Source organism: Pseudomonadota bacterium, from assembly GCA_038533575.1.
In the GTDB taxonomy this organism is placed as follows: domain Bacteria; phylum Pseudomonadota; class Alphaproteobacteria; order Rhodobacterales; family Rhodobacteraceae; genus Shimia_B.
In genome coordinates, this window is the sequence record JBCAYL010000002.1 from 284,167 (window position 1) to 393,765 (window position 109,599).

The 109,599-nt window shown below is 67.6% G+C and carries 111 protein-coding genes (2 of these 111 cut by a window edge); 57 read left to right on the forward strand and 54 right to left on the reverse strand.

Annotation, left to right across the window (positions count from 1 at the left end; all coding sequences use genetic code 11):
* The 6 genes from AAFM92_13110 to AAFM92_13135 form a co-directional block, all read right to left on the reverse strand.
* Window positions 1–29: the 5' end (the start) of a VOC family protein gene (locus AAFM92_13110; protein MEL7301315.1), read on the reverse strand. It extends 394 nt beyond the left edge of the window; the window shows 29 of its 423 coding nt (coding positions 1–29); it begins with the start codon at window positions 27–29; the stop codon falls past the left edge of the window.
* Window positions 30–181: 152 nt separating this feature from the next.
* Window positions 182–829: a LysM peptidoglycan-binding domain-containing protein gene (locus tag AAFM92_13115; protein ID MEL7301316.1), complete on the reverse strand. Its 648-nt coding sequence runs from the start codon at window positions 827–829 to the stop codon at window positions 182–184.
* A 237-nt stretch (window positions 830–1,066) separates the two neighbouring features.
* The gene (locus AAFM92_13120) at window positions 1,067–2,341 is read right to left on the reverse strand and encodes a folylpolyglutamate synthase/dihydrofolate synthase family protein (GenBank protein ID MEL7301317.1); all 1,275 of its coding nucleotides are present in this window, start codon (window positions 2,339–2,341) and stop codon (window positions 1,067–1,069) included.
* A gap of 4 nt (window positions 2,342–2,345) precedes the next feature.
* Entirely contained in the window at window positions 2,346–3,290 is a 945-nt protein-coding gene (gene accD / locus AAFM92_13125; GenBank protein ID MEL7301318.1) for an acetyl-CoA carboxylase, carboxyltransferase subunit beta, read from the reverse strand.
* Between the two features lie 55 nt (window positions 3,291–3,345).
* A complete protein-coding gene (locus tag AAFM92_13130) occupies window positions 3,346–4,218 on the reverse strand; it encodes a CPBP family intramembrane glutamic endopeptidase (GenBank protein MEL7301319.1) in 873 nt (290 codons plus the stop codon).
* Window positions 4,211–5,086: a type II CAAX endopeptidase family protein gene (locus AAFM92_13135; protein MEL7301320.1), complete on the reverse strand. Its 876-nt coding sequence runs from the start codon at window positions 5,084–5,086 to the stop codon at window positions 4,211–4,213. The genes AAFM92_13130 and AAFM92_13135 overlap by 8 nt, the downstream gene beginning before the upstream one ends.
* A 149-nt stretch (window positions 5,087–5,235) precedes the next feature.
* Here AAFM92_13135 and ilvD point away from each other — a divergent pair, with 149 nt between their 5' ends.
* The 5 genes from ilvD (at window position 5,236) to AAFM92_13160 (ending at window position 9,960) form a co-directional block, all read left to right on the forward strand.
* Window positions 5,236–6,969: a dihydroxy-acid dehydratase gene (ilvD, locus tag AAFM92_13140; GenBank protein MEL7301321.1), complete on the forward strand. Its 1,734-nt coding sequence runs from the start codon at window positions 5,236–5,238 to the stop codon at window positions 6,967–6,969.
* Between the two features lie 10 nt (window positions 6,970–6,979).
* Window positions 6,980–7,684: a hypothetical protein gene (locus AAFM92_13145; protein ID MEL7301322.1), complete on the forward strand. Its 705-nt coding sequence runs from the start codon at window positions 6,980–6,982 to the stop codon at window positions 7,682–7,684.
* Window positions 7,685–7,734: 50 nt separating this feature from the next.
* Complete coding sequence (locus AAFM92_13150; GenBank protein MEL7301323.1) at window positions 7,735–8,487, forward strand: DUF6478 family protein; 753 nt, start codon at window positions 7,735–7,737, stop codon at window positions 8,485–8,487.
* Window positions 8,488–8,497: 10 nt separating this feature from the next.
* Window positions 8,498–8,866, forward strand: a complete 369-nt coding sequence (locus AAFM92_13155; protein MEL7301324.1) for a hypothetical protein — start codon at window positions 8,498–8,500, stop codon at window positions 8,864–8,866.
* A gap of 188 nt (window positions 8,867–9,054) precedes the next feature.
* Window positions 9,055–9,960 (forward strand): LysR family transcriptional regulator, encoded by a 906-nt coding sequence (locus tag AAFM92_13160; protein ID MEL7301325.1) that lies wholly within the window; start codon window positions 9,055–9,057, stop codon window positions 9,958–9,960.
* A gap of 80 nt (window positions 9,961–10,040) precedes the next feature.
* Here AAFM92_13160 and AAFM92_13165 read toward each other — a convergent pair whose 3' ends face one another.
* From AAFM92_13165 to AAFM92_13180, 4 genes are read right to left on the reverse strand one after another with little or no spacing between them, the layout of a single operon-like run.
* Window positions 10,041–10,976, reverse strand: coding sequence for an OmpA family protein (locus AAFM92_13165; protein ID MEL7301326.1), 936 nt, complete (start codon window positions 10,974–10,976; stop codon window positions 10,041–10,043).
* Complete coding sequence (locus AAFM92_13170; protein MEL7301327.1) at window positions 10,973–11,539, reverse strand: peroxidase-related enzyme; 567 nt, start codon at window positions 11,537–11,539, stop codon at window positions 10,973–10,975. The genes AAFM92_13165 and AAFM92_13170 overlap by 4 nt, the downstream gene beginning before the upstream one ends.
* Window positions 11,532–12,284, reverse strand: a complete 753-nt coding sequence (locus AAFM92_13175) for a GNAT family N-acetyltransferase (GenBank protein ID MEL7301328.1) — start codon at window positions 12,282–12,284, stop codon at window positions 11,532–11,534. Before AAFM92_13175 ends, AAFM92_13170 begins: the two co-directional genes overlap by 8 nt.
* Window positions 12,281–13,003 (reverse strand): molybdopterin-binding protein, encoded by a 723-nt coding sequence (locus AAFM92_13180; GenBank protein MEL7301329.1) that lies wholly within the window; start codon window positions 13,001–13,003, stop codon window positions 12,281–12,283. Before AAFM92_13180 ends, AAFM92_13175 begins: the two co-directional genes overlap by 4 nt.
* Window positions 13,004–13,089: 86 nt before the next feature.
* Here AAFM92_13180 and sfsA point away from each other — a divergent pair, with 86 nt between their 5' ends.
* The 3 genes from sfsA (at window position 13,090) to AAFM92_13195 (ending at window position 15,634) form a co-directional block, all read left to right on the forward strand.
* Window positions 13,090–13,797, forward strand: coding sequence for a DNA/RNA nuclease SfsA (sfsA, locus tag AAFM92_13185; GenBank protein MEL7301330.1), 708 nt, complete (start codon window positions 13,090–13,092; stop codon window positions 13,795–13,797).
* 77 nt (window positions 13,798–13,874) lie between these two features.
* Complete coding sequence (gene map, locus AAFM92_13190; GenBank protein ID MEL7301331.1) at window positions 13,875–14,690, forward strand: type I methionyl aminopeptidase; 816 nt, start codon at window positions 13,875–13,877, stop codon at window positions 14,688–14,690.
* The gene (locus AAFM92_13195) at window positions 14,687–15,634 is read left to right on the forward strand and encodes a serine hydrolase domain-containing protein (GenBank protein MEL7301332.1); all 948 of its coding nucleotides are present in this window, start codon (window positions 14,687–14,689) and stop codon (window positions 15,632–15,634) included. Before map ends, AAFM92_13195 begins: the two co-directional genes overlap by 4 nt.
* On the opposite strand, the gene AAFM92_13200 is transcribed toward AAFM92_13195, so the two are convergent.
* From AAFM92_13200 to AAFM92_13210, 3 genes are all read right to left on the reverse strand, one after another.
* Window positions 15,631–16,167 (reverse strand): peroxiredoxin-like family protein, encoded by a 537-nt coding sequence (locus AAFM92_13200; GenBank protein ID MEL7301333.1) that lies wholly within the window; start codon window positions 16,165–16,167, stop codon window positions 15,631–15,633. The two genes, AAFM92_13195 and AAFM92_13200, sit on opposite strands and share 4 nt — an antisense overlap.
* Window positions 16,168–16,288: 121 nt before the next feature.
* Complete coding sequence (locus tag AAFM92_13205) at window positions 16,289–16,765, reverse strand: SRPBCC domain-containing protein (GenBank protein ID MEL7301334.1); 477 nt, start codon at window positions 16,763–16,765, stop codon at window positions 16,289–16,291.
* Window positions 16,737–17,090: a metalloregulator ArsR/SmtB family transcription factor gene (locus tag AAFM92_13210; protein ID MEL7301335.1), complete on the reverse strand. Its 354-nt coding sequence runs from the start codon at window positions 17,088–17,090 to the stop codon at window positions 16,737–16,739. The genes AAFM92_13205 and AAFM92_13210 overlap by 29 nt, the downstream gene beginning before the upstream one ends.
* A 198-nt stretch (window positions 17,091–17,288) precedes the next feature.
* Between AAFM92_13210 and AAFM92_13215 the strand changes: the two genes are divergently transcribed.
* Window positions 17,289–18,332, forward strand: a complete 1,044-nt coding sequence (locus AAFM92_13215; protein MEL7301336.1) for a TRAP transporter substrate-binding protein — start codon at window positions 17,289–17,291, stop codon at window positions 18,330–18,332.
* 61 nt (window positions 18,333–18,393) lie between these two features.
* Here the strand turns inward: AAFM92_13215 and AAFM92_13220 are convergent, their stop codons facing one another.
* Genes AAFM92_13220 through AAFM92_13230 form a run of 3 tightly spaced genes read right to left on the reverse strand, consistent with a single transcriptional unit; the run spans window position 18,394 to window position 20,370 of the window.
* Window positions 18,394–18,612 (reverse strand): hypothetical protein, encoded by a 219-nt coding sequence (locus AAFM92_13220; GenBank protein ID MEL7301337.1) that lies wholly within the window; start codon window positions 18,610–18,612, stop codon window positions 18,394–18,396.
* Window positions 18,609–19,157, reverse strand: a complete 549-nt coding sequence (gene rsmD / locus AAFM92_13225; protein ID MEL7301338.1) for a 16S rRNA (guanine(966)-N(2))-methyltransferase RsmD — start codon at window positions 19,155–19,157, stop codon at window positions 18,609–18,611. Before rsmD ends, AAFM92_13220 begins: the two co-directional genes overlap by 4 nt.
* A 10-nt stretch (window positions 19,158–19,167) precedes the next feature.
* Window positions 19,168–20,370 carry an FAD-dependent oxidoreductase gene (locus tag AAFM92_13230; protein MEL7301339.1) on the reverse strand — a complete coding sequence of 401 codons (1,203 nt, stop codon included), beginning with the start codon at window positions 20,368–20,370 and terminating at the stop codon, window positions 19,168–19,170.
* 77 nt (window positions 20,371–20,447) lie between these two features.
* Here AAFM92_13230 and AAFM92_13235 point away from each other — a divergent pair, with 77 nt between their 5' ends.
* Complete coding sequence (locus AAFM92_13235) at window positions 20,448–20,936, forward strand: peroxiredoxin (GenBank protein ID MEL7301340.1); 489 nt, start codon at window positions 20,448–20,450, stop codon at window positions 20,934–20,936.
* Between the two features lie 147 nt (window positions 20,937–21,083).
* On the opposite strand, the gene AAFM92_13240 is transcribed toward AAFM92_13235, so the two are convergent.
* From AAFM92_13240 to AAFM92_13275, 8 genes are all read right to left on the reverse strand, one after another.
* Window positions 21,084–21,953 carry a mechanosensitive ion channel domain-containing protein gene (locus AAFM92_13240; GenBank protein ID MEL7301341.1) on the reverse strand — a complete coding sequence of 290 codons (870 nt, stop codon included), beginning with the start codon at window positions 21,951–21,953 and terminating at the stop codon, window positions 21,084–21,086.
* Complete coding sequence (locus tag AAFM92_13245) at window positions 21,950–22,228, reverse strand: 4a-hydroxytetrahydrobiopterin dehydratase (protein MEL7301342.1); 279 nt, start codon at window positions 22,226–22,228, stop codon at window positions 21,950–21,952. Before AAFM92_13245 ends, AAFM92_13240 begins: the two co-directional genes overlap by 4 nt.
* Entirely contained in the window at window positions 22,225–23,421 is a 1,197-nt protein-coding gene (locus AAFM92_13250; protein ID MEL7301343.1) for a GNAT family N-acetyltransferase, read from the reverse strand. The genes AAFM92_13245 and AAFM92_13250 overlap by 4 nt, the downstream gene beginning before the upstream one ends.
* Before the next feature lie 23 nt (window positions 23,422–23,444).
* Entirely contained in the window at window positions 23,445–24,191 is a 747-nt protein-coding gene (locus AAFM92_13255) for a glycerophosphodiester phosphodiesterase family protein (protein ID MEL7301344.1), read from the reverse strand.
* Window positions 24,188–24,652, reverse strand: coding sequence for a RidA family protein (locus AAFM92_13260; protein MEL7301345.1), 465 nt, complete (start codon window positions 24,650–24,652; stop codon window positions 24,188–24,190). The genes AAFM92_13255 and AAFM92_13260 overlap by 4 nt, the downstream gene beginning before the upstream one ends.
* 252 nt (window positions 24,653–24,904) lie before the next feature.
* Window positions 24,905–26,236 carry an HlyD family type I secretion periplasmic adaptor subunit gene (locus tag AAFM92_13265; GenBank protein ID MEL7301346.1) on the reverse strand — a complete coding sequence of 444 codons (1,332 nt, stop codon included), beginning with the start codon at window positions 26,234–26,236 and terminating at the stop codon, window positions 24,905–24,907.
* A complete protein-coding gene (locus AAFM92_13270) occupies window positions 26,233–27,984 on the reverse strand; it encodes a type I secretion system permease/ATPase (GenBank protein ID MEL7301347.1) in 1,752 nt (583 codons plus the stop codon). Before AAFM92_13270 ends, AAFM92_13265 begins: the two co-directional genes overlap by 4 nt.
* A gap of 119 nt (window positions 27,985–28,103) precedes the next feature.
* Window positions 28,104–30,236, reverse strand: coding sequence for a transglycosylase domain-containing protein (locus AAFM92_13275; protein MEL7301348.1), 2,133 nt, complete (start codon window positions 30,234–30,236; stop codon window positions 28,104–28,106).
* Between the two features lie 291 nt (window positions 30,237–30,527).
* On the opposite strand from AAFM92_13275, the gene AAFM92_13280 reads away from it, so the two are divergent.
* Both AAFM92_13280 and AAFM92_13285 read left to right on the forward strand, forming a co-directional pair.
* Complete coding sequence (locus AAFM92_13280) at window positions 30,528–30,866, forward strand: P-II family nitrogen regulator (protein MEL7301349.1); 339 nt, start codon at window positions 30,528–30,530, stop codon at window positions 30,864–30,866.
* A 30-nt stretch (window positions 30,867–30,896) separates the two neighbouring features.
* Window positions 30,897–32,237 carry an ammonium transporter gene (locus tag AAFM92_13285; GenBank protein ID MEL7301350.1) on the forward strand — a complete coding sequence of 447 codons (1,341 nt, stop codon included), beginning with the start codon at window positions 30,897–30,899 and terminating at the stop codon, window positions 32,235–32,237.
* 154 nt (window positions 32,238–32,391) lie between these two features.
* Here AAFM92_13285 and AAFM92_13290 read toward each other — a convergent pair whose 3' ends face one another.
* From AAFM92_13290 to AAFM92_13305, 4 genes are all read right to left on the reverse strand, one after another.
* The gene (locus tag AAFM92_13290) at window positions 32,392–33,567 is read right to left on the reverse strand and encodes an amino acid aminotransferase (GenBank protein ID MEL7301351.1); all 1,176 of its coding nucleotides are present in this window, start codon (window positions 33,565–33,567) and stop codon (window positions 32,392–32,394) included.
* Window positions 33,567–34,421, reverse strand: a complete 855-nt coding sequence (gene sseA, locus AAFM92_13295; protein ID MEL7301352.1) for a 3-mercaptopyruvate sulfurtransferase — start codon at window positions 34,419–34,421, stop codon at window positions 33,567–33,569. Before sseA ends, AAFM92_13290 begins: the two co-directional genes overlap by 1 nt.
* 222 nt (window positions 34,422–34,643) lie before the next feature.
* Window positions 34,644–35,117: an SsrA-binding protein SmpB gene (gene smpB / locus AAFM92_13300; GenBank protein MEL7301353.1), complete on the reverse strand. Its 474-nt coding sequence runs from the start codon at window positions 35,115–35,117 to the stop codon at window positions 34,644–34,646.
* 85 nt (window positions 35,118–35,202) lie between these two features.
* Window positions 35,203–35,418, reverse strand: a complete 216-nt coding sequence (locus AAFM92_13305) for a hypothetical protein (GenBank protein MEL7301354.1) — start codon at window positions 35,416–35,418, stop codon at window positions 35,203–35,205.
* Between the two features lie 104 nt (window positions 35,419–35,522).
* On the opposite strand from AAFM92_13305, the gene AAFM92_13310 reads away from it, so the two are divergent.
* Entirely contained in the window at window positions 35,523–36,395 is an 873-nt protein-coding gene (locus AAFM92_13310; protein ID MEL7301355.1) for a LysR substrate-binding domain-containing protein, read from the forward strand.
* A gap of 42 nt (window positions 36,396–36,437) precedes the next feature.
* On the opposite strand, the gene dapA is transcribed toward AAFM92_13310, so the two are convergent.
* Entirely contained in the window at window positions 36,438–37,307 is an 870-nt protein-coding gene (gene dapA / locus AAFM92_13315) for a 4-hydroxy-tetrahydrodipicolinate synthase (GenBank protein ID MEL7301356.1), read from the reverse strand.
* A gap of 147 nt (window positions 37,308–37,454) precedes the next feature.
* Between dapA and AAFM92_13320 the strand changes: the two genes are divergently transcribed.
* A complete protein-coding gene (locus AAFM92_13320) occupies window positions 37,455–39,470 on the forward strand; it encodes a transglycosylase SLT domain-containing protein (GenBank protein MEL7301357.1) in 2,016 nt (671 codons plus the stop codon).
* On the opposite strand, the gene AAFM92_13325 is transcribed toward AAFM92_13320, so the two are convergent.
* Window positions 39,409–40,299, reverse strand: a complete 891-nt coding sequence (locus tag AAFM92_13325) for a DMT family transporter (protein ID MEL7301358.1) — start codon at window positions 40,297–40,299, stop codon at window positions 39,409–39,411. The genes AAFM92_13320 and AAFM92_13325 overlap by 62 nt on opposite strands.
* Window positions 40,296–40,985, reverse strand: coding sequence for a tRNA (5-methylaminomethyl-2-thiouridine)(34)-methyltransferase MnmD (gene mnmD / locus AAFM92_13330; protein ID MEL7301359.1), 690 nt, complete (start codon window positions 40,983–40,985; stop codon window positions 40,296–40,298). The genes AAFM92_13325 and mnmD overlap by 4 nt, the downstream gene beginning before the upstream one ends.
* Before the next feature lie 29 nt (window positions 40,986–41,014).
* Here mnmD and AAFM92_13335 point away from each other — a divergent pair, with 29 nt between their 5' ends.
* Complete coding sequence (locus AAFM92_13335) at window positions 41,015–42,049, forward strand: FAD-binding oxidoreductase (protein MEL7301360.1); 1,035 nt, start codon at window positions 41,015–41,017, stop codon at window positions 42,047–42,049.
* 102 nt (window positions 42,050–42,151) lie between these two features.
* On the opposite strand, the gene AAFM92_13340 is transcribed toward AAFM92_13335, so the two are convergent.
* Both AAFM92_13340 and cobO read right to left on the reverse strand, forming a co-directional pair.
* On the reverse strand, window positions 42,152–42,688 hold the full coding sequence (locus AAFM92_13340; protein ID MEL7301361.1) for an NADPH-dependent FMN reductase: 537 nt from the start codon (window positions 42,686–42,688) through the stop codon (window positions 42,152–42,154).
* A gap of 75 nt (window positions 42,689–42,763) precedes the next feature.
* Window positions 42,764–43,387: a cob(I)yrinic acid a,c-diamide adenosyltransferase gene (gene cobO, locus AAFM92_13345; protein MEL7301362.1), complete on the reverse strand. Its 624-nt coding sequence runs from the start codon at window positions 43,385–43,387 to the stop codon at window positions 42,764–42,766.
* A gap of 39 nt (window positions 43,388–43,426) precedes the next feature.
* On the opposite strand from cobO, the gene AAFM92_13350 reads away from it, so the two are divergent.
* Complete coding sequence (locus AAFM92_13350) at window positions 43,427–43,807, forward strand: hypothetical protein (protein ID MEL7301363.1); 381 nt, start codon at window positions 43,427–43,429, stop codon at window positions 43,805–43,807.
* Here the strand turns inward: AAFM92_13350 and cobN are convergent.
* A complete protein-coding gene (gene cobN / locus AAFM92_13355) occupies window positions 43,778–47,545 on the reverse strand; it encodes a cobaltochelatase subunit CobN (GenBank protein MEL7301364.1) in 3,768 nt (1,255 codons plus the stop codon). The two genes, AAFM92_13350 and cobN, sit on opposite strands and share 30 nt — an antisense overlap.
* 39 nt (window positions 47,546–47,584) lie before the next feature.
* Here cobN and AAFM92_13360 point away from each other — a divergent pair, with 39 nt between their 5' ends.
* Window positions 47,585–47,755, forward strand: a complete 171-nt coding sequence (locus AAFM92_13360) for a hypothetical protein (protein MEL7301365.1) — start codon at window positions 47,585–47,587, stop codon at window positions 47,753–47,755.
* A gap of 1 nt (window position 47,756) precedes the next feature.
* On the opposite strand, the gene AAFM92_13365 is transcribed toward AAFM92_13360, so the two are convergent.
* Window positions 47,757–48,203, reverse strand: a complete 447-nt coding sequence (locus AAFM92_13365) for a GNAT family N-acetyltransferase (protein ID MEL7301366.1) — start codon at window positions 48,201–48,203, stop codon at window positions 47,757–47,759.
* Window positions 48,204–48,235: 32 nt separating this feature from the next.
* Window positions 48,236–49,336, reverse strand: coding sequence for a cobalamin biosynthesis protein CobW (gene cobW, locus AAFM92_13370; GenBank protein MEL7301367.1), 1,101 nt, complete (start codon window positions 49,334–49,336; stop codon window positions 48,236–48,238).
* Between the two features lie 240 nt (window positions 49,337–49,576).
* Here cobW and smc point away from each other — a divergent pair, with 240 nt between their 5' ends.
* Window positions 49,577–53,029 (forward strand): chromosome segregation protein SMC, encoded by a 3,453-nt coding sequence (smc, locus tag AAFM92_13375; protein MEL7301368.1) that lies wholly within the window; start codon window positions 49,577–49,579, stop codon window positions 53,027–53,029.
* Window positions 53,030–53,204: 175 nt separating this feature from the next.
* On the opposite strand, the gene cbiB is transcribed toward smc, so the two are convergent.
* The 3 genes from cbiB to AAFM92_13390 are packed head-to-tail and all read right to left on the reverse strand — an operon-like array spanning window position 53,205 to window position 56,103.
* On the reverse strand, window positions 53,205–54,101 hold the full coding sequence (gene cbiB / locus AAFM92_13380; GenBank protein MEL7301369.1) for an adenosylcobinamide-phosphate synthase CbiB: 897 nt from the start codon (window positions 54,099–54,101) through the stop codon (window positions 53,205–53,207).
* Window positions 54,098–55,093, reverse strand: a complete 996-nt coding sequence (locus tag AAFM92_13385; GenBank protein ID MEL7301370.1) for an aminotransferase class I/II-fold pyridoxal phosphate-dependent enzyme — start codon at window positions 55,091–55,093, stop codon at window positions 54,098–54,100. Before AAFM92_13385 ends, cbiB begins: the two co-directional genes overlap by 4 nt.
* Window positions 55,094–55,113: 20 nt before the next feature.
* On the reverse strand, window positions 55,114–56,103 hold the full coding sequence (locus AAFM92_13390) for a glutathione S-transferase family protein (protein MEL7301371.1): 990 nt from the start codon (window positions 56,101–56,103) through the stop codon (window positions 55,114–55,116).
* Between the two features lie 130 nt (window positions 56,104–56,233).
* On the opposite strand from AAFM92_13390, the gene AAFM92_13395 reads away from it, so the two are divergent.
* Window positions 56,234–57,406 (forward strand): MFS transporter, encoded by a 1,173-nt coding sequence (locus tag AAFM92_13395; protein ID MEL7301372.1) that lies wholly within the window; start codon window positions 56,234–56,236, stop codon window positions 57,404–57,406.
* Here the strand turns inward: AAFM92_13395 and bchO are convergent.
* Genes bchO through AAFM92_13415 form a run of 4 tightly spaced genes read right to left on the reverse strand, consistent with a single transcriptional unit; the run spans window position 57,376 to window position 61,686 of the window.
* Window positions 57,376–58,236 (reverse strand): alpha/beta fold hydrolase BchO, encoded by an 861-nt coding sequence (gene bchO / locus AAFM92_13400; protein MEL7301373.1) that lies wholly within the window; start codon window positions 58,234–58,236, stop codon window positions 57,376–57,378. The two genes, AAFM92_13395 and bchO, sit on opposite strands and share 31 nt — an antisense overlap.
* Window positions 58,237–58,247: 11 nt before the next feature.
* Window positions 58,248–59,888: a magnesium chelatase subunit D gene (locus tag AAFM92_13405; GenBank protein ID MEL7301374.1), complete on the reverse strand. Its 1,641-nt coding sequence runs from the start codon at window positions 59,886–59,888 to the stop codon at window positions 58,248–58,250.
* Window positions 59,885–60,889, reverse strand: a complete 1,005-nt coding sequence (gene bchI, locus AAFM92_13410) for a magnesium chelatase ATPase subunit I (GenBank protein ID MEL7301375.1) — start codon at window positions 60,887–60,889, stop codon at window positions 59,885–59,887. The genes AAFM92_13405 and bchI overlap by 4 nt, the downstream gene beginning before the upstream one ends.
* Window positions 60,886–61,686: a spheroidene monooxygenase gene (locus AAFM92_13415; protein ID MEL7301376.1), complete on the reverse strand. Its 801-nt coding sequence runs from the start codon at window positions 61,684–61,686 to the stop codon at window positions 60,886–60,888. The genes bchI and AAFM92_13415 overlap by 4 nt, the downstream gene beginning before the upstream one ends.
* Window positions 61,687–61,798: 112 nt before the next feature.
* Here AAFM92_13415 and crtI point away from each other — a divergent pair, with 112 nt between their 5' ends.
* Genes crtI through AAFM92_13430 form a run of 3 tightly spaced genes read left to right on the forward strand, consistent with a single transcriptional unit; the run spans window position 61,799 to window position 64,838 of the window.
* The gene (crtI, locus tag AAFM92_13420) at window positions 61,799–63,313 is read left to right on the forward strand and encodes a phytoene desaturase family protein (GenBank protein ID MEL7301377.1); all 1,515 of its coding nucleotides are present in this window, start codon (window positions 61,799–61,801) and stop codon (window positions 63,311–63,313) included.
* Window positions 63,310–64,326: a phytoene/squalene synthase family protein gene (locus AAFM92_13425; protein MEL7301378.1), complete on the forward strand. Its 1,017-nt coding sequence runs from the start codon at window positions 63,310–63,312 to the stop codon at window positions 64,324–64,326. The genes crtI and AAFM92_13425 overlap by 4 nt, the downstream gene beginning before the upstream one ends.
* 38 nt (window positions 64,327–64,364) lie before the next feature.
* Window positions 64,365–64,838, forward strand: a complete 474-nt coding sequence (locus tag AAFM92_13430; protein ID MEL7301379.1) for a TspO/MBR family protein — start codon at window positions 64,365–64,367, stop codon at window positions 64,836–64,838.
* Between the two features lie 29 nt (window positions 64,839–64,867).
* On the opposite strand, the gene AAFM92_13435 is transcribed toward AAFM92_13430, so the two are convergent.
* Together AAFM92_13435 and crtD are read right to left on the reverse strand one after the other, a co-directional pair.
* Window positions 64,868–65,737 (reverse strand): carotenoid 1,2-hydratase, encoded by an 870-nt coding sequence (locus AAFM92_13435; protein MEL7301380.1) that lies wholly within the window; start codon window positions 65,735–65,737, stop codon window positions 64,868–64,870.
* Window positions 65,734–67,272 carry a 1-hydroxycarotenoid 3,4-desaturase CrtD gene (crtD, locus tag AAFM92_13440; GenBank protein ID MEL7301381.1) on the reverse strand — a complete coding sequence of 513 codons (1,539 nt, stop codon included), beginning with the start codon at window positions 67,270–67,272 and terminating at the stop codon, window positions 65,734–65,736. The genes AAFM92_13435 and crtD overlap by 4 nt, the downstream gene beginning before the upstream one ends.
* A gap of 119 nt (window positions 67,273–67,391) precedes the next feature.
* Between crtD and AAFM92_13445 the strand changes: the two genes are divergently transcribed.
* The 14 genes from AAFM92_13445 to AAFM92_13510 all read left to right on the forward strand — a co-directional run bounded on the left by AAFM92_13445 (window position 67,392) and on the right by AAFM92_13510 (window position 79,456).
* On the forward strand, window positions 67,392–68,264 hold the full coding sequence (locus AAFM92_13445; protein ID MEL7301382.1) for a polyprenyl synthetase family protein: 873 nt from the start codon (window positions 67,392–67,394) through the stop codon (window positions 68,262–68,264).
* Between the two features lie 12 nt (window positions 68,265–68,276).
* Entirely contained in the window at window positions 68,277–69,416 is a 1,140-nt protein-coding gene (locus AAFM92_13450; GenBank protein MEL7301383.1) for a methyltransferase, read from the forward strand.
* Window positions 69,417–69,544: 128 nt separating this feature from the next.
* Window positions 69,545–70,483, forward strand: coding sequence for a chlorophyll synthesis pathway protein BchC (bchC, locus tag AAFM92_13455; GenBank protein MEL7301384.1), 939 nt, complete (start codon window positions 69,545–69,547; stop codon window positions 70,481–70,483).
* Window positions 70,480–71,478: a chlorophyllide a reductase iron protein subunit X gene (locus tag AAFM92_13460; protein MEL7301385.1), complete on the forward strand. Its 999-nt coding sequence runs from the start codon at window positions 70,480–70,482 to the stop codon at window positions 71,476–71,478. The genes bchC and AAFM92_13460 overlap by 4 nt, the downstream gene beginning before the upstream one ends.
* A gap of 69 nt (window positions 71,479–71,547) precedes the next feature.
* On the forward strand, window positions 71,548–73,137 hold the full coding sequence (gene bchY, locus AAFM92_13465; GenBank protein MEL7301386.1) for a chlorophyllide a reductase subunit Y: 1,590 nt from the start codon (window positions 71,548–71,550) through the stop codon (window positions 73,135–73,137).
* Window positions 73,138–73,291: 154 nt separating this feature from the next.
* On the forward strand, window positions 73,292–74,788 hold the full coding sequence (gene bchZ, locus AAFM92_13470; GenBank protein ID MEL7301387.1) for a chlorophyllide a reductase subunit Z: 1,497 nt from the start codon (window positions 73,292–73,294) through the stop codon (window positions 74,786–74,788).
* On the forward strand, window positions 74,785–75,042 hold the full coding sequence (gene pufQ / locus AAFM92_13475) for a cytochrome PufQ (protein MEL7301388.1): 258 nt from the start codon (window positions 74,785–74,787) through the stop codon (window positions 75,040–75,042). Before bchZ ends, pufQ begins: the two co-directional genes overlap by 4 nt.
* 251 nt (window positions 75,043–75,293) lie before the next feature.
* The gene (pufB, locus tag AAFM92_13480) at window positions 75,294–75,449 is read left to right on the forward strand and encodes a light-harvesting antenna LH1, beta subunit (protein ID MEL7301389.1); all 156 of its coding nucleotides are present in this window, start codon (window positions 75,294–75,296) and stop codon (window positions 75,447–75,449) included.
* 15 nt (window positions 75,450–75,464) lie between these two features.
* Complete coding sequence (gene pufA / locus AAFM92_13485; GenBank protein ID MEL7301390.1) at window positions 75,465–75,620, forward strand: light-harvesting antenna LH1, alpha subunit; 156 nt, start codon at window positions 75,465–75,467, stop codon at window positions 75,618–75,620.
* Between the two features lie 130 nt (window positions 75,621–75,750).
* A complete protein-coding gene (pufL, locus tag AAFM92_13490) occupies window positions 75,751–76,581 on the forward strand; it encodes a photosynthetic reaction center subunit L (GenBank protein MEL7301391.1) in 831 nt (276 codons plus the stop codon).
* A 14-nt stretch (window positions 76,582–76,595) separates the two neighbouring features.
* Complete coding sequence (gene pufM / locus AAFM92_13495; GenBank protein MEL7301392.1) at window positions 76,596–77,525, forward strand: photosynthetic reaction center subunit M; 930 nt, start codon at window positions 76,596–76,598, stop codon at window positions 77,523–77,525.
* 14 nt (window positions 77,526–77,539) lie between these two features.
* Window positions 77,540–77,779, forward strand: coding sequence for an RC-LH1 core complex protein PufX (gene pufX / locus AAFM92_13500; GenBank protein ID MEL7301393.1), 240 nt, complete (start codon window positions 77,540–77,542; stop codon window positions 77,777–77,779).
* 225 nt (window positions 77,780–78,004) lie between these two features.
* Window positions 78,005–78,385 (forward strand): GFA family protein, encoded by a 381-nt coding sequence (locus AAFM92_13505; GenBank protein ID MEL7301394.1) that lies wholly within the window; start codon window positions 78,005–78,007, stop codon window positions 78,383–78,385.
* 63 nt (window positions 78,386–78,448) lie between these two features.
* Window positions 78,449–79,456: a sodium-dependent bicarbonate transport family permease gene (locus tag AAFM92_13510; protein MEL7301395.1), complete on the forward strand. Its 1,008-nt coding sequence runs from the start codon at window positions 78,449–78,451 to the stop codon at window positions 79,454–79,456.
* On the opposite strand, the gene AAFM92_13515 is transcribed toward AAFM92_13510, so the two are convergent.
* The 7 genes from AAFM92_13515 to AAFM92_13545 form a co-directional block, all read right to left on the reverse strand.
* Window positions 79,453–79,770: a P-II family nitrogen regulator gene (locus AAFM92_13515; protein MEL7301396.1), complete on the reverse strand. Its 318-nt coding sequence runs from the start codon at window positions 79,768–79,770 to the stop codon at window positions 79,453–79,455. The two genes, AAFM92_13510 and AAFM92_13515, sit on opposite strands and share 4 nt — an antisense overlap.
* A gap of 65 nt (window positions 79,771–79,835) precedes the next feature.
* A complete protein-coding gene (gene idi / locus AAFM92_13520) occupies window positions 79,836–80,357 on the reverse strand; it encodes an isopentenyl-diphosphate Delta-isomerase (GenBank protein ID MEL7301397.1) in 522 nt (173 codons plus the stop codon).
* Between the two features lie 7 nt (window positions 80,358–80,364).
* Window positions 80,365–81,540 (reverse strand): geranylgeranyl diphosphate reductase, encoded by a 1,176-nt coding sequence (locus tag AAFM92_13525; protein ID MEL7301398.1) that lies wholly within the window; start codon window positions 81,538–81,540, stop codon window positions 80,365–80,367.
* A gap of 2 nt (window positions 81,541–81,542) precedes the next feature.
* Window positions 81,543–82,817: a PucC family protein gene (locus AAFM92_13530; GenBank protein ID MEL7301399.1), complete on the reverse strand. Its 1,275-nt coding sequence runs from the start codon at window positions 82,815–82,817 to the stop codon at window positions 81,543–81,545.
* Complete coding sequence (gene chlG / locus AAFM92_13535; protein MEL7301400.1) at window positions 82,814–83,713, reverse strand: chlorophyll synthase ChlG; 900 nt, start codon at window positions 83,711–83,713, stop codon at window positions 82,814–82,816. The genes AAFM92_13530 and chlG overlap by 4 nt, the downstream gene beginning before the upstream one ends.
* 124 nt (window positions 83,714–83,837) lie before the next feature.
* Window positions 83,838–85,232 carry a transcriptional regulator PpsR gene (ppsR, locus tag AAFM92_13540; GenBank protein ID MEL7301401.1) on the reverse strand — a complete coding sequence of 465 codons (1,395 nt, stop codon included), beginning with the start codon at window positions 85,230–85,232 and terminating at the stop codon, window positions 83,838–83,840.
* Between the two features lie 53 nt (window positions 85,233–85,285).
* Entirely contained in the window at window positions 85,286–86,116 is an 831-nt protein-coding gene (locus AAFM92_13545) for a cobalamin-dependent protein (protein ID MEL7301402.1), read from the reverse strand.
* A gap of 359 nt (window positions 86,117–86,475) precedes the next feature.
* On the opposite strand from AAFM92_13545, the gene bchF reads away from it, so the two are divergent.
* The 15 genes from bchF (at window position 86,476) to AAFM92_13620 (ending at window position 103,112) form a co-directional block, all read left to right on the forward strand.
* Window positions 86,476–87,006 carry a 2-vinyl bacteriochlorophyllide hydratase gene (gene bchF, locus AAFM92_13550; protein ID MEL7301403.1) on the forward strand — a complete coding sequence of 177 codons (531 nt, stop codon included), beginning with the start codon at window positions 86,476–86,478 and terminating at the stop codon, window positions 87,004–87,006.
* The gene (locus AAFM92_13555; GenBank protein ID MEL7301404.1) at window positions 87,003–88,313 is read left to right on the forward strand and encodes a ferredoxin:protochlorophyllide reductase (ATP-dependent) subunit N; all 1,311 of its coding nucleotides are present in this window, start codon (window positions 87,003–87,005) and stop codon (window positions 88,311–88,313) included. The genes bchF and AAFM92_13555 overlap by 4 nt, the downstream gene beginning before the upstream one ends.
* On the forward strand, window positions 88,310–89,938 hold the full coding sequence (bchB, locus tag AAFM92_13560; protein MEL7301405.1) for a ferredoxin:protochlorophyllide reductase (ATP-dependent) subunit B: 1,629 nt from the start codon (window positions 88,310–88,312) through the stop codon (window positions 89,936–89,938). Before AAFM92_13555 ends, bchB begins: the two co-directional genes overlap by 4 nt.
* Window positions 89,928–93,434: a cobaltochelatase subunit CobN gene (locus AAFM92_13565; GenBank protein ID MEL7301406.1), complete on the forward strand. Its 3,507-nt coding sequence runs from the start codon at window positions 89,928–89,930 to the stop codon at window positions 93,432–93,434. The genes bchB and AAFM92_13565 overlap by 11 nt, the downstream gene beginning before the upstream one ends.
* 339 nt (window positions 93,435–93,773) lie before the next feature.
* Window positions 93,774–94,664 (forward strand): ferredoxin:protochlorophyllide reductase (ATP-dependent) iron-sulfur ATP-binding protein, encoded by an 891-nt coding sequence (bchL, locus tag AAFM92_13570; protein ID MEL7301407.1) that lies wholly within the window; start codon window positions 93,774–93,776, stop codon window positions 94,662–94,664.
* Window positions 94,664–95,329, forward strand: a complete 666-nt coding sequence (gene bchM / locus AAFM92_13575) for a magnesium protoporphyrin IX methyltransferase (protein ID MEL7301408.1) — start codon at window positions 94,664–94,666, stop codon at window positions 95,327–95,329. Before bchL ends, bchM begins: the two co-directional genes overlap by 1 nt.
* A gap of 119 nt (window positions 95,330–95,448) precedes the next feature.
* Window positions 95,449–96,888 carry a PucC family protein gene (locus tag AAFM92_13580; protein ID MEL7301409.1) on the forward strand — a complete coding sequence of 480 codons (1,440 nt, stop codon included), beginning with the start codon at window positions 95,449–95,451 and terminating at the stop codon, window positions 96,886–96,888.
* A gap of 18 nt (window positions 96,889–96,906) precedes the next feature.
* Window positions 96,907–97,689, forward strand: a complete 783-nt coding sequence (gene puhA / locus AAFM92_13585; protein ID MEL7301410.1) for a photosynthetic reaction center subunit H — start codon at window positions 96,907–96,909, stop codon at window positions 97,687–97,689.
* A 63-nt stretch (window positions 97,690–97,752) separates the two neighbouring features.
* The gene (gene puhB, locus AAFM92_13590) at window positions 97,753–98,430 is read left to right on the forward strand and encodes a photosynthetic complex putative assembly protein PuhB (protein MEL7301411.1); all 678 of its coding nucleotides are present in this window, start codon (window positions 97,753–97,755) and stop codon (window positions 98,428–98,430) included.
* Window positions 98,431–98,435: 5 nt separating this feature from the next.
* Entirely contained in the window at window positions 98,436–98,927 is a 492-nt protein-coding gene (gene puhC / locus AAFM92_13595) for a photosynthetic complex assembly protein PuhC (protein MEL7301412.1), read from the forward strand.
* A gap of 25 nt (window positions 98,928–98,952) precedes the next feature.
* Window positions 98,953–99,249 carry a hypothetical protein gene (locus AAFM92_13600; protein ID MEL7301413.1) on the forward strand — a complete coding sequence of 99 codons (297 nt, stop codon included), beginning with the start codon at window positions 98,953–98,955 and terminating at the stop codon, window positions 99,247–99,249.
* Window positions 99,246–100,394: a magnesium-protoporphyrin IX monomethyl ester (oxidative) cyclase gene (gene acsF, locus AAFM92_13605; GenBank protein ID MEL7301414.1), complete on the forward strand. Its 1,149-nt coding sequence runs from the start codon at window positions 99,246–99,248 to the stop codon at window positions 100,392–100,394. The genes AAFM92_13600 and acsF overlap by 4 nt, the downstream gene beginning before the upstream one ends.
* Before the next feature lie 55 nt (window positions 100,395–100,449).
* On the forward strand, window positions 100,450–101,292 hold the full coding sequence (puhE, locus tag AAFM92_13610; protein MEL7301415.1) for a putative photosynthetic complex assembly protein PuhE: 843 nt from the start codon (window positions 100,450–100,452) through the stop codon (window positions 101,290–101,292).
* Window positions 101,293–101,295: 3 nt separating this feature from the next.
* A complete protein-coding gene (gene hemA, locus AAFM92_13615) occupies window positions 101,296–102,507 on the forward strand; it encodes a 5-aminolevulinate synthase (protein ID MEL7301416.1) in 1,212 nt (403 codons plus the stop codon).
* Window positions 102,508–102,602: 95 nt separating this feature from the next.
* Window positions 102,603–103,112, forward strand: a complete 510-nt coding sequence (locus tag AAFM92_13620; GenBank protein MEL7301417.1) for a plastocyanin/azurin family copper-binding protein — start codon at window positions 102,603–102,605, stop codon at window positions 103,110–103,112.
* Between the two features lie 111 nt (window positions 103,113–103,223).
* Here the strand turns inward: AAFM92_13620 and AAFM92_13625 are convergent, their stop codons facing one another.
* The gene (locus AAFM92_13625; protein ID MEL7301418.1) at window positions 103,224–103,823 is read right to left on the reverse strand and encodes a hypothetical protein; all 600 of its coding nucleotides are present in this window, start codon (window positions 103,821–103,823) and stop codon (window positions 103,224–103,226) included.
* A gap of 190 nt (window positions 103,824–104,013) precedes the next feature.
* On the opposite strand from AAFM92_13625, the gene AAFM92_13630 reads away from it, so the two are divergent.
* The 6 genes from AAFM92_13630 (at window position 104,014) to AAFM92_13655 (ending at window position 109,547) form a co-directional block, all read left to right on the forward strand.
* Window positions 104,014–104,649, forward strand: a complete 636-nt coding sequence (locus AAFM92_13630) for a precorrin-8X methylmutase (GenBank protein MEL7301419.1) — start codon at window positions 104,014–104,016, stop codon at window positions 104,647–104,649.
* Complete coding sequence (cbiE, locus tag AAFM92_13635) at window positions 104,646–105,830, forward strand: precorrin-6y C5,15-methyltransferase (decarboxylating) subunit CbiE (protein ID MEL7301420.1); 1,185 nt, start codon at window positions 104,646–104,648, stop codon at window positions 105,828–105,830. Before AAFM92_13630 ends, cbiE begins: the two co-directional genes overlap by 4 nt.
* The gene (cobI, locus tag AAFM92_13640) at window positions 105,827–106,534 is read left to right on the forward strand and encodes a precorrin-2 C(20)-methyltransferase (GenBank protein ID MEL7301421.1); all 708 of its coding nucleotides are present in this window, start codon (window positions 105,827–105,829) and stop codon (window positions 106,532–106,534) included. The genes cbiE and cobI overlap by 4 nt, the downstream gene beginning before the upstream one ends.
* Window positions 106,525–108,327 (forward strand): precorrin-3B C(17)-methyltransferase, encoded by a 1,803-nt coding sequence (gene cobJ, locus AAFM92_13645; GenBank protein MEL7301422.1) that lies wholly within the window; start codon window positions 106,525–106,527, stop codon window positions 108,325–108,327. Before cobI ends, cobJ begins: the two co-directional genes overlap by 10 nt.
* On the forward strand, window positions 108,324–109,091 hold the full coding sequence (gene cobM / locus AAFM92_13650; protein MEL7301423.1) for a precorrin-4 C(11)-methyltransferase: 768 nt from the start codon (window positions 108,324–108,326) through the stop codon (window positions 109,089–109,091). The genes cobJ and cobM overlap by 4 nt, the downstream gene beginning before the upstream one ends.
* Window positions 109,092–109,190: 99 nt before the next feature.
* On the forward strand, window positions 109,191–109,547 hold the full coding sequence (locus tag AAFM92_13655) for a hypothetical protein (GenBank protein ID MEL7301424.1): 357 nt from the start codon (window positions 109,191–109,193) through the stop codon (window positions 109,545–109,547).
* A gap of 6 nt (window positions 109,548–109,553) precedes the next feature.
* On the opposite strand, the gene AAFM92_13660 is transcribed toward AAFM92_13655, so the two are convergent.
* Window positions 109,554–109,599, reverse strand: the final stretch of a protein-coding gene (locus AAFM92_13660) for a PatB family C-S lyase (GenBank protein MEL7301425.1). Its footprint extends 1,133 nt past the window's final position; the window shows 46 of its 1,179 coding nt (coding positions 1,134–1,179); the start codon falls outside the window, past its right edge — the gene reads right to left on this strand; the stop codon is at window positions 109,554–109,556.

Below are 109,599 nucleotides of genomic sequence, written 5' to 3' on the forward strand. Positions count from 1 at the left end.
ACGTTGATGTGATGGAATTCGAGCCTCATGGCGGCCTCCTCTCTCCGATCCCCGAGCGTACCGCGCGCCCGGCGCCTTTGACCACGGCAAACGAAAGCGGACGGCGCCGGGAATAACTGGGTGACCCGGTGCCGCCCCATCTTCTCCGTCGGGCCGCTGCTTGCCCCGGAGAATGCTGTCGTCAGAGCGTGCCGAGATCCGGGATGCGGAGGATCTGGCCGACGCGCAGCGTGTCGCCGCCGCCGAGCGTGTGGCGGTTGGCCTCGCGGATGTCGTCGCGGCCCTCCGGGCCGCCGAAATAAAAGACGGAGAGGGCGGTGAGGCTGTCGCCCGCGCGCACGACGTGGACGGCGCGGGTGCGAGTATCTTCCACGGCTGCGGTCTCTACGGGCGCGGGAAGCGGCGTGAGGTCGAGCGGGGTCGAGGCTGCCCGCGTGGCGATGGGCGCGGGCGCGAGCGTGGCCCGGACCGTTGGCATGAGCCGTCCCTCCCCGTCACGCGCCGTGGTGGTCAGGAGCGTGGGGCGCTCCACCGTGAACGCGCCGAAAAGGACCTCGTCTCCGGTCCGTTGGGGCTTGGCATCTTCCGCGGGCACGACGAGCGGCTTTTCCGGGGCCTCGGCGGGCTCCATGGCGCGAATGATCGGCTGCGGGCGCGGCTTCGGGCGGATCGCGGCCATCCGCACGTCTTCCGCGGCAGAGGCGGTGGCCTGCGCGCCCGTCTCGAGCGCGGCTGGCTGCGTTACGGTTGATCGCGGCGCGGGCTGGAGGATGATCAGCGCCACCGTCACCGCCACGAACGTGCCCATGGTGATCAGTGAACGGAACATTGCGTGTCTCCCTGTCCTCGCGGGGGCAAGGAGAAAAGACAGCTGGCGCGCGCACTGCGACACCCGGCGGAAAACCCGCGCTCACCCATGACTTTTCCCACAAAGTGCACCAGATCTGGTGGTGACCAGCTCTAAAATCGGCACACTTGTCCCACTCACCGGCATCTAGTGGAGGGCAGCGAATCAAGTCAACAGACCTGATTCGATTTCCGATCAATTGAGTCCTTTTTCACGGTTTCAGCCGTGTTCGCGCAGCAGACTGCCCGCGAAATAGAGCGACCCGCAGAAAAGGACGCGCGCGGCGTCCTCGCGGGCGAGAATACTCTTGAGCGCGGTCATGGCATCGGGGGCGTGATCGGCGGCGAGCCCAACCCCCCGGGCGGCCGCGGCGGTCTCTTCGCCAGAGAGCGTCGCCTGCTCGCCCGGGATCGAGACGCCGGTGAGGGAGCGGGCCTGCGCGGCCAACGGGGCGAGGTAGCCCGCGATGTCCTTGGTCTTGAGCATTCCGCATACGAGATGGGTGGGGCGCTCGGGCATTGCGGCGAGGGTCGCCGCCACCGCCGCGCCTCCCGCCGGGTTGTGCCCGCCATCGAGCCAGAGCTCAGCGTACGGTGCGGCCTCCACCAGCGGCCCGCGGCGCAGACGCTGCATCCGTGCGGGCCATTCCGCCCGGGTCACGGCCGCCTCGCAAACGGCCTCGCCATGGCCGAGCGCGCGCAGCGCCGCCAGCGCCGTGCCCGCATTCTGGATCTGGTGGGGGCCGAGGAGATTGGGCAGTGGCAGGTCGAGGAGGCCGGTTTCGTCCTGGAAGATGAGCCTGCCGCGCTCTTCGAAGACGTGCCAGTGCTGCCCGTAGGCTGTGAGCGGCGCGCCCTGACGCGCGGCGCGGGCCTCGATCATGGCCAAGGCGGCGTCGTGCTGGCGCGCGACGATGCAGGGCACCCCGCGCTTGATGATGCCCGCTTTCTCACCCGCGATCTCGGCCAGCGTGTCGCCGAGGAATTGCTGATGGTCGAGGTCCACCGGCGTGATGATCGTGAGCTGCGGCTTGACCACCACGTTGGTGGCATCGAGCCTGCCCCCGAGCCCCACCTCGAGGATCGTGGCGTCCGCCGGGCTCCGCGCGAAGGCGAGGAGCGCCGCGACGGTCGTGATCTCGAAATAGGTGATCGGGGCGCCGTCATTGGCAGCGTAGCATTCGTCGAGCACGGCGCTCAGCGCGTCCTCCTCGATCAGCGTGCCTGCGAGCCGGATGCGCTCGTGAAACCGGGCCAGATGGGGCGAGGTGTAGGCATGGACGCGTTGCCCGGCTGCTTCGAGGCCCGCGCGGATCATGGCCTGCGTGGAGCCTTTGCCGTTGGTGCCGGCGATGTGGATCACCGAGGGCAGCTTGCGCTCCGGATGATCCAGCCGCTCGAGCAGGCGCCACACCCGGTCGAGCGTGAGGTCGATGAGCTTCGGGTGCAGCTCCAGCATCCGGGCGAGGATCGCGTCGGAGCCTGCGCGGGCCATGGGGCTAGCTTTCGCCCTGGGCTTGCGGTGCCACCGAGCCTGCTTCCTCCGCCGGGCTGGGCGGGGTCACGGGTGCGGGCAGCTCGCCCTTCACTGCCGGCGTTTCCTTCAGGAGCATCCGGGTGATGGTGATGAGTTCATCGCGCATGTCCACGCGGTGCGTGACCCGGTCGAGCATGCCGTGGTCAAGGAGGTACTCCGCGCGCTGGAAGCCCTCGGGCAGCGTCTCGCGGATCGTCTGCTCGATCACGCGCGGCCCGGCAAAGCAGATGAGGGCGTTGGGTTCCGCGATCTGGACATCGCCCAGCATCGCGTAGGAGGCGGTGACGCCTCCGGTCGTCGGATGGGTGAGCACGACGATGTAAGGCAGGCCCGCTTCCTTCAGCATCTGCACGGCCACGGTCGTGCGCGGCATCTGCATGAGCGAGAGGATCCCCTCCTGCATCCGCGCGCCGCCCGCCGCGGAGAAGAGGATGAGCGGGCGCTTGAGCTCCACCGCGCGCTCCGCCGCCGCGATGATGGCATTGCCCACATACATGCCCATGGAGCCTGCCATGAACGAGAAATCCTGCGCGGCGGCGACGATGGGCGTCCGCCCGATCTCGCCCTCGGCCACGAGCATGGCTTCTTTCTCGCCGGTCTGCTTCTGCGCGGCCCGGAGCCGGTCCGGGTAGCGCTTCTGATCGCGGAAGCCGAGCGGATCGGTGATGGGCTCGGGCACAGCCACCTCGGTGAAGATGCCGCCGTCGAAGAGCGAGGTGAAGCGCGCCCGGGGCGTGATCCCCATGTGATGATTGCAGTTGGTGCAGACGTTCAGATTGTCGGCGAGCTCCCGGTGGAAGAGCATTTGCCCGCATTCATCGCACTTCGTCCAAAGGTTTTCCGGCACCTCCCGGCGCGAGAAGAGCGAGTTGATCGTGGGTCGGACGTAGTTCGAGATCCAGTTCATGGAGGCTTCCGCAGTATGACGCGCCCGAGATAGGCAAGCCGGGCGGGAATGGCAATCAGCGCGCGATCATGTTGCGCGCCATGAGCCAGAGCACGGCGAGGAAGGCGAGCTCGAAGACGAGCCCGTAGAGAAGCAGTGACGGATCCGGGGCGGGCATGGTCTCGGGCTGCGCGGGATAGACGAAAAGCGCCGCCGCTGACATCGGGGCCCCCTCGCTCGTGGCCACCGTGAGGGCGGCCAGATTGACCGAGAGATGGAGCCCCCAGGCCGCGCCGATGGAGCCCGTCCGCGCCGTGAGGTCGATGCAGGCCACGGCGAAAGCCGTCGTCCAGGCGACATAGCTGAAGATGGCTGCCGCCGAGCTCGGGTCATTGGCGGCATGCACAAGCCCGAAGGCGAGCGCGGGCCCGCCCATCCAGAGGATCGGGCTCTTGAAGAGCGTGGCGGCGTATTGGTGCAGAAATCCGCGAAAGAAGACCTCCTCTGCCCCGGTTTGGAGCGCGATGCCGACGAGGGCGACGGGCAGGAAGGCGAGCCACGCGCCGAGCGGGCGCTGCATGGCGCCGCTTCCGTCGAAGCCCAACAGGAGGAAAAAGCTGTAGAGCGCGAGACAGCCCGCGAGGACCCGCGCGAAATCGGGCAGAAGGCGCCCGGGATCGCCGAGCGCGGACGTCCAGCGCCGCCCGTAGCTGCGCCAGAGCACCCGGTCGAGGATGAAGACGAGGAGGGCAAAGGCGCTCAGTTCGAGAACGAAGCTCCAGCGCGTGAGGCCGATGCCCTCGGCCCTGTTGAGCGGCAAAAGCAGCACATCCCGCAGGAAGCTCCACCCGATGAAGACAAGGAGCGCGGAGATGATGAACTGGCCCGGGCGGCATCGTCCGCGCGCCTGTGCGATGAAGCGCTCGTTGGGGGCGTAGGGATCAGCCATGGAGACGCCGCCAGAGGCCGTAGATGAGGAGAAGCGCCACTGCATCGGCCGCAAAGAGCGGCAGCGCCGCGGGGCTTTCGAGCGGAACCGGGAGGCGCGCGAGACTCATCCCCGAAAGCGGGCCGTCGAGCGAGAAAATCAGCAGCGCCTGGATATTGTTGACGAAGTGCAGGCCCCAGGCCGCGCCGATGGAGCCGGTCCGCGCCGTGAGATCGGCGGTGAGCAGGGCAAAGAGCGTGATGACCGCGAGCACCGCCCAGAGATTGCCGCCCTGGCTGGTCATGTCCACGTGCAGCACCGCGAAGATGAGCGCGGGGACAAGCATCCACGCGGCCCGCGCCGCCACGCCGAAGCGCGCGCCGAGCTGCTGCTGCAGATAGCCTCGAAAGACAAGCTCCTCCGCGCCGGTCTGGAGCAGCACGAGCGGCAGCGCGAGGGGCAGGAAGAGCAGCCATGTCCCCGCCGGCGTGGCGGGCATCACCTCCTGCGTCAGCACGATGAGAAGGCAGGTAACGAGCGCGACGCCTGCGGCGAGCGCCGTCATGCCCCGGAAATCACGCCAGAGGCGGCGCGTATCTCCGATGAGCGAGCGCGCCCCGCGCCGGTGAAGGAACCGCGTGACCACGGCCACGGCGATGACCATGGTGATGAAATGCGCGAGCAGGATCAGGACCGCCGCGGGCGTCTCGCCGCTCCCGATCTCGTCCACGCTGACCTGCGATTGAAAGATGAAGCCCGCGCCCGCGATGAAACCAACGGCGAGACCGGCATAAACGAGGAGCACGAGCAACGCGCCGAGCGCGGTGCGCCAGAGTTCGGCCCGCGGGCGAGCGGGCGCGACATGGGTCTCGAAACCGGGATAGGCCATGGCGGCAGAGGTAGGCGGCGCATGGCAGGCTTGCAACGGCCTTTCCCGCCCTGAAAGAGGCGCCCGCACCTCTTGGGCTCCTTGCACCCTCGCCTCACGGGCATTATCGCAGGAGGCCACCGCGCCAGCTATTCCGAGAGGCCCGCCCGATGCTCAAGAAGACCTTCGACAAGAAAGATCTGCCCTCCCGTCACGTGACCGAAGGGCCTGCCCGGGCACCGCACCGTTCTTATCTCTATGCGATGGGGCTGTCGGATGAGGAAATCCATCAGCCGCTGATCGGGGTGGCGACTTGCTGGAATGAGGCCGCGCCCTGCAACATCGCCCTCAACCGCCAGGCGCAGGCTGTCAAGCTCGGCGTGAAAAAGGCCTACGGGACCCCGCGCGAATTCACGACCATCACTGTCACCGATGGCATCGCCATGGGCCATGAGGGAATGAAATCCTCGCTCGCGTCCCGCGAGGCCATCGCCGACACGGTGGAGCTGACCATGCGCGGGCATTGCTACGATGCGATCGTGGGCCTCGCGGGCTGCGACAAGTCACTGCCGGGGATGATGATGGCGATGGTGCGCCTCAACGTGCCCAGTGTCTTCATCTATGGCGGCTCGATCCTGCCGGGCCGCCTCAACGGGCAGGACGTGACCGTCCAGGACGTCTTCGAGGCCGTGGGTCAGCATCAAGCGGGCAATTATTCCGATGAAGAGCTCGCCGTGCTCGAGCGCGTGGCTTGCCCGACCTCGGGCGCCTGCGGCGGGCAGTTCACCGCCAACACCATGGCCTGCGTGTCCGAGGCCATCGGGCTGGCGCTGCTCAACTCCGCGGGCGCACCTGCCGCCTACGAGAGCCGGGATGCCTATTCCGTGGCCTCCGGCGAGGCCGTCATGGAGCTTCTGGCGAAAAACATCCGCGCGCGGGACGTCGTGACGCGCAAATCGCTTGAGAACGCGGCGCGCGTCGTGGCTTGCACGGGCGGCTCCACGAATGCGGGGCTGCACCTGCCGGCCATCGCCCACGAGGCGGGGATCGAATTCCTCCTCGAGGACGTGACCGACATCTTCCGGGATACGCCCTACTTCGTCGATCTGAAGCCGGGCGGGCAATACGTGGCCAAGGACATGTACGAGGTGGGTGGCGTGCCCGTGGTCATGAAGGAGCTGCGCAAGCAGGGCCTCATCCACGAGGATTGCATGACCGCGACGGGCCGCACCATCGGCGAGGAGCTCGACGTGGTGGAGCGGGAGGCCGATGGCCGCGTGATCTATCCCATCGAGAAACCGATCACGCCCACGGGCGGGGTCGTGGGCCTGAAGGGCAATCTCGCGCCCGAGGGCGCCATCGTCAAAGTGGCGGGCATCGCTCCCGAAAACCAGGTCTTCACCGGGCCCGCGCGCGTCTTCGAGTGCGAGGAGGATGCCTTCGCCGCCGTGAAGGCCCGCGAATACAAGGAAGGCGAAGTGCTCGTGATCCGCAACGAAGGGCCCTCCGGCGGCCCGGGCATGCGCGAGATGCTCGCCACCACGGCCGCGCTCAGCGGTCAGGGCATGGGCAAAAAGGTGGCGCTCATCACCGATGGGCGTTTCTCTGGGGCAACACGTGGCTTCTGCGTCGGCCATGTTGGGCCGGAAGCGGCCCATGGGGGGCCAATTGCCTTGCTCAAAGACGGCGATGAGATCACCATAGACGCCATCAAAGGGGTAATCGCGGTAGCGCTCACGGAAGATGAGCTCGCCGAGAGGAAGCAGTCGTGGACCGGGGCGAAGCCCACGATCTACGCATCAGGGGCATTGTGGAAATATGCGCAACTCGTGGGCGAGACCTATCGCGGGGCTGTCACGCATCCGGGCGGGGCTGAGGAAAAGCACCAGTACGGCGAGCTTTAGGCGCGGCGCCTTGGCGGCGGTCACCGCCGCCGCGCTCGCGGGCTGCGACGGGCTGCCTGCGTTTTCCTTCGCGCCCCTCGGGCAGGAACGCGCGACGCTCGCCACGCAGGAAGTGCGTCTGAGCGACGGCATCGCCGTGCGGGCGCCCTTCGGAAAGTGCATCGATCTTGCCCGCACCGAGGAGATGCCGGGCATCGCCACGCTCGTCATGGCCAATTGCTCGAACCTCGGCGGTCGCGCCACGGCGGGTGCCCGCGAGGCGGCGCTCATGCTCGTGACGGTCACCGATGCCGGGCACGGTGATCTCGACGCGCTGGCGCGGACCATCTCCGAGACACCGGCCGTCCTGGCGCGCTCGGGCGCGGCCGAGGACGTGGACCTGCTCAGCGTGAAGACCTCCCGGCGCGCGATCTATGCAAATCTCGTCGACCGGAGCGCCGGGGGCCCCGAGGGCCTCAGCCAACGGCACTGGAAGGCCGCGCTCAACGTGGCGGGCCACGGCGTCGTCATCTCCGTCTTCGGCCCCGAGGGCGGGACGCTTCCTGAGCGCGGCGGCGAGCGGCTGGCGCGGGACGCGGCGCAGTCGATCCTCGACGCCAATTCCGTCAGAGCCTTGCCCGCCGTGCCGCCGCTTCCCCCATCCGCTGTTGAAACGACGCGGCAAAGCATTGATGCTTCGCCCAGCGTGTTCGACCGGCTTTTCGGCAATCGCTGAGGGCAGGGGCGCGGGCACCGGAGACGAAGCGTGACCAAAGGGCAAGAGCGGTGATCCAGTACCTGCTGAAGCGTGGGTCCCAACAGTTCTGGGCCGGGGTGGCACGCCGGTCGCGCGCGATGCCGCTCTCGGCCCTGCGCGCCACCGCGACACGGGCACGCGACGTGCGCCACCATCTCAACGAGATCATCGCCACGGCTGAAAGCCGCCTCGCGCTTCCGGCGATCGGCGCCATGACCTTCATGAAACCGCGATCCGCCGACTGGGCCTGGCGCCCGGCGCTCTGGCGCGTGCCGCTGCCCGAGGTGGGGCGTGTGGCCGTGGAGAGCCAGACACCGCTCGGGCGGGAGGCCAACATCTTTCACGATTGCCGAGAATCGGAGCTCACGCTCCGGCAGCTGCGCAATACCCGTGAGGCTGATCTCGCGCCCTTCGGCGTCCGCATGGATGTCTTTCGCTTCGACGGCTCGTTCCTGTCGCTCGCGCTCGACCTGCCCGAGGACGCCGTCGAAGGGATCTCCAAGCGTCACCTCTTTCGCATGAACACGATCGTGGAGACCGAGCGCCCGATCGAGATCTTTGCCCGCCTCAATCTGCGCCACGGGCCGAACACGGAGCAGATCGTCCGCGAATTGCCGCTGGCGCAGGAAGACGTGTGGGTGGAGTTCGATCTCGCCTACAGCCAGATCAACGAGAAACGCGTGTCCAAGATCTGGGTCGATCTGATCTTCGAGGGGCCGGAAATGAATCAGGTCACCATCCGCGATGTCACCATGTCCCGCGCGCCGCGGGCGGAATTGTGAGGCGAGCGCCATGACGGATACCAGCCAACTCACCGAGACCCGCATGCGCGAAGGCGTCTGGGAAGGTATCCTTGCCCAGCCCGCGAAGCCCGACGTGCGCGTGACCCACCGCGAGGCGGAATTGCACGATGTCACCGTCACACCCGAGGGGGAGGGTCTCTGGCGCGTCCGCGTGGGCGTCCCCGTTGATACCCTCTCGGACGGGGTGCAGACCTACCTCATCGCGGACACGGAGACGGACGCCAAGCTGGCAAGCTTTTCCATCGCCGCTGGAGACGTGCTCAGCGAAGACCTGCGCGCGGAGGTCGATCTGCTCCGGTCCGAGCTCGACATGCTCAAGCGGGCGTTTCGTCGGCATTGTGTCGAAACGGAGGCCTGAGACCCGGTTTCGGTCACACTGTTTCCGTGGCGTCACCCCAGCAGACTCGCGGATTTTCGCGAGTCCGGGCGCGTTTCCGGGTTTTACACAGCCCTTAGAATAAACGCGGTATTGTCCTCTCGGTGCCCATAAGGTGCCCCGTTCAGCCTCGATAGATGTTTGTGGGGCGAGTGACACGAGGACGTAGTATGGATCGGCTGACGGAAATGGAGGCCTTCGCCACGGTAGTGGACCAGGGAGGCTTCACGGATGCTGCACGGAAAATGGGCATCTCCAAATCGGCTGTGTCAAAGCATGTCTCGTCGCTCGAGGCGCGGTTGGGCGCACGTCTCCTTAACCGGACGACGCGCCGGGTATCTCCGACGGAGATCGGGCTGGCCTACTATGACCGGGCGCGTCGCGTCCTGAACGATGCAGGCGAGGCCGATGCGCTCGTCACTTCCATGCAATCGGCGCCGTCTGGCCTCTTGCGGATCTCCGTGGCGACCGATTTCGGGGTCAATCACCTCAGCCCCGTCTTGGGCAATTTCCTTCAGGAATTCCCAGACATCACCGTGAACATGGTGCTCAACAATCGCTACGTGGAGCTCATCTCCGAGGGCTTCGACATGGCCGTGCGGATGGGCGACCTGGAGGATTCGACCCTCCGCGCCCGCAAGCTCACGGAGACGACGAAGCGGATGATTGCCGCGCCGTCCTATTTCGAGAAATACGGGCGGCCACAGAAGATCGACGATCTCAACGAACATAAGCTCCTGCACTACTCGAACGCCGCCGGTGGCTCCGTCTGGAAGCTCACCGCGCCGTCGGGTGAGAAGCGGCAGGTGCGCACGGCGGGCTGGCTGACCGTGAATGACGGCCAGTCCCTCCTCAATGCCGCCATCAGCGGCCTCGGCATCGCATACTTGCCGAGCTTCCTCTTCGCGGATGCGCTGGAAAAGGGCCTCGTGCTCGATGCGATCCCCGATCTGCCCGACGAGCGTCAGGGCATCTACGCCGTTTACCCGCCGGGCCGCTTCACGCAGCCCAAGGTACGCGCCTTCATCGATTTCCTCGTGCATGAATTTGCCGAGAAGGGACCCGACGCCTGGTAGTACGGCGTCGGTTTACGCTCAGTCGCATCGGAGGGGGTGTGTATGTGTGTCCCGGTGCTGAGTACTTCGGAGCGGCTGGTTTAAGGGCGGGTCGAGGTGACGATCGCTTCGACCCGTCTGTTCAGTTCGCGTCCTTCCGGGGTCAGGTTGCTGGCGCGTGGCGCCAGGTAGCCCATCCCCTCCGCCTGCACCTGCGCGGGGTTCACACCGTATCGCGCGATGAGCGCCCGCCGTGCCGAGGCCGCGCGCTGGCGTGAAATGTCGACATTGATGTCGAGATCGCCGGAGCTGTCCGTGTGGCCCACGAGCGCGATCTCGATCTGTGGGTTCTCAGACAGGTATTCGGCCAGCGCGGTCAGCGAAGGATAGGTGCCCTCGGGCAGGTTCGTCGTACCGCTCCCGAAGAGGAGATCTTCCAGCACCACGTGCCCCTCGGTATCGAGCGCGGTGGCGAGATCCCCGGCGGCCGCGGGCCCGGGCGGTGCCGCAGGTGTCGATGGGGCAACGGCGGTCGTCTCGACCGACGGGGGCGCGGAGCCCAAGGGCAAGATGCGCGTGATATGGAGGTAGCCGTCGCTCTGGCTCCGGCTCGCCACGATGCTGACATGGGTGCCCGCGTCCGGCGTGCGGGCAGACAGGACCTGGAAATCGCCGAGATCCACGAACATGTGCGGCGGTGGAATGAGCTCGAGACCGAAGCGGAAGTCGAACCCGCCGCAGCTTTCGGTCTCGCAGCTCAGCAGGGTCTGGTAGCCCTCGGCCTCGAGGCGGGCCGCCAGAGGCGCGAGGAGCGCTGCCGGTGTCGGCTTTTCCGCGACCCGGTAGGCCTGAATCGAGATCATGCCCTGCGCCAGCGTTTTCGGAACCTCCCCGTCCCGCGCGATGCCCGTGGGCACGCCGCGCGCGCCTTCGGGGACGGAGACTTCCCGGGTGAGCTCGGCCCCGTCGGGCAGGGGCAGCGTGAGCGCCGCCACGGGCCCTGCGAGAAGCGAGAGGAGCGCGGCGCGGAGGATCATCGGCTGCGGGCGTGGTACTCTGGATTGGGCTGCATGTCCGTGCCCGTGGCCACGCGGTTCGTCATGTTGAAGAACCCGGTGACGTTAGCGATGTCCCAGATGTCCCGATCGCTCCAGCCTGCCTCGCGGAGCGTTTGCCGGTCCGCCTCCTCGATCGTATGGGGCGTCTCGGTGAGCTGCACCGCGAAATCAAGCATCGCGCGTTCCGCGGGGCTCACGCGAGCCGCGCGATAGTTCATCACGAGGTGCTCGCCGAGGACCGGATCGCCCGAGAGCTCCCGCACGGCCTGGCCATGGGCCGTGAGGCAGTAGACGCAGCGATTGCACGCGCTCACGACCACGGCGATCATCTCCCGCTGCAGCTTCGTGAGGCCGCTCTCGGCGAGCATCAGGTCATTGTAGAGCGCGGTGAACGCGTTGAGCTTTTCGATGTCGAAGGCATGGGCCTTGAGCACGTTTGGGACGAGGCCGAGCTTCTCCTCGCAGATATCGAAGTATTTCTGTGTGTCCGGTGGCAGCGGGTCCACCGGCGCGAGATCGAGCGCTGTTACCTTTTCAGCCATCATGCCCCTCCCGTCGCCCCGTCTCTGGCAATGTGCGGTAGTGGTACTCTCCCACGGGTGCCATGCCGAGGGAAGCGTAGAGCGCGCGTGCCGTTGCGTTGCCTGCGCCCACGGCGAGCGTGATCCACGTGGCGCCTTGCCGGGCAGCCCAGATCGCCGCCTGCGCCATCATCTGGGCCCCGAGACCTTTCCTGCGGTGTTGGGGAAGCGTTCCCACGGCATGGACCATGGCCACCCCGCCATGGGCGCCGACATAGGCCGCGCCGCCCGGTGCGTTGTCGACCCGTCCGAGGATCGCGGTCTTGGCGCAGGTCGCGCGGGCCATGACCTCCTGGCGGGCGTGGGAGGTGCCGGTCGCGGCCCAGATATCCGCCATGATCGCGAGCGGCTCCCAGATCTCGAAGGTCGCGGTCCGCGGCGGCGTCCGCGCCGCGAGGACCTCCACCGGTGCGCCGTAATAGACCGAATGGTCGTGATCCGCGTAGCCCAGGGCGGCGAGCTGCGCGCCGAATTCCGCCTGATCAGACGGCACCCAGAACATGGCGGGCTGGCCCCAGCCGCGCATCGTCTCTGCTGCATCCGCGATCTCCGCGTCCGAGACCGGACGGTTGCGCGTGGCGGCCCGGGACCGGCGGCTGTCATCGGCAGAGCGGCGGAGCGCGAAGGCTGGTGTGGCGGTGACGGCCTCCCCGGGCCAGGTGGCCCAGACGGCGGCGGCGATCTCCGGCAGGCTGGGCGGCGTCATAGCCCGAACTTGGTGGTGAGCGCGTCCCGTGCCGCTTGAAGACGCGCGGCGTCAACATGGCGAAGCACGACATTGGCGCCGAAGCGGCCGTTCTCCTGGAACGGATAGGAGCCGATGGAAATATCCGGGAAGGCCACCGCCACCTCGCCGAGCGGGCCCGCGATATCGCCCTCTCCGCGGTCGATGCGCACCGAGAGCGAGCGCAGGGGCGCGCCGCCGCCAAGCGTCGCAAGGACACTCGCGACCATGGCCTGAAAGACGCTGGGCACCCCGGCCATGACATGGACGTTCCCCAGCGTGAAGCCCGGCGCGACGGAGACGGGATTGTCGATGAGCGTGGCACTGTCGGGGATGCGGGCCATGCGCTTGCGCGCGTCGTTGTAGTCGCGCCCATTCGCGGCGTAGTAGTCCGACAGGAGCTTGTCTGCGTCCGCGCGTACGCCAATCCCGTCTCCGAAGGCGGCGGCGATGCAGTCGGCGGTGATATCGTCATGCGTGGGGCCGATGCCGCCGGAAGTGAACACGTGGTCGTAGCCTCCGCGCAGCGCGTTCACAGCCGCCACAATTGCCTCCCGATCATCGGAGACCACGCGCACTTCCTTCAGATCGATGCCCTTCTCCGTGAGTTGCCCGGCGAGGTGATGCATGTTGGCGTCGCGCGTGCGGCCGGACAGGATTTCGTCCCCGATGACGAGCATGGCCGCGGTGGGATTGGGCATTGATGTCTCCTTCGGGGACCACGAATTCTTGCAAAAACTCGTGGCGCTCTCTGTCCTCGGTTGCGCGGAAGTAATACGCCCGGCCCATGCGGTTTCAAACCCCCCTCCTCCCCGGTCGCCTCATCCGCCGATACAATCGCTTCCTCGCCGATGTGACGCTCGATGACGGGCGGGAGGTCAAGGCCCACTGCCCCAATCCGGGCTCGATGATGGGGCTGAAGGTGCCCGGTCTCCGCGTCTGGCTCGAGCCCAATGACGACCCCAAGAAGAAGCTCGACTTCGCCTGGCGCGTGGCGGAGCTGCCCGGCGGCGTCATGGTGGGCATCGACACCGCCACGCCCAACCGCGTCGCCAAGGAAGCGCTCCGGGCAGGCCGCATCGCCGAGCTCGCGGACTACACCCATGTGCGCCCCGAAGTGGCCTATGGCACGCGGAGCCGGGTCGATTTCCTCCTCATTGAGCCGGGCCTTCCCGACGCCTTCGTGGAGATCAAGAACGTCCACCTCCTGCGCGAGGACGACTGGGCAGAATTCCCCGATTGCGTCACCGAGCGGGGCACCAAGCACCTGCGTGAACTCATGGCGGTGAAAGCCTCCGGCGCACGGGCCGTCATGCTCTACGTGATCCAGCACGAAGGTTGCGCGCGTTTTCGCGTGGCTCCCGACCTCGATCCGGCCTACGCGGCGGCTTTCGCCGAGGCCGCGGCCGCGGGGGTGGAGATGCTGGCCTATCGCTGCACGGTCTCCGTCGAGGAGATCCGGCTCGATCACGCGATCCCCGTGGCGCTCCCCTGAACACGCGCAAGTCCGAGCTCACTGGCGAAACCCCCTCGGGCGGCGTATATGGTAATCGAACCGCAAGGATTGTTTCCATGGATACCCCGCGTGGACGGATGACGAGAGACGGCATCAGGCTCTATGAGCCCGGCGATTTCGCCGGCATGCATGCTGCAGGCCGCGTGGCCGCGCAGATCCTCGACGAGGTCGCGCCGCTCGTGACCGTGGGCCAAACGACCGCCGAGATCGACCGCTTCATCACCGACCGCGTCGAGGCGCTGGGCGCAAAATCGGCCACGATCGGCTACAAGGGCTATGCCCATGCGAGCTGCATCTCGGTCAACCACGTGGTCTGCCACGGCATCCCCGGCTCGAAGACGCTGAAGGATGGCGACATCCTCAACATCGACGTCACCGTGATCGTGGACGGCTGGTTCGGCGACACCTCGCGCATGTACGTGGCTGGCAAGCTGCCGCGGAAGGCCGAGCGGCTCATCGAGGTCACCCATGACGCGCTCTTCAAGGGGATCGAGGCGGTGAAGCCCGGCAACACGTTCGGCGATATCGGGCATGCCATTCAATCCTATGTCGAGGCCAACCGCATGTCGGTGGTGCGCGATTTCTGCGGGCACGGGCTTGGCCGCGTGTTCCACGCGCCACCCAATGTGCTGCATTACGGACGCGAGGGCACCGGACCGCGGCTCGAGGAGGGAATGTTCTTCACCATCGAGCCGATGGTCAATTTGGGCCGCCCGGAGACGAAGGTCCTCGCCGATGACTGGACCGCGGTGACGCGGGACAAGTCGCTCTCCGCGCAGTTCGAGCATTCCGTCGGCGTGACGGCGGATGGCGCCGATATCTTCACGCTCTCGCCCAGCGGGCGTTTTCATCCCACCTACGACGCGGCGTGAGATGGCTGGCGCTGGCGCTCGGGCTCCTTGCCGGAGCGCCGGGGGCGGTCAGCGCGGGCGAGGCTGACGCACGGCTCGTCAAGCTCGAGACGGCGTGGCGCGACTGGTACGCGGCGCACCGCGTCGGCGACACGGCGCTCGCCGTGGCTGAGGACGGCGCGCTGGGCCTCAGCCTGGCGCGCGATGCCGCGCCCGGACGGGCCGCACCGCTCGCCTCGCTCTCGAAAGCGATCACCGCCGCCTGCATCGCCGATCTGGAGCGCGCGGGCCTTGTCAGCTACTCGGCGGCACTGGCGGACTATCTCCCCGATGCGCCGGAGGACCTCACCGTGGCACAGCTCCTGACCCATGCGGGCGGGGTCTGGCCCGACGGGACGCAGGCCCGCATGTGGGATTGGGTGAACGACGCGGTGAACCGCTTCGACGAGGCTACGGCAGCCGCACTTGCCCGACCGCTCGAGACGCCCTCCTACCGCTACAACAACGAAAACTACGCCGTGCTGGGCCGCGTGGTGGAGGTGGTGACCGGCACGGGCTTCGAAGAGGCCTGCGCCGAGCGGGTCTTTGAACCGCTCGCGCTCGAAACCCCGGCCCGCAATCCGCGCTACGGCGCTTTCCTCCCCTGGGGCGGGTGGGAGATGTCGGCCGCGGAATACGCGCTCTTCGCAGACGCCACCTTTGCCGGGGTCGATCCCGGCGCCTTTCCAAGCGCCCCCGTCGGGCGCGGGGCGCGATACGGCATGGGGGCGCTTTATTTCGAGGCCGAAGGCCTACGCATCACGTGGCACACCGGTCTTTTGTGTTTTGGCTCCATCGATGGGGCTGGCGCCTATTTCGTGCAGGTGGCCCCGGGGCCCACCGTCGCCGTGACGTTTGACGGATGCCCCGGCGAGGGCGCGCTGGCCGCGCTCGACCAGGCGCTCCTCACGGCGCTGCTCCGCTAGACCGCGCCGGTGTATTCCCCGCGCGCCGGGTAGTTCTTCTCGATGGCGAAATCGAGCGCGCTGACGAGCTCGGAGAAGTGCGGACGCACGAAGGGCATCGTCTGCACGGAGCCGTAGTAGTGCGCGCTCTCGGGCGTGACCATGAAGAGGCCGGGCTCGGAGAAGAGCGCGGGTTCTTCGATCCCGATCGAGGTCTTGCCGCGCGAGGTGGAGATGTAGAGCCCCCATTCCTTGGCCTTTGCCAGCGTCAGGTCGTAGCCGAAGCGGAGGTTCTGGTTGCCGATCTTGTCGGCCATGGCGCGCGTGCGCTCCTCGCCATCCGACGATAGCGCCAGAACGCCGACGCCCCGCTCCGCAAAGTTCGGGGCCTGCTTGTCGAATTCCTTGAGATAGTTCGCGCAGATCGGGCAGTGCAGCCCGCGATAAAAGCAGATGACGGTGCCGCGTTCCGAGCTTTCAGTGGCAAGATCGAAGGGCCCGTGATCAAGCGTGGGAACGGAAAGCGCGGGCACTTTCTGGCGGGGGATGAGCATGGGCGTGTCTTTCGTGGCTGCGCGGACACCCTCTCTCTACGACCTTCCGGCCGCCGGCCAAAGGCGGAAGGGGGGCTGCACGAGCGCACGAACCTCCCCGCGTCGTGATTTGGCGTGTGCTCTAGGCGATCTCCGCGTCGGCGATGAGACCGTCGAGACGGGCAAAGCTGGCCTCCATCCCCTCGTCCATGGGGGATTTCAGCACCGCGTCGCGGGTGGCGCGGCTGTCATAGGTCATCGTCTGGATGACTTGCGTCCCCGCCGCGGTCGTCTCGAAGCGGGTGTCCACATGGGTGGAGGCGTCGCCGAAGTCGTCGAAGGTCTCGGAATTCACGAGGCGGGTTTCTGGCTCGACGGTGATGTATTTGCCGCGGGCATGCATGAGCGTGCCGTCGGGAAAGGCCCAGGCCCAATGGAAGGCGCCGCCCGGTCGGACATCCATGTCGCAGATGGGCATGGTGTGCCCGTCAGGTCCGGTGAGCCAGCGTGGCACAAGCGCGGGGTCGGTATAGGCCCGCCAAACGAGGCTGCGGGGCGCGGAGAAGCTGCGCCGCACCTCGATCGTCGTCTCAGTCGGCGTGGTCAGGGTTAGCGGCATCTACGGTCTCCTTCTGAAGCGTGTCGAGCAGGGTATCGAGACGCTGGAAGCGATCCTCGAAAAGCTGGCGGTAGCGCTCGAGCCATCGGTCGAGCTGCACGAAGGCCTCGGGCGCAAGCCGCGCTGGCCGGGTTGTGCCCACCCTGTCCCGCGCGATCAGGCCCGCCCCTTCAAGGAGCTTGAGGTGCTTTGACACCGCCGGCTGACTGATCGGGAGCGCATCGGCGATCTCATTCACCGTGCGCGGGCCGAGGGCGAGCTGGGCCACGATGGCCCGGCGCGTGGGGTCGGAGAGTGCGGCGAAGGCGCCATCTAAATATTGCATGAAAGTTATATAACTGAGTCGCGATGTTTAGTCCATCGGTCCTGTTGATGGGGCAGGTAGACAAGGCGGCGCCCGCCATCGCGCGGTTATGGCGCGTGGGCAGGGCTTGCGCGGGCCTTGGGATCGTGGGCAAGGGGGCATACTTGTCGAAGGCCCGGGAGGGCCCTGCAACGACGTCGTTCAGAAGGGAGCAATCCGATGATGCTCAAATCCGTCGCGCTCGCCGCGCTCATCTCAGCCACCGCCGCCGCTGCAGCGGCGCAGGAGGTCACGCTACGCTTCCAGCATTTCGTGTCGCCGAAATCGGCGAACCCGACCTATTTCATGCAGCCCTGGGCGGACAAGATCGAGGCCGAGTCCAACGGCCGCATCAAGGTAGAGCTCTATCCGGCCATGCAACTCGGCGGGCGCGCGCCCAGCCAGTACGACCTTATCCGTGATGGCGTGATTGACGGGGGGTGGGTCATTCCCGGCTACCAGCCGGGCCGTTTCCCAGAGGCGGAGGCGATGGAACTCCCCTTCATGACGACGAAGAGCGGCGAGGAGGCTTCCATGGCCGCCTGGCAGTTCACGCAAAAGCACCTGATGGACGATTTTCGCGACGTGCACCTGATCGCAGCGCACATGCACGGGCGCGGCCTCGTGCACAAGAAAGGGCCCAGCATCGCGGCGGTGGAGGATTTCGAAGGTCTCAAGCTGCGCGGCCCCTCGCGCCCGGCCACGCTGCTCCTCGAAAAGCTCGGCGCGAGCCCCGTGGGCATGGCCGTCCCGGCCTTTCCGGAAGCGCTCGCCAAGGGCGTCGTGGACGGCGGTGTCATCACCTGGGAGATGTCTCCCTCACTAAAGCTTGATGAGCTGACCGACAGCCACACTGACATCGCGGGGGATCGATCCCTATATAACCTTTACTTCATCTGGGCGATGAACAAGGCCACCTACGAAGGCCTGCCAGACGATCTCAAGGCCGTTATCGATGCCAATTCCGGGCTTATGGCCTCGGCATGGGCAGGACGGGCGCATGACACGGGCGATGTGGACGGTCGCGCAGCGATGGCTGCCGCCGGAAATGAAATAGCCGTGATGAGCGAGGCCGAGACAGCACGCATCGCCGCCCTAGGTGACGAAGTGATATCCGACTGGGTCGCCGAAATGGCGACCAAGGGGTTGGATGGCCAGATGTTGGTCGAAGACGCGCGAGCCGCCGTGGCATCCACGGTTGGTGAAGCAGCGCCGACTGATTGAAGCCATCCTGCGCCGCCTGGGTCGGAGGCTGCGCCGGGGGCGGGTCCGAAAGGGCTCGCCCCTACGCGTTTGAGGAGGTCTTTTCCGCGCGCCGGGCGTCGCGTTCCCGTTCGAGGCGCAGCCAATCCTCCACAAAGACGGGGATCCCGTTCCGCGCGCGCAGGCTGTCGGACATGAAAAGCGGCGGCGTCACGCGGGGGCTCGGGGGCGAGGGCTTCGCCTCCCCCTCGGCGGCCTGATCTGCCCAGGGCCAGGCGGGGCTGGCATCGGTATATGTCATGCGCTTGGCTCCAGCAGGGTTATCGTCGTGTCACCATAGCGGCGGCTTGTGAGGGCTGTGAAGCCCTCGGCACGCTGCGGCGCGGTCTCTTCCCAGACAACGATGGCCTCATCCGCGATCCACCCCTGCGCCCGCGCAGCTGCGAGGGCCGGGGCGCCGAGATCCTTGCCGTAGGGCGGGTCGAGAAATACGAGATCGGCGGGCACCTCCGCAGGCGGGAGGCGCAGCGCGTCCTGCGGGAGGAGGTCGGTGTCGTCCACCACGCCGAGCTTCGCGATATTGCCCTTGATGAGCTTTTGCGCCACGCGCCCGCTGTCGACGAAAGTGACATGGGCCGCGCCGCGGGAGAGCGCCTCGAGCCCCAGCGCGCCGGTCCCCGCGAAGAGATCGAGGACGCGGGCCCCCGCGATCTCGATCCGCGCGCCGATCATGGAAAAGAGCGCCTCGCGCACGCGGTCCGAGGTGGGCCGCAGATGGGCGGCCGGATCGCCCTTGCCGAGGCCGACGAGCGGGTGGCCGCGGAAGCGCCCGGCTATGATCCGCACGGGGCGCGGCTCATGTCAGGAGGGCCTTGAGGTCGGTCTCCGGGTTCTTCACCGCGCCGGCGGGCGGGCTCTTGCCGGCCTCGATGAGGCGCTTGCCGATCATGTAGCTTCGCGCGTCGTTCATGGCGTCCACGGCGAGAAGGATGTCGCCCCGGTAGTACCAATGCGAACGGGCGGCGCCGCTGTCGCGCACGATGACGCGGCTGTAGCCGCTGTTGAGCCCCGCGATCTGGAGTTTCACGTCGTATTGGTCCGACCAGAACCAGGGCTTGGCGATGTAGTCCTTCTCCGCACCCAGGATGTTGGCGGCCACGATGTCGGCCTGATCGATGGCGTTGGGCACGCTTTCGAGCCGGATGCGCGTGCCGCGATAGGGGAAGGAGGCGCAATCCCCCGCTGCCCAGACGCCCGGCGCGGAGGTGCGTCCTTGCGCATCCGTGGCGATGCCGTTGTCGCAGTCGATCCCGGCATTCTGCGCGAGGCTGATGGCCGGGTCGATGCCCACGCCCACGATGACGAAATCCACGTCGAGCGTGGAGCCGTCCGAAAGCGCGGCCTGGCTGACATGGCCGTCGCCCGTGAGGCGGCTCAGGCTGACCCCCTCGCGGATGTCCACGCCGCGCCCGAGATGGAGCTTGCGAAAATAGGCGGATGTCTCGCGGGCCGCGACGCGCTTCAGGATCCGCTCCTCGGCCTCGATGAGGGTGGTCTCAAGCCCCTTCATGGCGGCCACGGCCGCAGCCTCGAGCCCGATGTAGCCACCGCCGACGAGGAGCACGCGCCCCCCGGCCTCGAAGGCCTGCGCCATGGCATCGACATCGGCCAAGGTGCGGACGGTGAAGACACCTGCGAGGTCGCCGCCGATGCTCGCGGGCAACATGCGAACGACCGATCCCGTGGTGAAGACGAGGTCATCGTAGCCCAGCCGCTCCTCACCCAGGCGCACCTCCTTGGCGGCGGTATCCACGGCATCGACGTGGGTGCCGAGGCGCAGCGTGATGTCAGCCTCCGCGTAGGCGGTCTCCGGCTTCAGGTACAGGCGCTCCACGGGCATTTCGCCCAGCAGGTATTTCTTCGAGAGCGGCGGGCGCTGGTAGGGCACCACGGGCTCCTCGCCGATGAGCACGATCTCTCCCGCGTGCCCGAGGGCGCGCAGCTTGGTCGTGAGCGTGGCGCCGGCCTGGCCCGCTCCTATGACGACGACGCGGCCCATGGGCGACCTCCTCTGGTTCTCGGCGAGCGCGACGCTATGCTCCCCGCTAACGCGACGCAATGAAGAGAGGACGCGAGATGGCAATTTCCGTGGGCGAGACCCTACCCGAGGCGAGCTTGTTGAGAATCGGGGCAGAGGGGCCCGAAGAAGTGGCGCTCGGAAGCCTCGTGAAGGGCCGGAAGGTCGTGATCTTCGGGCTGCCCGGCGCCTATACCGGCACCTGCACGACGGCCCATGTCCCGAGCTTCATCCGCACCGCCGAGGCCTTCAAGGCGAAGGGCGTGGACGAGATCATCTGTGTGGCGGTGAACGATCCCTTCGTCATGGACCAATGGAGCAAGGATACCGGTGCCGGCGCGGCGGGCATCACCATGCTGGCCGACGGCATGAGCACCTTTACCAAGGGTATCGGGATGGACTTCACCGCGCCGCCTGTGGGCTTCGTGGATCGCTCGAAACGGTACTCGATGCTCGTGGAAGACGGGGTGGTGAAGGTGCTCAACCCCGAGGCCTCGCCGGGCGAATGCGAGATCTCGGCGGGCGAGGCACTCCTCGAAAAGGTCTGAGACTGGGACCGCGCGGTCGGAGGGCGTCCAGCCCGCCCACCCCCGCCCTCCGCCCGCGCGGTGCGGGAGGAGAGATCAGGAGATGAAACGGGACACGGTCCTCGGGGCAGGGGCTCGCATGACTGCGCGGGCCCCTCGGTGCGCAGGCTACTCGGCGGCGTCGGCCACGTTGTAGACCGTCCGCGTGGGGAAGGGGATGGCGACCCCCTCGGCGTCGAGCGCCTCCTTTACCCTCCGCTTCATGTCGGACTGGAAGGCAAAGTAATCCGCCGCGTCGCACCAGACCCGCACGAGGAAATCCACCGAGAAATCACCGAGGTTATTGACCTGAATGAAGGGTTCGGGGTCCGTGTGGCTGCGCGCATCGGCCATGATCGTCTCGCGGATGATGCGCTCCGCGTCCGCGAGGTTGGCGCCGTATCCCACCCCGAACGTCCATTCCGCGCGCCGCTTCGGATAAGCCGAGAAATTGGTGATCGTGTTTCCCCAGACTTCCGAATTGGGGATGATGACCTGCACGTTCCCGAGATCGGCCAGCTCCGTGAAGTTGAGCGTGATGCCTTTGACCGTGCCCATCTTGTCGTTGACCTGAACGAAATCGCCTTCCTTGAAAGGCCGGAAGAAGATGATCATGATCCCCGCCGCCACGTTCGACAGCGTGCCCTGCAGCGCGAGGCCGATGGCGAGGCCCGCCGCACCGATGGCGGCCACGATCGACGTCGTCTGCACCCCGAAGGTGTTGAGCACGAAGAGGATCGTGAAGGCGATGATGACGTAGCGCGCGATCTGCGCGAGGAAGTTGAAGAGCGTCGGGTCGAGGGTCTGGTGCCGTGCGGCGATGCCCTTGATGCGTCGGCTGACCCAGCCCGACACGATGAAGCCCGCTATCAGGATCAGGATCGCGGTGAGCACGGTGCCGAGGATGGCGGCAAGAAAATCGAGCGAGAGCCAGTCACTGAGGGACTGCCCGCCGACGATTTCCGTGGTGAAGATCGGGCTGTTGAGGATCTCGTTCATGCCGCGGCGTCCATGGCTTTGGCCAGCTTGACGTCGAGCTCAGACAGGCCGTCCGCATCATGGGTCGTGAGCGTCACGTCCACGCGCTTGTAGACATTGAACCACTCCGGGTGGTGGTTCATCTTCTCGGCGGTGATGGCCATGCGCGCCATCCAGCCAAATGCCTCCGTGAAATCCTTGAATTCGAAGCTTTTCGTAATCGCGTCCCGTTGGGGATCGTGGGCCCAGCCTGCCGCGCGAAGCTCGTCGAGCGCGACGTTATCTAGGTTCGTCATTCCTGTTCCTCTACGTCGATCTTCTTGAACGGCCCGTAGCTCGTGAGGATCTCGTTTTCCTGCTCTACCGCGTCGCGCTCCCGCTCGAGGAACTCCGCGACGGCATCGGCAAAGCGCGGATCCGCGATCCAGTGAAGCGAATGGCACGTCACCGGCAGGTAACCCCTTGCCAGCTTGTGAGTTCCCTGCGCACCGGCCTCCACCCGCGTCAAGCCGTGGGCGATGGCATGCTCGATCGCCTGGTAGTAGCAGAGCTCGAAGTGGAGGCAGGGGTGGTCTTCCGTGCAGCCCCAGTAGCGCCCGTAGAGTGTCTCGCGTCCGATGAAATTGAGCGCGCCTGCCACGTACCGCCCTTCGCGCTCTGCCAGTACCAGCAGCATGTCGTCGCGCAGCGTCTCCTGCGCCCGGTCAAAGAAGGCGCGTGTGAGGTAGGGCGTGCCCCATTTGCGCGCGCCGGTATCCTGGTAGAAGCGCCAGAACGCGTCCCAATGCTCGGTGCGGAGGTCATCGCCGGTGAGCGAATGGATAGTCCCGCCGAAGGCCTGCGCCTGCGCGCGTTCCTTGCGGATGTTCTTGCGCTTGCGGGAGTTCAGCGAGGCGAGGAAGCCGTCGAAATTCGCGTAGCCGTCATTGAGCCAGTGGAACTGCTGCGAGGCGCGCGGCATGAGGCCCATGGCCCGGCCCGCCTCGGCCTCGTCGCCGGTGCAAAAGGTGATGTGAAGCGAGCTCAGCCCATTCTTGTCGGCGATCTGCACCGCGCCCTGCACGAGCGCGGCCTGCGCGATCTCGGCATGCTCCGGCTTCACCAGGAGCCTGCGGCCCGTGGCCGGCGTGTGGGGCACCGCCATCTGCAGCTTGGGATAGTAGCGCCCGCCCGCGCGCTCCAGCGCATGGGCCCAGTTGTGATCGAAGATGTATTCGCCCTGGCTGTGGTTCTTGGCATAGAGCGGCGCGACGCCGACGGTCTCGCCGTCCACGCGCGCCTCGAGATAATGCGGCTCCCAGCCCGTGCCCACGCCCACGGACCGGCTGTCCTCCAGCGCCTTGAGGAAGCGGTGCGTGGTGAACGGGTCCATGGGCCGCGCAGCGCCTTCGGGCGCGGCGCAGGCATCCCAGACCTCCGGCGCGATCTCGGCGAGCGAGGTGAGGACGCGCACCTCCACGGGGGTCTCTTTCGGTTGCGGATTGGCCATGGAGAGGAGATGGGCGCGGCCCCCTAGGGGTCAAGCGTGGGCAGGTACTTCTCAAACGTGATCTGGTCCGCCACCTGCCGGGCCTGCGCGGCCTCCTCGACACTGCGGATCGTCCAGCAGGCCACCGTGGCGCCCCGCGCCTTCAGGCGCGCCACGGGCTCTGCCCTGAGGTCCCGGTGATCGTGAGACACGAAGCGCGCGCCCACGCGGTCATAGTCGGGTACGGAGACAAGCTCGCCCCGCCGCTTCGCCGGGATGGTCGGCCAGTCCTCCGCCGTGAAGGCGCAGGTGGTGAGGCCGCGCGGCACACCGGGCGCAAGCTCTGCCATGGCGGCGATGGCATGGGGGTTGAAAGACATGACCGCCACCTCCCCGACGTAGTCTTCGAGCGCGGCGGCCACGGCGGCTTCCAGCGGCCCCACGTCGGGGCCCATCGCCCCGTCCTGGTCCTTGATCTCGATGAGAAGCGGTACGCGCCCGGCCACCTGCGCGAGCACCTCGGGCAGCGTGGGCGCGCCCGTGGGCCCGCCGAGCAGGCCAAGCGCCGTGAGCTCCGCCGCGCTCCGCGTTCGCACCGTACCCTGCGCACCGGTGAGCCGGGCCGTGCCGTAATCGTGAAAGACCATGGCCTGCCCATCGGCGGAAAGCTGGACATCGATCTCGACCCCGTAGCCCGCCGCCACAGCCGCGTCCACGGCCTCGCGACTGTTCTCCGGCCGCCCCGGCCCGTGGAGAGCCCGGTGGGCGAAAGGACGTGACCAGAAGCTCATGCGATCTGGAAAATGCCTTCGATCTCCACGGCCACGCCCAGCGGCAGCGAGGCCGCGCTCACCGCGCTCCGCGCGTGGCGCCCGGCGTCATCGAGCGCCTCCACGAGGAAATCGGACGCGCCGTTGATGACCTTGGGCTGGTCGGTGAAATCGGCCGTGGAATTCACGAAGCCCACGAGCTTGACCACGCGCACCAGCCGGTCGAGCTCGCCGTCGCAGGCCGCCTTCACCTGCGCGAGGAGCGAGATCGCGCAGCTCCGCGCCGCCGCCGCCCCCGCCTCCACGTCGAGATCCGCGCCGAGCTTGCCCGTGATGAGGCCGCCCGGCCCCGCGGAGATCTGACCGGAGACATGGACAAGGTCGCCCACCCGCACGAAAGGCACGTAATTCGCCGCCGGCGCCGGCGCATCCGGTAGCGTCACCCCGAGCTCCGCGAGCCGTGCCTCGTAGTTTCCAGCCATCTCAGTCTCCTTCAATCTTCGCCCGCACCATAGCTGCAGGGCCCGGCGCCGAAACCCGATTCTTCAGCCGGGCACCGGCGCGTGGTGCCACCGCTCACCGGGAAGCGCTCCCCGTCCCAGTGGAGCGCGCCGCCCGGCATCTTTGTGCCATATACCTCCCCCGGAGGGCCGCCGGAGGCATCCGGCCTCTCTTCCGCCGGCAGGCGGCTGGTCAGGCCTCCGCGCTGCCAGCCCCAGGATCCGGCGCGACGCTCAGCTCTCGCGAAAGGCGCGGGAGAAGTAATCGGCCAACGGCTTCACGAGATAGGCGAGTGGGGTGCGGTCGTCGGTGCGGATGAAGCTCTCGACCGGCATGCCGGGGATGAGCGTCACGTCCTCGGGCAGGCGCGCGATCTGCCCTTCCGTCAGGATGATCTCCGCACGGTAGAAGCTTGCCCGCGTCGCCTCGTCCTCGAACGCGTCGGCCGAAAGCTGGAGGACCTGCCCCTCGAGCTCCGGCGTTGTCCGCTGGTCGAGCGCGGAAAAGCGCAGGGTCACGTCCTGGCCCACGAAGACCTGGTCGATATGGATCGGATCCACTTCCGCGGCGATGATGAGCGGGCGGTCCTGTGGGACGATGAAAAGCACCGGCTCCGCGGGCCTGATGACCGCGCGCTCGGTAAAGACCGTGAGCCCGTAGACCACGCCAGACACCGGGGCCGTGATGTCGAGCCTGTTCAGGCGCTCCACGAGCCCGGCACGCCGTTCGAGGAGCTCCACCTCGTTGAAGCGGATATCGCGAAGCTGGGTGATCGCTTCCTCCCGGCGGCTGGCGCGGAGGCCCAGAGTCTCGATGTCGATTTCGGTTACGCGACCCTCCGCCTGCGCGCGGGAGGCGCGCAGTTCCCCGATCGTGCCGAGCAGATTTGCCTCTTCACGTTCGAGCGCCAGCACCCGGCCGAGCTGTGCGAGGCCGCGGTCGAGCAGGTCTTGCTGGCCCTCGAGCTCCTGCTCGATGAGGGTTACCTGTCGCTCGAAGGCGTCGAGCTGCGCCTCGATGCCGCTCACCTGATCCTCGATCTGCCCGCGCTGCTTCACAAGCTGTTCGATGCGGCCCGTGATGGTCTCCTCCCGGGCCAGGAACAGGCGGCGCTGGCCTTCGATGAGGTCGCCGATATCGGCATCCTCGCTCTGCTCGAGGAGGGCCGGTGGAAAGGCGATGGTGGCTCTTCCGTCCCGTTCGGCCTCGAGCCGCGCGCGGCGTGCCATGGTCTCCCAGAGCTGCCCTTCGATGAGCGCGAGTTCGGACCGGAGCAGGGTGTCATCGAGCCGGATCAGGACCTCGCCTTCCTGCACCTCCGCGCCCTCGTCCACGATGAGTTCCACCACGACGCCCCCATCGGGATGCTGGACGACCTGCCTGTTGCGGTCCACTTCGATACGGCCCGTGGCCACGATGGCGCCGGAAATGTTGGCCTGCGTCGCCCAGGTGCCGAAGCCTCCCACGAGGACGAGGACGCCAAGGAGGCCCAGCGTCAACGGCCTGCGGGCAGACCACGTCTCCCCCGGACCGCCGGGCGTCTTGCTGTCAGTCGTGCGCGTCACGTCACGCCTCCCGCTTGGCCGCGCGCGGCGCTGGCGCGGATTTCAGCCTGGTTCTGGACGACCTCTAGCAACACGTCCTCCTTGGGGCCAAAGGCGCGCCTCTGCCCGCCTTCGAGCATGAGCAGCACGTCGCATTCCTGGATCGCCGCCGGTCGGTGCGCCATGATCAGGACCGCGCCGCCGGCTGCCTTCAAATCCCGGATCGACTGGTTGAGCGCCTGGCTGCCGATATTGTCGAGGTTGGAGTTGGGCTCGTCGAGGACGAGCAGGACAGGGTCGCCATACATGGCGCGTGCGAGGCCGATCCGCTGGACCTGGCCGCCCGAGAGCCGCCCGCCCACGGCGCTGATGCGCGTGTCGTATCCATCTGGCAGCTGAAGGATCATGTCATGGGCTGCGGCCTTCTTGGCGGCTTCGACCACCTTGTCGGCGTCCGGCGCGTGCGACAGGCGTGCGATGTTTTCCGCGATGGTGCCCTCGAAGAGCTGCACGCGCTGGGGCAGGTATCCGATGAGCTGCCCGAGCACGTCGGGATCGTAGTTGTTGAGGCTCGCACCATCGAGCCGGATCTTGCCGCCCGCCGTTTTCCAGACCCCGGTGATCGCGCGGGCCAGCGTGGATTTCCCGGCGCCGGAGGGGCCGATGACCCCGCAGGCCTGGCCGGGCTCGATCTTGAAGGACACGATCCTGAGGGCCGCTTGGGCCTCGCCGGGCGGGATCACGGTGACCTGCTGCGCCTCGAGCTTGGCCTTCGGGCGCGGGAGCTTCGTGCGTGGCTCCTCGGCGGGGACCTCGCTCAGAAGCCGCGCCAGCCCGGTCCAGCCCTCCCGCGCCCGCTGCACGAGGGGCCATTGGTTGACGAGCTGCTCCACGGGCGCCAGCGCGCGGCCCAGCAGGATGGACCCCGCGATCATGGCGCCGGGCGTCAGCTCCCCGCGGAGCACGAGAAGCGCGCCGAGGCCGAGCATGGCCGATTGCAGAAAGAGCCGAAACGCCTTTGTCGTCGTCTGAAACGTCCCGCCCGTGTCGGAGGCGGCGATCCCCTGCCGGAGGCTGGCATCGCGGGCCTGCTGCCACCTCGTGAAGGAGGCCTCGCGCATGCCAAGCGCTTGCACCACTTCCGCCTCGTCCTTGAGCTGCTCGCTCATCCGTTCCGCTCGGAACTGGGCCGCGTTTGCTTCGCCGAGGGGCTGGCGCGTGAGCACTTGATTTAGGATGGCGAGCGTGACGAGAACGGCTGCGCCGGCGAGGGCGAGCCATCCAAGCAGTGGGTGGAAGACAAAGATGCCGAGGATGAATAGCGGCGTCCACGGGATGTCGAAGAACGCCATGAGGAGCGGCGACGTCATGAAGCGCTGCACGGCTTCGAGGTCGCGGAGGCCCGTGGCCTTCGAGGGCGTTGGATCGATGGCCGTGCGCCGGATCACGGCGGAAAAGACCCGGCGATCGAGCCGCGACTGGAAGCGCGCCCCCACGCGGCCCATGACGCGCCCGCGGGCATAGTCGAGAATGCCCATCATCGCGTAGAGAAACGCGACGAGCAGCGAGAGCGCGAGCAACGTCTCCACCGAGCGCGACCCGAGCACGCGGTCGTAGACCTGCAGCATGTAGATGGGGCCGGTCAGCATCAGCAGATTCACGAAGAAGCTGAAGATGCCCACGAACCAGTAGAGCCCACGGCTCTCGCGGCGCGCGGCGCGGAGCTCGTGCAAGCCTGGTTCCGGGGTGTTCGCTGCAGAAGAGGCCATGGGGACCGAACTCAGATGTCGTCTGTCGAGAGCCTGATAGGCCCGAAGCGATTAAGCAATGTTTTCCGCCTTTCTCTCATGGCCCGCGTCTCTCCTGTCGGCTGTCTGTGGCGCGCGGCTCAGCCACCGCCGAGAATACCTCTCAACACGTCGAGAATGAGGCCTTCCACGGCGTTCTGCGGCTGAGGTGCGCGGCTCGCGGGCGCCTGGGCGCGGGCGGTGGCCGGGGCGTCGATGCGACGGGCCATGGGCAGCGGCGGCGGCGGGACGGGCCCGTGGACGCGGGCCATGGTCTCGCGCCAGATATCGGCGGGCAGGCCGGAGCCGGTGACGCCCGTGAGCGGGCGGTTGTCGTCATAGCCCATCCAGACACCGGTGACGTAATCCGCCGTGAACCCGATGAACCACGCGTCGCGCGCCGCCTGGGTGGTGCCGGTCTTGCCGGCGATCTCATAGCCGTCGATGCGCGCGCGCTGGCCCGTGCCGCGCTGCACGGTCTGGTACATCATGTAGACGAGCCGCGCTGCGGCGTCCTCTGTGATGACCCGCTCCTGAATACCGCCGCCGGTGCCCATGAGCGGCTCGGGATCGCCGAGGAGCCTGAGCTCTTCGAGCCCGTAAGGCACCACCGCGGAGCCCCCGTTGAGGATGCCGGCATAGGCGCCGGTCATCTCCAGAAGGGTGCTCTCGGAGGCGCCGAGCGCCAGGGCCGGGCCCTGCGCGAGCTCCGAGCGGATGCCGAAATCCTCGGCCACCTTGCGCACGAGGTCGCGACCGAGGTCTTCTGAGATCTTGACCGCGGGGATGTTGAGCGAGCGCGCGAGCGCCTCCGTGAGCGTCACGCGGCCGGCGAACTCCGGCGCGTAATTCTTCGGCGCGTAGGTTCCCGATCCCGGGACTTCGATGGACCAGGGCGCGTCCACGACCGTGTCGTTGGGGCCGTAGCCCAGCTCCATGGCGGTGGCGTAGACGAAGGGCTTGAAGGTGGATCCTGTCTGCCTGTTGGCCTGCACCGCGCGGTTGAAGGCGCCTGACACGCGCAGATCGCGCCCGCCCACCATGGCCCGGACCGCGCCGTCCGCGCTCATGACAACGATGGCAGCCTCCGCCTCCGAGCCCTCGCGGACCTTCTCCTCGAAAACCTGCACGAGCGCTTCCTCCGCCGCGCGCTGGATTCGCGGGTCGAAGGTGGAGCGAATGATGACATCCTCGGTGGTGTCGCGGGTGAAGAATTCGGGGCCCGTCGACATGACCCAATCGGCGAAATACCCGCCCTGCCGCGCCGCTGCAGCCTCGCTCAGCGTCGCCGGGTTGGCCTGTGCAAAGGCCGCCTCCGCCTCGCTGAGATAGCCTTCCTCGCGCATCAGGCGCACGACCGTGGCCGCGCGGGCCTGGCTGCGTTCGAGGTTGTTTGTCGGGGCAAAGCGCGACGGCGCCACGAGGAGCCCGGCGAGCATCGCGGCCTCCGCCGGATTGGCCTCCGCGGCGGGCTTTCCAAAATAGCGCTGCGTGGCCGCCTCGAAGCCGCGGGCCGTGGAGCCGAGGAAGGCGCGGTTGAGGTAGATCGTGAGGATTTCGTCCTTGGTGTAGCGGATCTCCATCCCGAGCGCGTAGATGGCCTCCCGCGCCTTGCGCGTGATCGAGCCCTCCCGGCAATCGGCCTCGTAGGCGGCCTCGGAGGGCCAAGCCTCGGGATCGAAGGGTCGGCCCATGCAGATGAGCTTCGCCGTTTGCTGCGTGAGTGTGGAGCCGCCATGGCCCGAGAGCGGCCCTCGCCCCTCGGAGAGGTTGATGCGCACGGCCGAGGCGATGCCGCGGGGGCTGATGCCCAGATGGCGATAGAACCGGCGATCCTCGGTCGCGAGGACGGCGTTCTTGATGTGCGGGCTCACGGTGTCGGCCGTCACGCGGCCGCCGAACTGATCCCCGCGCCAGGCGAAGGTCTGCCCGTCGCGGTCGAGCATCGTGACGGAGCCGCGCGCGCGCTGGTCGATGAAGGTCTCCGCCGAGGGGAGCGTGAGCGCCACGTAGAGCGCCGCGAGGGCGACGAGCGCCACCGTCGTTGCGCCCGCGCGCCAGGTCACCGACCAGATGAGCCCCACCACCCAGCGGACGAGGCGGGCGTACCAAGGCCGCTTTTTCGTGCTCCGCCGGCGCGCGGGTTTCCGCGCAGGCGCCTTCTTCGCCGTCTTGCCCGGCGGCGTGCGGCGCTCCGCCACGAGGGGGCGTTTGCGGGTGGGTGGTCTGCTCATGGTCGGGCGGCGTCCTGAGGCTCGCGCGGTTTCGTGCCAGTTTATCCAAGGAGCGCAGGGAAGTAACGGTCGGATTGCGGATTTCGACGCGTCATATGCCGCATTCGCAAATCGCCTGAATTTTAGGCGTTGATTACAAATTGTGCAAAAAACGACTCCACTTGGTCCCGATGCCCGCGATAGCGGCGGTGGTTTGCTTGAATGGAAGGCATCTTGAGGGACTGCTCCCCCCAGCGTGCGCCGCGATGCTGCTGCGGTGCGGCAACAACGGAACTAGGAAGGGGACGACACGTGAAAATGATCGTTGCAGCCATCAAGCCGTTCAAGCTCGAGGAGGTGCGCGAAGCGCTCACCGGCCTCGGCGTGCGCGGCATGATGGTGACAGAAATCAAGGGCTTCGGGTCTCAATCCGGCCACACTGAAATTTATCGCGGCGCTGAGTACGCCGTGAACTTCGTGCCGAAGGTGAAACTCGAGATCGTCGTGGCCGACAACATGGCCGAGCAGGTGGTCGAAGCGATCGCCAAGACAGCCAAGACCGACAAGATCGGCGACGGCAAGGTCTTCACGATCGACGTGGAAAGCGCCTTGCGCGTCCGCACCGGTGAACTCAACGACGAAGCGCTCTGAGCGCGCGTGATCCAATTCAGGGACATACACATGAAATTCATGAAATCTCTCCCCCTCGTCGCGCTGGCCACCGCGCTGCCGACATGGGCGATGGCGCAGGAGGCCGGGGTGGACGCCTCCTCTGACACCATCTTCATCTTCAACTCGCTGCTCTTCCTAATCGGCGGGTTCCTCGTGTTCTGGATGGCGGCTGGCTTTGCCATGCTGGAGGCCGGCCTCGTGCGGTCCAAGAACGTGACGATGCAGCTGACGAAGAACATCTCGCTCTTCTCGCTGGCAGCGATCTTCTACTACCTGATCGGCTACAACCTCATGTACCCGCTCGGAAACTGGTCGATCGGCGCCGATGAAACGGGCGGCTATCTCGGTGCCTTCGGCCCGGCGCTCCTCGAAGCGGTGGGCGTGGGACGCGACGCGGCCGACGATTACGGCTATGCCTCGACCGGCTCGGACTTCTTCTTCCAGCTGATGTTCTGCGCCACGACGGCCTCCATCGTGTCCGGTACGCTGGCAGAGCGCATCAAGCTCTGGCCGTTCCTGATCTTCGTGATCATCCTGACCGCCTTCATCTACCCGATCCAGGCCTCCTGGAAGTGGGGCGGTGGCTTCCTCGACAGCCAGTTCGGCTTCCTCGACTTCGCAGGTTCCACCGTGGTGCACTCCGTGGGTGGCTGGGCTGCTCTCGCCGGTGCGATCATCTTGGGCGCGCGGAAGGGCAAGTATGTGGACGGCAAGGTTGTCCCGATGATGGGCTCGAACCTCGCTCTGGCGACGCTCGGCACGTTCATCCTGTGGCTTGGCTGGTTCGGCTTCAATGGCGGCTCCCAGCTCGCCATGGGCACCGTCGGTGACGTCGCCGACGTCTCGCGCATCTTCGCCAACACCAACACGGCTGCCGCAGGCGGTGCCATCGCGGCGCTGATCCTCACGCAGGTGATGTACGGCAAGGTCGACCTCACCATGGTCCTCAACGGCTGCCTTGCGGGTCTCGTCTCCATCACGGCCGAGCCGCTCACGCCGTCCCTCGGCATGGCGACGCTCATCGGCGCCGTCGGTGGTGTGATCGTGGTCTTCGGCGTACCGTTCCTCGACAAGCTCAAGATCGACGACGTCGTGGGCGCCATCCCGGTGCACCTCTTCGCGGGCATCTGGGGCACGATGGCGGTGCTGCTGACGAACGGCGACGCGACCTTCACCGGTCAGCTCATCCCGATCATCATCGTGGCGGTCTTCGTCTTCGTGGTGAGCCTCGTAGTGTGGACGATCCTCAACGGTGTCTTCGGCATCCGCGTCGACGAGGAGAGCGAGGTCGCTGGCCTCGACACCTCCGAGCTCGGCATGGAGGCCTATCCCGAGTTCTCGAAAGGCTGATCCCCCTTCCGATCGGCTTTCGGAGCCTGCCCCGGCGTGCCCTCGTGCGCCGGGGCTTTTTATTGTCAAAGCGCCTGATTTAACTGAGTTGACAGCCGTCAAATTCCCCGCACCGGGGCCACGAATTTTTGCAAAGAACCGTGTGCGCCGCGGGTCAGAGAACGCTGGCGATGGCCTTGGCGAGCACCGGAACCGTACGCGCGTTCAGCCCGGCGATATTGATCCGGCTGTCACCCACCATGTAGACGGCGTGCTTCTCGCGCAGCTCTTCGACCTGTGCCGGCTCGAGCCCGAGGCGCGAAAACATGCCCCGATGCTCGGCGATGAAGCCGAAGCGGTTGGAGCCGGTCTCCTCCTGCAGGGCGTCGGCGAGATCGCGGCGGAGCTTCTGCATCCCGTCCCGGACCTCGTCGAGCTCTGCTTCCCAGTCCGCCCGGAGGCTCGCGTCGGTCAGGATCTCCGTGACGATCCGCGCGCCGTGGTCCGGCGGGAAAGAGTAGTTCTGCCGATTGAGGAATGAGAGCGTGCCCTGGGTCAACGCTGTGTCGCCCGCGCCCACGGCCATGAGGATGCCCGTACGCTCGCGGTAGATCCCGAAGTTCTTCGAGCAGCTCGCGGCGATCAGCGTTTCCTTGCAGCCGGCGGCGACCTTGCGGACGGCCGCGCCGTCGGCCTCGAGCCCGTCGCCGAAGCCCTGGTAGGCGATATCGACCATCGGCGTGGCCCCGCGCGCGTTGAGCGTGTCAATCACGGCGTCCCACTGGGCGGGGTTGAGATTTGCCCCCGTCGGGTTGTGGCAGCAGCCATGGAGAAGGACGATATCGCCCTCGGCCACCTTGCCGAGATCCGCGAGCATGCCCTCGAAATCCACTGCGCAGGTCTCTTCGTCGAAGTAGCGGTACTCCGAGAAGGTCATGCCCATGAATTTGAGGATCGAATTGTGGTTGGGCCAGGTGGGTGCGGAGACCCAGACGGTGGCGCCCGGCGCGGCCATCTTGATGAGCTCGAAGCCCTGGCGGATCGCACCCGTGCCGCCGGGCGTGGCCACCGCGGCCACAGACGCGCGCGGAACGGCATCGCCTAGAACGAGCCCGACCATGGCGTCCGAAAACGCCGGGTCGCCCGCAAGCCCGGTGTAGGACTTCGTCTCCTGACTTTCCCAGATCCGCTTTTCTGCGGCCTTCACCGCGCGCATGACGGGCGTCACGCCTTCGGCGTTCTTGTAGACCCCCACGCCGAGATCGATCTTCGTCTCGCGCGTGTCGGCCTTGTAGGCCGCCATCAGGGCGAGGATCTTGTCGGCGGGTTGCGGCGTCAGCGCGTCGAGCATCATGCTTCTCCGGTGGCTACATTGAGGGTGGGGAAGCGACCCCATTCGGACCAGCTTCCGTCATAGACGGAGACATCGGTCTTTCCGATGCGGTCAAGTGCCAGCGCGAGGATGCCCGCTGTCACGCCCGAGCCGCAGCTGGTGATGACGGGCTTCTTCAGGTCCACGCCGGCCTCGAGGAAGATGGTGCGGATGTCATCGGGGGCCTTGAGCGTCTTGTCTTCGTTGAGCAGCGTCGGGAACGGCACGTTCTTCGAGCCCGGGATGTGCCCGGCGCGCATGCCTTCGCGGGGCTCCGGCACCTCGCCGCGGAAGCGGTCCGCGGGACGGGCATCGACGATCTCGTAATCCCCGATCTTCGAGGCCATGGCGACCTGGGTGACGTCCTTCACGAGCTGGTTTTGCCGGCTCACGGTCATGTGGCGGTCGCGGATGACCGGTGGCATGTCTTCCACTGGGCGGCCCTCGGCCTGCCATTTCGGAAAGCCGCCGTCGAGCACGGCCACGTCGCGCTTGCCCATGAGGCGGAACAGCCACCAGACCCGCGCCGCCGAGAAAAGCCCGAGCCCGTCATAGACGACGACCTGATGCCCGTCGCCCACGCCCATGGCGCGCATGCGGCTCATGAATTTCTCGGTGCTGGGCGCCATGTGGGGCAGCTCGCTCCGCGCGTCGGAGATGTCATCGATGTCGAAGAAGCGGGCGCCGGGAATGTGGGCGGCGTCGTACTCGGCCCGGGCGTCACGGTCCATGGCTGGCAGGTACCAGGATGCATCCAGCACGCGCAGGTCCGGGTTCTTCAGGTGGTCTGCGAGCCAGGCTGTCGATACGAGCTGGCGAGGGTCATCTGCCATGCGAAATCTCCGTTCCGCCACGGCTTACGCCTCCGCGCTCGCTCTCGCAAGAACGACGCGCCGCCGTTTCGAACTGTGCTGAAAAAAGGAATGGGCGGAGCCCGACCCGCTCCGCCCACCATGTTCAAGAAAGACGATTCGCTGCCGTCTATCTCACTACCAGAGTAGCAAAGCCTATTTTTTACACAAGTATGTGAGCGGTAACAGAGCGTTCTCGCCCGGCTAGTGCTCCCGCAGGAGGCGCGCTTTCTGGCGCTGCCAGTCCCGTTTTGCCTCGGTCTGGCGCTTGTCGACGTTCTTTTTGCCCTTGGCCACGCCGACCTTCATTTTCACGAGGCCGCGGTGGTTGAAGTACATGACAAGCGGCACGATCGTCATGCCCTTGCGCTGCGTGGCGTTCCAGAGATCGGAGAGCTCCTTGCGGGAGCAGAGCAACTTGCGTTTGCGGCGGTCGTCATGCCCGAAGGTCTTGGCCTGCTCGTAGGGGGCGATGTAGCTGTTCACGAGCCAGAGCTCGCCGTCATCGACTTCGGCGTAGGATTCCGCGATGTTGGACCCGCCCTGGCGCAAGGATTTCACCTCCGAGCCTTCCAGCACGATCCCCACCTCCAGATCGGTCTCGATCGCGTAGTCGTAGCGGGCGCGCCGGTTTTCGGCGATCACCTTGTAGTTGGGATTGTCGTCTTTCTTGGCCATCGCCGGGATATAGTCCCGGCGGGCCCCGCGCGGCAAGGCGCGGGGCCCGCTTTCTCAAGGCAGCCGACAGGGAGTGCGGCTGACCTCAATACCAAAGCCCGAGAGACTGAAGGTGCAGCGCGGTGGCGGCGTCCTGGGAAATAGGCGGGGCATCTGCGGCGCGCTTGATGCCGGCATCCCGGAGCGCCTTGTCAGAGAGCGTCGGCAGGGGCGTGGCCACGAGGGCCGCGACGGCGGCGCCGAGGGCGGCAGTCACGGCGGAGAAGCGGGAGATCGGGAAGGTCTGGTCTGCGTGGGCCATGGGGAGGGTCCTTTTTGCTGATGACCCAAAGCTAGGCATCGCGGACTTGTGAGAAAAACGAAAAGGATGCATATGAGGTATCAGAAAAACTGAAAGCACCTGCCATGCACTCCATCGATCTCGACCTCCTGAAGACCTTTGCGGCCATCGCCGATACCGGGAATTTCTCGGCCGCGGCCACGCGGGTGCATCGCACCCCGTCGGCGGTCTCCATGCAGGTCAAGAAGATGGAGGAAACCCTCGATCGCCCGCTCTTCCTGCGCGACAGCCGCTCGGTCCGGCTCACGGAGGAGGGCGAGCGCGTATTGCAGCATGCACGGCGCATGATCGCACTTGATCTAGACTTTCGGGCGCAGTTCGACCCCGCCGCGCTGAAGGGTGTGGTGACGCTCGGAGTGCCCGACGACGTGGCGGAGCGATACCTGCCGGAGATGCTGCGGCGCTTCTCGGCAAACTACCCGGGCGTGCAGATCAACGCGAAGGTCGACAATACTGAGCCCATGTTGCGCATGGTGGAAGAACGAAAGCTCGATCTCGCCATCATCACGCGGCTTCCGAGCCAGCGCGCCCAACGGCCCGCGGAGCTTCTCCACGATGAGCGCTTGGTCTGGGCGGGTGCACGCGGTGGCATCGCCCACGAGCAGGATCCGATTCCGGTGAGCGTGTGGGAGGAGAGCTGCGCCTGGCGGAAGGCCGGGACGGAAGGGCTGGAGGCGCAGGGCCGCAATTTCCGGATCGCGCTCGAGTCAGGCCACTTGAGCGGGCAGAAAGCGGCGGTGCTCGCCGATCTCGCGGTGGCGCCGATCCCGGCAAGCGCGCTAGGCGGCGACGTGGTGGAGGTACCCGCCTCCGCCGGGCTGCCCGCCCTCGGCATCTACGAGCTCTGCCTCATGGTGCGCGACGATCTTCCCGAGCATGCCGCCGCCGCGGCGGATCATCTGCGCGCCTCCTTCGCGTCCCATCCGCTGGCCGCGTGAGGCGCGAAGGGCCATAGAGTCGCTTCGAAGCCGCTTTCGTGCTCAGACGAGACCCGCGCGCGCCATGGCCGCGTCCATGCGCGCCTTGGCTCCGTCGGACAGCGTCACGAGGGGCGAGCGCACGGCCTCCGAGCAATGCCCGAGACGCGACGCCCCGTATTTCGCGCCGCACACGCCTGGTTCCGCGAAGACAGCCTGATGCAGCGGCATCAGCCGGTCCTGCAGGGCCACGGCCTTCGCATAGTCTCCCGCGGCGCAGGCCGCCTGCATCTCGGCGCAGAGCCGCGGAGCGACGTTCGCGGTCACGGAGATGCAGCCCACGCCGCCCATGGCGTTGTAGCCCACGGCCGTCGCATCCTCTCCGGAGAGCTGGATGAAATCCGACCCGCAGGAGAGGCGCGTGGCGGGCACGCGCGCCAGATCGCCCGTGGCATCTTTCACGCCCACGATCTCCGGCAGCTTCGCAAGCTCCGACATCGTGGCATCGACCATGTCGATCACCGAGCGCGGCGGGATGTTGTAGATGATGATCGGCAGGCCCACGGCCGCGCAGGCCTCGTAATGCGCCATGAGCCCGCGCTGGGTGGGCTTGTTGTAGTAGGGTGTGACGACGAGCGCGCCATCGGCACCCGCGTCCTTGGCGGCATGCACGAGCCGCACGCTCTCTGCCGTGTTGTTGGAGCCCGCGCCGGCCAACACGGGCACGCGGCCCGCGGCCTGGGAAACGACGGTCTCCACCACCGCGTCGTGCTCATCGTGGCTGAGCGTCGGGCTTTCTCCCGTGGTGCCCACGGGAACGAGGCCCTCGGTCCCCTCGGCGATATGCCAGTCCACGAGACGTTTCAGAGCTGCGAAATCCACCCGGTCCCCGTCAAACGGCGTGATCAGCGCGACCATGGAGCCCCTGAACATGTCCACCCTCCCATAGGCAATTTCGCGCGGAGGCTTTCCGCAGCGCCCTGCTATGCCATCTTTGTCAGTTGCCACAAGGGGCCGGAGCGCTCATTTCTGGCGCGAGGCAGCTAAGGGGCCGCGATGCGCCCGATCTTCATCTTGGTTTTGAGCCTGGTTCTGTGGGCCAGCGCGCCCGCCGCGGAGGGCGAGGCGGAGGCGCTCGAGCGCGCGCTGGCCGCGCGGGCAGCGGGCGATTGGGATCGCGCGTTGGCGGAGGCGCGAGGCGCGGGGCCCGTGGGCCAGGACATCATCGCCTGGCACTACCTGCGCGCGCGCCAGGGCAGCTTCGCGGAGGCGCGCGCCTTTCTTGCGCGGCGGCCGGACTGGCCGGGCCTGCCGCTGCTGCGCGCCCGGTCGGAGGGCGCCATCCCGCCCCGCGCGGATCCCCAGCAGGTGCTCAATTACTTTATCCCGCAAGCGCCGCGCAGCGGCGCGGGCACGCTGCGCTACGCGGAGGCCTTGCGCGCGGCGGGGCAGGCGGAAACAGCCGATGCCGAGATCATCCGGGGCTGGGCCACGCATTCGCTGACCGGCGACGAGGAAGCCGCATTCATCACGCGCCACGGCGCGCTCGTGAGACCGCATCACTGGGCCAGGACGGACATGCTCCTCTGGCGCGGGCTCACGGCTGAGGCAGCCCGCATGCTCCCACTGCTCTCCGAGGCGGAGAAACGCCTGGCCACCGCGCGCATTGCGCTCAGGGAGCGGCGAGACGGCGTGAACGCCCTAATCGCCCAGGTGCCTGCCTCGCGCGCGGACGACCCGGGCCTCGCCTTCGAGCGTTTCCTCTGGCGCGCGCGCGCCGGGATGACCGACGGCGCCATCGAGATGCTCGAGGAGACCGATGATTTGGGCCAGGCGGAGGAATGGGGAAACCTGCGCCGCCGCTACGCCCGCATCCTCATGCGCGCGGAGGAGAACAGGCGCGCCTACCGCATCGCCGCGCGGCACGGGCTGGAGGAGGGCCGCCATTTCGCGGATCTCGAATGGCTCGCCGGTTTCATCGCGCTCCGCAAGCTCGGCGATGCGGCGACCGCGCTCCGGCATTTCGAACGCTTCGAGACGGCGGTGGACACGCCCATTTCGCTCGGCCGCGCGGGCTACTGGCAGGCGCGCGCCCATGCGGCGCTTGGCGATGAGGCTGCCGCACGCGAGGACTACACCCGCGCTGCCGCGCACCAGACGGCGTTTTACGGTCAACTCGCGGCGGAGGAGGCTGGCCTGCCGCCCGATCCGAAACTCGCGGGAACGGAGGAATTCCCCGACTGGCGCGGCGCAGCATTCACGCAATCCTCGGTCTTCGAGGCGGCCGAGCTCCTGCTCGCTGCCGGGGACCTTTCACTCGGCGAGCGCTTCCTCACGCATCTGGCGGAGAGCCTCACGCGCGAGGAGATCGGGCAGATGGCCGATTACGTCCGCGACGTGCATGGCGAGCCCCATCTCCAGGTCATGATCGCCAAGCGGGCCGTGCAGTATGGCCACGTGCTGGAAGCGCCGTACTTTCCGCTTCACCCGCTCCTTGAAGAGACGGGCGATGTGCCCCAGGCGCTGGCGCTGGCCATCGCGCGCCGGGAGAGCGAATTCGATCCGGGGGTGAGCTCCGGCGTGGGTGCGCGCGGGCTCATGCAGCTCATGCCCGCCACCGCCGAAGAGATGGCCGGCGATCTCGGCGTCCGCTTTCTGGAAGCGCGGCTCCTCACGGATCCGGATTACAACGCTCGCTTGGGGCTCACATACCTCGCCGAACTCATCGAGACCTTCGGCCCGAGCCCCGTGCTCGTCTCCGTGGCCTACAATGCAGGGCCGAGCCGCGCGTTTTCCTGGATCTCGGCGCGGGGCGATCCCCGGGATGCGCGGACCGACCTCGTCGACTGGATCGAGCATATCCCGTTCCGCGAGACACGGAACTACGTGATGCGCGTGACAGAGAGCCTGCCCGTCTACCGGGCGCGGATCGCCGGAGAAACGCAGGCCCTTGGCCTCCTCGCGGATCTGCGCGGGGCGCGGCCCGACGGGCGTGCCGTGACCGGCCCGCCGCCGCCCAACTGGGCGCCAGAGCTCAGTCTGCGCCCGCTCTCGCGGCCGGAAGCGCCTCCTGCTGACGCTCCCGCCACAGAGTAAAGAGCCCGGCGGCGACGACGATGGCCGCGCCCGTGGCCACGTTCCAGCGGATCACCTCCCCGAAGACGCTCACGCCGATCATGGCGCCGAAGACGAGCTGAAGATAGGCGAAGGGCTGCACGGCGGAGGCCTCCGCCACTTCGTAGCACCGGATGAGGAGGTAGTGACCGAGCGCGCCGGTGACGCAGAGCGTGGCCATCCAGGCCCAGTCCCGCGGCGTCATAGCCTCCCAAAACCAGACGCCGACGACGGTCATCGCCACGGCGCCGGCTGTCCCGGTCCAGAAGAAGGACGTCTCCGTCCGGTCGCGGCGCGCGGCATAGCGGGTCAGCAAACCATAGAGCGCGAACATGCAGGCACTGCAGACCGCGATGAGCGCGTAGGGCGAAAAGACTGCGAAGCCCGGCTGCAGGATGATCAGAACCCCCACGAAGCCGATCCCGATGGCTCCCCAGCGATAGGGGCCCACACGCTCGCCCAGGATCGGGCCGGACAGCGCGGCCACGATGAGGGGATAGGCCGTGAAGATCGCGAGGCTCTCCACGAGGCCGAGGATCGTGAAGGCCAGGACCATGACGCAGATCTCGGCGGCCAGGAGCAGCCCGCGCCCGATCTGAAGCACTGGCTGGGACGTCCGCGCGGCGGCGCGGATGCCGCCCGCCTTGCGCCCGGCCACTGCGATCACGAAGGCGGCGAAGAACCAGTAGCGGATCATCACGACCATGATGACATTGTACTCGGAGGCGAGGTGCCGGCTGATCCCGTCCTGCATGGCGAACACGAAGGTCGTGGCCACCATGAGGGCGATGCCGAGCCTGTTCCCGCTCACGGGCGCCGCGCCCGCGTCATGTGCCGCTTGCGCCCATAGCCCGGCACCCGCGAGACCTCGAAGCCCGCCGCCGCGAGCGCCCGGCGCACGTCTCCGGCGGCGGAATACGTGGCGCAGGTGCCACCGGCCTTCGTGCGCGCGCCCACCGCGGCGAGAAGCGCTGGCTCCCAGAGCTCCGGATTGCGCGTGGGCGAAAAGCCATCGAGGAACCACGCATCGGCCTCTCCCGCCCAGCGGGGAAGTGTCTGCCGGGCGTCGCCCAGGATGATCTCGGCACGGAGCCACGGCAGCTCCAAGACCGATTCTCCTTGCCAGAGCGGGGCAAGCTCCGCCGCCACCTCCGCGATCTCTGGAAAGGCTGCCCAGGCTGCCGCGGCGACTGCGTGGCTCACCGGAAAGGCCTCGAAGCTCGTGAAGTGCAACTGCCCGGCTTGATCGGCCTCCCGCCAGGCGAGCGCCGCCGCAAAGAGGTTCAGCCCCGTGCCGAAGCCCAGCTCGGCGATATGAAAACCGTCCCGGAAGCGACCGGGCAGGTCATTGCCCGCGAGAAAGACGTGCCGCGTCTCCTCAAGGCCGTTCTCGAGCGAATAATAGGGGTCGTCGAAGCGGGTGGAGACCGGAATGCGCCCGGCGCCCGCCTCGCGCCACGTGACCTCCGCGGAGGGCTGCTCTATGTGCGCCACCATCGCAGCGAGGTAACGAGGGCGCGTGGGCTTTGGCAAGCTATGATCTGACCATCCGGGGCGCGGGGATCTTCGGGCTCGCCATCGCGTGGGCTTGCCTCAAGCGCGGCGCGCGCGTGCAGGTGATCGACCCCGCGGGCGTGGCGGCGGGCGCCTCCGGCGGCATCGTCGGCGCGCTGGCGCCGCACACGCCAGAGAACTGGAACCCCAAGAAGGCGTTTCAGCTCGAAAGCCTCCTGATGGCGCGCGCGCTCTGGCCCGAGGTGGAGGCGCTCACCGGGCAGGCGAGCGGCTACGCACGCACGGGGCGCTTGCAGCCCATCGCCGATGACCATGCCCGCGCCCTGGCCGAGACGCGGGGTGAGAACGCGAAAACGCTTTGGCAGGGGGAAGCCACCTGGGAGATCGTAGAGGCCGCGCCATGGGGGCCCGTCAGCACCACGGGCCAGCTGATCTTCGACACGCTCTCGGCCCATATCAATCCGCGCCGCGCCACGGAGGCCCTGGCCCGTGCGGTGGCGTTGAAGGGTGGCTCGATCGCGCGTGACGGAGAGGAGGTCGGCGCGGTGATCTGGGCCACGGGGGCTACGGGCCTCGCGGCGCTCAACGCGGCCACCGGACAGCCCGTGGGCACACCGATCAAGGGGCAGGCGGCGCTCTTCCGCCTCGACCGCGCAGGCGCGCCTCAGCTCTTTGTCGATGGTCTCCACATCATGCCCCATCTCGACGGGACGGTGGCCGTAGGGTCCACCACTGAGCGGGATTTCGAGAGCGCCACGGAGACTGACGCGCTCCTCGACGATGTCGTCGCCCGTGCGCGGTCTGCGGTGCCCGCGCTCGCGGATGCGGAGATCATTCAGCGCTGGGCCGGGCTCAGGCCGCGCGCCCGCAGCCGGGCGCCCATGCTCGGCCCCTGGCCGGGCCGGGCCGGGCATTTCATGGCCAATGGCGGGTTCAAGATCGGCTTCGGCATGGCGCCCAAGGTGGGAGAGGTCATGGCCGACCTCGTCCTCGAGAGCCGTGATACCATCCCGGAGGGCTTCCGGGTCGAGGACAACTTGCGCTGACCCGTGCCGCGGGTACCGCGCGCCCCGGACCCCGCGCCGGGGCCTCTGCTCTAGGCGCCGAGGGTTAGGCCCCGGGTGAGGCCCGGGGCGCGTGCGGTCCTGCTAGCCGATCTCCGCGCGCAGGTTGTCCATCAGTGTGGCCATTGTCTTCTGCGCCATGTCGCCCTTGAGGCTGCCATCCTCTTCAAAGCCACTCCCGCTCTGCGCGAGGTGGAACTCCGGACCCGGGATCACGCGGGGAGAAAAGGGATTGAGCGCGAGGCGCAGCGTCCATTGCCCCCGCTCCCCGCCCGCGCGACCGGCGGCCGCGGACATGATTGCGACGGGCTTGTCCTTCCACGGATTGCCCTCGGTCCGGCTGAGCCAGTCGAGCGCGTTCTTCAGGGCGCCGGAGAGGAGCTTGTTGTATTCCGGCGTCGAGATGATGACGGCGTCAGCCGCCTCGATCTGGTCGGCAAGGGCCTGCACCGGGCCAGGCACACCATCCTCTTCGAGATCACCGGAATAGAGCGGGAACTCGATCGAGCCCATCGTGAACTCCGCGGGATCGAAGACATCCTTGGCCGCATGGATGAGCTTCGTGTTGGTGGAGGCCGCGCGGAGCGAACCGGAGATGCCGAGGAGATGGTGGGCGGGCATGACGTGTCCTTTGCGAGTGTCAGCCTCGGGACATAGCCTGCCCCCTGTCTCTGGCCACGTCTCGGGCCACAGGGCTCAGAATTCCACGCCGATCTGTGCCTTGATGCCGGAGCGGAACGGATGCTTGACGAGTTCCATCTCCGTGACGAGGTCGGCGATCTCGATGAGCTGTTCCTTGGCGTTGCGGCCGGTGAGGACGACATGGGTCATGGGCGGCTTTTCCGCCTCGAGGAACGCGACGACCTCCGCGATGTCGATGTAGTCGTAGCGCAGCGCGATGTTGATCTCGTCGAGGAGGACCATGTGGTTGGCCGCGTCGCGGATGAGCTCCTTGGCCTTGGCCCAGGCGGCCTGCGCCATCTCGATGTCGCGGGCCTTGTCCTGGGTTTCCCAGGTGAAGCCCTCGCCCATGGTGTGAAAGGCGCAGAGATCGGAGAAGCGCGCGAGGATGAGATCGCGCTCGCCCGTCGACATGCCGCCCTTGATGAACTGGACCACCGCGCATTTGCGGCCATGGGCGATATGGCGGAAGATCATGCCGAAGGCGGCGGAGCTCTTGCCCTTGCCCTTGCCGGTATGGACGATGACGAGGCCTTTTTCATCGGTCTTGGTGGCCATGATCTTGTCCCGCGCGGCCTTCTTCTTGGCCATCTTCATGGCGTGGCGGTCGGCATCGGCCTTGGTGTTGTCGGCGCTCATCTTAACCCTTCCTTAACTCTGCATGCCCAGCCTGCGTGCATGCGGTCCCTTGCAATCCTTGTGCTCCTGGCGCTCGCCGCGTGCAACACGCCGACGCCGGAATTCTACGGCGTGGCGCCGGTGGACGTCACGGTGGATGGATCGGCCTACAAGATATTCTACCGGGGAGACCGGGCGCAGGCGATCCGCACGAACCCCGAACTCAGGCCCAACCGGAACGCAGAGGCCAAGATCACGCAGGCCATCGAGATCGTATCGGGGTGCAAAGTCGTCGGTGCGCTGCGCGGCGACGTAGCCTTGGCCAATGCGCGGGTCGATTGCGGGTCTGGCGCGCGGCCCTGGCCCGTAGAAGTCGAGCTTCGCATCATCTGCGACAGCGATGCGCAATTCTCACGCCGGGTCTACTGCTCCACCTACTGAGGCTGGCGCGTCGAGCAGCTCGGCCAGCAGGGCCCGGGCGGAGTTGGAGCGCGGCTGCCAGAGCCCGCGGTCGATGGCCTCCTGGAAGCGCTGGGCCATTTCATGGAGCGCGGGCGCGTTGTGCGTGGCGATGAACTCGCGGGTCGCGCCATCCTCGAGATAGGCCTCGTGGAGCATGTCGAAGTGGTGGTTCTTCACGGCCCCCGTCGTGGCCGCGAACGCGAAGAGGTAATCCGTCGTCGCCGCCATCTCGAATGCGCCCTTGTAGCCGTGGCGCATGACGCCCGCGATCCATTTCGGATTGGCCGCGCGAGACCGTACGACGCGGCCGATTTCATCGTCCAGCGTGCGGATGCGTGGGCTTTCGGGGCGGGAATGGTCGTTGTGGTACACCGGCACATTCTCGCCCTTGAGCGTGGAGATCGCCGCCGCGGCCCCGCCCTCGAACTGGTAATAGTCATCGCTGTCGAGGATATCATGCTCGCGGTTGTCCTGGTTCTGTACGATGGCCTCGGCGCCGGCGAGCCGCGCCTCGAAGCCCGCGCGGTCCCGTGCGCCCTCGCTCCCCTTGCCGTAGGCGTAGGAGGACCATTCGAGATAGGCCTCGCCCAAGTCTGACTTCGTCTTCCAGAGCCGTTCGTCGATCATGGCTTGCAGGCCTGCCCCGTAGGCGCCGGGCTTCGATCCGTAGACACGGTGACCCGGCGCGGCCTTGGCCGGGTTCTGCGCCGTGGGCTCATCGAGGGCCTGCACGGCGCGAGCCGCCGCATCCACGAGGTCGATGAGGCCTGGGAACGCGTCCCGGAAGAAGCCAGAGACCCGAAGCGTGACGTCCACGCGCGGACGGCCGAGAACGGAGGCAGGCAGCACCTCGAAGCCGGTCACGCGGCGCCCCGCGGCATCCCATGTCGGCTTCACGCCCATGAGCGCGAGGCACTGCGCGATGTCGTCACCGCCCGTGCGCATGTTGGCCGTGCCCCAGGCCGTGAGCAGCAGCGCGCGTGGCCAGTCGCCGTGGTCTTGCAGGTGCTTTTCGATGAGCAGGGTCGCGCTCTTCCAGCCCAACGCCCAGGCCGTCTGCGTGGGCACGGCGCGGGTGTCGACGGAGAAGAAATTCCGCCCCGTCGGCAGCACATCGAGCCGCCCACGCGTGGGCGCGCCCGAGGATCCTGCCGCGATCGCGCGGCCATCCAAGGCGCGGACCATGGCGTCCATCTCCGCCGGGCCGCAACTGCGGACGGAAGGGAGGATGCGGTCGTGGATTTCCGCGAGCACGGGGGCGGTGGCCGTGAAACCCTCCGGCGGATCTGTCCAGCCGAGGGCGCTCTGCGCCAGCGATTCCAGGCGCTCGACGGTGTCACCGTTGGACCGCCATGGTCCGAGCTCTGCGCCTGCGCCTTCGAGCAGCGCGTGTCGCGGCCCCACGTAGGGCGCGGCCATGTCGCAATCGAGCGGGTCGATATCCACGCCGCAATCGGTAGCGAGCGCGCGGATGAGAGAGGCATTGCGGCCCTTGCCGTCGCCCCGCGTTGCGCGTGCCAGCGCGATGATCAGATCACGCTCCAGGTCGCCGTCGGGCGAGGTCCCGAAGATGTGGAGACCGTCGCGGATCTGCGCCTCCTTTAGCTCGCAGAGATAGGCGTCGAGCTTGGCGAGATCGGTCTCGGCATCCGCGCCCATGCCCACATCGGCGTCGAGGCCGGTGGCGGCGGCGAGGCTCAGGATCTCCTTCCTGAGATGCGGGACCCGGCGGGGATCCACGCCCGCGGCCTCGTAATACTCGTCCACCAGAGCCTCGAGATCGCGCAGGGGGCCATAGGTCTCCGCGCGGGTCAGTGGTGGCGTGAGGTGATCGAGGATCACCGCTTGCGCGCGGCGCTTGGCCTGCGTGCCCTCGCCGGGATCGTTGACGATGAAGGGGTAGATGTGGGGCATCGGCCCCAGCACGGCCTCTGGCGCGCAGGCCGCGCTTAGCGCGAGCGCCTTGCCTGGCAGCCATTCCAGATTGCCGTGCTTGCCGATGTGGACAATGGCGTGCGCCCCCTGCACTTGGCGCAGCCAGATGTAGAAGGCGATGTAGTTGTGCGGCGGGACAAGGTCGGGGGCGTGATACGTCTCCTCCGGATCGATGTTGTAGCCGCGGGCGGGCTGGATGCCGACGGTTACGTTCCCGAACTGGAGAATGCTGAGCTTGAAGCCCGTCTCCGCGTTGCCCTCCCCCTTTCGAGGTCGTTCAACCGCTGCCGGGTCAGTGGGGGGGAGGTTTTGGGGCCAGTGGAAGGGGTCTTCGTGCGGTGCGCCCCATCGATCTTCGATCTTTTGGCGGAGGGCGTAAGGAAGTCTCTTGTAGTGTTCCTCATAGGTGGCGAGCGGCAGCGTGACGCCGCCCTCCGTTTCCGCGCGGTCGGTGAGCCAGTTCGTCGGGCCTGCCATGATCTGGGCCATGAGCGCCTGGGCGTCCTCGGGCGGCGCCGTCCCGTAGCCTTCGGCGGCGAGGCGGGCGATGACGTCCACCGTGGCCGCGGGGGTGTCGAGGCCCACGCCGTTGGCCAGTCGTCCGTCCTTGTTGGGATAATTGGCAAGGACGAGCGCGACCTGCCGGTCCGCGGGCGATGTCGCCCGGAGGCGCGCCCAGTTCGCGGCGAGGTCGGCCACGAAGTCCATGCGCGTGCCCTCGGCCCGGTAGGTGGCGATGGGGCACTGGGTCTCCGCGTCGAAAAAGGCCTCGTCCTTGAAGGACACCGCGCGCGACAGGATGCGCCCGTCCACCTCCGGGAGCGCCACGTTCATGGCGATATCGCGGGCTGAAAGGCCCGTAAGGCCCTCGGCCCAAGCCTCCTCGGAGCCGCCGGAGAGCACCACCTGGAAGGTGGGCGCGTCGTTGGCCGCGGGCCCCGTGAACGGGTTCGCGCCCGGGCTGTCCGGGGTGCCGGTGGCGAAGGCCGTGCAATTGAGGATCACCGCGGGCGGCGCAGCCTCGAAGAGCTGCGCGAGCGTCGCGGCAGAGACCGGATCCTTCAGCGAGGCCACGAAGACGGGCATGGGATTGAGCCCGCGCCGGGTCAGCGCCTTTACGAGGCGGTTGATGGGATTGAGCCCCGCCCCCTGCACGAGCGCGCGATAGAAGACGAGGGGCACGACCGGAGCGCCTTCGGTCCAGGCGCTTTGTAGGATCGGCATATCGGCCTGCCCGGCGCCGGGCCAGTAGAGCCCGGCCTTGAGGAGCGGCGTTGCGCCCGCCGGGCGCTCGGCCTCGCCCAGCATGGCCTTGGCAAGGGTCAGGAAGCCTGTCGCGTTCTGAGGCCCGCCTTCGACGAGGTAGGCCCAGAGCGCGTCGTAATCCTCGGCTGACACGGTGGAAAAGGTGCGCAGCTCCTCGTCAGGCTTGTCGTCGCCCGGAAGGAAGGCCACCGGCACACCGGCCTCTCTGAGGCGCGCGGCATATTGCTCGAACCCGTAGCGCCAGTAGCCTGCCCCGCCCAGCAGGCGGATGATGACGAGCCGGGCCCCGGTGGCGCAGGCATCGAGATGCATGTCGACCGAGAGCGGGTGGGCGAGGTGCGTCAGATTTGCGAGCCGGAGTGTGGGCGGTGACTCCATCTCGCTCCGGGCCTGGCTCAGCGCAGCGAGCTCGGTATCGGCGGCGCTGAGCACGACGACATCGGCGGGCGTCTGCGCGAGATCAACCGGCTCGGTGCCGTCGCTCACCTGCCCGGGCGTTGCGGCAAGAAGGTGCATCAGCTCGCCCCCGGCGCGTCCGCGCCTATGTGACCCTTCATGAGCAAGTCGCCGCATATCAGAGATGAGCCCGCCAATCCGGCCGACCGGATCGTCGATGACGAAATGCCAAAGACGATGCGCGGGCACCCCGAGGATCGGGCGACGCCCATCAACGGGCTGCAGCTCGGCAAGCTTGTGGATGCGCTGAAGGACAAGCTGGCGAAATAGGTCACAGCGCCTTCTCCATGAAGACGGAAGACCCGTTCTCCTCATAGGCGCCGAATGGGCCGCGGCGGGCATAGCCAAGGCGGTCGTAGACCTTGAGCGCGGCGGGGGAGGCCTCCCCCGTCTCGAGCCGCATGAGGGCGAGGCCTTCGCGACGTGCGCCTGCCTCACAGGCGGCGATGAGCGCATCGGCCCAGCCCTGCCCGCGATATTCCGGGGCCACGTAGACGCGCTTTAGCTCCGCATACTCTCCGTAATGCCCGTAGCCGCCGCAGGCGGCCGGCCCGGCACCGGCATGGCCGAGGAAGAAGCGGATGTCGCTGGCGGCGAGCTCTTCGGGTGAGAAGGCGTAGCGGTGCTCGGGTGGGTAGAGCGCCGATTGCTCCGCCTCCGAGCCCGCAATGAGCAGCAGCGCATCGGGGTGGAGCGGGTCTATGCGGGCGATCTCCATGGCTCCAGTGATGTGGTGTGGGCCCGGCCCGCCTAGGCCGTGACCGGGACGGGCGCGGCGAGGGCCGCCGAGATGGTCGCGCGGTCGAGCCCCGCCTGGCCGATGACGACAAGGCGCGAGCGGCGATCGGCGAGCGGCTGGTCGAAATAGGTCTCGATGCGCGGGCCAACGGCCTGGAGCGTCAGCCGCATGGGCTTGTCCACGACGGCGAGAAAGCCCTTTAGGCGCAGGATATCATGGGCGCGGATGACCTCCGCCACCTGGCTGGCATAGGCGGCCGGGTCCGCGATTTCGCCGAGTTCCACGGTGAAGCTTTGGAACGCGTCATGGCCGTGCGCATGCTCATGGTCGTGATGGTGATGATCGCCCGGCGCATCGTGGTGATCATCGTGATCGTGATGATCGTGGTGATGATGGACCTCGTGACGCGCGGCGAGGTCGCCCTCGGCACCGACGCCCATGCCGAGCAGGACGTCGACCGGGAGCGCGCCCTTGGTGGCCGCGAGGACCTGCACACCGGTGCGGCTCTCGGCCTTGAGCGTGGCCACGAGCTTCTCTGCGTCTTCGGGTGCGAGGAGGTCGGCCTTGTTGACGACGATCATATCCGCGCAGGCGACCTGGTCCTCGAAAAGCTCCGAGAGCGGCGTCTCGTGGTCGAGACCCGCGTCAGCGGCGCGCTGCGCGTCGACGGCGGCTGTGTCATGGGCGAAGCGGCCCTCGGTGACGGCCTTGCCATCCACCACGGTGACGACGCCGTCCACGGTGACCTTCGTGGAGATGCCCGGCCATTTGAACGCGCGCACCAGCGGCTGCGGCAGGGCGAGCCCCGACGTCTCGATGACGATGTGATCGGGGGGCGTGTCGCGGGCCAGGAGCTTTTCCATGGTGGGGATGAAATCGTCGGCCACGGTGCAGCAGATGCAGCCGTTGGAGAGCTCCATGATGTCGTCGTCCCGACAGGTTTCGTCTCCGCAGCCTTTGAGAATGTCGCCGTCCACGCCGAGATCGCCGAACTCGTTGATGATGAGCGCGATGCGGCGGCCCCGTGCCTCGCTCAGGAGATGGCGGATCAGGGTCGTCTTGCCTGCGCCGAGGAAGCCTGTGACGACGGTGGCGGGGATTTTTGCGGGCATGGCAGACCTCCTGAAACGCGGAAAAAGGCCTGGTCGGCCTTTTGCGATATGCTGGTGCGCGGTGGCGGCGCCGCAGCTGTCGCCATCCTGTGTCGCGCTGGTGGCGGAGATCGTCAAGCGCCATGTGTGTCGGTCCTCGCCCCATATGTTGTGGATAAGCCTGCGTCTTCGGGCAGATGATGTTGACATGCCGCGGGTGCGGCACCCACGATGCCTGGACAGGTGGAATCGGAGGCCTCCATGCGCTTTTCGAAACTCAGATTGAACGGCTTCAAAAGCTTCGTGGACCCGACCGATCTCGTGATCGCGGACGGTCTCACCGGCGTTGTCGGCCCCAACGGGTGCGGAAAGTCCAATCTGCTGGAGGCGCTTCGCTGGGTCATGGGAGAGAACCGCCCCACGGCCATGCGGGGCGGCGGCATGGAGGACGTGATCTTTGCGGGCGCGGCCACGCGACCGGCGCGCAACTTCGCCGAGGTCTCTCTCATCCTCGACAACCAGGACCGCCTCGCGCCGTCCGGGTTCAACGATACCGACAGTCTCGAGATCGTGCGACGCATCACGCGCGATATCGGGTCGGCCTTCAAGGCCAATGGAAAGGATACTCGGGCGCGGGACGTCCAGATGCTGTTTGCCGATGCCTCCACCGGCTCGCACTCGCCGTCGCTCGTGCGGCAAGGCCAGATCAGCGAGCTGATCAACGCCAAGCCGCGCGCGCGGCGGCGGGTGCTTGAAGAAGCGGCAGGCATCAGCGGGCTCTACCAGCGCCGCCACGAGGCGGAGCTGAAGCTGAAGGGCGCGGAGGCCAACCTGATGCGGGTGGACGACGTGCTCGAGCAGCTCACGGCACAGCTCGCTTCGCTGGCGCGGCAGGCCCGGCAGGCCGCGCGCTATCGCGAGATCGGTGCCGAGCTGCGCGTGGCCGAGGGCATGCTCCTATACCGGCGTTGGAAAGAAGCGGACCTCGCGCGGGCGGAGGCCGAAGCGGCCTTGCGCGCGGAGGTGACCGGGGCCGCCCGGGCCGAGGCCGCGGCGCGCGACGCGGCGAAGGCGCGGGAGGCCGCCGAGGGGCGTGTGCCCCCGGCCCGCGAGGAAGAAGCCATCGCAGGCGCTGTCCTCCAAAGGCTCAATGTCGAGCGGGACACGCTGGCCCAGCAGGAGCGCGCCGCCCTCGAGGCGGTCGAGACGCTCGAGAAGCGCATCGCGCAGCTCGGGCACGATATCGAGCGCGAAGAGGGGCTCAACCGCGACGCGGGCGAAACCATCGAGCGGCTGGAATGGGAAGCGGGCGAGATCGCCAAGGCCGCGGAGGGCTTCGAGGACGAGCTTGCCGCCGCGGCGGAGGCCGCGCGGGCATCTGCGGCCATTCTGGAGGAGCGGGAGGCCGCGCTCTCGACGGCCAACGAGGACGTCGCGCGCCTGGCGGCGCGGCATCAGTCCGCCGTGCGGTTTCGCGATGACGCGGCCAAGGGCGTGGAGCGCATTGGTGCGCGGGCCAAAGAGACATCCGCCGCCGCCGACGCCGCGCGGGAAACCCTCGACGGGGCGCGCGTGGCCTTTGAACAGGCGGCGCGTGCCGAGGGCGAGGCGCAGGCGGGGGCCGAGGCCGCCGAGCAGGCGCTTGCAGCGGCCGAAGCGGCCCGGGCCGCCTCCCAGGGGCAGGAGGCGGAAGCGCGCTCTGCGCGCTCGGAAGCGGAGGGCGAGGCCAGCGCGCTGCGCGCTGAGGTGCAGGCCCTCTCTCGTCTCCTTGCGAGGGACGAGACAGGAGGAACACAGATCCTCGATGAATTGGCCGTGACGTCCGGCTACGAAAAGGCGCTGGGCGCGGCGCTTGCCGACGATCTGAAGGCACCAAGGACCGAAGGCGCGGGATCCGGCTGGCGCGCCTTGCCGGACTACGCCCAGCCGCAGGCCCTGCCCGTGGGTGTTGAGGCGCTGGCGGCGCACGTTTCGCTGCCGGATGTGCTGGCGCGGCGGATGGCGCAGGTGGGCGTTGTCTCTGCGGAGGACGCGCCGGGGCTACAGGCCGCGCTCGCCCCCGGGCAGCGTCTGGTGAGCCTCGAGGGCGACCTGTGGCGCTGGGACGGGTATGTCGTGGCAGGCGAGGATGCCCCCTCCGCCGCGGCGCTGAAACTCGAGCAGATGAACCGGCTCTCCGCGTTGAAGGCGGAAGAAGAGACGGCGGAAGCGCGTGCGCAGGCGGCCCGGGAGGCCCATGACGCGTGCCTCGCCGAGCTCGCGATCAGGACCGAGGCCGACAAGGCCGCGCGTGAGGCGCGGCGGCAAGCGGACCGTGCCGTGGCCGAGGCGGCGCGGGCGCTCTCTCGCGCAGAGGCCGAGCGCAACCTGACGGAGGGCAAGCTCGAGACGCTCACCACGGCCGTGGCCCGCATGGACGACGAGCAAAGCGCCGCGCGGGCACAGCTCGCCGAGGCCGAGCGCGGGGTGGCGGAGCTGCCCGATATCGCGGCGGCGCGGGCCGAGCTCGAAGACGTCAAACTCACGGTGGAAGCCTCGCGCGTGACCATGCTCGCGCACAGGACCTCCCATGACGAGCTGCGCCGGGTCGGGGAGGCGCGCACGAAGCGCGCACAGGAGATCACCAAGGAGCTGAGCGGCTGGCGGCACAGGCTCGACACGGCCACGGGACGGGCCGAGGAGCTGGGTGCCCGGAAAGCCGCCTCGGAGACGGAGCTTGTCGCGGCGCGCGGCGCGCCCGGGGAGGTCGCCGCGCGGCGGGCAGCCCTTGCGAGCGACATCGACACGGCGGAGGCGCGGCGCAAGGCGGCTGCCGATGCCCTTGCCGAGGCCGAAGGCGCGCTGCGCGCGTGCGTGGATGGCGAGCGCGAGTCGGAGCGGGCCGCGTCTTCGGCGCGGGAAAGCCGCGCGCGGACGGAGGCGCGCTACGAGGCGGCGAAGGAAGCGCTGGAGGCCGCGGCAGAGCGGATCATGGAGGCGCAATCCGTCTCGCCGGCGGATCTCCTGGCCTCCCTCGATGCGGATCCGGACGCGATGCCAGAGGCGGAGCGTATCGAGGCCGACGTGGCGCGGCTCCGCCGCCAACGTGATGCGCTAGGCGCGGTAAACCTGCGGGCCGAGGAAGATGCGCGCGAGGTGGAAACCGAGCGAGACACGCTCGCTGCCGAGAAAGAGGACCTCGAGGCGGCAATCTCCACGCTGCGCGCGGGCATCGCCTCGCTCAACAAGGAAGGTCGGGAGCGGCTGCTGGCGGCTTTTGACGAGGTGAACCGCAACTTCTCGGTGCTCTTCACGCATCTCTTCGGCGGGGGCGAGGCAAAGCTCGTCCTTGTCGAAAGCGAGGACCCGCTCGAGGCCGGGCTCGAGATCATGTGTCAGCCGCCAGGCAAGAAGCTCTCGACGCTCTCGCTCCTCTCCGGTGGTGAGCAGACGCTGACGGCGCTCGCGCTGATCTTTGCCGTGTTCCTCGCGAACCCGGCGCCGATCTGCGTGCTCGACGAGGTGGATGCCCCCCTCGACGACGCCAACGTGACACGCTTCTGCGATCTCCTCGACGAAATGACGCGCCGCACCGAGACGCGCTTTCTCATCATCACGCACCATGCGGTGACGATGAGCCGGATGAACCGGCTCTTCGGTGTGACCATGCAGGAGCAGGGTGTGAGCCAGCTCGTCTCTGTCGACCTCGAGGGCGCGGAACGGCTCGTCGCCTGAGGCCGGCGGGACGACGCTGTTTGCCTGACGGCAAAGGCGCCCCGCCCACCGTCCCTTTTGGACGCAGATCCGGCGACTGCACAGCAAGGCTGCGGTGGCATCCTGCGAGGGGACATGGTGCACTATGCTCGCGCCGCCGGGGCTTTGGGAGACCGGTGAAACTGGACCGAGACCGCTAGAAGAGCGCCGTGAAGACCACTAGCGCGAGGGCAAGCGCCCAGACGCGCCAGAGCGCACGGACGGCGTCATCGATGTCAGGGGGGCCGAGATCTCGGCGTCCGTCGGGGTTCACGAAGGGAAATGCGCGTAGTTCGCCGTCGTAGGCGCGGGGGCCCGAAAGGGAGATCCCCTGCGCCCGGGCCAGCGCGCTTTCCGGCCAACCCGCATTGGGAGACCGGTGCCGCGGGGCTTCCGCCCGCACGGCGCGCCAGGCGTCCAGGCGCACGTGGGCGAGGAGAAAAAGGAGGGCCGTGAGCCGCGCCGGGATCCAGTTAAGCGCATCGTCGAGACGCGCGGAGGCCCAGCCAAACGCGGCATGTTTCGGGGTGAGGTAACCCACCATGCTGTCGGCGGTGTTGACGGCCTTGTAGGCGAGCATCGCGGGCAGGCCGCCGATCGCAAACCAGAAGGCGGGCGCGATGACGCCGTCAGAGAGGTTTTCAGCGGCGCTTTCGATGGCGGCACGGGAGACGGCGGGGGCATCCATGGAGGCCGTATCCCTACCGACGATCATCGCGACGCTGCGGCGTCCGCTTGCGAGGCTGTCGCGGAGGGCCATGGCCACCGCGCTCACGTGATCCGCAAGGGAGCGCTGGGCGAGGAGGACGGCCGCGGCGAGCGCCTCGATGGGCCATCCGAGGGCCGCGATGAGGCTCCCGGCGAGGAGGGACATCAGAAGAAGCGCGATCACGAGGACGGCCCCCTTGGCCTTGCGCGCGGAGCCGTGATTGAAGCGCTGATCTGCCCAGCCGATGACGCGCCCGAGCCAGACGGCCGGATGCGGAATACGATCCCAGAGCCATTTCGGCTCCCCGAAGATCGCGTCGAGGACCATGGCGAGGGCGAGGATCATGACGACGGGACGGCGCTCCCGCGGCTGGCGGTGCCAGCACGGATCGCCCCGCCCGCCGTCCCCCCCGCAGTCTCGAGGGCGCGCTCCAGTTGCTCCCAACGCCCGCTGGGGGGCATGCCGAGACGGAGCCACGCGCGCGAATAGGGAAAGACCCGGGTGAGAACGTGGTGTTGCGCGAGGGCGTCATGCACGGCTGCCGCATCGGCGACGTCGTAGAGCCGAAAGAGAGTCGTGCCGCCGATGGCGCGCGCGCCATGGCCCAGAAGAAGCGCATCAAGGCGCGCGGCGTCCTTGGCGAGGCGGATGCGCGTGGCGGCGGCCCAGGCCTCATCTTCGAGCGCGCGCGCCCCGATCTCGAGCGCGGGCCCGGGAACGGCCCAGGGCCCCAGCCGCGCGGCGAGGGCGTCGATCAAGGCGGGATCGCCGATGGCGAAGCCGAGGCGCAGGCCCGCGAGCCCCCAGAACTTGCCGAAGCTCTTCAGCACGATGCGGCCGGGTCGCGCGGCTTCTGCGATGTGGCTTGCCTCGGGCGTGACGTCGCAAAAGCTCTCGTCGATGACCGAGAACGGCGCGTTGGGCGCGGGATAGAGCGCGCCGTCGGGATTGTTGGGATGCACGATGACGGCGGCGGGCGCGTTTTCGCCGATCTCCCAGCCCGCGTACCGGAAGCTGGCGGCGTGCTCGTTATACGTCCGCGCGGGGATCGAGACACGCTCAGCCGGGGCGAGGAAGGGGATTTGCGCGATGAGGGCCGAGGCCCCGGCCCCGGCGACGATGGCTGCGTCCTCCGGCACAGTCCAGAAGGCCCGCGCCGCGCCAAGGAGGCGTTCCATGGCCCCGCTGTCGGGGAGGCTGGTCCATGCCTCGGGCGCGACGGTGACGGGGTAGGGCTCCGGATTGATGCCGGTGGAGAGATCGAGCCATGCTGCGCGACCGCCGCCGTAGCGCGCCCGCGCAGCATCGATACCTCCGCCGTGATCCCTGCCCGCCATGGGCGGACAGGGCCACAGGATCAGGCCGCTTTCAAGACCCCGCGTCCATGGGGCTGCCACCAGTCGATCTCGGGATTGATCGGGATGATCCGGTGAGGATTAATCGTCTCGTGGCTGTAGTGATAGTGGCGCACGATGTGCTCCATGTTTACGGTCTCCGCCACGCCGGGCCATTGGTAGAGCTCGCGCGCATAGGCCCAGAGGGCGGGGTAATCGATCAGCCGCCGCTTGTTGCACTTGAAATGCAGGTGGTAGACCGCGTCAAAGCGCACCAGCGTGGTAAATAGACGCCAGTCCGCTTCCGTGATCCGGTCGCCCATGAGGTAGCGATGGGCCGTGAGGCGCTCATCGAGCCAGTCCATCGTGTCAAAGAGCGGGTGCACGGCGGCGTCGTAGGCGTCCTGCGTGGTGGCGAAGCCCGATTTGTAGACCCCGTTGTTGAGCGTGTCGTAGATGCGCGCGTTCACCGGCTCGATCTCCTCGCGGAGGTCGGCGGGCCAGAAATCGAGCGTGTTCCCGGTGATCCCGTCGAAGGCGGAATTGAACATCCGGATGATCTCGGAGGATTCGTTGGAGACGATGGTGCCTGTCTCCTTGTCCCAGAGGATCGGCACGGTGACCCGGCCCGTCATGTCGGGCGCAGCGCGCTGGTAGACCTGACGCGCGAAGTCGTAGCCGAAGAGGCTGTCACCGGTGGCACCGTGATCGTCGGTCTCGAAGGTCCAGCCGTCGCCCATCATGTCGGGGTGGACGGCATCCACCGAGATGAGGCCTTCGAGGCCCTTCAGCTTGCGAAAGATGAGTGCGCGGTGGGCCCAAGGGCAGGCATAGGAGACATACATGTGGTAGCGATCGGCCTCGGCCTTGTAGCCGCCCGTGCCGGAAGGGCCAGGTGCGCCGTCCGGCGTGATCCAATTCCGAAACTTCGCCTCGGAGCGTTTGAAGGCGCCATTGGTGGATTTCGTGTCGTACCATTTGTCGACCCACTGGCCGTCAACGAGAAGTCCCATAGTTCTTGCCTCCGTGGCTGATGGTCGAAAGATACGCAGGGAAGAACTTGGGAAAATGCCGATGGGCGCGCGGGCAGGCTGCGAGAATGCACATGGGGACGGGGCGCCTGCGGCAGCGGGGCGCTCGACCGTGTCGCGCGCGCCGTCCCTCGCACTCCTCATGGCTGTCTCGGGGCTCTCGGTGCTTTCACTCAACATGTTTCTGCCCGCCCTGGCCGTGATCGCGCGCGATTTCGGGGTGAGCTACGCCACGGCCAGCTGGGCGATCTCGGGATACCTCGCCGTGACGGCGGGGCTTCAGCTCTTGCTCGGGCCGGTATCGGACCGCGTGGGGCGTAGGCCCATCGTGCTCTTTGCCGTGGCCGCCTTCACCGTGCTTTCGGTCATCTGCGCCGTGGCGGAGAGCTTTGCCGTCTTCTTGACGGCGCGGCTCCTGCAAGGCGTCGTCATCGCGGGCTCCACCATGGCGCTCGCCGCGGTGCGCGACACCGAGGAACCACGCGCCGCGGCCCGTCGCATTTCATGGGTGGCCATGGGTATGGCCATCGGTCCGATGGTCGGTCCGATGATCGGGGGCGTTCTCGATGAGGCCTTTGGATGGCGGTCGATCTTCTGGGCCTTGGCGGGGGCCGGGGCCATACTCACGGGCCTCGTCGGGCTTTCCTGGAGGGAGACGAACTTTGCGCGCTCCGCCAGCTTCTCCGCTCAGTTCCGGTCCTACCCGGCGCTTGTGACCTCGCCGGTCTTCTGGTCATTTTCAGGGGTGATTATAACCGGCGTCGGGTGCTTCTTCGTATTCATTTCGGGCGCGCCGCTCGTGGCGGAGCGCGTGCTGGAGATCAATTCCGCGCAGCTTGGCCTCGCCATCGGCATCATCACGATGGGCTTTTTCGTGGGCAACGGTGTGTCCGGCCGCGTTGCCGAGCGCGTGGGGCTCGGGCGGATGGTGCTGGTGGGCCGCGTGATCCAGCTGGCCGCGATCACGCTCAACCTCGCGCTCCTCGCGGCCGGGTTCTTCAATCCGCTCACCTTCTTTGGCCTCATGGCACTCGTGGGATTTGGAAACGGGATCGCCAACCCGTCTGCCCATGCCGGGCTCATGTCCGTGGATCCGAAGCTTGCAGGCAGCGCGGCGGGCCTCTCCGGCGCCCTGGTCCTGGCCTTTGGCGCGCTCTTCACGGCGATCTCCGCGCGACTCCTCGAAGGTGGGGCGCCCGCGACGACACTTCTCGTCACGCTCCTTGTCATCAGTATCGCCGGGGTGGGTACGGCCTACGCGGCCTTCAAGCTGTCGCGTACATGACGGGCGACGAGGGCAGGATCTTCTTCATGGGCCAGGTGCCCGAGGCCGTCCAGTTCTATGATGCGGGCATTCTGTAGCCGGGCCGCCGCCTTTCGCGAGACGCCTGGAGGCACGGTGGTGTCGCCGGTCCCCACGAGGAGGATCACCTTCGCCGCGTTTCGAGGGAAGCGGGCGATGAGCGGTGTCAGGTTCCACGCGGCCATCATGCGCAGGGTCCCGTCGACATGCCGGGGATCGCTGACAAGCGCCTGGTAGAGCGCGCGCCCCTCGTCATCGAGGGTGGAGCCCGTCGCGTCGAGAAAGCGCCCGATCGAGCCCGCATTGGCCGCGGCGCTCGAGACCATCATGGCCGTGAAGGGATTGAGCGACATAAGCTGGGCAGCGAGCGGGAAGGCCCAGCCTGCCACACCCTCGAACTTTCCGAGGGCCGCGTTGACCCCGATGACGCGGTCGCAGAGCCCTGTCTCGGCGAGGCGAAGCGCCAAGGCGCCGCCGGCTGAGTGGCCGATGAGGGCCACGGGAGACCAGCCCTCGCGCTCTGCGAGCGCGGCGATGTCGCGGGCCATGGGGTCGATCCCATAGCGGCCGGCCAGCTTCGGCCGCGAGAAGCCCTGGCCCGGCAGATCGACAGCAATGCAGCGGTGGTCAGCGGCGAGAAGGGGCAGGAGGCCGCGCCAGCTCTGCGTTGCGCCGCCCGCGCCGTGGAGAAAGAGGAGATCCGGCCCGTCGCCCATGATCTGCACGTGCCAGCGACCGCCCGCATTTCCGGCGGGAATGAAGCTGCTGTGCGCGGCGTGGGGCCAGACCGCCTTGTACCGCTCCCAGTCCATCGCCCGCGCGGTCAGGCGACGAGCGTGGAGACCGCGTCGCTCACCCGCTCCGCGTTGGCGCGGGGCAGCGGGAGATACGTGGCATCCATCGTTTCCGCGAGGGTGCGGAGGCTGCGCTCGGGCCGCTTGCCGGTGTCGATCACGAGGGCCTCGAGGCCATGTGAGAGGATCACGCGGGCCTGGCGGAGCGCGTCCTGCCCTGCGCGCGTGCGGTCAGCCTCGCCATCGAGCGCGACGTTGGCGCGTCCATCGGTCAGAAGGATGAGCGTCGGCGTCATGCCCTTGGCCCTGCCCTGCAGCGCGATCTCGGTGGCCGCATGGAGCCCCGCGGCGAGCGGCGTGCCGCCCCCGCCGGGCAGCGCGCCCAAGCGGCGCTTCGTCTGGACGAGGGAGCGCGTGGGCGGCAGGAGGACCTCGGCCTGCGTGCCGCGAAAGCTCACGAGCGAGACGTGATCGCGTCGCGCATAGGCCTCGCTCAGGAGGATCTCGATGGCGCCCTTGGCCTCCGCCAGCCGCGCGAGGGCCGCGGAGCCCGAGGCGTCCATGACGAATACGAGGAGCGTGTCGGACTTCTCCTCGAAGCGCTTCATGCGGAAGTCGCTGCCGCGGATCTCGATGGCCTTTTCCGCGCCGGTCTGTCGCCTGAGCGCCTGCCAGGGCGCAGCGGCGCGGAGGGTGGCCACGATATCGAGCCGGGTACGCCCATCGTAGGGCGCTGCCTTCGGCGCGAGGGGGCGGCCCCGGCGGTTGCCCGTGCGCTTTGCACCCTTGCCCGCGCCCGCAGCACCCCGCCGCGCGCGGCGTTGGGCGATCTGGGTCAGGATGTCGGCTGGAAGGGCGGCGCGCACGGCCTCGAGCAGGATCTCCTGCGGGATGGCGTCGCCCTGATCTTCGGGGTCTCGGCGCTCCTGCTCCTGCTCTTCATCGGGCGCTGGAGGCTCGGGTGCGTTGTCGGCAGGCTCGGGCAGGCGCGTGGCGCGGGGCGCGAGGGTGAGAATTGCCGCCATCTCGATATCTTCCGGCGTCACCTCACGGCGACGGTGAAGTGCGGCATGGGCCTGGGCAGCCCACAGGCAAAAAAGCGCGGCGCGCGCGGAGGCAACGCCGAGGCTTTCGGCGAGGCTCGTGATGGCGACGATGTCCGCCTCCGTGGACGAGACCTCAGCGGCCTCCGGCAGGGTGCCGAAGCCCACGAGCGCGTCGCCGCAGGCGATGCCATCGAGATCGAGGTGGAAGGCGAGCCGGTCCGTCACCGTCCGCGTGACGCGTTCATCCTCTGCGGCGCCTTCATCGAGGGCCACCATCCGGTGCCCGGTATCGAGGGCCTGCGACAGGCGCGCGGCGATCCCTGCCTCGAGCCGCTCGGCCATGGGTACGATCAGGAGACAGGGCTCGGCGAGAACGCCCCGGCTGCGCACCTCGCGGCCAGAGCTCAAGGTGGCCGCCAGATCGAGCCCGCCGTCGAGCTGTTCATGGGTGACATTGATGGGCACCTTGCGCTGCGGCACGGACAGACGCGCGAGCCCGTCCATCCAGCGGTCTCGCACCGGTCCGGTGCGGGCCCGGAGACAAACGCCGCCGAGGCGCGGCTCCAGCGCCAGAAGCTTCAGCGCGAGCAGCGCGCGCTGCCAGCGCTGCGAGGCCTCGCTCACGCCCCCATCACCTCTTCGACCACGCGGGTCACCCGCGTGCCGGATCCGGCCTCGTCCAGCGGGTCACGGCGCAGGCGGTGACGCAGGGCGGGGGCGGCGATGGCGGCGATGTGGCCTTGGGTCATGGTGCGCTTGCCGCGGAACGCCGCGAGCGCGCGGCCGGCCTTGAGCAGCGTCAGTTCCCCCCGGAGCCCGTCGGAGCCGAGGGCGAGGCAGAGCTCGGCGCATCGCTCGAGGATGCGCGGTGGGGTGACGACCTTGGGCAGAAGCTTGCGGGCGGCGAGGATCTGATCGCGGATCTTGGCGTCTTCGCCGGACCAGTCACGCAGGAAGCCCACCCTGTCGCGTTCGAACGCGTCACGCCGCGATATGACCTCGATGCGGGTCTCGATATCCGTGGGCGATTTCACGTCCACGCTGAGCCCGAAGCGGTCCAGCAGCTGCGGTCTCAGCTCCCCTTCCTCCGGATTGCCGGAGCCCACCAGCACTAAGCGTGCCGGGTGCCGGATCGAAAGCCCCTCGCGCTCCACGACATTCTCGCCCGATTGTGCCACGTCGAGCAGCAGGTCAACGATGTGATCCTCTAGGAGATTGACCTCGTCGATGTAGAGATACCCGCGGTTGGCGCGTGCGAGGAGCCCGGCCTGGAAGGCCTTGGTGCCCTGGGTGAGCGCCTTTTCGATGTCGAGCGCGCCGGTGACGCGGTCCTCCGTGGCACCGAGTGGCAGGTCAATCACGGGGGTGGGCATCTCCACGGGCGCGGCATCCGCCACGTTCGCCCAGTCCGGGCAGTCCGCATGGGTCGCTGAATTCACGGGGCAGCCCGGCACGGCGGTGATCGGCGGCAGGAGCGCGGCCAGCCCGCGCACGGCCGTGGACTTGCCCGTGCCGCGATCGCCGAAGACGAGGACGCCCCCGATGGACGGGTCGATGGCCGTGAGGACCATCGCTTGCTTCATCTCGTCCTGGCCAACGATGGCCGAAAAGGGGAAGGCGGTCATGGCGCTCGGTCCTTGAACTTGTCGAGTGGGCTGCGGCCCTCCCAGGCGCCGTGTTCGCCAGTCACAGCGAAACGGGCGTAAAGCTCCTCGCGGAACCAGCCCCCGTCGCGCACGGCTCGGATCGCGCGGGCATGTGGCCCGTCCTTCCGGGCGAAATCGGCCATGGCCTCGGGAGATGGCCAGATCGAGAAGGTCACTTGCTGCATCCAGGGCACCTCGCCGATGCCGATCTTGAAGGCCACATTCTGATCGAGCCCGATGCGTTCGGAGATGTCGGGCACCTGCTTCCAAAACTTGAGAGCGTTTCGCGGCTTAAGCGTCGCGCGGGTCAGGGCGGCAAGGGGCCTGCCTCCGCCCGGGCCGGGACCCTCTGGGCCGCCTTCGCCATCCGAACCGCCGGAGCCCCGGGGCGGGTCATCGTATGGCGGGTCATCGAGGGGCGGGTGATTAGTGGGCTCGAAAGGCTGCTTTCCCGACCAGTTCCCGCGTGCCTGCGTGGGCGTGAGGTAGACCGTCCAGCTTTCCAGCGCGTGGCGGCGATAGCGGGCGAAGAACGTCTCCTCCTCCACCCGCTCCTTCGCGGTATCCGCGTCGGGCCAGGTGCACAGGATCGCGTAAACGGCCGTGTTGGGAACAGGGGTGAATCCCTCGCCCGTGCCCGAGCCGCAGAGCTTCCAGAAGCCCACATCCGGAACACGGGGCAAAAGCAGCCGTGAAACCCCCATCATTGCGAAGGCCCAGGCTTTCGGTCCTACCCCCGCGAAGCGGAAGAAGGAGAGTGAGACGGTTTGGGGCATGCGGATTCCCATGTGTGTCAGCTTACCCTTACACATTCGCGCAAATATGTGAAGACAAGCCCGGAATTTCTTGCGATAGATGTAAATCAAGGCTGACAGTCAGGACGCTGCAATGACAGACCCAACCAAGGCGATCGTGATCGGCGCCGGGCTCGGCGGGCTCGCCGCGGCCATGCGCCTCGGCGCGAAGGGCTATGCCGTCACCGTCATCGACCGGCTCGACCGGGTGGGCGGGCGCGGCTCGTCGATCACCAAGGGCGGGCACCGCTTCGATCTCGGCCCCACGATCGTCACCGTCCCGCAAGTCTATGAAAAGCTCTGGGCCGCCTGCGGGCGTGACTTCCACGCCGATGTGAAGCTCATCCCGCTCGATCCGTTCTACGAGATCCGGTGGCCTGACGGGGCGAATTTCTACGCCACGGGCGACACGAAGATCATGGAGACCGAGATCGCGCGGCTCAGTCCGGCGGATGTGCCGGGCTACAGGCGTTTCCTCGAGGATGCCCGCCGCCGGTATGTCGTTGGGTTCGAGGGCATGGTGGCCAAACCCATGCACCGGCTCTGGGATACGCTCAAGGTGCTGCCGACTTTCGGCCTGCTCCGGGCCGACCAATCCATCCTGAAACTCGCGCAAAAGCGCGTGTCGGACGAGCGGCTGCGCATGGCGCTCTCCTTTCATCCGCTTTTCATCGGGGGTGACCCGATGCACGTGACGTCGATGTACGCGCTCGTCAGTCATCTCGAGAAGGAATTCGGCGTGCACTACGCCATGGGCGGCGTGCAGGCGATCGCCGATGCCATGGCGCGGGTGATCGAGGATCAGGGCGGCGAGATCCGCCTCGGCACCGATGTCGATGAGATCGTGGTCGAGGGTGGACGGGCCACAGGCGTCCGCGTGGATGGCCATGTCTGGCGTGCCCCCGTCGTCGTCTCCAATGCCGATGCCGGGCACACCTTTCACAAGCTCCTGCGCAATCACCCGAGGCGCGGATGGAGCCGCGCCGGCAAGGGGCGGCGGTGGTCGATGTCGCTCTTTGTCTGGTATTTCGGAACCGAGGGAACGCGTGACCTGTGGCGGGATGTCGGACATCACACGATCCTCTCCGGGCCGCGCTACGAGGGCCTGCTCCGTGACATCTTCATCAAGGGCAAGCTCGCCGACGACATGAGCCTCTACCTCCACAGGCCCTCTGTGACGGATCCGACTGTCGCGCCCGCGGGCGGAGATACGTTCTACGCGCTCTCGCCGGTCCCGCATCTGGGGCATGGCGGTGTGAACTGGTCGGAGGAGGGCGCGGCCTACAAGCGCAAGGTAGCGCGCGTGCTCAACGACACGATCCCCGGCTTCCGCGACCACATGACCGAGGAAGTCGTCTTCACGCCCGAAACCTTCCGTGACCGTTACAGGTCACCGTTTGGTGCGGGTTTCAGCCTCGAGCCGCGCATCCTTCAATCCGCCTGGTTCCGGCCGCACAACGTCACCCGTATCCCGGGCCTCTACCTCACGGGCGCGGGCACGCATCCGGGCGCGGGCGTGCCTGGCGTGGTGTCGAGCGCCGAGGTCCTTGATCGGCTGATCCCCGACGCGGAGCGCCCGGTCCAGGAGATGAAGGTGGCCGCCGAATGATCGCGCCGGACGACCTCGCCCACTGCAAGGAGGCCATCCGCCACGGATCGCTATCCTTCCACACCGCCTCGCTGCTTTTGCCTGCCCGCGTTCGGGACCCGGCTCTGGCGCTATATGCGTTTTGCCGCTTGGCCGATGACGCGGTGGATCTGGGCGATGACGAGCGGGCCGCTGTCCTGACGCTCGAAGAACGCCTCGACCGCGCCTATGCTGGGCGGCCGCGCAACACGCCGACCGATCGCGCCTTTGCCGCCATGATCGAGACCCACCAGATGCCGCGGGCGCTGCCCGAGGCGCTGCTGGAAGGCCTTGCATGGGACGCGTTGGGGCGCGAGTACCAGACCCTCAGCGGGGTCATCTCCTACTCGGCCCGCGTGGCCTCGGCCGTGGGTGCGATGATGGCCGTGCTCATGGGCGTGAGGGATCCCGACGCGCTCGCCCGCGCCTGCGATCTCGGCGTCGCCATGCAGCTCACCAACATTGCGCGTGACGTCGGGGAGGACGCCCGCATGGGGCGGATCTATCTGCCGCGAGACTGGTTCGTCGAGGCTGGCCTCGATGCCGAAGCCTGGCTCCGGGATCCGCTGCCCACGCCCGAAATACGCCGCATGACGCGGCGCCTGCTCCACGAGGCCGACAAGCTCTATCGCCGCTCCGAGGCGGGCATGCCGCGGCTGCCCTTCGCAGCCCGCCCCGGGATCAGCGCGGCGCGGCATGTCTATGCCGGGATCGGTGGCGAGGTCCGGCGAAACGGCTACGACGCCGTGTCCCGCCGCGCGGTGACCTCGCGGGTGCAAAAGCTCGGCTGGCTCGGGCGGGCCCTCGTGCAGACGGCGGGCACGGTTCTGCTGCCGCAGCCGGCCACGCTCTATGCCCGACCCTTGCCGGAGGTGGCCTTTCTCGTGGAGGCCGCAGCCACCCGGCGCCCTGCGCCGGGGCGGGCTTCGGCTGTGCTCGATGTCCTTGCCGAGCTCCGCGCGCGCGACCTGCGTCCGCTGGCGCCCGGAGAATAGTGCCCTAGCTCTGGCCCAAGCCAGAAGGGAGCCCCGTGATGGAGCTGACAGTCTTTCTCGTCTACCTCGCCGCCTGTTGCGCAGCCGCGGCCACGGGGAGCCTGTTTCCGCCGGACAAGTGGTATTTCGAAGAGCTCAAGAAGCCCGGTTGGACCCCGCCGCCTTGGCTCTTTCCCCTGGCGTGGAGCGCGCTCTACATCGCCTCGGCCGTGGCCGCCGCGCGCGTGGCCGGCCTTGAAGGCGCAGCGCTGGCCACAGCCTTCTGGGCGCTTCAGATCGCCCTCAACACGCTATGGTCGCCCATCTTCTTTGGCCTGAAGAAGCTGGGCCCCGCCATGGTTGCGCTGGTCTTCCTCTGGCTCGCGGTGGTGGCGACATGCATCTCCTTCGCGCGGCTCGACTGGATCGCGGGCCTCCTCATGGCCCCCTACATCGTTTGGGTGAGCTATGCCGGTGCCCTCAATTGGTGGATCTGGAGGAACAACGAGGCGACGCCCGCCCCGCAGAGCTGAAGCCGCTCAAGCCGTTTCGAAGGGGCGTTTCAGCGCCACCTGGCCCGCCTCGGGACACGCACTGCGAGCATCGGTTTGAGGAGCGGAGATCGAAAGCGCCTCAGATCGAGCGCTTCATGGACGCCCACCGTCTCCTCGCCCTCGATCCGCGTGCGCACCGCGCTCCGGGAATAGAATGGCGCGTCGAGCATGTTCTGGACCTGGTGCGGGAGATAGCCTTCATCGGTGCGGGTCTCGCGTTTCACCGCCCAGAGCGACCTCCGGAACCGGGTCAGCGGCGGCGTGCGCGACATCACCTCCGCGCCCCCATCCGCGTCAAAGCGGATGGCAGTCGCAAGTTGCGAGCCGTCGAGCCTGTCGACGTCGTAGAAACACGCGGACCCGTCCCCGAGCGGGTATCGGCCCCAGCTCCAGAAGCTAAAATCCTGCTCGAGCGCGCGTGTGCCGAAATTGGCGTCGAAGTAGCCATGGCCCTGCCACTGCCAGCCCGGCGCGTCGAGCTCCACGCTGATCGAGGAGGTGGGCGCGAACGGGCGCCAGACATGGGCGCCGTCTGGCGTCAGCGGCATCTCCACCTCGGTCATGGCGGCGGGCTTGACCCGCACCTGGCCCTGCACGCGGGAGATCAGGGGCGGGCTCGACACCTCGTTGATGTCGATGACGAGTTCGTCACCCGTCCAGCTCATGGAGCTCGGTCCCACCTCGAGGCGATCGGCGGACAGATGCAGGGCGCTTGCGCCTCTGTCGGTCATCGTGAAGCGCCCGCCTGCGCCGTAGGTCGCGACGTTGATGCAGCAGTGATTTTGCGGGTGGCGCCGCCCGGACCACGCGTACCATGGCGAGAAAACCGAGCCGATGAAGCCGATGATGGAAATGGCCCGCGTGCCGCAATCGCTCAGGCCGTCGACATACCACCATGCATAGCCGTTCGGCGGGACGTCGAGGTCAAAGTTCGGTCCTCCGCGATCGCCGCGGCCACGTGCGCTGCGGAGAGGGTCGCCATGGGCACGCCCGCCCCCGGGTGGGTTCCGCCGCCCACGAGGTAAAGGCCCCGGAGCTTCGTCCGCGCTGTCGGGCGCGCGAAGGCCGCCATCATCCCATGCGGGCTCTGCCCGTAGAGGGATCCTGCCGATCCGGGGAAGTGCGCCTCCCATTCCCGGGGTGTCGTCAGCGCGCCGTCGGGTGGCGAGCTCTCGAAGGTCAACCCGAATTGGGCGAGGGTTCGAAGCATCCGTTGGCGACATGTGTCGATCTCCTTTGCGGCAGGAAAGTCGGCGTCCGCGCGCGGATCCAGCGGCGCGGCGTTCATGATGATCTCGAAGCGCTCGAGCGGCGGTGGTGTGAGCCCTGTCCCGCGATCCTCGGCGCAGATGTAGAATGTCGCGTCCTCAGGCATGTCGCCCCGCGCCAGCGCGCCGAACTCCGCGGCCGGATCGGCGGCGAAAAAGACGTTGTGGTGCACGAGCTCGGGCCCCTTGGCTGCGGCGGCGAAGGCCCAGACGCGCGCGGAGAGGCTGCGCTTTTCCAAAGGGGCCGCATCGAGAGCTTTCGCCGCCGACGGGCCGAGACGCCCGGTGGCCAAGGCGCGAGGATCGCCGTTGAAGACGGCCTCCGTGCACGGGTGCCTGCCGTCGCGGGTGTGGACCGCGCTCACGCTCCCATCCTGCACCTCCACGCGCGTGACCTCCGCACGGGTTCGAAACGTCACGCCGTGGGCCTCGGCCAGCCGTCGGAGGGAGAGGGCAAGCTGGTGCATGCCCCCATCGACCCGCCAGACCCCTGCCGCCTCGGAATGCGAGATGAGCGACAGGATCGCCGGGGACTTGTAGGGCGAGCCGCCCACATAGGTGGCGTAGCGGCCGAAGAGCTGGCGCAGATGGGGATCGCTGAAGTCGCGCGCGAGCGTTTGCGCAAGCGTGCGGGCAGGGGCCATGGCCCGGATCAGGCCGGGGTCTTGCAGCACCCGTCCCGTCAGCGCGAGCGGGCGCGGGGACGCCGTCTGCATCATGGGGGCGTCGAAGGCCGCGAAGAGGCGCGCGGCTTTTTCGGCAAAGCGTTCGTACTCGGCGCGCGCGCGCCCGCCGAAGACGCCGCCGATCTCTTCCGCAGAACGCGCTCTGTCCTGCCAGAGGTCGAGCACCGCGCAGTCTCGCCACCAATGGCGGGCGAGGTGCGGCTCGGGCACGAGCGTGATGTGCTCTTCGAGCGTTTCACCGATATCGGCAAAAAGCGCGTCGAAAACGGGCTTCATCGTGAGAACCGTGGGGCCCGTATCCACGGGGCCCGCCTCGGAGGACAGGACGCGCATCTTGCCGCCCACCTCCGCGGCGCGCTCCAGCACCATCACTCGGCGGCCGAGCGCGCGGAGCCTGAGGGCTGCGGCGAGCCCGCCGATACCGGCGCCAATGATGATGGTGCGCTGGTGCGCGTTCATGCGGACCTCCCTCGGCCAATGTTGACTTTAGACAGCAAAGTGTCCAGTTTAATTTACAGTTGCGTTGTCTGCTTGGGCTGACGCGCCCCTTCGCCTGAAAGATCCGGGGAGATCGCCGCATGGAACAGCGAATCGAAGCCGCCATCGCCGCGGCCATCCGGATCGGGCAGGGGTCTGGTGCTGTCCCCGCCCGGCTGTCTGCCGCGCTGGCTTACGCCGTGACACCCGGCGGGGCACGGATCCGACCAACCATTCTGACATCCGTGGCCATGGCCTGCGGAGATGATGCGCCGGAGATCACCGATGCCGCTGCGGCGGCGCTCGAGCTCATCCATTGCGCCTCCCTCGTCCATGACGACATGCCTTGCTTCGACGACGCGGATATGCGGCGCGGCAAGGCCTCGGTGCATCGCGCATTCTCCGAGCCGCTGGCGCTCCTCACGGGCGACAGCCTGATCGTGCTGGCATTTGAAACTCTCGGGCGTGCTGCCGCCCACGATCCCATGCGGGCCGCCCACCTCACCGTCGCTCTCGCGCAGCGGACGGGCATGCCCCATGGCATTTGCGCCGGGCAGGGCTGGGAGAGTGAGGCCGAGGTTGATCTCGATGCCTATCACCGCGCCAAGACCGGCGCGCTCTTCATCGCTGCCACGCAGATGGGAGCCATCGCCGCTGGGCAGGATGCGGAGCCGTGGGAAGAGCTCGGTGCGCGCATCGGGCAGAGCTTCCAGATCGCCGATGACCTGCGCGACGCGCTCTATGACGAGGCGGCGCTGGGCAAGCCCGCCGGGCAGGATGACCTGCATGGACGCCCCAACGCTGTCTCGATGCTCGGCGTCAAAGGCGCCATTGCGAAGCTCGATGACACGCTCGCCGGGGCCATCGCGTCGATCCCGCACTGCGCTGGCGAGGCGATGCTGGCCGACATGGTGCGCCGCTATGCCGAGCGGCTGACCCCGCTCTTCGCCGCGGCGCGCACCGCCGCCGAATAGCGAGGCGGTCCCGTGAACGATACGCGCCGCATTCCCGTGCCCGAGGAGGGTCCCGGTCGCTTTGGGAGTGGTCCACGCGCGTGGCTCCTCAGGCTCGCGGCAAGTCCACGTTTCCAGCGCTTCGCCGCCCGCAATCCCCTCCTCGCCCGCAAGGCGCGACGGGAGGGCGAGGCGATCTTCGATCTCATGGCGGGCTTCGTGAAGTCCCAGGTGCTCTTTGCCATCGTCGACATGGACGTGCTGACGCGGTTGAGCCATGGGCCATGCGCGGCAGAGGCGGCGGCACCGGGCCTGCCGGCGAAGAACGCACGCCTCCTGATGGATGCCGCCTGCGCCACCGGTCTCGTTTCGAAGGGTCGCAGGGGCTATCGCCTCACCACGCGCGGGGCCGCGTTTCTCGCCGTCCCTGGCGGGCAGGCCTTGGTCCGCCATCACGCGATCTTCTACCGCGACATGGCCGATCCGTCCGCGCTCCTGCGTGGGGATGCGGCGCCCGAGCTCGCGCGCTTCTGGCCCTATGTCTTTGGTGCGGGGGCCGCCGAGGATCCCGAACAGGCGCGCGCCTACTCCGATCTCATGGCGGACACCCAGCGCCTCGTGGCGGATGACACGCTGCGGATGGTGGATCTCTCAGGTGCCCGGGAGGTGCTCGATGTGGGCGGCGGCACGGGCGCGTTCCTGACGGCGCTGGGGCAGGCGTGCCACGAGCCTCGGCTCCATCTTTTCGATCTTCCCGCCGTGGCGCCGTGGGCCGAGAGCCGCTTTCGCGCGGCGGGCCTGTCGCAGCGGGCGCGGATCACGCAGGGCTCCTTCCGCGATGACCCGCTCCCCACCGGTGCCGACGTCATCACGCTAGTCCGCGTGCTCTACGATCACGACGATGCAACGGTGCGCGCGCTTCTCGAAAAGGCGCGGTCCGCTCTGCCGGAGGGGGGTCGCATCGTCATCTCCGAGCCCATGACCGGCGGCGCGCGGCCCCATGTTCCGGGGGATGTCTATTTCGCGTTCTACACGTTGTGCATGGAGACGGGTCAGGCTCGCTCCCAGGCGCGCATCGCGGAGCTTCTCGCCGAGGCCGGATTCGAGCGTATCGAGGCGCCGCCCGCGCGGCGCGCCTTCGTGACATCCCTGGTGACCGCATTCCGTCGCTGAACCTGACAATTCTTTGTCCAGTTCAATTGACATAGCGATGTGTAAGGTTAGACTGACACTCACAGCCAGGCCCCCGCTCCGAGTCCCGACTCGCCAGCGCGCGGCACGACGACAAGGGAGCACGACCCGTGCACACAACCGCCGTTCTTATGTCCGAGCCAGGCAGGCTTGGGCTTGAGACCGTGGCCCTCAAGGCCCCGGAAGCGGGGGACGTCGTCGTCGAGATTGCGCATTCCGCGATCTCGACCGGCACTGAAAAGCTCTTCTATTCCGGTGACATGCCGCCCTTCCCGGGCTCAGGCTTCCCGCTCGTGCCCGGCTACGAGGCCACTGGCGCGGTCGTCGAAACCAGCCCCGGCACGGGCCTTTCCGTGGGCGATACCGTCTTTGTCCCGGGTGCGGATTGCTACGATGGTGCCTTCGGGCTTTTCGGCGGCGCGACGAAGCGTTTGGTGACGCGCGCCGCCCGCGCCGTGAAAATCGATTCTACCATGGGGGCGTCAGGTGCCCTCCTGGCGCTCGCCGCCACGGCGCGCCACGCCCTGGCCGCGCCCGGTGCCGCGCTGCCCGACCTCATCGTCGGGCACGGCACGCTGGGCCGGCTCCTGGCGCGGCTCACGATCATCGCCGGTGCGCCCGCGCCCACGGTCTGGGAGGTCAATCCCTCTCGTCGGGGCGCGCGCGACTACGACGTCATCGACCCCGCCAAGGACGAGCGCCACGACTACCGCGCGATCTACGATGCCTCCGGGCAGGGCGCGCTTCTCGACACGTTCATCTCGCGCCTCGCCAAGGGCGGAGAGATCACGCTCGCGGGCTTCTACAGCGCGCCGCTTTCATTCGCCTTTCCCTCCGCCTTCCTCAAGGAAGCACGTCTGCGCGTGGCGGCGGAATGGGACAAGGCCGACCTCGACGCCGTGCGCAGCCTCATCGACAGCGGCGCGCTCGACCTCGACGATCTGATCACCCATCGCGCCGCCGCAACGGACGCTAAAGAGGCTTACGAAACCGCGTTCAGCGATCCCGCCTGCCTCAAGATGACCCTCGACTGGAGCGATATCGCATGAAGGACGTCCCCAATCTCAAGGACTTCTCGACCCGCCTCCGCGAAGAAGCGAACGAGGATCTGGCCGACGTCATCACCGACGAGCCCACCAAGAAGACGCAGATCATCGCGATCTACGGCAAGGGTGGCATCGGCAAATCCTTCACGCTCGCGAACCTGAGCCACATGATGGCCGAGCAGGGCAAGCGGGTGCTGCTCATCGGCTGCGACCCGAAATCAGACACGACCTCGCTCCTCTTCGGGGGCAAGGCCTGCCCGACGATCATCGAGACCTCCACCAAGAAGAAGCTCGCGGGCGAGGAAGTTGCCGTTGGCGATGTCTGCTTCAAGCGGGGCGGCGTTTTCGCCATGGAACTCGGCGGGCCCGAGGTGGGCCGCGGCTGCGGCGGGCGCGGTATCATTCACGGCTTCGAGACGCTGGAGAAGCTGGGCTTTCACGATTGGGATTTCGACTACGTTTTGCTTGATTTCCTGGGCGACGTGGTCTGCGGCGGCTTTGGCCTGCCCATCGCGCGCGACATGGCGCAGAAAGTGATCCTCGTCGGCTCGAACGACCTTCAGTCGCTCTACGTGGCCAACAACGTCTGCTCGGCGGTGGAGTATTTCCGCAAGCTCGGTGGCAATGTCGGCGTGGCCGGTCTCGTCATCAACAAGGATGATGGATCGGGCGAGGCGCAAGCCTTTGCCAAGGCCGTGGACATCCCCGTTCTCGCGTCCATTCCGCAGGACGACGACCTCCGCAAGAAATCCGCCAATTATCAGATCGTCGGCACCGCCGAGAGCCAGTGGGGCGCCTTGTTCGCCGAGCTGGGTCTCAACGTTGCCGAGGCCCCGCCGGTGCGCCCGCAGCCCCTCACCCAAGATGGATTGCTTGACCTTTTTGATGGCTCGGACACCGGCGCGGGCGTGGTTTTGGAGCCCGCCACGGACGCGGACATGCGCGGCAAGAACGCCGCGCCGAAAGTGTCGCTCGAGGTGGTCTACGACGATGCGTGAGCGCCTGATCCTCCAGGCCCTCGGCGGCGCAATGACCCGGGCAGAGGCCCAGGGCGGAGCGTGCGCGCCGTGAGTTTCGAGGTCAAATACGACGTGGCCGACGAGGCCCGTGTGGACGCCGTGACCGAGCGCGAGAGCCCTCCGGCCCTCGACCGCGCACCGGCCTTGCCGAGCGACCCCGCTGCGCCCGTGGGCTGCCATTCCTCCGCCGACAGGATGGAGGCCGAGGCCCGCGCCAATGGCAATTCCGAGATGCTCGAGCGCTTTGCCGAGGACTATCCACAGGGCCCCCACGACAAGCCTCAGAGCATGTGCCCGGCCTTCGGCTCGCTCCGCGTGGGGCTCCGGATGCGGCGGGTCGCGACCGTGCTCTCCGGGTCCGCCTGCTGCGTCTACGGGCTCACCTTCATCAGCCACTTCTACGGCGCCCGGCGCTCGGTGGGCTACGTGCCGTTCAACTCAGAGACGCTGGTGACCGGCAAGCTCTTCGAGGACATCCGCGACAGCGTCTACAAGATGGCCGACCCCGAGAAGTTCGATGCCATCGTTGTCACGAACCTCTGCGTGCCGACGGCCTCCGGCGTTCCGCTCAGGCTTTTGCCCAATGAGATCAACGGCGTGCGCGTCGTGGGCATCGATGTGCCGGGCTTCGGCATCCCCACCCATGCGGAGGCCAAGGATGTCCTTGCTGGCGCGATGCTCAATTTCGCCCGTCAGGAGATCGAGGCTGGCCCCGTGCCCGCGCCCGAGAAGGCGCGCGATGGGCGGCCCTCGGTGGCGCTTCTCGGCGAGATGTTTCCTGCGGACCCGATGATGATCGGCGCGATGCTCGCCCCGCTCGGGCTTGCCGCGGGACCGGTCGTGCCCTGCCGCGAGTGGCGGGAGCTTTACAGCGCGCTCGATTGCGGCGCGGTGGCGGCCATCCATCCGTTCTACACCGCGGCCATGCGCGAATTCACCGCCGCGGGCAAACCCATCGTCGGCTCCGCGCCCGTGGGCTATGACGGCACCGCGTCCTGGCTCACGTCCATCGGCGAGGCCTTCGGATTGCCGGCGGCGCGGGTGGATGCCGCCAAGAACGCATTCCTGCCCGCCATCAAGGACGCCCTCGCGCGGACGCCCATCAAAGGGCGCATTACCCTGAGCGGGTATGAAGGCTCCGAGCTCCTCGTCGCGCGCCTCCTTGTCGAGAGTGGTGCCGATCTCCGCTACGTGGGCAGCGCCTGCCCCAAGACACCTTATTCCGCGGACGATGCGGCGTGGCTCGAGGCCAAGGGCGTAGAGGTCAAGTTCCGCGCTTCGCTCGAGGATGATTGCGCGGCCATGGAGGCCCATGACCCGGACCTGACCGTCGGCACGACGCCCGTCGTGCAGAAGGCCAAGGAGCGGGCAATCCCCTCGCTCTATTACACCAATCTCATTTCCGCGCGGCCCCTCATGGGCCCGGCAGGGGCGGGATCGCTCGCGACGGTCATGAACGCGGCCATGCAGAACCGGGGCCGCATGACCCACATGAAGCATTTCTTCGAGGGCGTCGGCGGCGGCGACACGGCGGGGGTCTGGGAAGGCGCGCCGAACCTGCGGCCGGACTTCCGCGCCGCCCATCAGAAGAAGCTCGACAAGCAGGCCCGCGCGGCCAAAGCGGCGGAGATGATCTGATGACCGCGCGCTTCGTTCATACGCTCGCTCCCGCAGCACAGCCCAGATCGCCCACCGGACACGAGCCGCGCCCTGCGCGCGCAGACCGCATGCATACCGCGGGTGCTGCAAACGTTCACGCCGCCGGCTGGCGCCAAACTCACGGAGGTGCGTCATGCTAGTGCAAGACCATGATCGCGCCGGAGGCTATTGGGGTGCCGTCTACGCGTTCTGCGCCGTCAAGGGCCTGCAATGCGTGATCGACGGTCCCGTGGGTTGCGAGAACCTGCCGGTGACCTCCGTCCTCCACTACACAGACGGCCTGCCGCCGCATGAGCTGCCCATCGTGGTGACGGGCCTCGGCGAGGAAGAGCTGGGCCGCGACGGCACCGAGGGCGCCATGAAGCGCGCCTGGGGCACGCTCGACCCCGCGCTCCCGGCTGTGGTCGTAACGGGCTCCATCGCCGAGATGATCGGCGGCGGCGTCACGCCCCAGGGCACCAATATCCAGCGGTTCCTGCCGCGGACGATCGACGAGGATCAGTGGGAATGCGCGGACCGCGCCATGACCTGGATCTTCACCGAATTCGGGCAAACGAAGGGCCGCATGCCCCGCGAGGCCAAGCGCGAGGAAGGTGCAAAGCCCCGCGTCAATATCCTCGGTCCGATGTACGGCACCTTCAACATGCCCTCCGATCTCGCAGAGATCCGGCGCCTCATCGAAGGCATCGGAGCAGAGATCAACATGACCCATCCGCTCGGCGCGCATGTCGCGGAGATGCGGAACCTCGTCAATGCGGACGTCAATGTCGTGATGTACCGCGAGTTCGGGCGCGGGTTGGCAGAGCTTCTCGGGAAGCCCTACCTTCAAGCGCCCGTCGGGGTCGAGTCCACCACCAAGTTTTTGCGGACCCTTGGTGAACTCCTCGGACTCGACCCCGAACCTTTCATCGAGCGCGAGAAGCATTCCACGATCAAACCGGTCTGGGATCTCTGGCGCTCGGTCACGCAGGATTTCTTTGCCACGGCCTCCTTCGGGATCGTGGCGAACGAGACCTATGCGCGAGGGGTTCGAAACTTCCTGGAGCAGGATCTCGGCTTTCCCTGCGATTTCGCGGTGGCCCGCTGCCGGGGCAAGAAGACCGACAATGACGAGGTGCGCGCGCTTCTGCACGAGAAGAAGCCGCTCATCGTCTTGGGCTCCATCAACGAGAAAATGTACATGTCAGAATTGAAGGCAGGCCATGGTCCGCGGCCCGCCTTCATCCCGGCGAGTTTCCCGGGTGCGGCCATCAGGCGGCACGTGGGCACGCCCTTCATGGGCTATGCCGGGGCCACTTACCTGTTGCAGGAGGTCTGCAACGGGCTCTTCGACGCGCTCTTCCACATCCTGCCGCTGGGCTCGGAGCTGGACGCGTCCGAGGCGACACCTGCGACGCTGAGGAGCGATTTCCCCTGGGACGAAGACGCCCAGCAGGAGCTCGACCGCATCGTCGCAACCTATCCGATCCTGACCCGGATCTCGGCGGCCAAGGGGCTGCGCGACCGGGCCGAGAAGGCCGCGCTCGATGCCGGTGCCTCCCGCGTTCTGCGGGAGACGGTGGCCGCTCTCGCGCAGGACAGACCAGAAGACGCGGCGGCAACGACCGCTGAGGAGGGAGTGACCGCATGACGGACGCAACAAACGACGTGCCTGTCGAAACGCCCATGGGCGCCAGCGAAAGCGCGGTGAGCCGGATCCGGCGCAGCGCGCCCCGGCGCGAGTACTACGCGTATTTCGCGATCATCTTCGTGGCGGCGCTGCCGCTCTCGTTCCTGACCTGGGCGCTCGCCGCCGGTCGCCAGCTCGCGCTGCCGGAGAAGGGCCCCATCGCGCGGGCCTGGAGCCAAGCGCGGATCATCACGCCGATGATCTTCCATGCGTGAGCGCCACACGTCCCGGGCCTGACCCGGGACCTCGCCCTCCCGACGGGGGCAAAGAATAGAATTGGTGGTTGCTGGTCCGCCGGCCGCCATCACCCATACCCGGGAGCCGCAACGAACGGGTGCCATCGATCTCTCTTCCGGTCCCTCGGGTCCGGGGGGGAGGCACCTGACGCGGCGTGTCCTTCGGGGCGCGGCGCGGCGGAACCCGGCCGCGGGGTGCGCGGCGTCAGTCACCTCTCGGAGGTAATACTATGGCTGATAAAACCGACCTGTCCTTCACGGGTCTCACGGACGAGCAGGCGCAAGAGCTGCACTCGGTGTATATGAGCGGGCTGACGGTGTTCACCATCGTGGCCGTGGTCGCTCATATCCTGACGTACATCAAACTGCCCTGGTTCGCCTGGTAAAGGGAGCAGAGACACATGGCACAGTTCTACAAGATCTGGCTGGTTTTCGACCCTCGCCGCGTTTTCGTGGCGCAGGGCGTCTTCCTGTTCCTGCTGGCAGCGATGATTCACCTCGTCCTGCTCAGCAACGACACGACCAACTGGTTCACGCTCGCCTTCTCGGGCGGCTGAGCCAACGCGTGGCATGACTGCTGCGGGCGGGGCCAGCGCCTCGCCCGCGGCAAACCCCAATCACGGTCGATCCCCTCTCGCTTAGGTCCGCAAGCCTGCGAGGGACGCCACCAAGCGGAGATTTTTGAAGATGGCGATGCTATCATTCGAAAGAAAATATCGCGTCCGCGGAGGGACGCTTGTCGGCGGCGATCTGTTCGACTTCTGGGTAGGCCCCTACTACGTGGGCTTTTTCGGTGTGACGACGATCTTCTTCGCCGGCCTCGGCACGCTGCTGATCTTCATCAGCACGGCGCAGGACGGCGTGTTCAACCCCTGGCTCATCTCCATCGAGCCCCCCGCGCTCGAATATGGGCTGGGCGCCGCGCCATTGCGCGAAGGCGGGTATTGGCAACTCGTCACCATATGCGCCATCGGGGCCTTCATCAGCTGGATGATGCGCGAGGTGGAGATCAGTCGAAAACTCGGCATCGGGTACCACGTGCCCTTCGCCTTCGGCATCGCGATCCTCGCCTATGTGACGCTCGTCGTCATCCGGCCCGTGCTCATGGGCGCCTGGGGCCACGGCTTCCCCTATGGCATCTTCAGCCACCTGAACTGGGTGAACAACGTGGGCTATGCCTACGGCAACTTCCACTACAACCCCGCCCACATGGTCGCGATCACGTTCTTCTTCACGACGACGCTCGCGCTCGCGCTGCACGGCGCGCTGGTGCTCTCGGCGGCGAACCCCGGCAAGGGGCTCGAGGCCAAGTCGCCCGACCACGAGGACACGTTCTTCCGTGATTTCGTCGGCTACTCGGTGGGCACGCTCGGCATCCATCGCCTGGGCCTGCTCCTCGCGCTCAATGCGGGCATCTGGTCGGCGATCTGCATCGTGATCTCGGGCACCGTCTGGTTCGAGGCCTGGGTCGTCTGGTGGGATTGGTATCTCGATCTGCCCTGGTGGGCGGACCTGTAAAGAAAGGATGCGATATGCCTGAATATCAAAACATCTTCACCCAGGTCCAGGTTCGGGGCGAACCCGAATGGGGCATGGATAACGAGCTCAACCTCATCGAAGAGCGTGCGGGGAGCCCCGGCTTCTCCACCCTCCTCGGCTGGCTCGGCAACGCGCAGCTCGGCCCCATCTACCTGGGCGGGCTGGGCGTGGTGTCCATCGCCACCGGCATCGCCTGGTTCTTCATCGTGGGCATGAGCTTTTGGGCGCAAGTGGATTACTCGCCCGCGCTCTTCCTGCGCGAGCTCTTCTACCTCGCGCTCGAGCCGCCCTTCCCGGAATACGGCCTGTCGATCCCGCCCCTCGATGAAGGCGGCTGGTATCTCATTGCCTCGTTCTTCCTGCTCATCAGCGTGCTGACCTGGTTCGCCCGGTCGTGGATGCTCGCCGATCAGCTCGGGATGGGAAAGCATGTCTGCTATGCCTTCGCCTCCGCGATCTGGCTCTTCCTCGTGCTCGGCCTCATCCGGCCGGTGCTCATGGGCAGCTGGTCGGAGGCGGTGCCCTACGGCATCTTCCCGCATCTCGACTGGACGAACCTGTTCTCCATCACCTGGGGCAACCTCTTCTACAATCCGTTCCACGCGCTCTCGATCGTGTTCCTCTATGGCTCGGCTCTGCTCTTTGCCATGCACGGCGCCACGATCCTCGCCACTGCCCGCTTCGGCGGCGACCGCGAGCTCGAGCAGATCTATGATCGCGGAACGGCCTCGGAGCGGGCGGGCCTCTTCTGGCGCTGGACCATGGGGTTCAACGCCACGATGGAAGGCATTCACCGCTGGGCCTGGTGGTTTGCGGTGCTGACAACGCTCACGGGCGGCATAGGTATCCTGCTCACCGGCACCGTGGTGGACGACTGGTTCGCCTGGGCTGTCGAGCGTGGCTACGGCTTCGAACGCTACTAAGGGGAGGCTGAGATATGGCTGACGACAACAACAACCTGCTCGGCATGTCGGAAACGCAGCGCATGCGCTACGACATCCTCGGCCTTATGATGAAGGGCGCGGCCTATGCCGCTCTCCTCCTCATCGCCTGCTGGGCCTTCGTCTATGTCTTCGTGATAATCAGCTGGTTCCTGCCGCCGGAAAGCCAGGAAGCACAGGACCCAACGCCGCTCAGTTTCGAGCTCTCCGTGATCGAGGCCCTGCCCGTCGCGTGACATTCGCCGGGGCGGACGCGAGCCGCCGCCCCGGTGCCAAGTTCGGGTGTCTCATCGGCTTTCGAGGCATCCGTCCCTCGGGGTTTCGACCCCGGTTCCCTTCCTGTTGGCTACAGGACACTGGCGCCGCGGAGCATTGCTCTCGCGGCGCTTTTTTCTGTCCTACGCCCCGGATGCGGACAGTGAAGCCGCCTTTTGCTAGGCTCTCCGCGGGGAGGGGCAGACATGGCCGAGACATTCACGGGCGGCTGTAAATGCGGGCGCGTCAGCTACAGCGGCACACGCGCCGAGGCGACCATGTTTCGCTGCTATTGCCGCGATTGCCAGCAACTCACCGGCGCCGGCCATGCCGAGATGGTCCCGCTCCGCGCCGAGGGCTTCGAGATCACAGGCACCTACAGGACCTATCAGATGACCGGCGGGTCGGGGCAGGCCACGTGGAGCGGCTTCTGCGGCGAGTGCGGCGCGCCGCTCACACGCCAGAGCGCGCGCAATGCAGGCACGATCTACGTCCATGCGGGCTCGCTCCACGACCCCAGCCGCTACGCGCCCGAACGACAGATCTGCAAAGACAGTGCCCAGCCCTGGGACCGGCCCGCGCGCTAGGGTGCCGAAGCCGGGTTTCTTCCCGCCCGGCGCGGGCTATATACGCCCCACGGCGAGGGGCTCATGGACGTACTTTTAGACTTTCTCTTGCGGGTGCTGCTGCAGTTCCAGTCCCCGTCCCTTGCGTTCCTGATCGGCGGCATTCTCATCGCCGCCGCCGGATCGAAGCTCGAGATCCCCGATGCCGTCTACCAGTTCGCCGTGTTCATGCTGCTCATGCGCATCGGCCTCAACGGGGGCATGGAGATCAGGGATGCCGACCTCACGGTGATCATCCTGCCGGCGCTCGCGGCTTTCGGCCTCGGCGCGCTGATCGTGCTTCTCGGCTGGATCACCCTTGCGCGCCTGCCCTCCATCGCCCGCGAGGACGCCATCGCCACCGCAGGCCTCTTCGGCGCGGTCAGCGCTTCGACGCTCGGCGCGGCCATGGTCGTCCTCGAGGCCGAGGGCATCACCTACGAGGCCTGGGTCCCGGCGCTGTATCCCTTCATGGATATCCCGGCCCTCGTGCTCGCTATCGTCCTGGCAGGGCTCCACAAGGCGCGCAAGACCGGCGGCGCGGCGGCGCGGATTTCGGTGCGGGCGATCGTCGTCGACAGCCTGCGCGGCGCGGCCCTCTCCGCGCTCATCCTCGGCCTGCTTCTGGGCCTCTTCACCCGGCCCGAGCGCGTCTTCGAGACGTTCTATGACCCGCTCTTCCGCGGGCTGCTTTCGGTCTTGATGCTCACCATGGGGATGGAGGCCTGGGCCCGGCTTTCCGAGCTGCGCCGCGTGGCGCATTGGTACGTTGTCTACGCGATCGCCGCGCCGATCACCCACGGCCTCATCGCCTTCGGGATCGGCTACGGCATTCACCTGGTCACGGGCTTCTCGCCCGGGGGCGTGGTGCTCCTGGCGATCCTCGCGGCGTCCTCTTCCGATATCTCCGGCCCACCGACGCTCCGCGCCGCGATCCCGGCAGCGAACCCGTCGGCCTATATCGGGGCGTCGACCAGCGTCGGCACACCGATCTCCATCGGGCTCTGCATCCCGCTCTTCGTGGCACTCGCGCAGGTGGTCTTCGAGATCTAGACCTTGAACTTGTGGGGGCGGAGGATCTCCACGGGCATCACGTAGGCGATGCCGGAGTAATTGTCGAAATAGCGCGCGGCGACGGCCTCGATGATGGCCTCTGCTGCGGCCTTGTCTGCCACGATCACCTCGATACGCACGTTCGTCTGAACGCCTGAAACAGCCGCGCCCTTGATCCGGCGCATCCCCCGGGAGCCCTTTCCGCCGGCGGGCGTGTGGGTATAGCCGGTGGCACCCATTTCCTCCACGATGGCGGCGACCCCGTCGAGGATGCTGCGCTCCGTGATGATGACGACCTTCTGCGCTGCGTGCATGGCATCCTCCCTCGCGCGCTAGCCTAGGCCACCTCACGGCGTGGGCAATGGCTTTTCGTGAGGCCTCAGGCCTTCATCAGGCCGCCGAAGATCTTCTCGGAATGCTGCGCGAGGTAGATCCGGATCCACGGCGTGAACCGCTCCGGGCGCCGCGCGATCTCGGCCTTGAGTTCGTAGAGGTCCATCCAGCGCACATCGACGACCTCGTCGGGATTGAGCGTCATCTTGAGGCTCTTGGAGGCTGGCGCGATGAAGATGTCGGCCACCTCGTGCTCGATGAGCCCGCCGCCCACCTCCGCGCGGTATTCCACGCGATCGCGGTGCGCGGGGTAGAGGCCGGTGATCCCAAGCTCGTCATCGAGGCGGCGCACGGCGCAATCGGCCGGGTCCTCGTCCCAGTGGGGATGGGTACAGCAGGTATTCGCCCAGAGGCCGGGCGTGTGGTATTTCCCGTGAGCGCGTTGCTGGAGCAGCACCTCCATGCCGTCCATGACAAAGACGCTCACGGCCTTATGCTTGAGGCCGCGCTGATGCACCTCGAGCTTCTCGACCGGCGTCAGAACGCCATCGACCCAGGCCGGGATCATATCCATCTCACACATGCTCCGGTTTTACGATGCCCATCAGGTGGGCGAGGTTCTTGATGCCGATCTTGACGTGGGCCAGGGGCCGCGCCGCCACGAGCTTTTTGTTCATATATGCCTCGAAGGTGAGGCGCTGCACGTCGACATCATGACACAGGGAGACGAAGCGCTCGCGGCGCTCGTCGGACTTGTAATAGGCGTCCTGCATGGCGCCGAGGACCTTGAAGACGTTCTTGTGCTCTTTCATGAAGGCCCGCCGGGCCTGGGCCAGCGCCCGCGCCTCGCCCGTGGCGAGCGCGCTTTCGACGGCGAGAGCGGCCACGCGGCCGCCCATCATGGCGTAATAGATACCCTCGCCAGAGGAAGGCGCCACGACCCCCGCGGCATCGCCCGCCAGCACGACGTCGCGGTCGTTGTCCCATTTGTCGAGCGGTTTCAGCGGGATAGGCGCGCCTTCCTTGCGGATCGTCTCGCAGCCCTCGAGGCCAGAGGCGCGGCGGAGGTCGGCGGTGCGCGCCTTGAGATCGACGCTCATGTCCTCGGTGCCCATGCCCACGCTGGCGGACTGGCCGTGGGGAAAGACCCAGCCGTAGAAATCGGGCGAGATCGCCCCGTCATAGACCACGTCGCAGCGCGCGGGGTCGTAGCTGCCGACCTTCCCGGGTGCCTTGATGATCTCGTGATAGGCCACGACGTAGCGGCCTTTGCCCGCACCCGGGACCTCGGCGGCGGCCACGCGGCTCTTGGCGCCGTCGGCGCCGATGATCATGCGCGTCTCGAGCGCCACCTCTTCCTTCTGCCGGTCGCGGTAGATGACCTTGGGATGTGGGCCCGCGCGGTCCACGCGCAGGAAGGTGCCGGTGTGTCGCTCCGCGCCGCTTTCGGCAGCGCGCACGCGCAGGAATTCGTCGAAATGCTCCCGGTCGACCATGCCCACGAAGCCGTTTTCGATGGGGATGTCGACCTGCCGCTGGGTGGGCGAGATCATGCGCGCGGTGTTGATCTTGGCCACGAGCTGCGCGTCGGGGATGTCGAAATCGGTGATGAGACGGGGTGGGATCGCGCCGCCGCAGGGCTTGATGCGGCCTGCCCGGTCGATGAGGGCCACGCGGTGCCCGGTGCGGGCGAGGTCTTCTGCGGCGGTGGCACCGGAGGGTCCGCCCCCGACGACGACGACGTCAAACATGTTCATTCTCCGGGTTGAAGGGCTTGGCGTTCGGCGGGCTCGGCGACCGCGGCTGGCTGGCCGAGGATGCGCAGCGCCATGAGCGCGGCGGCGCAGAAGAGCACCGCTTCGAGCGTGAAGACAGTGGCGTAGGCGGCGGCATCGGGCAGGACCATGCGGATGAGATCGAGGAGCCCCGTGGCGAGGAGCCCCGCGGCACCCGCGGCGATGGCCTGTGCGGCGCCGAAGACGCCCATGCGCGTGCCCGTGGCGCCCTCGCGCTCCGAGCTCAGCGCCATCATGGAGCCCACGGCGCCCACGACGAACATCCCGTTCCCGAGCCCGAGTGCCACCGAGGCCGCCACGAGGGGCATCTGCGCGCCGAGCGCGAGGAGCCCGGCCGCCGAGAGAATGCAGCCCGCCACCGCCCAGGCGCGAAGGCTGCCGATGCGGAAGGCTGAGAAGATGCCTGCGAGGAGCATGCCCAAGAGCGCCGCGCCGTCCTTGCCACCGGAGAGCTTCGTGGAGTCCTCGGGGGAGAGGCCGTGCACGTGGCCCGCGAAGGGCTCGAAGATGAGCTCGCTCAGGTAGAAGGCGAGGATCGCGAGGAAGACGAAGCCCGTGAAGCGCCGCGCGGCGCGGTCCTCCCACGTGGCGCGGAGGGCGGGCATGAGCTCGGTATGCTCAGGCGCGGGGGCTTTGCCCAGCCAGCGTTCCACGCCCCATGTCGCCAGGACGCAAAGAAGGACTGCGATCACGGCCACCGCGCTCACCACCACCACGAGGCGCTCGGGTGAATAGGGCTCGAGCGCGATGCCGGTGCCAATGGAGGCGGCGATGGCTCCCGCGATGAGGAAGAGCCATGCCACGGTCGCCGCCGCGCCTTTGCCGCGGCCGGACGTGACCGTGGCCAGAAGCGCAAGGAAGGATGTGCCCGCCGCGCCGATCCCGAGGCCGAGGGCCGCGTAGGCCGCGATCCAGATGGCGAGTGCGAGCGAGGCGGAGCTGCCCGCCACGTCGATGGCCCAAGCCGCGGCCACGATGGCGCCAGCTGTGAGCGCGATGCCGCCGAGGATGAAGGGCGTCCGCCCCCCTTTCGCGTCCGAGCGGTGGCCCCAAACGGGCCGCGTGAGCTGGACGCCGTAATGGAGCGCCACGAGGAGGCCCGGCAGCAAGGCAGGGAGCGCGAGCTCCACCGTCATGAGCCGGTTGAAGAGATTGACGGGCAGCGCCGCGAGCCCGCCGATGGCGGCGTTCACCAGGCAGAGCCGCGCGATGGTGAGCCAGCCCGCGCTCATCCGAGCCCCCGGAGCGCCACGGCGGCGATCATCATGCCCGCCACATAGGCGCCGACACCCGGTCCGTTATACCACGGCGCGAGGCCCTTCGGATCCCGGAGCAAGGTGGCCATGGCCCACCCTTGCACCCCGAGAAGGCCGGCAATGGCGGCGGCGTGGCCGGGGCGGCCGAGGGCGAGGAGGAGCGCGATGACCGCGATCTGCGCGCAGGCCATGACGATGCAGGCGAGGCGCGCGGCGCGTTCGGGGCCGAGCGTGACCGGGAGCGAGCGCAGGCCCATCTGGCGATCACCCTCCAAGGCCTTGAAATCGTTGAGCGTCATGATGCCATGCGCGCCGATGCCGTAGAGCAGGGCCACGGCGACGATCTCCCAGCGGGGCAGGCCCGCCACCATGATGGCGGCGCCCGTGAACCAGGGCAGGCTCTCGTAGGAAAGGCCCACGAGAGCCGGGCCCCACCAGCCGGAGCGCTTCGCACGGACGGGTTCCGCGCTGTAGGCCCAGGCGGCGAGGACGGCGGCCACGGTGGCGCCGAAGCCCCAAGGCCCGAGCTGCCAGCCCACGATCAGGGCAAGGAGCGACATGGCCAGTGCGATCCAGAGGCCCCAGCGGCCGGGGATCCGGCCCGAGGGGATCGGGCGGTCGGGCTCGTTGATGGCGTCCACGTGCCGGTCGCACCAGTCGTTGGCGGCCTGGCTCATCCCGCAGGTGATAGGGCCGGCGAGCACGATCCCGAGGAGCGCCAGCGCCCAGGCCTCAGAAAGGCCCGCGCCCGAGGAGACGATGCCGCAGAGATAGGCCCACATGGGCGGGAACCACGTGATCGGCTTGATCAGCGTGAGCGCTGCGACGGGCTCCGGAAACCTGCGAATCTGAAGGGTGCCTGCGGACGACATGTGTCAACTATACTGGACACAATCTGTCCAGCAAGGATTACATTGCCGCACGCGAGTGGGGCTGCCACGAATTCTTGCAAGAATTCGTGGCCCTGGGCGGGGCCGATTGTCTGGAGTTTCGAGCTCAGCCGTCCTTGGCGAGAAGGCCGTATTTGCGCAGCTTCACGTAGAGCGACTGCCGCGATAGGCCGAGCATCTCCGCGGCGGCCACGCGATTGTTGCGCGTGAGCTCCACGGCGGTCTCGATGCACATCTTTTCAACAACATCGGTCGTCTCCGACACGATGTCCTTCAAAGAAGCGGAGCCCACGAGCTCCATGATCGAGCGCATGGCGTCATCGCCCACGGCGACGCCGGGCTTGCGCACGGCCTCCACGCGGGAGGCGTCGCGGATCACGAAGACGAAGCTCGGATGCGCGCGGTCATCGAGATAAGTCGCGGAGATCTCCACGCTCACCGCCGCGCCGTATTCCCCGGCGAGCTTGGTGGCGTACATCCGCATCTGTCCGGCCCGGGCCGCGTTCTCGAGGAGGACCTTGAGGTCCACCGTCCCGCGCGCGAGGTAATCGCCCAGCGACCGGCCTTTGACGTTGGTGAGGTGGGTGGCGTCGGCGAGGCTCAGGAAGCTTTCGTTGGCCGAGCGGATCACCCCCTCGCGGTCGGTGAAGACGATGGCGTCCACGCCTTCCTGGTAGAGGCCGGAGAGATTTTCGCTCAGCTCGTCGTTCACGGCCTCGCTGGATTCGGCCAGATCGAGGCGGCAAAGCAGGAGCCGCTCGCCGGAGGCTCGGAAGACCTTCGGCTGGATGCTCACGTCTTTCTGGGAGCGGCGCGCCTGGAGGGTCACGGTGCGGCGATCATCGGCGATGGCCGCGTTGGTCAGGCTCTCCAGGAACTCGCCGCGCCGGCGGCCCTCGAACTCCTGGGCGAAGGCGTGGCCGAGGATGTCGTCCCGCTTCCCGCCGAGCATTTTTGCTGCAGCGGCGTTAAGATCCGTTACGCGCCCGTTGGAGACCTGCACGAAAACGAGCGCCTCGGCGGTCGTGTCCATGAGCACCCGGTAGCGCGTGTCATATTCGCGCTGCGTTTCGTAATCCCGCTCCAGCGCGATCTGCGCCTTCACCAATTGTTGCTGCATTTCGGCGATCGGGCGCAGGTCGCGGCCAAGCATCAGTAGCGCGCCATCGGGGGTGATTCGGTGAAAAGTGTACCGGATCGGGAATTCCCACGCCTTGCGATCGAGGTGATTGAGCTCCACCGCGCGGCCGGCATCGGGCCCGCCGAGCGCCGCCAGTTTGGCATCGAGCTTGGGCACGCTTTCGGGCGTGAGCACGTCGCGGACATTGCGCCCTTCCCAGTGCTCGACCGTCTCGAGGGCTTTGGTGTCGCGGTTCACGAGAACCGACAGGATCGTGGCGTCCGAGGAGATCACGAGCGACAGGTCCGAGGCCGAGGAGATGATACCGCCCAACATCTCTGGGGCGATCAGGGGGATCGACCCGGTGGACCAGTATTTCATCCCCCGCGAGGTCACGGGTCCAAACTCGGTGGATTGATCTGACGCGTCATCGTCTAGCCCCCCGAACCCGAGTGTCCTGGCAACGCGACGGCGCGCACTGGGATCGTCAGCCCGCATGCCTTCAAGGCCTCTTCTGGATTGTTTGATACGTAATCTGCACCGGTGAGTGTCTTGATATCCGTGTCTATGTCCATCACCGAGCCGCCGAGCACGATGGGGGTGTTCGACCGCGATGCGGTTCTGACACAATTCACCATATCCCGGATCGATTCAAGTCTCTGCGACGAGGCCGCGGAGATAAGCACGGCGTTGTAATCATGGGTTTCTACGAGCTCCGACAGCTCGCCGAGGCCGAGGCCGAGCGCCATGTGCGGTGCGATGCCGAAGCGGCGCAGCTGATCTGCAAGAACGCTGGCGCCAAGCGTATGGTAGGCGTCCTGCGGGACGGCCACGAGCACGCTCTGGGCGCCGGGGTCAGTGACCTGCGGCGCGCGCATATCTCTGAGAATGGCCTGCAGGCGTGCTGAGCCGATCGTAACGTCGGCAAAGCTCATCTGATCTTCGCACCACGCCACGCCGAGCTTCTGGGCGGCGGCAGGAATGTAGCGATCCACGACCTTCGCGCGGCTCACGCCCGCGGCGGTGAAGCGGGCGAGAACCGCCTCGCGCGGGGCGTTGTCAAAACACATGACAGCGGCAATGAGCTCTTCGAGAAGGTCTTCGCGGAGCGCGCTTCGCGACACGTTGGAATTGGACGCAACAACAGAGAGCACCCGCGAGGCGAGCGCTTCGACGGTGCCTGGTGCACCTCGACCGCCGGACACTCCAGCGCCAAAATTGGCTGGCTTTCCCGTTGAACGGCCCTGGTCTGGGCCTTCGGACATCAATACGTTCCTCAAGGTCTCGCGCACCGCATCTCGCCACCAGGATTGATGGCTGTGGGTTGCGGACCTACGGGTATCAGTGTTCCGCACTGTCTCTTCATTGTCAAAACACTTTGACATTTCAGCCTCTCTCGCGGGGCATCCGCGGCCTCTCCTGACAGGTGATGCGCGGCCCGTCTCGCTGCAAGGCGGGGCGTCAATGCGCCCGGCGTCTTCGTTCAGGCGGCCGAAAGTGTCAACCTATCAAGTGTAAGCTTAACTTGACACTCAATCTCGCGACCCATAGCGTGAGAGGGCACGACCTGTCAGGGAGTCGGAGCATGTCATCTCAGGGTTCCATTCCCGCAGAGCGCCCGATCATGGGCTCTCGCGGACCACGCCCGCTCTATACGGCCGCCGAACGCGCGCGGCGCGATGCCAGCGTCTGGACGCTGGTGCAGGGCGTCCTCGCGCCACTGCAGTTTCTCGTGTTTCTCGTGTCGCTTGCGCTGGTGCTCCGCTACCTCGCCACGGGCGCGGGCTACGAGATCGCGACGCAGTCGATCCTCGCCAAGACGGCGCTGCTCTACCTGATCATGATCACAGGAGCGATCTGGGAGAAGGTCGTCTTCGGGCAGTATCTCTTCGCCCCCGCCTTCTTCTGGGAAGACGTGTTTTCCTTCGGCGTCATCGCGCTGCACACAACCTATCTCTGGGTCCTGTTCACCGGGGTCGCGAGCCCGGCTGTCGAGATGTCGATCGCGCTGGCGGCCTATGCCGTTTACGTCATCAATGCCGGGCAATTCGTCTGGAAACTGCGCCAGGCCCGGCTTCAGGGGCTCGCGGGCCCCGTGCCCGAGGCGGGCCTCGACGGGACAATCCTCCTTCGGGTGGAGCGCGCGCGCCCATGAAGGACCTCTCCACGACCCTCGACGCCCCGCGCACCGGATGCCGCGACGTGCCCGTCCTCAAGGAGCGTGGCCAGCGCGAGGTGTTCTGCGGGCTCACTGGGATCATCTGGCTCCACCGCAAGATGCAGGATGCATTCTTTCTGGTCGTGGGCTCGCGCACCTGCGCGCATCTGCTGCAATCTGCGGCGGGGGTGATGATCTTCGCAGAGCCGCGTTTCGGTACCGCCATTCTCGAAGAGCAAGACCTGGCGGGGATGGCCGACGCCCATGACGAGCTCGACCGCGAAGTGGCCCGCCTACTGTCAAGGCGGCCTGACATTCGCCAACTCTTCCTCGTCGGCTCCTGCCCGTCGGAGGTCATCAAGCTCGACCTCGCCCGCGCCGCCGAGCGGCTGTCGCAGGTCCATGCGCCCAACGTGCAGGTGGTGAATTTTACCGGCTCCGGCATCGAGACGACCTTCACGCAGGGCGAGGACGCCTGCCTCGCCGCGCTCGCGCGCGACCTGCCCGAGACCGACGCGGAGAACCTCGTGGTCGTCGGCGCGCTTCCGGATGTGGTCGAAGACCAGATGCGTGGGCTCCTCGAGGGGCTCGGGATACCCGATGTCTCGGTGCTGCCGGCGCGCCACGCGGGCGGGCACCCGGCCATCGGCCCCCGCACGCGCTTCATCCTCGCCCAGCCCTTCCTCGGCGAAACCCATGCCGCGCTCGTCGGACGCGGCGCCACTCATCTCGCGGCGCCCTTTCCGTTCGGCGAGGCGGGGACGACGGCCTGGCTGCGCACCCTCGCCGAGGCCTACGGCGTCTCCGACGACCGCTTCGATGCCGTGACCGCGGCGCCCCGCGCCCGGGCGCGCAAGGCCGTGGCCGCTGCCGCGCGCGACCTTTCGGGGCGCAGCGTCTTCTTTTTCCCGGACAGCCAGCTCGAGATCCCGCTCGCGCGCTTTCTCACCACGGAGTGCGGCATGCGCCCGCTCGAGATCGGCCAACCCTACATCACCCGCGAGATCGTCGGCCCCGATCTCGACCTCATCCCCGAGGGCCCGGTGATCTCCGAAGGGCAGGACGTGGACCTTCAGCTCGATCGCGCCCGCGCCGCGCGCCCCGACATCACCGTCTGCGGGCTCGGCCTCGCCAACCCGCTCGAGGCCGAGGGCCTCACAACGAAATGGGCCATCGAGCTCGTCTTTACGCCCGTCCATTTCTACGAGCAGGCCGGCGATCTGGCCGCGCTCTTTGCCCGCCCGCTCCGCCGCAAGGCGATGATCCGCGCCATGCATCCCAACCGCATGGAGGCCGCAACATGAAGCTCTCCGTGTGGACCTATGAAGGACCGCCCCATGTGGGCGCCATGCGCGTGGCCACGGGGATGGAGGGGCTGCATTACGTGCTCCATGCACCGCAGGGCGACACCTATGCCGACCTGCTCTTCACCATGATCGAGCGGCGTGACCACCGCCCGCCGGTGACCTACACCACCTTCCAGGCGCGCGATCTCGGCGCCGATACCGCCTACCTCTTCAAGGATGCCTGCAAGGAGGCCGTGGAGCGCTTCCAGCCGGAAGCCATCATCGTGGGGGCCTCCTGCACGGCGGAGCTCATCCAGGACGATCCCGGAGGGCTGGCGGAGACGATGGATCTCGGCATCCCCGTCATCCCGCTCGAGCTGCCCTCCTATTCCCGTAAGGAGAATTTCGGGGCCGACGAGACCTTCTTCCAGATCGTGCGCCATCTTTGCGGGCCGGTGGAGCGGACGCAGGAGCTCTCCTGCAATCTGATCGGGCCCACGGGCCTCGGGTTCCGCCATCGCGATGACGTGGAAGAGCTGACCCGCCTCCTCGAGGAGATGGGCGTGGCCATTAACGTCGTGGCCCCCCTCGGCGCCTCGCCCACCGATCTGACATGGCTCGGTGCGGCCCATTTCAACGTGCTGATGTATCCCGAAACGGGCGAGGCCGCTTGCCGCTGGATGGAGCGGGATCTCGGACTTCCCTATACCAAGACAGTTCCCATCGGTGTCGGCGCCACGCGGGACTTCATCGAGGAAGTGCTGGCCATCGGCGGCGCGGCAGAGGCGCGCGCCGGGCTGGCGCCCGGCCTCCAGCGTCCGAGCGAGGATCGGCTGCGGCTGCCGTGGTGGTCGCGAAGCGTGGATTCCAATTACCTCACCGGCAAGCGCGTCTTCCTCTTCGGGGACGGCACCCATGTCCGCGCGGCGGCGCGCGTCGCGGCCGAGGAGATGGGCTTCGAGGTGGTGGGGCTTGGCTGCTACAACCGCGAGATGGCCCGCGACCTTCGCGCGCTGGCCGATAAGATGTGTGTCCCCTGCTTCATCACCGAGGATTACCTCGAAGTGGAGCAGGCCGTCATCGACCTCGCCCCAGAGATGATCCTCGGCACGCAGATGGAGCGCCATATCGGCAAGCGGCTGGGGATCCCCTGCGCGGTGATCTCGGCGCCCGTCCACGTGCAGGACTTCCCCGCGCGTTACTCGCCGATGATGGGCTTCGAGGGCGCCAACGTGATCTTCGACACCTGGGTGCATCCCCTCGTGATGGGCCTCGAGGAGCACCTCCTCCACATGTTCCGCGAGGATTTCGAATTCCACGACGACAATGGCGCGAGCCATCACGGCGGGAAGATCGATCTGAGATCAGTGGGAGCTGAGGCGCATCACGCCCCGGCCTCCGAGCTGGGGCCTCGCCCTTCGGAGCATGAGGTCCCGGGTCAAGCCCGGGACGTGGCGCTCCCCGAGGTTCAGTCAGACGGGTCTGTGATCTGGCTGCCCTCCGCCGAGGCGGAGCTGAAGAAGATCCCGTTCTTCGTGCGCGGCAAAGCGAAGCGTAACACGGAGGCCTTCGCGGCCGAGCGTGGCGTGAGCGAGATCAGCGTGGAGACCCTCTACGAGGCGAAGGCTCACTATGCGCGATAGCCTCGATCATAGCATCTACCGCGTCGTGATCGTGACGCTCGACCACCACGCGGCGGGGCCCGCAGCGCGTGCGCTGCCGGCGCTCGAGCGTGATTTCCCGGGGCTCGAGGTCTCCATCCATGCCGCGGCGACGTGGGCCGAGGATCCGGCCGCGCTCGAAGAGACGCGCCTCGCCGTGGCGTCCGCCAATATCGTCGTCGCCAATCTCCTCTTCCTCGAGGAACACGTGGAGGCCATCGCCGCCGACATCGCCGCGCGGCGGCCCGCGCTCGACGCGCTGGTGGGCGTGGTGGCCGACGAGAAGATCGTGAACATGACGCGCATGGGCGATCTCGACATGTCCGCGCCCTCCTCGACGGCCATGGAGCTCCTCAAGAAGCTGCGCCCGAAGAAGGGCGCCAAGGCCTCCGGCGAGAGCCACATGCGGATGCTGCGGCGGCTGCCGAAGATCCTGAAATTCATCCCCGGCAAGGCGCAGGACCTGCGCGCCTACTTCCTCTCCATGCAGTACTGGCTGGGCGGGTCAGACGACAACGTCCGCGAGATGATCCGGTTTCTCGTGGATCGCTACTCGGGCCATCGCTTCGCGCCCGTGGCCGTAGCGGCCCCCGTCGATTACCCGGAGGTGGCGCTTTTTCATCCTGATCTGCCGGGCCTCGGGATCACGACGGAGCTTTCCGAGCTGCCGCCGGTCCCTGGCGCGGTGGCCACCATCGGCCTCCTCATGCTGCGCTCCTACGTGCTGGCCTCGGACACGGCGCATTATGCGGCCGTCATCCGCAGCTTCGAGGCGCGCGGGATGCGGGTCATCCCGGCTTTCGCGGGCGGGCTCGACGCGCGCCCGGCGATGGGGGCCTATTTCGAGGGGATCGACGCGCTCGTTTCGCTCACCGGGTTCTCCCTCGTGGGCGGTCCGGCCTACAATGACAGCGATGCCGCCGTGGCGGTGCTCAAGCGGCACGATGTTCCCTATGTCGCCGCCCATCCGCTGGAATTCCAGACGCTCGAGCAATGGGACGCCTCCCCCCGGGGCCTCGGCCCGGTGGAGACGACGATGCTCATCGCGCTCCCGGAGATCGACGGCGCCACCAATCCCACCGTCTTTGCCGGGCGCCACGATCCCGATCCCGCGCGGCCCCACGAGCGGGCCATGGCCCCCTGCAACGAGCGAGTGACGGTGCTGACGGAGAAGGTCTTCCGCCTGGCCGCGCTTCGGCGAAAGCGGAATGCGGAGAAGAAGGTGGGGATCGTGCTCTTCGGCTTCCCGCCCAATGCGGGGGCAGTGGGGACGGCGGCCTATCTCAGCGTCTTTGAGAGCCTTTTCAATACGCTCCACCGGATGGCGGCGGAGGGCTATGACCTGACCCCGCCCGAGAGCGTGGAGGCGTTGCGCGACGCGGTGCTCAAGGGCAATGCCGCGATCCATGGCCAGGAGGCCAATGTCGCGGCCCATGTGAGCGCCGACCACATCGTGCGCCACACGCCACCGCTCGCAGAGATCGAGGCCGTCTGGGGCCCGGCGCCCGGCAAGGTGCAATCCGACGGGCGCGGTGTCTTCGTGCTGGGCGCGCAATTCGGGAATGTCTTCGTGGGCGTGCAGCCGGCCTTCGGCTACGAGGGCGATCCCATGCGGCTCCTTTTCGAGAAGGGCTTCGCGCCGACGCACGCCTTCGCGCAGTTCTATATCTGGCTGCGGAACACGTTCGAGGCCGATGTGCTGCTGCATTTCGGGATGCACGGCGCCGCCGAATTCATGCCGGGCAAGCAGGCCGGGCTCGGCGGGCGCGACTGGCCGGACCGGCTCGTGGGCGAGATGCCCAATGTCTATCTTTACGCATCGAACAATCCCTCCGAGGCGACGCTGGCGAAGCGGCGCATGAACGCCGTCACCGTGACCCATGTGACGCCGCCGCTCGCGACCTCGGGCCTCTACAAGGGGCTCGCGGAGCTCAAGGATTCGCTCACGCGCTGGCGCGCCATGGTCGACGGGCCCGCCCGCGATGACATGGTGAGCCTCATCGCCGACCAAGCAGCGGCGGTGGATATGGCAGGCGCGCCGGAGGATCTCTGGCTCGCGCTCCTCGAAACGCAGGACGCGCTCATCCCCGACGGGCTCCACGTGCTCGGACGGCGACCGAGCGACAGCGAGCTGCAGGGCTATCTCGCCGCCATGGCCGACCAGATGCCCGAGGCGCTGAGCCGCGCGGCGGCGCATCTGAACGGCGACGCGGAGATGACGGGCCTCATGCGCGCCCTTTCGGGCCGTTTCATCGCGCCGGTGCCCGGCGGCGATCTCGTGCGCTCGGGCGAGGTGCTGCCCGCGGGCCGCAACATCCACGCCTTCGATCCCTTCCGGATGCCCACAGCCTACGCGCTCCGCGACGGGCAGGCGCAGGCTGAGCTGCTGCTCGCTACGCAGGAGAGGCTGCCGCGCTCTGTGGCGCTGGTGCTCTGGGGTTCGGACAACATCAAGAGCGATGGCGGCCCCATCGCGCAGGCGCTGGCGCTCATGGGAGCCAAGCCCCGCTTCGACAATTTCGGGCGGCTGGCCGGCGCAGATCTCGTGCCGCTGGCCGAGCTCGGGCGCCCGCGCATCGACGTCGTCATGACGCTTTCGGGCATTTTCCGCGATCTCCTGCCGCTGCAGACGCGGATGCTGGCCGAGGCCGCGTGGAAATGCGCGTCAGCCGACGAGCCGCTCAAGCAGAACTTCCTGCGCGCCCATGCGTTGGCCTATGCCGAGAAGACGGGCTGCGCGCTCGAGGAGGCGGCGCTGCGCGTCTTCTCCAATGCTGAAGGCGCGTATGGCTCGAACGTGAACGTGCTGGTGGACCAGGGGGGCTTCGACGACGAGGACGAGCTCGCCGACGCCTACCAGGCGCGGAAATCTTTCGCCTATGGCCGCGACGGCAAGGCACAGGCCCAGCGCGCGCTCCTCGACGAGGCGCTGGCGGACGTGGACGTGGCCTACCAGAACCTCGAAAGCGTCGAACTCGGTGTCACCACGGTGGACCATTACTTCGACACGCTGGGCGGCATCGCCCGCGCGGTGAAGCGCGCCAAGGGCGGCGTCGAGCCCGCTGTGATGATCGGGGACCAGACCACAGGGTCGGCCAAGGTGCGGACGCTCCGCGACCAGGTGGCGCTCGAGACACGCACGCGCAGCCTCAACCCGAAATGGTTTGAAGGGATGCTGAAGCATGGCCACGAGGGCGTGCGCCAGATCGAGGCACAGGTGACGAACACGATGGGCTGGTCGGCCACGACCGGCCAGGTGGAACCGTGGGTCTACGAGCGGATCTCGGAGACCTTCGTGCTCGACGACGCCATGCGCGACCGCCTGAGCCAGCTCAATCCGCAGGCGTCGATGCGCATGGCGCAGCGGCTGCTCGAGGCCTCCGACCGCGCCTATTGGCAGCCGGACGCGGCCACTCTCGAGGCCCTGCAGGACGCCGCGGATGCGCTGGAAGACCGGCTCGAGGGGGTGGGGACATGATCTCGGCTCTCACTCTTCACGTCCCGGGCCTGACCCGGCACCTCCATCACAACGCGGCGCATGAGGTCCCGGGGTGTGCCCGGGACGTGCAGCGCAGGAAGGTCAACCATGAGCCCCTATGACGATCCCAAGATGCCGCCGGCGGCGCGCGCCAATGCGCGGGAGCAGCGGGGGTTGAAGAAGCGGCAGGCCGCGCCGGGCTCCCTGCTCGGCAATGCGGGCGCGCTGAAGCGTGCAGCGGGCATGGACATGCCACCCTCCGTGCCAAAGCGCGCGGAAGCAGCGCCTTCTGCTCGGACGAGAGATGCGGATGCCGAGGCGCCCGCCCGGCGGGCACCGATGGCTGCGCCACCCGTTCTGACGCGCGGGCAGGACGGGGAGGGCTCCGTCCAGGTGCATCAGGACATGTCCACCGTCATCGAGGGGGCGAAGGTCTTTTCCGTCTACGGCAAGGGCGGGATCGGGAAATCGACGACGTCCTCCAATCTCAGCGCCGCGTTTTCGATGCTGGGCAAGCGCGTGCTGCAGATCGGCTGCGACCCGAAGCATGACAGCACCTTCACCCTCACCGGGCATCTCCAGCCCACGGTCATCGACATCCTCAAGGAGGTCGATTTTCACGCCGAGGAGCTCCGGCCGGAGGATTTCGTCACCGAGGGCTTCAACGGGGTGATGTGCGTGGAGGCGGGTGGCCCGCCCGCGGGCACGGGCTGCGGCGGCTATGTCGTGGGGCAGACGGTGAAGCTTCTGAAGCAGCACCACCTGCTCGAGGAGACCGATGTCGTCCTCTTCGACGTGCTGGGCGACGTCGTCTGCGGCGGCTTCGCGGCCCCGCTCCAGCATGCCGACCGGGCGGTGATCGTCACCGCCAACGATTTTGACAGCATCTACGCGATGAACCGCATCATCGCGGCGGTGCAGGCGAAATCGAAGAACTACTCCGTGCGGCTCGCGGGCTGCGTGGCCAACCGCTCCGAAACCACCGAGGAGGTGGACCGCTTCTGCGACACGGTGGGCTTCAAGCGCATCGCGCACATGCCCGCGGTGGACGCCATCCGCCGCTCGCGGCTCAAGAAGAAGACCCTCTTCGAGATGCCCGACGAGGAGGACATCGTCCGCTGCCGGGCCGAATACATCCGCCTCGCGCAATCGCTCTGGGACGGGACCGAGGCGCTCGCGCCCGCGCCGCTGCCGGACCGCGAGATCTTCGAGCTCCTGGGGTTCGATTGATGGCCGTCGCCCGCACATACGAGACCACGCGCGCCCGCGTCGAAGACTATTTCGACCGCACCGCCACGGCGACTTGGGAGCGGCTCACGTCGGATGCGCCGGTCTCCCGCGTGCGGGCCACGGTGCGCGCCGGGCGCGACGCCATGCGCGAGGCGATGCTCACGCGCATGGGCGATCTGAGCGGCATGCGCGTGCTCGATGCGGGCTGCGGGCCCGGCGTGGCGAGCCAGGCCCTCGCGGAGCGCGGCGCGGAGGTCGTGGGCGTGGACATCTCCCCCTCGCTCATCGACATCGCGCGGGAGCGTCTGCCGGCCCATCTGAGCGACCGCGTCCATTTCGAGGCGGGCGACATGCTCAGCCCGCGGGGGCAGTTCGACGCGGTCTTCGCCATGGACTCGCTCATCTACTACGATCTGCCGGACCTGCACCGGGCTTTGGCCACCTTCGCCAATGCCGCGCCGCTCACCGTCTACACCCTCGCCCCGCGCACCACATTCCTCATGGCGTTCTGGACGCTGGGCAAGCTCTTCCCGCGCGCCGATCGCAGCCCCGTCATGGTGCCGCAGGACACCGACCGCGTGGCGCGGCTCACGGGCTCGGCCGTCGTGCAAACGGTGCAGAGCGGCTTTTACACCTCCACCTGCATGGAGCGGCGTGATGGCTGAACGGTCTGCCCGCCTCCGGATCGCGCCCCGGCCTCCGAGCCGGGGCCTCCTGGCGTGGGTCGGGAGAGGTCCCGGATCAGGTCCGGGACGTGGGGCGCTGATGTCCAGGGAGGTGTCCCATGGCTAAAGCGCGGCATCCTCTGACGCAGTTCACGATCGGCATGCTGCCGTTCTCGGATGCCGTCTCCGACGCGCTGCCGCTCCGGCAGCTGCTGCGCCTCTCGCTTTTCCAGGTGAGCGTGGGGATGGCGGCGGTGATGCTGCTCGGGACGCTCAACCGCGTGATGATTGTGGAGCTCGGCGTGGCCGCGTGGATCGTGGCCGTGATGATTGCGCTCCCGGTCGTCTCCGCGCCGTTCCGCGCGCTCCTCGGCTTCCGGTCCGACACCTACCGCTCCGCGATCGGCTGGAAGCGGATCCCCTTCCTCTGGTTCGGCTCGCTTTACCAGTTCGGCGGGCTCGCGATCATGCCCATGGCGCTCGTGATCCTCGGCGAGGGCAAGCAGGCCATCGGGCCCGAATGGGTGGGCGAGGCGGGCGCCGCGCTCGCGTTCCTGCTCACCGGGCTCGGCATGCATATGACCCAGACAGCCGGGTTGGCACTCGCCGCCGACCGCGCCACGGAAGAGACGCGGCCCCGTGTGGTGGCGCTCCTATACGTGATGTTCCTCCTTGGGATGGCCGTTTCGGCGGTCATCGTGGGCTGGCTCCTGCGGGATTTCTCTGAGCTGCGCCTCGTGCAGGTGGTGCAGGGCGCGGCGGTGGTGACACTGGTGCTCAACGTGATCGCGCTCTGGAAGCAGGAGCGCGTGACACCCATGACCCGCGCGGAGCGGGAGGCCCCGCGCCCGAGCTTCCGCGAAGCCTGGGGCGATTTAGCCAAGGGCGGGGCGGCGGGCCGGCTCCTCGTCGTCGTCTTCCTCGGCACCATGGCCTTCAACATGCAAGACGTGCTTCTCGAGCCCTATGGCGGCGAGATCCTGGGCCTTTCCGTCTCGGCGACGACGCTGCTGACGGCCCTGTGGGCCGCGGGCGCCCTCCTGGGCTTCGCGCTGGCCGCGCACAGGCTGACCCGCGGCCAGAGCCCCTACCGCATGGCGGGCTGGGCGCTTGTCGCGGGCCTCGTGGCCTTCTCCGCCGTCATCTTTGCCGCGCCGATGCAATCGGGCGTGCTCTTCTTCATCGGCGCGAGCCTCATCGGCTTCGGGGGCGGGCTCTTTGCCGTGGCCACGCTCACAGCCGCCATGACCATGCCCGCCGAGGGCCTCGCGGGCCGCGGCCTCGCGCTCGGCGCCTGGGGGGCCGCGCAGGCCACCGCGGCCGGGCTGTCCATCGCCATCGGAGGGACCGTCAGGGACCTCGTTAATTCCGCCTCCGCCTCCGGCCTCTTCGGTCCGGCGCTGGCTGATCCCGCAACCGGATACTCGGTCGTCTACCACACCGAGATCGGTCTGATGTTCGCAACATTGATCGCTCTGGGCCCGCTCGCGCGGTTCCAGCGCACGAACCCAAACCTTGGGGACGGAAGGCCGCTTGGCCTCGCCGACTTCCCCACCTGACCACGAAAGGAATACGCCATGGTCGGTGTCGAATTTTGGGGAAACGTTGACCTTGCCTCGGTCGCCATCTGGTCGTTCTGGGGCTTCTTCGCGTTCCTGATCTACTACCTGCAGACGGAGAACATGCGGGAAGGCTACCCGCTGGAGAACGACGAGGGCGAGCGCGCGGGCAACCAGGGCCCGTTCCCGGTGCCGTCGCCGAAGACCTTCCACCTGCCCCATGGGCGCGGTGACGTGACGGTGCCGTCCGAGGAGAACGAGGCCGCGCATCGCCGCGAAGATCTCGCGCTCGTCAAGATGGGCACGGCGCAGGGGTCGCCCTTCATGCCCACGGGCGATCCGATGAAGGATGGCGTGGGCCCGGCTTCCTGGACACCGCGCCGCGACGTGCCCGAGCTCGACGGCAAGGGGCACCCGAAGATAGTGCCCATGGCCACGCTCGACGCCTTCACCGTCTCGGCAGGGCGCGATCCCCGGGGTCTCGTCGTGCAGGCGGGCGATGGCGAGCCCGTGGGCGTCGTCACCGACATGTGGATCGACGAGCCGGAACAGCTCGTGCGGTATCTCGAGATCGAGCTCACCGACCAGATCGGCGGCGGCAAGCGCCTCATCCCCATGACGCTCGCAGTCATCAAGCGCGACCGCGTGAAGGTGCAGTCGCTCTTCGAGGAGCATTTCGCGGGCATCCCTACGACGGCCTCGCCCACGCAGGTGACCTGCCTCGAGGAGGATAAGATCTCCGCCTACGTCGCGGGCGGCAAGCTCTACGCCTCCGAGGCCCGGCTCGAGCCGCAACTCTAAGAAAGGGGCCCACGAATTTTTGCAAAAATTCGTGTCCCCGGTCCGCAAACCAGGAGACCTGACATGGCCACATTGATCGAGAACGACGATGATTTCGCCTTCGACCACGCACCGGGCTTGCCCGAGGCGCTGCCGGAGGGGGAGGAGATCCTCTGGCAGGGGCGCCCGCGCGTGGTGCCGCTGGCGCGACAGTCGCTCTGGCTCGACTGGGTGATCGGCTATTTCGTGCTGATCACGCTGTGGCGGATCGGGGCCTCCCTTGCAGACTTCACCGTGGCCGAAGCGCTCGGCCACGGTGTACCCCTCGTCGTCCTCGGGGCGGCTGCTGTCCTCGTGATCCTCTTCATCGCCTGGCTGCAGGTCCGCGGGACGATCTACACGCTCACCTCCCACCGGGTGGTGATGCGCATCGGGGCCGCGCTGCCGATCACGCTCAACCTGCCCTACCAGTGGGTCGAGAACGCGGGGCTCGAGACCCGCAAGGACGGCACCGGCACCATCGCGCTCCAGTTGAAGGGTGAGAGCAAGGTCTCTTACCTGATGGCCTGGCCGCATTTGCGCCCCTGGCGCATGGCCCGGCCGGAACCCGCCCTCCGCTGCATACCTGACGCCGCCAAAGTCGCACAGATTCTGGCCACCGCAGCGGAGGCGCGGGTCTCCGACGCCTCATCCATCAAAGTCGCACCCGCCGCCGCAGCCCCGAGCGCGGCCCCGGGCGGTGCGGCGGTCCCAGCGGAGTGAAGCCCATGACCGATTTCAATCACCACACCACGCTCGCCCAGGAACAGGCCAAGCTCGCGCGTCGCGACAAGGAGATGATCCCCCTCGTCCTCGTGCGCGCCATGTTTGGGCTTGCGATCGTCTCCGTGGCACTCGTGGCCTTCGCCCGGCTCACGGACCGCCCCCTCGTGGGCCAGCCCACGCAGCCGCCCATCGTGGCCGAGCGGGTCGTCTACCTCACGCCGGGCACCCATCGCGGCACCTACATCCTGACCGATGAGGCGGGCGCGCTTCTGGTGGATTCCACCGTCTACAAGGCGGGCTTCCTCGGCGCGGTGGGCCAGGCCATCGAACGCCGCCGCAAGATCACGCGCTCGGATGCGTCCGCGCCGCTTACCCTCGTGCGCCGGGACACCGGGCGCATCGATATCGTCGACCCCACCTCGGATTTCTCCATCGAGCTCCACGGCTACGGGTCCGACAATATCGCTCTCTTCGCCGGGCTTCTGCCCGAATAACCCCTTTCCAAGAGGAGTTGGAACCATGGGACTACTCACACGCGACAGGGAAACCGCACCCTGCACAGTGACCGTGAGCCACCGCTTTGAAGAGCTGTCGGCCCACGTCAAATTCAACAACGGCGCTGTCATCCACCCGGGTGACAGCGTCCTCGTCCACGGGAGCGAGATCATGGCGCCCTACGGCGAGGTGGTGGAAGAGGACCGCACCGCGACGATCACCCGCGCCTCCGCGCTCGAGCGGCTCTGGACGCGCTCCACGGGCGATCTCGAGTTCATGGAGCTTTGCGAGTTCTCGTTCTCCGAGGAGGTGATGTCATGAACGTGCAGAACCCCAAACACATGAACGGCAACCATTCCGAGACGTCGCTTCACGGCACGAACGAGGCGCTGAGCGAGATCGCCGAGCGCGGCGCAGTGAAGAGCGATGCGGAGGCCACCGAGGTGGCCATGCAGGACACGCTGCTCACGCCGCGCTTCTACACCACCGACTTCGACGAGATGGATGCCATCGACGTCACCTCTGTGCGCGCGGACTGGGACCAGCTCATTGGCGAGATGGTCGCAGATCCCAACAAGGGGCACTTCAAGAAGAACGAGGACTGGGACCACGTGGACTGGGACGGCATGGAGCCCAAGCTCAAGGCCGAGTTCATCGACTTCCTGATCTCGTCCTGCACGGCGGAATTCTCCGGCTGCGTGCTCTACAAGGAGATGAAGCGGCGGGGCTCCAACAAGGACATCACCCAGCTCTTCCAGCTCATGGCCCGCGACGAGGCCCGCCATGCGGGCTTCATCAACGACGCGCTGCGCGAAGCGGGGATCAAGGTGAACCTCGGCTTCCTGACCCAGCAGAAGAAGTACACCTACTTCCGGCCGAAGTTCATCTACTACGCCACTTATCTGAGCGAGAAGATCGGCTACGCGCGCTACATCACGATCTATCGTCATCTCCAGGCGAACCCGGAGCACCGCTTCCACCCGATCTTCAAGTGGTTCGAGGAATGGTGCAACGACGAGTTCCGCCACGGCGAGGCCTTCGCGCTCCTCATGAAGACGGACCCGAAGCTCACGCAGGGCGGCAACCGGCTCTGGATCAAGTTCTTCTTGACGGCGGTCTATTCCACCATGTGGGTCCGCGACCATCAGCGCCCCGCATTCCATGCGGCGCTCGGCGTCGACGAGGAATGGTATGGGCAGGAGGTCTTCACGAAGACGTCCGAGCTCACGAAGCAGATCTTCCCCTTCACGCTCGACATCGACAGCCCGCGCTGGAAACCGGCGCTGCGGCGGATGGAGAAAGCGTCGCGCCAGGTGGCGCGGGGCAAGAAGGCCGGCGGCCTGGGTGGTGCCCTCGACCGCGTGCTGGGCTCCGCCAAGGCCGCGGCGGCGTTCGTGGCGCTCTACACGATCCCCGTTGTGCGCCATGACGTGCCGGAGAGCACGCGGCTGGAGCCGGCCTACTGATGGCGGGCCTCGCGCGCCATGACACATCGGATCTGGGGCTCTGCCCCAGACCCAGATGTACGTCGCGAAAGATGAAGGGGTGCGCTCCATGACGGCCCTCGCGGCTCTCCTCGTCGCGCTCATGGCGTGGTGGGTGGGGACGGGCGTGATCCTCCTCGCCGTGCGCCGTGCTGATGTGGCGGGCGCTGGGCCGCTCGGGCTCGTGCTTGGCGGTCTGCCGTTCCTCGTGTTCGGGCTCGTGGGGGTGCCAGTGGCGGCGGGCGATGCCAGCGTGGCGGGGCTCTACGGGGGCTTCTTCGCGGCGCTGGCGCTTTGGGGCTGGATCGAGCTTTCCTTCATGTCGGGGCTTATCACCGGGCCGAACCGGGCGCCTCTGGCGCCGGGCGCCACGGGGCTTGCGCGGGTCTGGGCGGCGTGGTGGGCCGTGGCCTGGCACGAAGTGCTGCTCCTCGCGGGGCTCGTCTACGTCCTGTGGGCCACCGCCGGTGGCGCGCAAGCCATGGCGGGCTGGACCTTCGGCGTGCTCTACGGCGCGCGGGTTCTGGCCAAGCTCAACCTCTTTCTCGGCGTGCCGGGCATCAACCACGATGCCGTGCCGCGCGAGCTCTCGCATATCCCGTCCTATTTCAGGCAGGGGGATCCCTCGGTCCTTTTTCCAATCTCCGTCATCATCCTCTCGCTGGGCACGGCGCTCTGGCTCTCGCGGCTCGCGGGCGCGGGAAGCGTCGAGGAGACGGTCACCTTCGGATTGCTGTCCGCGCTCACGGGGCTCGCGCTCCTCGAGCACTGGATGATGCTTCTGCCCATGGCAGACACGAAACTATGGCGCTGGCTCATGCCCTCCCGCGGCGAGGCGCGCCCAACCCCGGGACACACCGGCCCCCAAGAACAGGGATAGACGATGAACTTCGACCAGATTTTTGAAGACCAGTTGAAGACGTTGAAAGACGAAGGAAACTACCGCTACTTCGCCGAGCTCGAGCGTTGCTGCGAGAAGTTTCCCAAGGCGGCGAACCACGGCCCCGACGGGGTCCGGGACGTCACCGTCTGGTGTTCGAACGATTATCTCGGCATGGGCCAGAACCCGAAGGTCATCGCGGCGATGCAGGAGGCCGTGGCGCGCTGCGGCACCGGCGCGGGCGGCACGCGCAACATCTCCGGAACGAACCACGATCACCTGCTCCTCGAGCGCGAGGTGGCCGATCTCCACGGCAAGGAGGCCGGGCTCCTCTTCACGTCAGGCTACATCTCGAACTGGGCGACGCTGTCGACCTTGGGCGCGCGCATCCCCGATGTCGTCATCTTCTCGGACAGCGAGAATCACGCGTCGATGATCGAGGGCATCCGGCACTCGAAGGCCGACAAGGTGATCTGGAAGCACAACGACGCCGCCGATCTCGACCGCAAGCTCGCCGCGGTGGGCGACCGCCCCAAGCTCGTCGCCTTCGAGAGCGTCTATTCCATGGATGGCGATATCTGCCCGATGGAGGATATCCTCGATGTCTGTGAAAAACACGGCGCGCTCACCTACCTCGACGAGGTCCATGCCGTGGGCATGTACGGGCCCCGCGGCGGCGGCGTGAGCGAGGAGCGCGGGCTGGCGCACCGGATCGACATCATCGAGGGCACGCTGGGCAAGGCCTTCGGCTGCGTGGGCGGCTATATCACGGGCTCGGCGGCCATCTGCGATTTCGTCCGGTCCTTCGCCTCGGGCTTCATCTTCACCACGGCCCTGCCGCCCGCCGTGGCCGCCGCGGCGCGTACCTCCATCGCGCATCTCAAGGAGAGCCAGATCGAGCGGGCCGGGCAGCGTCGGCAGGTGGCCAAGCTCCGTGCCGCTCTCGAGCGCGCGGGCATCCCCTACATGAAGAACGAGAGCCATATCGTGCCCGTCATGATCGGTGATCCGAAGAAGACCCGGATGATCTCCGACTACCTGATGGAGACGTTCGGCATCTACGTACAGCCGATCAACTACCCCACCGTGCCCAAGGGGACGGAACGGCTCCGCTTCACGCCCTCGCCGCTACATTCCGACGCGGAAATCGAGCGTTTGGCCGGTGCGCTCAGCACGCTTTGGGAACAATGTGCGCTCGCACGCGCTGTAGCATAGGAAGCCGCGTAAAATTTACCCAGAATGTGGACGGGCGGCCTTTACCCCAGCCTTCGCGCGGCTAGGTGCCACCACGGAATGCAAAGGAGTACACTATGAAACTCACACGTCGTGAACAGCTTGCCCTCATGGGCGGCGCACTGACCGCAACGGCCCTCCCGGCCTCCCTTTCCGCGGACAGTCACGCGGCTGCCGAGCCGACGACCCATGTCGTCGAGATGCTGAACCAGGATCCAGACAACCCGCGCGAGCGCCAGATCTATTCGCCTGCCGTCGTGCGGATGCAGCCGGGCGACACCGTGCGCTTCGTCTCCGTTGATCGGGGCCACAACGCCCAGTCCAACGAAGATTATTCGCCAGAGGGCGGCACCGAATGGGCGTCTGCCATCAACGAGGACTTCGAGGTGACGATCGATGTCGAGGGTGCCTACATGTACGAGTGCCAGCCGCACGCGTCCGCGGGCATGATCGGTCTCCTGCTCGTCGGCGATGTCTCCGGCAACTACGAAGATCTCAAGGGTGAGCGCTTCCGTGGCCGGGCCCGCCAGCGCGCGGAGCAGTACTTCGAGGAGGCGGACGCCATCCTCGCGGAAGAATCCGCGTAACCGCGCCAGATATCCTGGAAGCGGGGGCCCTCAGGGGCCCCCGTTTTCGTTTGGACGTCGCTCATGTCGCGGATGTGTTGAGGCGAGGCGCCACATCGCCTGGGCGACCGATCACCAGAAGCGCAACCGCTCCCACGTCGTCACGGCGTCGAGCGTGAGCGGCGCGTCGGGGCCCACGGATACCGTGCGCGCGCTGATCTCCCGGCCTTCGAGGAATTCGGTCATCTCGACCTCCATCTCCCGCGGGAAGGTGAGCGAGAGCGGCGCGTGCCCCTGCACGTCCCACGCGATGAAGCCCGCGTAGGTCGACAGCTCTCCCAATTCGAAGCGCGCATTGGGATCGGTGACATTGCAGACCGCCATGGCGATCCAGCCGTCGATCGGGTCATCGAAATCCACGGGCAGGCTGTCGGGATGCACCATGAGCGACATGGCCTCCACCAGCGCGTTCTCCCCGCCGATCACCGTTTCGATATCCGACCAAAGCTCGTCGCCATAGATGTAGGTCCCCTCGCGGAAGGGCGCGATGTCCACGAGACCCTCTGCATCGAGAAAGTCCGCCGGGAGCGGCGCGAGCAGCGCCTCCGTCTCCAGCGTCTCGAACTTGATAAACATCTCCACGCTGCGCTTCGTTCGGTCGACGAGAAGCGTCAGGTCTGCCGCCGAAGCAGGCAGGGCCGTGGAAAGCAAAAGGGCGAGCGTCGTTCGCATGCTCCATACTTATGGGACAAGTGGGCGCTGACAACACCCCGCCGCCCTTTGCGATTGCTGGGAACCCGCCCGTGCCGTACACCCCACGCGACGAGGTGAACCACCCAGCACGGAGGGCCCCGCGCGCCGACCCAAAACGGGGGCGCAGAGGGCCGCGTCAGACGCGCCGCGCGGGCAGATGGGACGGATGATGAGGCCATACGAGCGCGACCCGGCAGCGATCTATGCCCAGAGCTTTGCGACCGTGCGGAGCGAGGCCCGCCTCGAGCGCTTCCCGCCCGATATGGAGCCCCTCGTGATCCGTCTGATCCATGCCTGTGGGATGGTCGACATCGCCGATCGCCTTGCTTTCTCGCCGGATGCAGCAGGGGCGGGGCAGGCCGCGATTGCGCAGGGCGCGCCCATTCTCTGCGATTGCGAGATGGTCGGGGCGGGCATCATCCGCCGCACGCTCAAGGGCAACGATGTCATCGTGATGCTCAACGAGGCAGGCGTCCCGGCTGACGCCAAGGCTCGCGGGACGACGCGGAGCGCGGCCGCCGTGGAGCTCTGGCGCCCGCATCTCGAGGGCGCGGTTGTGGCCATCGGCAACGCACCCACCGCGCTCTTTCACCTGCTCGAGATGCTTGAGGCCGGCGCACCGCGCCCCGCCGTGATCCTCGGCTTCCCCGTGGGCTTTGTCGGCGCGGCTGAAAGCAAGGCCGAGCTCGCCGCCAATCCGCGTGGATGCGCCTTCGTTACTCTGCGCGGGCGCCGCGGCGGCTCGGCCATGGCCTCGGCGGCGGTCAACGCGCTCGCGGCGGGTCTCGGCGGAGGCGTCGCATGAGCCTCCATGTCATCGGGATCGGCGCGAACGGGCTGGAGAGCCTCGCGCCCTCGGCCCGTGCTGCGCTCGATGCGGCGGAAATCATCGTAGGTGGTGCGCGCCACCATGCGCTCACGGCCGTGGTCGAGGCTGAGAGGATCTCATGGCCCTCGCCCTTCGACGCGTTGGTCTCGCGGCTCGAAGAGCTTGCCGCGCGGCGCGTGGCCGTCCTCGCCACGGGCGATCCGCTCTGGTTCTCCGTGGGTGAGAAGCTCGCGGAGGCGTTTCCGAGCGCGGTCTTCCACCCGCAGCTTTCGGCCTTTCAGCTCGCCGCCGCGCGCATGTGCTGGCCGATGGACGCGGTAGAGACGCTCAGCATCCACGGGCGGCCCGCGGAAGTGATCCTGCCCTTCCTGCGCCCCGGGGGGCGGCTCCTCCTCCTCACGGGCGGGTCCGATTGCCCGGGCCACGTGGCAGAGCTCCTGGTCAATCGTGGCTTTGGCCGCTCGATGCTGACCGTGCTCTCCGATCTCGGGGCGGACGAACACCGCATCGCGTGCGCCGCCGAGAACTGGAAGGACCCAGTGCCCAGCTTTCACACGCTTGCCGTCGACCTCGTCGCCGGAGCGGGTGCGCAGGTTTTGCCGCCGAGTTTCGGTCTGCCTGACGAGGCCTTTGACAGCGACGGGACCATGACGAAGCGCGAGGTCCGCGCGCTCACGCTCGCGGCCCTGGCCCCGGCGCCGGGCGCGCTTCTCTGGGATGTCGGCACGGGCGCGGGCTCCGTGGCCATCGAATGGATGCGCGCGGCGCGGGGCGCGCGGGCCATCGGCATCGAGCCCCGCGCGGAGCGGCGCGCCCTCGCCGCCGCCAATGCCACGGCCCTCGGCGTGCCGGGGCTTGAGATCGTCGCGGGAGACGCCCCGGCGGCGCTCGAGAGTCTTCCCGCCCCGGACGCCATCTTCTTCGGCGGCGGCCTGTCCGCGCCAGCATTCGCCCGCGCCTGGAACGCGCTGAAGCCCCATGGCCGCCTCGTGGCCAACGCGGTCACTCTCGAAACCGAGGCGACCCTCGCGGCGCTGCACGGGGAACATGGCGGCGCGCTCACGCGGATCTCGATCCAGCGCGCCGAGCCGGTGGGCCGCCTGACCGGCTGGAAGCCCGCCATGCCCGTGACCCAGCTCACCTTGGTGAAGCCGTGACGGCGCCCGGCACGCTCTATGGCGTGGGCGTGGGGCCCGGCGACCCCGAGCTCATGACCCTCAAGGCCGCGCGCCTCATCTCGGCCTGCCCTGTCATCGCCTACCCGACGCTCGCGGGCGCGGAGAGCTTCGCCCGCCGCATCGCCCGGGACCTCATCACCGAAGAGCATGCGGAGATCACCATGGACGTGCCCATGACGCCGGAGCGCGCGCCGGCCCAGGCGGCCTATGACGAAGGCGCGGAGAGGATCGCCGGCGCCCTGCGGCGCGGGCAGGACGTGGCCTGCCTCTGCGAGGGCGATCCCTTCTTCTACGGTTCGTTCATGTATATTTTCGCCCGCCTTGCATCGGAATTCGACACAATCGTCATTCCCGGCATCACCAGCGTGACGGCCTGCGCGGCCCGTGCGGGGATGCCGATCGCAGCGCGCAACGAGCGCGTGACGGTGCTGCCAGGTCCACTCCCGGAGGCGGAGCTCGAGTCGCGCATCGCCGGGGCCGAAAGCGTCGTCATCATGAAGATCGGCCGCCATCTCGCCAAGATCCGCGGCGTCATGGAGCGACTGGGCGTGCTCGACGACGCCGTGTACGTGGAGCGCGCCACGCTGCCCGAGGAGCGCGTTCTGCCCCTGGCGGAGGCCCCCGATCCCGCGCCATACTTTTCCATGATCCTTCTCACGAAAGGGGCCGATCCATGGCTCTGACCCCCGTCATCCTCGCGCTGTCTGCGTCCGGCGCGCCGGTGGCACAGCGTATCGCAGAGGCCCTCGCGGCCCCAGTCCATGGCCGCGCCGGGCGTGTGGAAAAGGCGGATGCCTTCTTCGACAATGCCCTCGATCACGCGCGTGATCTCTTTGCCGCCGGGCGGCCCATTATCGGGGTCTGCGCGTCCGGCATCCTCATTCGCGCCGTGGCGCCGCTCTTGGCGGACAAGCGCACCGAACCCCCAGTGATCAGCGTCTCCGACGATGGGCGCGTCGTGGTGCCGCTCCTTGGCGGGCATCGCGGTGCCAACCGTCTGGCGCGCGATATCGCGGAGGCCCTAGGCGGGGCAGCGGCGGTGACGACCGCGGGAGATGTCTCCCTCGGTGTTGCGCTCGACGAGCCGCCCGCCGGGTGGCGGCTGGCCAATCCGGAGGCCGCACAGGGGGCGATGGCCGCGCTTCTGAGCGGCGGCGGGGCGCGGATCGAGGGGGCTGCGCCGTGGCTCGATCTGCCGGAGGGGGATGCCGTGACGATCGCGGCCACGGACGCGCCCGCGCCCGGGGCGACGCTTCATTTTGCGCCGCTGCGGGTCACGGTGGGCGTGGGCTGCGCGCGGAATTGCGACCCCGCCGAACTGGAGGAGCTCGTCCTCAGTGAACTGGCTGCCGCCGGGATCGATCCCGCGGCGGTTCATTCGGTGAACACCATCGCGCTCAAGGCCGACGAGCCCGCCATCCTCGCGCTGGCAAAGACGCTGGACGCGCCCCTGCGCCTTTTCTCCGCGGAGGAGCTCGAAGCGCAGCGCGCTCGCATCGAGACCCCATCCGACATCGTTTTCGCGGAAGTGGGCACGCATTCCGTCTCTGAGGCTGCCTCGCTCTGCCAGTCGGAGACATCGTTGCTCCTGCGGCCCAAATCCAAGACGCGGAACGCCACCTGTGCAATCTCTCGCGCGCCGGAGCCGCTGACAGCTCTGAAAGGCCGCCCGCGGGGCCGCCTCTCCATCGTGGGCATCGGCCCGGGGCAGGCCTCCTGGCGGACGCCGGAGGTGAGCCGCCTCGTCGCAGATGCGGAAGAGCTCGTGGGATACGGCCTCTATATCGATCTGCTGGGCCCGCTCGCGCAGGGCAAGGCGCGCGCCGATTTCCCGTTGGGCGGGGAGGAGGCGCGCTGCCGCTACGCGCTGGAACGGGCCGGGGAGGGGCGCGGTGTGGCGCTCGTCTGCTCCGGCGATGCCGGGATCTACGCCATGGGCGCCCTCGTCTTCGAACTGCTGGACCGCACCGACCACGGGGTGAGCGACGCCGCACGGCGCGTAGAGGTGATCTGCTCTCCGGGTGTCTCCGCCCTTCAGGGCGCGGCGGCCCGGGCCGGGGCGCCACTGGGCCACGATTTCTGCGCCATCTCGCTCAGTGACCTGCTGACGCCACGCGAGGACATCCTGCGCCGCATCAAGGCGGCGGCGGAGGGGGATTTCGTGATCGCGTTCTACAACCCCGTGTCGCAGCGGCGGCGGACTCTTCTTGCGGAGGCGCGGGACATTCTCCTCGCCAACCGCCCGCCGGAAACGCCCGTGATGCTGGCCGCGTCGCTGGGCCGGCCAGAGGAGAGCGTCCGCTACCGGCAACTGGCCGCGCTCGACGTCGACGAGGTCGACATGCTGACGACCGTGCTCGTGGGATCGTCCCAGTCGAGGCTCGCTTCGCTGGGCGAGGGGCCAAGGATGTATACGCCGCGCGGGTACGCGCGGAAGATAGATGGCGATTTAAGCGTGATAGGCGGCGAAAAATGAAGGTATACTTCATAGGCGCGGGTCCGGGCGACCCGGAGCTGCTCACACTCAAGGCAGCCAAGCGGATCGCGGCCTGCCCCGTCTGCCTCTATGCCGGTTCGCTCGTGCCCGAGGCGGTGGTGGCCGGCGCGCCGGAGGGTGCCCGCGTCCTCGACACCGCGCCCATGACGCTCGAGGAGACTCATGGTGAGATCCTCGCTGCGCAGCGAAAGGGGCAGGACGTGGCGCGGGTGCATTCCGGGGATCCCTCCCTTTACGGCGCGATTGCAGAGCAGATCCGGCTCCTGCGCAAGGACGGGATTGACTACGAGATCATCCCCGGCGTCCCGGCCTACACCGCGGCAGCGGCGGCGCTGGGTCAGGAACTCACCATCCCCGAGGTCGCACAGTCAATCGTGCTTACGCGCATGTCCATGAAGTCGACCGGCATGCCGCAGCACGAAACTTTAACAAATTTCGCCAAATCGCGATCGACAATCGCCATACATCTCGCCATTCGTAATCTTCGGGAGATCGAGCGACAGCTCATTCCGGAATACGGCGCGGATTGTCCGGTGGCCGTCATTTACCGCGCGAGCTGGCCCGATGAGCTGATTTTGCGTGGCACGCTCGGCGATATCCGCGAAAAGGTCCGCGCAGCGAAAATCACGCGAACCGCCCTGATTCTCGTGGGGCCGGCCCTCGGCGAGGTCACCGATTTCAAGGACAGTGCGCTCTATGATCCCAAGGAAGAGCACATTCTGCGTGTGAAAAAGGGCGCATAACTCCGCTCACACGCGGGAAAAAGCGTGAAAGTGCATCATTGCCCATGACTCGTGCCGCCCGCGGCTTAGGTTTGGCGCGGGGTGACTGGAGTATGCGAGATGACGTATCTTTCTGACGAGGTGAGGGCGGGCCTTGAGGCGGCGCGCGCCAAGAAGGCGAAGCGGCGCTCGCGGCTGCGTGTGGAAGCGGGCAATGCGTATTTTCCCGTGTTGCGGCTTTGGGATGACGGCTTCGCAGTGGATCGGGACGATGCGCAGGGCCTGCGTGGTCTCGTGGACCTCTACGATGGACCGCGGCATCTCTACCAGGCGCTGATCGTCACGACCTCAGAGTTGGGCGGAGAGCGCGTGTTCGAGTTCAAGCGCAATACGTCCGCAGCGGATGCCGCGCCGCTGGATTACGCGCGCGAGGCACCGCAGCCGATCGCTTTGCTGCGCAGCGAAACGCAGCGATAAACGCTCCTACTGAAGGTCCGAGAACGCCGCCGCGAGGCGTTCGGTCGCCTCG

Excerpts from the sequence above, each read along its gene's own strand:
- AAFM92_13115 (MEL7301316.1), bottom strand. The coding sequence starts at position 829 with ATGTTCCGTTCACTGATCACCATGGGCACGTTCGTGGCGGTGACGGTG.
- AAFM92_13120 (MEL7301317.1), bottom strand. The coding sequence starts at position 2,341 with ATGGCCCGCGCAGGCTCCGACGCGATCCTCGCCCGGATGCTGGAGCTG.
- accD (MEL7301318.1), bottom strand. The coding sequence starts at position 3,290 with ATGAACTGGATCTCGAACTACGTCCGACCCACGATCAACTCGCTCTTC.
- AAFM92_13130 (MEL7301319.1), bottom strand. The coding sequence starts at position 4,218 with ATGGCTGATCCCTACGCCCCCAACGAGCGCTTCATCGCACAGGCGCGC.
- AAFM92_13135 (MEL7301320.1), bottom strand. The coding sequence starts at position 5,086 with ATGGCCTATCCCGGTTTCGAGACCCATGTCGCGCCCGCTCGCCCGCGG.
- ilvD (MEL7301321.1), top strand. The coding sequence starts at position 5,236 with ATGCTCAAGAAGACCTTCGACAAGAAAGATCTGCCCTCCCGTCACGTG.
- AAFM92_13155 (MEL7301324.1), top strand. The coding sequence starts at position 8,498 with ATGACGGATACCAGCCAACTCACCGAGACCCGCATGCGCGAAGGCGTC.
- AAFM92_13160 (MEL7301325.1), top strand. The coding sequence starts at position 9,055 with ATGGATCGGCTGACGGAAATGGAGGCCTTCGCCACGGTAGTGGACCAG.
- AAFM92_13165 (MEL7301326.1), bottom strand. The coding sequence starts at position 10,976 with ATGATCCTCCGCGCCGCGCTCCTCTCGCTTCTCGCAGGGCCCGTGGCG.
- AAFM92_13170 (MEL7301327.1), bottom strand. The coding sequence starts at position 11,539 with ATGGCTGAAAAGGTAACAGCGCTCGATCTCGCGCCGGTGGACCCGCTG.
- AAFM92_13175 (MEL7301328.1), bottom strand. The coding sequence starts at position 12,284 with ATGACGCCGCCCAGCCTGCCGGAGATCGCCGCCGCCGTCTGGGCCACC.
- AAFM92_13180 (MEL7301329.1), bottom strand. The coding sequence starts at position 13,003 with ATGCCCAATCCCACCGCGGCCATGCTCGTCATCGGGGACGAAATCCTG.
- sfsA (MEL7301330.1), top strand. The coding sequence starts at position 13,090 with ATGCGGTTTCAAACCCCCCTCCTCCCCGGTCGCCTCATCCGCCGATAC.
- map (MEL7301331.1), top strand. The coding sequence starts at position 13,875 with ATGGATACCCCGCGTGGACGGATGACGAGAGACGGCATCAGGCTCTAT.
- AAFM92_13200 (MEL7301333.1), bottom strand. The coding sequence starts at position 16,167 with ATGCTCATCCCCCGCCAGAAAGTGCCCGCGCTTTCCGTTCCCACGCTT.
- AAFM92_13205 (MEL7301334.1), bottom strand. The coding sequence starts at position 16,765 with ATGCCGCTAACCCTGACCACGCCGACTGAGACGACGATCGAGGTGCGG.
- AAFM92_13210 (MEL7301335.1), bottom strand. The coding sequence starts at position 17,090 with ATGCAATATTTAGATGGCGCCTTCGCCGCACTCTCCGACCCCACGCGC.
- AAFM92_13215 (MEL7301336.1), top strand. The coding sequence starts at position 17,289 with ATGATGCTCAAATCCGTCGCGCTCGCCGCGCTCATCTCAGCCACCGCC.
- AAFM92_13220 (MEL7301337.1), bottom strand. The coding sequence starts at position 18,612 with ATGACATATACCGATGCCAGCCCCGCCTGGCCCTGGGCAGATCAGGCC.
- AAFM92_13230 (MEL7301339.1), bottom strand. The coding sequence starts at position 20,370 with ATGGGCCGCGTCGTCGTCATAGGAGCGGGCCAGGCCGGCGCCACGCTC.
- AAFM92_13235 (MEL7301340.1), top strand. The coding sequence starts at position 20,448 with ATGGCAATTTCCGTGGGCGAGACCCTACCCGAGGCGAGCTTGTTGAGA.
- AAFM92_13240 (MEL7301341.1), bottom strand. The coding sequence starts at position 21,953 with ATGAACGAGATCCTCAACAGCCCGATCTTCACCACGGAAATCGTCGGC.
- AAFM92_13245 (MEL7301342.1), bottom strand. The coding sequence starts at position 22,228 with ATGACGAACCTAGATAACGTCGCGCTCGACGAGCTTCGCGCGGCAGGC.
- AAFM92_13250 (MEL7301343.1), bottom strand. The coding sequence starts at position 23,421 with ATGGCCAATCCGCAACCGAAAGAGACCCCCGTGGAGGTGCGCGTCCTC.
- AAFM92_13255 (MEL7301344.1), bottom strand. The coding sequence starts at position 24,191 with ATGAGCTTCTGGTCACGTCCTTTCGCCCACCGGGCTCTCCACGGGCCG.
- AAFM92_13260 (MEL7301345.1), bottom strand. The coding sequence starts at position 24,652 with ATGGCTGGAAACTACGAGGCACGGCTCGCGGAGCTCGGGGTGACGCTA.
- AAFM92_13270 (MEL7301347.1), bottom strand. The coding sequence starts at position 27,984 with ATGGCCTCTTCTGCAGCGAACACCCCGGAACCAGGCTTGCACGAGCTC.
- AAFM92_13275 (MEL7301348.1), bottom strand. The coding sequence starts at position 30,236 with ATGAGCAGACCACCCACCCGCAAACGCCCCCTCGTGGCGGAGCGCCGC.
- AAFM92_13285 (MEL7301350.1), top strand. The coding sequence starts at position 30,897 with ATGAAATTCATGAAATCTCTCCCCCTCGTCGCGCTGGCCACCGCGCTG.
- AAFM92_13290 (MEL7301351.1), bottom strand. The coding sequence starts at position 33,567 with ATGCTCGACGCGCTGACGCCGCAACCCGCCGACAAGATCCTCGCCCTG.
- sseA (MEL7301352.1), bottom strand. The coding sequence starts at position 34,421 with ATGGCAGATGACCCTCGCCAGCTCGTATCGACAGCCTGGCTCGCAGAC.
- smpB (MEL7301353.1), bottom strand. The coding sequence starts at position 35,117 with ATGGCCAAGAAAGACGACAATCCCAACTACAAGGTGATCGCCGAAAAC.
- AAFM92_13305 (MEL7301354.1), bottom strand. The coding sequence starts at position 35,418 with ATGGCCCACGCAGACCAGACCTTCCCGATCTCCCGCTTCTCCGCCGTG.
- AAFM92_13310 (MEL7301355.1), top strand. The coding sequence starts at position 35,523 with ATGCACTCCATCGATCTCGACCTCCTGAAGACCTTTGCGGCCATCGCC.
- dapA (MEL7301356.1), bottom strand. The coding sequence starts at position 37,307 with ATGTTCAGGGGCTCCATGGTCGCGCTGATCACGCCGTTTGACGGGGAC.
- mnmD (MEL7301359.1), bottom strand. The coding sequence starts at position 40,985 with ATGGTGGCGCACATAGAGCAGCCCTCCGCGGAGGTCACGTGGCGCGAG.
- AAFM92_13340 (MEL7301361.1), bottom strand. The coding sequence starts at position 42,688 with ATGCCCGCCCACCATCTCCTCGGCATCTCCGGTTCGCTCCGCGCGGCC.
- cobO (MEL7301362.1), bottom strand. The coding sequence starts at position 43,387 with ATGAGCGCCGACAACACCAAGGCCGATGCCGACCGCCACGCCATGAAG.
- AAFM92_13350 (MEL7301363.1), top strand. The coding sequence starts at position 43,427 with ATGCGGTCCCTTGCAATCCTTGTGCTCCTGGCGCTCGCCGCGTGCAAC.
- cobN (MEL7301364.1), bottom strand. The coding sequence starts at position 47,545 with ATGCACCTTCTTGCCGCAACGCCCGGGCAGGTGAGCGACGGCACCGAG.
- AAFM92_13360 (MEL7301365.1), top strand. The coding sequence starts at position 47,585 with ATGAGCAAGTCGCCGCATATCAGAGATGAGCCCGCCAATCCGGCCGAC.
- AAFM92_13365 (MEL7301366.1), bottom strand. The coding sequence starts at position 48,203 with ATGGAGATCGCCCGCATAGACCCGCTCCACCCCGATGCGCTGCTGCTC.
- cobW (MEL7301367.1), bottom strand. The coding sequence starts at position 49,336 with ATGCCCGCAAAAATCCCCGCCACCGTCGTCACAGGCTTCCTCGGCGCA.
- smc (MEL7301368.1), top strand. The coding sequence starts at position 49,577 with ATGCGCTTTTCGAAACTCAGATTGAACGGCTTCAAAAGCTTCGTGGAC.
- cbiB (MEL7301369.1), bottom strand. The coding sequence starts at position 54,101 with ATGATCCTCGCCCTCGCCATGGTCCTCGACGCGATCTTCGGGGAGCCG.
- AAFM92_13385 (MEL7301370.1), bottom strand. The coding sequence starts at position 55,093 with ATGGCGGGCAGGGATCACGGCGGAGGTATCGATGCTGCGCGGGCGCGC.
- AAFM92_13390 (MEL7301371.1), bottom strand. The coding sequence starts at position 56,103 with ATGGGACTTCTCGTTGACGGCCAGTGGGTCGACAAATGGTACGACACG.
- bchO (MEL7301373.1), bottom strand. The coding sequence starts at position 58,236 with ATGGACTGGGAGCGGTACAAGGCGGTCTGGCCCCACGCCGCGCACAGC.
- bchI (MEL7301375.1), bottom strand. The coding sequence starts at position 60,889 with ATGACCGCCTTCCCCTTTTCGGCCATCGTTGGCCAGGACGAGATGAAG.
- AAFM92_13415 (MEL7301376.1), bottom strand. The coding sequence starts at position 61,686 with ATGCCCCAAACCGTCTCACTCTCCTTCTTCCGCTTCGCGGGGGTAGGA.
- crtI (MEL7301377.1), top strand. The coding sequence starts at position 61,799 with ATGACAGACCCAACCAAGGCGATCGTGATCGGCGCCGGGCTCGGCGGG.
- AAFM92_13425 (MEL7301378.1), top strand. The coding sequence starts at position 63,310 with ATGATCGCGCCGGACGACCTCGCCCACTGCAAGGAGGCCATCCGCCAC.
- AAFM92_13430 (MEL7301379.1), top strand. The coding sequence starts at position 64,365 with ATGGAGCTGACAGTCTTTCTCGTCTACCTCGCCGCCTGTTGCGCAGCC.
- crtD (MEL7301381.1), bottom strand. The coding sequence starts at position 67,272 with ATGAACGCGCACCAGCGCACCATCATCATTGGCGCCGGTATCGGCGGG.
- AAFM92_13445 (MEL7301382.1), top strand. The coding sequence starts at position 67,392 with ATGGAACAGCGAATCGAAGCCGCCATCGCCGCGGCCATCCGGATCGGG.
- AAFM92_13460 (MEL7301385.1), top strand. The coding sequence starts at position 70,480 with ATGAAGGACGTCCCCAATCTCAAGGACTTCTCGACCCGCCTCCGCGAA.
- bchZ (MEL7301387.1), top strand. The coding sequence starts at position 73,292 with ATGCTAGTGCAAGACCATGATCGCGCCGGAGGCTATTGGGGTGCCGTC.
- pufQ (MEL7301388.1), top strand. The coding sequence starts at position 74,785 with ATGACGGACGCAACAAACGACGTGCCTGTCGAAACGCCCATGGGCGCC.
- pufB (MEL7301389.1), top strand. The coding sequence starts at position 75,294 with ATGGCTGATAAAACCGACCTGTCCTTCACGGGTCTCACGGACGAGCAG.
- pufA (MEL7301390.1), top strand. The coding sequence starts at position 75,465 with ATGGCACAGTTCTACAAGATCTGGCTGGTTTTCGACCCTCGCCGCGTT.
- pufL (MEL7301391.1), top strand. The coding sequence starts at position 75,751 with ATGGCGATGCTATCATTCGAAAGAAAATATCGCGTCCGCGGAGGGACG.
- pufM (MEL7301392.1), top strand. The coding sequence starts at position 76,596 with ATGCCTGAATATCAAAACATCTTCACCCAGGTCCAGGTTCGGGGCGAA.
- pufX (MEL7301393.1), top strand. The coding sequence starts at position 77,540 with ATGGCTGACGACAACAACAACCTGCTCGGCATGTCGGAAACGCAGCGC.
- AAFM92_13505 (MEL7301394.1), top strand. The coding sequence starts at position 78,005 with ATGGCCGAGACATTCACGGGCGGCTGTAAATGCGGGCGCGTCAGCTAC.
- AAFM92_13510 (MEL7301395.1), top strand. The coding sequence starts at position 78,449 with ATGGACGTACTTTTAGACTTTCTCTTGCGGGTGCTGCTGCAGTTCCAG.
- AAFM92_13515 (MEL7301396.1), bottom strand. The coding sequence starts at position 79,770 with ATGCACGCAGCGCAGAAGGTCGTCATCATCACGGAGCGCAGCATCCTC.
- idi (MEL7301397.1), bottom strand. The coding sequence starts at position 80,357 with ATGATCCCGGCCTGGGTCGATGGCGTTCTGACGCCGGTCGAGAAGCTC.
- AAFM92_13525 (MEL7301398.1), bottom strand. The coding sequence starts at position 81,540 with ATGTTTGACGTCGTCGTCGTCGGGGGCGGACCCTCCGGTGCCACCGCC.
- AAFM92_13530 (MEL7301399.1), bottom strand. The coding sequence starts at position 82,817 with ATGAGCGCGGGCTGGCTCACCATCGCGCGGCTCTGCCTGGTGAACGCC.
- chlG (MEL7301400.1), bottom strand. The coding sequence starts at position 83,713 with ATGTCGTCCGCAGGCACCCTTCAGATTCGCAGGTTTCCGGAGCCCGTC.
- ppsR (MEL7301401.1), bottom strand. The coding sequence starts at position 85,232 with ATGAAATACTGGTCCACCGGGTCGATCCCCCTGATCGCCCCAGAGATG.
- AAFM92_13545 (MEL7301402.1), bottom strand. The coding sequence starts at position 86,116 with ATGTCCGAAGGCCCAGACCAGGGCCGTTCAACGGGAAAGCCAGCCAAT.
- bchF (MEL7301403.1), top strand. The coding sequence starts at position 86,476 with ATGGGCTCTCGCGGACCACGCCCGCTCTATACGGCCGCCGAACGCGCG.
- AAFM92_13555 (MEL7301404.1), top strand. The coding sequence starts at position 87,003 with ATGAAGGACCTCTCCACGACCCTCGACGCCCCGCGCACCGGATGCCGC.
- bchB (MEL7301405.1), top strand. The coding sequence starts at position 88,310 with ATGAAGCTCTCCGTGTGGACCTATGAAGGACCGCCCCATGTGGGCGCC.
- AAFM92_13565 (MEL7301406.1), top strand. The coding sequence starts at position 89,928 with ATGCGCGATAGCCTCGATCATAGCATCTACCGCGTCGTGATCGTGACG.
- bchL (MEL7301407.1), top strand. The coding sequence starts at position 93,774 with ATGGCTGCGCCACCCGTTCTGACGCGCGGGCAGGACGGGGAGGGCTCC.
- bchM (MEL7301408.1), top strand. The coding sequence starts at position 94,664 with ATGGCCGTCGCCCGCACATACGAGACCACGCGCGCCCGCGTCGAAGAC.
- AAFM92_13580 (MEL7301409.1), top strand. The coding sequence starts at position 95,449 with ATGGCTAAAGCGCGGCATCCTCTGACGCAGTTCACGATCGGCATGCTG.
- puhA (MEL7301410.1), top strand. The coding sequence starts at position 96,907 with ATGGTCGGTGTCGAATTTTGGGGAAACGTTGACCTTGCCTCGGTCGCC.
- puhB (MEL7301411.1), top strand. The coding sequence starts at position 97,753 with ATGGCCACATTGATCGAGAACGACGATGATTTCGCCTTCGACCACGCA.
- puhC (MEL7301412.1), top strand. The coding sequence starts at position 98,436 with ATGACCGATTTCAATCACCACACCACGCTCGCCCAGGAACAGGCCAAG.
- AAFM92_13600 (MEL7301413.1), top strand. The coding sequence starts at position 98,953 with ATGGGACTACTCACACGCGACAGGGAAACCGCACCCTGCACAGTGACC.
- acsF (MEL7301414.1), top strand. The coding sequence starts at position 99,246 with ATGAACGTGCAGAACCCCAAACACATGAACGGCAACCATTCCGAGACG.
- puhE (MEL7301415.1), top strand. The coding sequence starts at position 100,450 with ATGTACGTCGCGAAAGATGAAGGGGTGCGCTCCATGACGGCCCTCGCG.
- hemA (MEL7301416.1), top strand. The coding sequence starts at position 101,296 with ATGAACTTCGACCAGATTTTTGAAGACCAGTTGAAGACGTTGAAAGAC.
- AAFM92_13620 (MEL7301417.1), top strand. The coding sequence starts at position 102,603 with ATGAAACTCACACGTCGTGAACAGCTTGCCCTCATGGGCGGCGCACTG.
- AAFM92_13625 (MEL7301418.1), bottom strand. The coding sequence starts at position 103,823 with ATGCGAACGACGCTCGCCCTTTTGCTTTCCACGGCCCTGCCTGCTTCG.
- AAFM92_13630 (MEL7301419.1), top strand. The coding sequence starts at position 104,014 with ATGAGGCCATACGAGCGCGACCCGGCAGCGATCTATGCCCAGAGCTTT.
- cbiE (MEL7301420.1), top strand. The coding sequence starts at position 104,646 with ATGAGCCTCCATGTCATCGGGATCGGCGCGAACGGGCTGGAGAGCCTC.
- cobJ (MEL7301422.1), top strand. The coding sequence starts at position 106,525 with ATGGCTCTGACCCCCGTCATCCTCGCGCTGTCTGCGTCCGGCGCGCCG.
- cobM (MEL7301423.1), top strand. The coding sequence starts at position 108,324 with ATGAAGGTATACTTCATAGGCGCGGGTCCGGGCGACCCGGAGCTGCTC.
- AAFM92_13655 (MEL7301424.1), top strand. The coding sequence starts at position 109,191 with ATGACGTATCTTTCTGACGAGGTGAGGGCGGGCCTTGAGGCGGCGCGC.